A 110,218-nucleotide genomic window follows, 5' to 3' on the forward strand; every position below is an offset into this window, starting at 1 on the left:
TGGCCGAACTGCTGCGGATATTGAAAATTGAGGCCGATCTGGTTCAGCTTGACCAGCAGCGAGCTGCCGTTGCTGTAACTGGCGCCGGCCTGCTGGTTCATGCTGTTGGCCAATTGCTTGGCGATGGGGTCGCGGCTGAGCAGGCCGCCGCTGACCAGCAGCGCGTTCAGGCTGCCTTGCAGGGTGTTGAAGGCGTCGGCCAGCGATTGCGCCTGCCCGTTGAGGCCGTTCAGATCCAGCTTGACCGAGATATTGGTGCTGCCGGTGGACAGCAAGTCCATGGATACCGAGGCGCCCAGCGAGATGCCGCTATTGCCGGCGTTGGAGCCGGAGGCGCCGTTGATCAGGTAGTTGGCGTTTTGCGCGGCCTGGGTCTGGGTCAGATTCTGCCCGCTGCCCACCGCCTGGGTCTGGTCGAAAGCCAAGCGCGACAAGCCGTTCTGATCCGTGTTGTTGCCGTCGTTGTCGCTGACCAGGATTTGGAAATTGTTGCTGGCGCCGGTCTGGGCGGCGCTGATCTGCAATTGATAATTGCCGGAGGCGTTCTGCACGATATTGGCCACCATGCCGACGCCGGAGCCGTTGATGGCGGTGGCGATGCTGGACAGCGTGCCGTTGCTGATGGAGAGCGTGGCCGAGCTGCCGCTGGGCGTGAAGCTGCTGGCCGAGGTGGACGATGTGTAGGCGTAGCTGCCGGTCTTGATGGTCAGGCTGCCGCTGCCCACCGCGGTGCTGCTGGTGTCCGGCAGCGTGAAGGCGGTGACCGCGCTGTGAGCCTGGGCCAGTTGCGAGACGGATACGCTGTAATTGCCGTTTTGCGCGCCGGCGGCGGTGGAGACGCTGGCCACCGACGGATTGCTGCTGCTGCCGCTGATGGAGTTGTTGACCGCGTACGGGGAATAGATCTGTTGCAGGCTGTCTTGGAAGATGTTCAGGCTGGACAGCAATTGGCCCAGCCCGGAAATCAGCACCACATTGGGATCGGTGCCGGCGCTTGGCGAGCTGTTGCTGCTCCGGATCAGCGGCACAATGGGCGAGGAGCCCAATAAACCGCTCAAGAGTTGGTTGTTATTGCCGAAAAGCGATAACAGCGGATTGTAATTTCCAAGGATATTGTTTGCCATGGCTCACCCGCAGAATCCCTGTTGCCACATCTCAGTGTAGGCGAAAAATCAGGGACTTGCCGGCGAGCGGGCTGTCCCGGCGGACAGGCCGCCGGGGAGGGGGCTTACTTGGCCGGAGCCGCGTCCTTCACGCATTTCTTCACGAAGCTGGCCTTGGCCGCGCCGGCGAGTTTCTTGTCGGCGGCTTTGACGTCGCAGGCTTTCTGGGCGTTGGCCGCGGCGCTGTCTTTCTCGCATTTCTTCAGGAAGCTGCTTTTGGCGGCGCCGGCCAGTTTCTTCTCGGCGGCTTTGGCGTCGCAGGCGGCGTCAGCCAGCGCCAGGTTGGCGGAAGTCAGGGCCAGAACAGCGATCATCAGGTATTTGCGCATGATTCATCCTTGGTAGCACAGGTTGTCGGGCCCATGACGGGCGAGAAAAACGATACTCCAAGTTATAGCGCATGAACACTGCGTTTTGTTGACGTCATGTAACGGTTTGCATCGATAGATGTCAGCATTGTCAGTAAACGCGGCCGGATTCGCGGCCTCTTAAGAACCGCTAAGCGAACCTCGCGGGGAGGCTGAGCCAAGGCGCGCCGACGCAGGCAGCGCCCGTCGGGCGCAAGGCTGGTCCGGAATTTTGCGAGCGGGTCTTAGTCGTAGCGGCGCTGGCGCGCGTTGAGGCGGTAGACCAGGGCGAGGGTGGAGAAGGCGAACAGCACCAGCAGCAGGCCCAGACGGTGGGCGCTGGCGTAGTCTGCCTGTTCCACGTGGTTGTACAGCGCGATGGAAATGACCCGAGTTTCCCCTTCGATATTGCCGCCTATCATCAGCACCACGCCGAATTCGCCCACGGTGTGGGCGAAGCCCATGCTGGCGGCGGCCAGCACGCCGGAGCGGCAGCTGGGCAGGATGACGCGGGTCAGCCGCTGCCAGCGGTTGGCGCCCAATACCATCGCGGTTTCGATTTCCTCGCGCCGCACCGCGTTGAAGCTGACGATCAGCGGTTGCAGCACAAAGGGCAAGGAGTACAGCACCGAGGCGATGATCAGCCCTTGAAAGGTGAAGGCGAGGCCGGGCCAGCCCAACCAGGCGGTCAGCTGGCCGATGGGGCCGTGCGGGCCGAAGGCGACCAGCAGATAGAAGCCCAGCACCGTGGGCGGCAGCACCAGCGGCAGCGTCGCGCCGGCCTCTATCACCGGCTTGAGGCGCGAACGCGTGCGCGACAGCCACCAGCCCAGCGGCACGCACAGCAGGAGCAGGATCAGGGTGCTGATGGCGGCCAGCCGCAGCGTCAGCGCGATGGCCGCCCATTCGGAAGCCATCATTGCGCGAAGTCGTAGCCCGCTTTCTTGATCAGCGCGCGCGCCTTGTCGCCCTTGAGGAAGGCGAGGAAGGCCCTGGCCGCCGGCGTGTCGCGCACCAGCAGCGCGTCCTGGCGTATCGGCTGATGCAGCTTGGCCGGCACCAGCCAGTAGCGGTCGGAGATGCCTTGTTCCAGCAGCTGCGCGTAAGCGACGAAGGCGAAGTCGGCGCCGCCGACCTGGGCGAACTGCATGGTCTGGCTGATATTGTCGCCGGTGACGAACTTGGGCTTGAGCGCGTCGACGAGCTTGAGCGCGGTCAGGGTTTCCATCGCCGCGCGGCCATAGGGCGCGGCCGCCGGGTTGGCGATGGCCAGCTTGTTGAAGTTGCCGCCGCGCAGCGCGGCTTCGCCGGCGTCGTCGCGCTGTTTGCTCCACAGCGCCAGCTTGCCGATGGCGTAGGTGAAGCGGCTGTCGGGTTTGCCTATCTTGTCGCGCAGCAGCTCGGCCGGGCGTTCGTCGTCGGCGGACAGGAACACGTCGAAGGGCGCGCCCTGGCGGATCTGCGCGGTGAGCTTGCCGGAAGCGCCGCCGCTGGCCTTGATGTCATGGCCGCTGGCGGCCTTGAACTCCACCGCGATCTTGTCCAGCGTTTGCTGGAAATTGCTGGCGACCGCCACGGTGACGGTGTCGGCGGCGGCGAACAGCGGGGACAACAACAGCAAGAAACTCAGTAGTTTGCGCGGCATGGTCGGCTTTCTGACAAGAGATGAGGCGACCATTATGCCGCCAGCCTGGGCGCTAGCCTACTCCCCAAACGACGTAGCCGCAGCCAGATGCTGGGCCATCTGCCGCGCGTGGTGGCTGCTCCAAAGGTCGACGCGCTGTTGCAGCCATTCCGCATTGGACGGTTGCGCGTTGGCGAGGTCCATGTCCTTGCCCAGCAGATTGACGCCGCCGGCCAGCAGCAGCCCGGATTCGGAGTCTTCCAGCTGGCCCACAGTGGACACCTGGGCCAGATAGGGATCGATGTCGTCGGCGAAGCGCGCCAGATTGAGGGCGGTCTTCACGGGGCGCCGTTCCTTGGGGCCGGCCAGCTCTCTGAGCATGTCGCCCACCGCCACGCGCAGCCGGGCGATGCCCGGACCGGGCGCGGCGGCCACCGGCAGTCCCTCGCGGCAGAGCGCCCGGGCCAGGCTGTTGCGGTAGCAGGCGTCTAGGCGGTTGTGCTCGTCCGCCGCCGTCGCCAGCCATTGGCCGTCCGCTTGGCGGCCCAGGAAAATCAGCGGCTCGATCAGGATGCCGTGATAGCGTTTCAGATCGACGCCGGGCTGCAGGTACAGCACCTGGCCGGCATGCTCAGGGTTGGGATGGAAAGCTTCGCTGGGCAGCAGGACCAGATTCTCCGGCGGCTCCCCGGCGTGGCCGATATTGGCCAGCAAGGCGGAAGCCATCAGCGCGCAGGCGAGTTTAAAGAATGGTTTCATCGTGCGGGCTCAGTGGAGATTGCGTGGGAGATGGACTGCGGCCGCCAAGCGGCGTTCCCTCTATATTGTTGCGACTTTGTGACGGGGCGGACTGTCTTCATGCGGCTTATCGCGTCGTCGAGGCCGCGCCGCGCCGCGTCGCCGGCGCCAGTTGTTGGCGCAGCAGCGGGGACCAGTCCTGGGTCAGCAGCTGCCGCCAGCCGTCGTCTTCGTCGCCGGAGGCGGCTTCGGCTTGCGACTGCATGGTGACGCCGCCGGCGACCACGCCCCGTCCCAGCGCGTCTTCCAATTGGGACACCGAGGACACCAGTTGCAGATAGGGTTCTATATTGGAAGCCATGCAAGGCAGTTGCAGCGCCACGTGGCTGCTGTTCAGCGGCTGGCTGTCCTGGGCAATCCGAGACTGACGCGCGGCCACCGCGATGCGCAAGCGCAGCACGCCGGCGGTGGCCACGTCGGTCAGCGCGATAGGCCAGGCCTGCAGCAGCGCGGCCACCTGGCGGCGCATGATCTGGTTGGCGTTTTCCTGTTCCGCGGTTTGCAGCAGCTGCCAGCCGCCGTCCTGCTGGCGGTTCAACAGCAGCAAAGGCTCCACGATCAGCGCGTGGTAGCCGCTCAGCGCAGCGGGGGATTGCTGGTAAGTCAATTGCTGCGGATGCCCTCCTTGTCGGAAAGCGTCCATCGGCAGGCGCCATAAATCCCTGTCGGTCTGCCGGACTGCCGCCAATCTGGCCAGCGCCGTCCAGGCCACCAATGCGCATCCCAGATTGAAGAATGGCTTCATGAAAAGACTCGCATCATTTAAGCAGTCCATTTAATCAGGTATAGAACGCGAGCAAAACTATGCAAAATGGAAAGGTGGACAGTTGATTTGGCGCAAACTTTGCTTGATTGCGGGGGGCGGGCCTGACATGTCGGTCAGGCCGGCTTGTCTGGTATCATGCGCGATCGTCCCGCTGCGCTGTCTCATGCTTCCCGTCAAATGATGAAAACTCTGTTTCGCCTGTTCTTGCTGTGCCTTGCGCTGGGCTGTGCCTGGCTGGTTTGGGTGGTCCTGATTCCGGTTGGCCTGCCGGAAGCCGGTTACAAGCTGACCGTGGGGCCCAATCGCACCCTGAGCCAAGTGGCGCGGGGACTGGAGCAGGAGGGCGTGGTTCGCAGCCGTCAGGTGATGGTGGCCCTGGCCCGCCTGCAAGGCGTGGACCGCAAGATCAAGGCCGGCCTGTATCGCTTCGACGGCCAGGCATCGATGCTGGACATCCTGAACCGCCTGGCCGACGGCCATCCGGACGAGGCCAGCCTGACGGTGATCGAGGGCTGGACCTTCCGCCAATTCCGCCAGGCGATAGACCGCAACCCCGACATCAAGCATACGGCCAAGGACTGGAGCGACGAGGAGATCATGCGGCGGCTGGGCTTCGGCGACGCCAAGCCGGAAGGCCTGTTCTTCCCCAGCACCTATCTGTTTTCGCCGGACACCGAGGACGCGGAGCTCTACCGCCAGGCCTTCGGCGCGATGCAGCAGCGGCTGGAAGCGGCCTGGGCGGCGCGCAAGCCGGAGCTGCCTTACCGCACGCCTTACGATCTGCTGATCATGGCCAGCCTGATTGAGAAGGAAACCGGCGAAGACGCCGACCGTCCAATGGTGGCGGGGGTGTTCGTCAACCGCTTGAAGCAGGGCATGCGCTTGCAGACCGATCCCTCGGTGATCTACGGCATGGGCAGCCTGTACCAGGGCAAGATAGGCAAGGCTGATCTGCGCCGCGACACGCCTTACAACACTTATACCCGCGCCGGCCTGACGCCCACGCCCATCGCCTTGCCGGGCAAGGCGGCGCTGGACGCGGCGGCCAATCCGGCCGAAACCAAGGCCTTGTATTTCGTCGCTCGCGGCGACGGCACTTCGCATTTCTCCGCAACGCTGGACGAACACAATCAGGCGGTGCGCAAATATATTTTGAAGAAAGGACAGTAATGGCGCTAGAGCAGCAACGCGGCCGCTTCATCAGCCTGGAAGGCATAGACGGCGCCGGCAAAAGCACCCATCTGGCCTTCATCCGCGATTGGCTGGCGCAACACGGCGTCAACGCCGTATTCACCCGCGAACCGGGCGGCACCCCTTTGGGCGAGAAAATCCGCGAGCTGCTGCTGGCGGTGGACACCGAGGCCTCGCTGGACGCGGAAACCCTGCTGGTGTTCGCTTCGCGCCAGCAATTGCTGCACAGCGTGATCGAGCCCGCGCTCGCCGCCGGCCAGTGGCTGGTGTCCGACCGCTTCACCGATTCCACCTTCGCCTTCCAGGGCGGCGGCCGCGGCGTGCCGTTCGAGCGCATCGCCGAACTGGAACAATGGGTGCAGCACGGTTTGCAGCCGGACCTGACCCTGCTGTTCGACCTGCCGCTGGAAGTGGCGGCCGAGCGCATGTCCAAGACCCGGCAGCTGGACCGCTTCGAGCAGGAGAAGGCCGATTTCCACGTGCGCGTGCGCGAAGCCTATTTGCGCCGCGCCGCCGGCCAGCCGCGTTTCGCGGTGCTGGACGCCAGCCGCTCCATCGCCGAGATCCAGGTCGACATCGCGGCCTGCCTGCAAAAACTGCTGGAGGCCGCGTGATGCTGCTGCCCTGGCAAGAAGGCGATTGGACGCGGCTGAACGCCGAGCGCGAACGCCTGCCCAATGCCTGGCTGTTCACCGGCGCCGCCGGCATCGGCAAGCTGGAGTTCGCCGAACACCTGGCCCAGTCGCTGCTGTGCGAACGCCCGCAGGCCGGCCACCAGCCTTGCGGCGAATGCGAGGCCTGCCGCTGGTATCGGCACGGCACCCACCCGGACTTCCGCCGCTTGTCGCCGCTGGGCGACGAGGACGAGGAAGGCAAGGAGGGCGCCGAGGGCAAGAAAGTCAGCCGCAAGCTGCCGGTGATCAAGATCGAGGCGGTGCGCGAGGTGATCGATTTCGCCCACCTGAGCGCGCATCGCGCCGGCCGGCGCGTTGTGCTGGTGGAACCGGCGGAAAGCCTGAATCCGGCCGCCGCCAACGCCTTGCTCAAAATCCTGGAAGAGCCGCCGGCCGAGGTGCTGTTCCTGCTGGTGGCGCATGCGCCGCAGCGCTTGCTGCCCACCATACGCAGCCGTTGCCGCCAGTTTCCGCTGACGCGGCCGCACCAGGCCCAGGCGCTGGCCTGGCTGCGCGAGCAGGGCGTGGCGGACGCGGAACTGGAACTGGCCCATAACGGCGGCGCGCCGCTGTTCGACCACGATCCGGCTTTGGCCAAGCTGCGCGGCCAGTTCGTCCAGGGCCTGGGCCAGCCCAGCTTCGCCAATGTGCTGCAGCTGGCGGAGGCGGTGGACAAGCAGAAACTGCCGCTCTTGCTGCCCATAGGCTGGCTGATGAAGTGGCTGCATGATCTGGCGAGTTTGAGACTGGCCGGTTTGGTCCGCTATTATCCAGATCAGGAGCGCGCCTTGCAGCAACTGGCGGCGCGCGCCGACATCGCGCAATTGATGGCGTGTCAGCAGACGCTCAACCAACTGGCGCCGTTCGGCCAGCATACCTTGAACACGCGCTTGCAATTGGAAGCGGTGCTGATGGACTATCTGAAGATATTCGCCAGCGGCAAGGCCGCCTGACACAGAGGGTTAGCCAAGTATGGACAATTCCGCCACTCGCCCGGACCTGAATCCCAACCGTCCCGGGGTGCTGTCCCTGCACATCAAGGAGCGCAGCGCGCTGTTCGCCGCCTACATGCCCTTTGTGCGCCACGGCGGCATCTTCATTCCCACCAATAAGGAAATGAAGCTGGGCGAGGAGGTGTTCCTGCTGCTGACCCTGATGGACGACCCGCAGCGCATCGCGGTGCAAGCCAAGGTGGTGTGGCTGACGCCGGCCGGCGCCAACAACAGCCGGGTGCAGGGCGTCGGCGTCGAGTTCGTCGCCGGCGACGCCGGCAAGCAGGCCAAGGACAAGATCGAGGCCCTGCTCAGCGGTGTGCTCAACTCCAGCCGGCCCACTCATACCATGTGATTGTTTTAGCGGCGCGCGTCCGCGCGCCGCAGCCAGATTGACGCAAATATGTTTATCGACTCCCACTGCCATATCAATTTTCCCGACCTCGCCGCGCGCATGCCGGAAGTGCTGGCCAATATGCAGGCCAACCAGGTCAGCCACGCGCTGGTGATCGGCGTCAGCCGTCCCAAATATCCGCAAGTGCTGGAACTCGCGGAGAGCCACGGCAATCTATACGCCACCGTGGGCGTGCATCCGGACGACCCCGACGCCGAAGAGTACGGCGAGGACGAACTGGTGGCGCTGGCCGCGCACCCGCGGGTGGTGGGCATAGGCGAAACCGGGCTGGACTACCACTGGTGCAAGGGCGATCTGGAATGGCAGCATCAACGCTTCCGCACCCATATCCGCGCCGCCAAGCGCGTCGGCCTGCCGCTGGTGATCCACACCCGCGAGTCCGCCGAGGACACCATCCGGCTGATGCGGGAAGAAAACGCCGAGGCGTGCGGCGGCGTGATGCATTGCTTCACCGAAACCTGGGAGGTGGCGCAAGCCGCGCTGGAGCTGGGCTTCTACATTTCCTTCTCCGGCGTGGTGACCTTCAAGAACGCGGCCCAGGTCAAGGAAGTGGCGCAGAAAGTGCCGCTGGATCGGATGCTGATCGAAACCGATTCCCCGTATCTGGCGCCGGTGCCGTATCGCGGCAAGGTCAACGAGCCGGCCTATGTCCGCCATGTGGCCGCGCACATCGCCGAGCTGCGCGGCATGGCGGTGGAAGAGGTGGCGCGCGTCACCAGCGATAACTTTTTCCGGCTGTTCTCCAAGGCCAGCCGTTGAAGCGGAGAAAGCGCATGAAGCGAATCTTGCTGTCCGGGCTGGCCTTGCTGGCTATATTGTTCTCGGCCCAGGCCTGGGCCAATTGCGTCAATCTGAACGGACGCAGTTATTGTTCCGAAGACGGCGGCATCGCCCTGGTGCAGCGCGGACAGGCGATGTGCGGCAAGGGCGAATGCGCGATCGATGAATTCGGCAACGTGCTGTGCTCGCCTTATCCGGGCGGCGGCGTGGTGCGCGCCAACGGCGTCACTTACGCCGGCCCCGGCGCCTGCCTGCTGTCGCGCGACGGCAATCCGTATTGCGCCAAGCAGCCGCGCGGCGGCTGCCAGCAAGACGCCGACGGCAATGTCCGCTGCGACGGCGGCTGGGTGCGCGAGAAGGCGGAGCGCCCCGAGCGCTGCCGCTGATGCCTTATTACTTGGGAAACGCCATTGGGTTCGCTTGAAGTCACCATCCTGGGCTGCGGCTCCAGTTCCGGCACGCCGGCCATAGGCTGCGACTGCGTCACCTGCCGTTCGCCGGATCCGCGCAATCGCCGCACCCGCGCCAGCGCCTATATCAAGGCGGCCGGCCAGGGGCTGTTGATCGACACCGGGCCGGACCTGCGGCAGCAGGCGCTGCGCGAAGGGCTGAGCCAGGTGGACGCGGTGCTGTACACCCATCCGCACGCCGACCACCTGAACGGCATCGACGACCTGCGCGCCTTCTGCTACGTGAAGAAGGGGCCGATCACGCTCTACGGCAACGCCTTCACCCTGGACAATATCAAGACCCGCTTCGACTACGCCTTGCTGCCGCCGTCCAAGATGTGGGACAAGCCGGTGCTGCTGCCGCAGCAGGTGGACGGGCCGGTGGACTGCGGCGGCGTCACGCTGACGCCCGTGCCCTTGCAACACGGTTCCTGGCCTTGCCTCGGCTGGCGCGTCGGCGACATGGCCTGGCTGACCGACGTGTCGGACATCCCTGACAGCAGCCTGCCCTTGTTGCAGGGGCTGAAGCTCTTGTTCCTGGACTGCCTGAACCACGACCCCTATCCGTCCCACCTCGGCGTGCGGCAATCCTTTGCCTGGGCCGAGCGCATCGGCGCCGAACGCACGGTGCTGATCCACATGACCCACAGGCTGGAATTCGGCGCGCTCAGCGCCGAATGTCCGCCCGGCGTGGAGGTCGGCTATGACGGCTTGCGTGTTGAGCTGCCGTTTAGCTGATGCCCGTCATGCAAAGAAATCGTTAATAATCAATCGCTTTTATTTCAGGGTTGCAGCGGGATCTTTTGATCCAGCACCGCCACCGCGGTCAGCGCATTGTCCGGGCTGCCGTCCAGCAGCTTGTCGGAATAGCTGAGGTAGGTCAGGGTATTGCGTTTGGCGTCGACGATGCGCACCACCCGCACATGCTTGAAGATGAAGGACGCGCCTTCCTTGAACACCTGCTCCTGCTTGGGCAGCGGCCGCGAGAACTTGATCGCGCCCACCTGGCGGCAGGCCACCGAGAAGCGGGACGGGTCCTTGGCCAGGCCCAGCGCGCCCTTGTAGCCGCCGGTCTTGGCGCGCGAGATATAGCAGGCCACGCCTTGCACCGCCGGGTCGTCGAAAGCTTCCACCACCACCTTGTCGTTGGGGCTGAGCAGCTTGAAGGTGGTGGACACCTCGCCCACTTCCTCGGCCATCGCGGGCGCGGTCAGGCAGGCGAGCAGCAACAGGGCAATCTTGTTCATTCAGGTTCTCCGGCCGCGGGAAAAACGCCGGCCGCGGAGGGCGGCCGGCGGTCAGCGGATGGAAGCGATTGTAGGGAAAGCCGGCCTCCGCCTCAATCGGCAGCCGCTTTGGCGCGGAAGGCCGCCATTTCATCGGCGATGAAGTACTCTATCATCGTGCGGTAGACCGCCGCGGTCAGCGCCGCGTCGGCGCCCAGTTCGCCGGCCAGACGCTCGACGCGGCGCATCACCTGATCGACGCGTTTGCCGCCTTCCACTTCTTCCCGGCTGTGCTTGAACGCCGCCGCCTGGCGCACGTAAAGGCCGCGCTCGGCGATCAGCGCCACCAGCGCGCGGTCGATGCGGTCGATCTGGCCGCGCACCTCTTCCAGATTTTGGCATTGGTAGACTTGTTCCATGCGGTGCTCTCCTCTTAAAGAGTGTGTTTTCAACGCGGCCTCGCCGACGCGCAGCAGATCGTAAAAAGGCTCTTAGTAGTAGTTCAAGCCCATCGCCGCCTTCACCTCGGCCAGCGTGGCGGCCGCCACTTCGCGCGCGCGCTGGGTGCCGGTCTTCAGCATCGCCATCACCGCCGCCGGATCGCGCGCGTACTGCTCGCGGCGGGCGCGGATCGGCTCCAGCAAGGTCTGCAGGCATTCTTCCAACTGCTTCTTGATCACGGTGTCGCCCAGGCCGCCGCGGCGATAATGCTCCTTCCATTCCGCCACCTGCTCCGTGTCAGAATGGAACACGTCCAGATAGGTGAACACCACATTGCCTTCCACCTGGCCCGGATCGGCCACGCGCAGGTGATTGGGGTCGGTGTACATCATCTTCACCGCCTGGCGGATCTCGTCCGGCGTGGCCGACAAAGTGATGGTGTTGCCCAGCGATTTGGACATCTTGGCCTTGCCGTCGATGCCGGGCAGACGCGAGCCTTGTTCCGGCACCACCGCCCGCGCTTCCACCAGCACCGGCCGATCCACGCTGCCGTTGAAGCGGCGCACGATCTCATTGGTCTGCTCAATCATCGGAATCTGGTCTTCGCCCACCGGCACGATGCTGGCCTTGAAGGCGGTGATGTCGGCGGCCTGGGCGGCGGGGTAGGTGAGGAAGCCGGCGGGGATGTCGCGCTCGTAGCCGCGCTGCTTGATCTCATCCTTGATGGTGGGATTGCGCTCCAGACGCGCCACGGTGACCAGATTGAGATAGTAGGAAGACAGCTCGGTCAGCTCCGGCACCAGGCTCTGGATGAAGACGGTGCTTTTTTCCGGGTCTATGCCCACCGCCAGATAATCCAGCGCCACTTGCAGCACATTGTCGCGGACCTTCAGATAGTTGCCCATATTGTCGGTCAGCGCCTGGGCGTCGGCGAGCAGCAGGAACTGGCGGCAACGGTCTTGCAGGATCACGCGGTTGCGCAGTGAGCCGACGTAGTGGCCCAGATGCAATTGTCCGGTGGTGCGGTCGCCGGTCAGGATGATGTCTTTGGCTGTGATGCTGTCCAGATTCATAACAGTGGTCTCCAGTAAGCTTGAGCTTGTTGGAAACTGCCGATCCGGGGGGAGGAGTACTGCTGGAAACCCTATGCCGCCGTATCGGCAGCTTCCGGGTTTTGGGTATGCAAACGCCGGCGCCGCCTTAGTTCAGGCGCCACCACCAAAAGAAGGTTGCGGATGCGGTTGCGTAGTTCATGGGCTTTATCAGAGCACGGCGGGCAAAGCAGCGTCAAGTGCCGCGTTCACGCCACCACGTGCAACAGGCTGCCGGCCGGCGGCATCGGGTCTTCGGAATAAGGGGAAGCGTCCTTGCGTCCGACCGCGCTCTGGGCCTGGCGCAGCAGCCGCTCGAAAGACTCGCCGCGGGGCGGGGCGTCCCCGTTGAGCGCGGGAGATTGCGGATGAGGGGCTAGGAACTCCGCCATCTCCTTGCGCGGGTCGCTGGCGGCGGCGCGGCTGTCGGTCTTGGCGGCGACGGCGCCCACTTCCTTCAACGGCGAGACGGCGGATCTGGGCGGGGCGGCGATGGCGACGATATGCATCGGAATAGTCCGGCAGTGGATTCAAGATGCATGTTGGAGAGCGCCTGCTTGCTATATGTTCCGGCCTGAATTGTAAAAAAGTGATAATAAACAAAGTGCTATATGGATATTGGCTGTGGGGTAGGCAGCGCGACGGCATGAAAAAAGCCGGACGATGCCGGCTGTTTTCGGGGCTTGAAGGCTGGACTTAGCGTCGGTTCAAAGTCCCGCGAGCAAGAGCGAGACAAGGCGAAAACCGCTGAGGAAGCGGAATGGATAGGTGCTACGTGAGCATTTCGAAGCGGCGCCCACCGCACCGCGTCTCACGAAGCGCGGCAGGCAGTGAACAGGTGCTTAGAAGCGTCGGCCCAGCGCCGCCTTATGCATGATGGTGGAGGCGATTTCCTCGATGGACTTGTGGGTGGTGCTGATGAAGGGCACGCCGTGGTGGCGGAACATGGATTCGGCCTCGTTCACCTCGCGGCGGCAATTGTCCATGCTGGCGTATTTGGAGTCCGGCCGGCGCTCGGAGCGGATGTGATGCAAGCGCGCCGGATCGATGGTCAGGCCGAAGATCTTGTCTTTGAACGGCAGCAGCAGCTTGGGCAAGGTCGGGCTGCCCAGGTCTTCCGGCGTCAGCGGGTAGTTGGCGGCGCGGATGCCGTATTGCAGCGCCAGATACAGGCAGGTCGGTGTCTTGCCGGAACGGGACACGCCCACCAGGATCACGTCCGCCTCGTGCAGATCCTTCAATTTGACGCCGTCGTCGTGGTTCAGCGAGAAGTTGACCGCTTCGATGCGGTGATCGTACTTCTCCTCGTTGACCATGCCGTGGGCCTTGCCCACGCTCAGCGAGGCGCGCTGACCGATTTCCTGCTCCAACTGGCCGATGAAGGTATCGAAGAAATCTATCATCACCGCGTTCTCAACCTGCAGCGCGCTGCGCACGTCCGGGTTGATGATGCTGGTGAACACCAGCGGTTTCAGGTGATCGGTTTCCGACACCTGGCGGATGACCTCGGCCAGCGCCTGCGCCTTTTCCACGGTGTCGACGAAGGGAATGGTCTCGCGCTTGAATTCCACGGTGTCGAACTGGGTCAGCAGCGTGTGCCCCAGCGATTCGGCGGTGATGCCGGTGCGATCGGAAACGAAGAAGGCGGAGCGGAGATGGTGGGGCATGCAAACACCTGTATTGCGAGTGAACGAGGCCGGAACCGCGCCTGCCGCGCATTGCTGGGGCGCCCGGGGTTCAAGGGATTCTATACTCTGAAAGGCCGCGAAGAAACCCGCGGCGAGAGCCGGCCAATCATGTAGTGCGTAAATTACACGGTTTTGACAATCATTTTCATCAGGAATGTCCGTCAACTTATTGATTCTGTTGCAATGCTTGTCCTCGTTCGGCCGAAAACCCGTGTTGCGCTGCAAAAGACGCTACGCATCTGGCACGTAATTCGGCTAGAATGCGGCCCTATCGTCCCAATCCAACACAGGAAGTGAAGTGATGGCTGAGAACTACGTCATCTGGTTCGAGAAACTGCGCATGACCGATGTGGAGCAGGTAGGCGGCAAGAACGCCTCCCTTGGTGAAATGATCAGCCAACTGGCTGGCTCCGGGGTTCGCGTCCCGGGGGGCTTTGCCACCACGGCGCAGGCTTACCGGGATTTTCTGCAGCACAACGGCCTGGCCGAAAAGATCAGCGCCGCGCTGGCCAAGCTGGACATCGACGATGTCAGCGAACTGGCCCGAATCGGCAAGGAAATCCGGCAATGGATCATCGATACCCCGTTCCCCGCCAAGCTTGACGCCGATATCAAAGAGGCCTGGGATCAGATGGTGGCCGATGCCGGCGGCGCCGACATCTCCGTTGCAGTCCGTTCCTCCGCCACCGCAGAAGACCTCCCCGACGCCTCGTTCGCAGGCCAGCAAGAAACCTTCCTGAATATCCGCGGCCTTGACAATGTCAAGGATGCGATGAAACACGTTTTCGCCTCCCTCTATAACGACCGCGCCATTTCCTACCGCGTGCACAAAGGCTTTGAGCACGACGTAGTGGCTTTGTCCGCCGGCGTGCAGCGCATGGTGCGTTCCGACTGCGGCGCGGCCGGCGTGATGTTCACCATCGACACCGAATCCGGCTTTGACGACGTGGTGTTCATCACCGCGTCCTACGGCCTGGGCGAAACCGTGGTGCAGGGCGCGGTAAACCCCGACGAATTCTACGTGCACAAGCCGACGCTGAAAGCCGGCCGTCCGGCGGTGCTGCGCAAGACCATGGGCTCCAAGCTGATCAAGATGGAGTTCACCGACGCCTCGCAAGCCGGCCGCTCGGTCAAGACCGTGGACGTGTCCCCGGCGGAGCGCCAGCAATTCTCCATCAGCGACGCCGAAGTGGCTGAACTGGCCGAATACGCGCTGATCATCGAGAAGCACTACGGTCGCCCGATGGACATCGAATGGGGCCGCGACGGCCACGACGGCAAGCTCTACATCCTGCAGGCGCGTCCGGAAACGGTGAAGTCGCAGGAAGACCGTAAGGACACCCTGCGCCGCTACCGCCTGAACAGCAAATCGCAAGTGCTGTGCGAAGGCCGCGCCATTGGTCAGAAGATCGGCCAGGGCGTGGTGCGCACCATCAAGGACGCGTCCGAGATGGACCGCGTCAAGCCGGGCGACGTGCTGGTGACCGACATGACCGACCCGGATTGGGAACCGGTGATGAAACGCGCCGCCGCCATCGTCACCAACCGCGGCGGCCGTACCTGCCACGCGGCCATCATCGCACGCGAGCTGGGCATCCCGGCCGTGGTGGGCTGCGGCGACGCCACCCAGGTGCTGTCCGAAGGCATGCAGGTGACCGTGTCCTGCGCCGAAGGCGACACCGGCAATATCTACGACGGCCTGCTGGACGTGGAAGTGATCGACCTGGAACTGGACAAAATGCCCAAGGCCCCGGTCAAGATCATGATGAACGTGGGCAATCCGGAACTGGCTTTCGACTTCGCGCAGCTGCCGAACGAAGGCGTGGGCCTGGCGCGCATGGAGTTCGTGATCAACCGTCAGATCGGCATCCACCCGAAAGCGCTGTTGGAGTTCGACAAGCTGCCGGCGGATCTGAAAGCCACCATCAGCGACCGCATCGCCGGTTACGCCAGCCCGGTGGACTTCTACGTGGACAAGATCGCAGAAGGCGTGTCCACCCTGGCCGCGGCTTTCTATCCGAAAAAGGTCATCGTGCGCATGTCCGACTTCAAGTCGAACGAGTACGCCAACCTGATCGGCGGCCAGCTGTACGAGCCGCACGAAGAAAACCCGATGATCGGTTTCCGCGGCGCCGCCCGCTATGTGGCCGAATCCTTCCGCGATTGCTTTGAACTGGAATGCCGCGCCATCAAGAAAGTGCGCGACGTGATGGGTCTGACCAATGTGGAAGTGATGATTCCCTTTGTGCGCACCCTGTCCGAAGCCGAGCAAGTGGTGGAGATCCTGGCCGCCAACGGCCTCAAGCGCGGCGAAAACGGCCTGCGCCTGATCATGATGTGCGAACTGCCGACCAACGCCGTGTTGGCCGACAAGTTCCTGCAGCATTTCGACGGCTTCTCCATCGGCTCCAACGACATGACCCAGCTGACGCTGGGCGTGGACCGCGACTCCGGCGGCCCGATCGCCTCCACCTTCGACGAGCGCAACGAAGCGGTCAAGGTCATGCTGCACATGGCGATCCAGGCCTGCCGCAAGCAGGGCAAGTACATCGGCATCTGCGGCCAAGGCCCGTCGGACCATCCGGACTTCGCCAAGTGGCTGGTGGAAGAGGGCATCGAAACCGTGTCCCTGAACCCGGACACCGTGGTGGAAACCTGGCTGTACCTGGCGCGTGAACTGAACAGCTAATCCCTGTTTCACCGCTTTCAAACCGCCCGCTTGCCGGGCGGTTTTGTTTTGTCCGGCGCTTCTTGCAAGCGGCGGGCGCGGACGCGGGGCTATGCTTGAGCGCATCGATTCATGAACGCCAATAGGAAGCCCGTCATGCAGTTATTTCGTAGCACTCCCGTCAAAGCCTCGTTGGACATCGTCATCCCGCGTTATCTGGACGCCAGGCCGGCCAAGGAGGCCTTTGCGCTGGCTCAGGTGCTGACCGCCTGCTCCAATCGCGCGTTGGAACAAGGCGTGTATCCGGATCTGGGCGCTTTGCGCGCCGATTGCCAGCGCTGGGGCGCCATTGTCGCGGGCAGCCGGCAATTCAATAATCGCCAAGGCGCGGAGCTGGATGGGAAGCTGGATCGCCTGGGCGCGGCGCTCAAGCAATCCTTGCAAGGGATTGAACAACGGATTCAGGCTGAAGGCCGGCACTACGGCGATAGGCTGCAATTGGCCAAGCAAGGCTACGCGGTGGATCTGGAGCCTTCCCGGCGCGTATTGGGCGACAAGCTGGCTTTAAGTTTCGGTTAAGGCTGCCGTGTTGTAATCCAGACATCGACAACACACTAGGAGTCCAAACATGAAAACCATCACCGTTCTGCTCACCGCCGCCGCGCTGTCCCTGCCTTTCGCCGCCCAGGCGGAATTCACCGGCCCCGGCGTGCCGGCCGCCGTCACCACCGTGGCCGCCGCGCAAAAAGCCGCCGACGACACCCCGGTGACGCTGGAAGGCAAGATCGTTCGTCAGATCGACCACAAGCGTTACGAATTCCGCGACGCCACCGGCACCATGACGGTGAAGATCAGCCAGAAACGCCTGCCGGCGCAAAAGATCGACCCGAACAGCAAGCTGCGCATCGTCGGCGAAGTGGACAAGGAACTGACGTCGACCAAGGTGGACGCCAAGCTGGTGGAAGTGCTGCCGTAAACCGTTGTCCCCCTGCAACGCGAACGGGCCCGGCGCTGCGCAAGCAGGCCGGGCCCGTGTCGTTATTGGGGGCTTACTGTGACGGCCCTTCGTCCTTCAACTGCTCCTCATGCTCCAGTTCCTGCTGCGCCTCCAGCGCCTGTTCCTCGGCTTCGCGCAGCAAGTGGTTGATCTTGTCGAAGTCGAACAGATCCTGGGTGTTGCGCAGCCGCTCGGCGTAATGAATGGTGTTGCTGCCGTCGGCCAGCAGCAGGGCGGGCGCGGTGTAGCCGCTGAGCGGATATTCGCGGATCAGCACCCCGTAATGCTTGTGGAAATCGCGGCCGCGCAGCGTGGACAGCAGGGTGACGTGGGGCAGGCCGTGCTCGCGCCGGGCCCGCGCCAGCGAAGACGGCGAATCCACGGTGATCACCGCCAGGCTGATTTGCGGCCAGCGCTCCAGGAAACGCCGCGTCTCCTGCAGCAGGTATTGGCCGCCATGCTCGTATTCGTCCAGCGACAGCAGGGTCAAAATCAGCTTGGGCACGCCGCCCAGGCCTTCCAGCGACACGTCCTGCTTGCCGTCGCCCACCAGCATGAAGCTGGGCAGATAGGCGCCCACTTCGGGAAAGTCCCCCTCCACCGGCAACAACTCATCGCCGTATTGCAACATGAAGTCGCTCATTCTCGTCTCCCAATGCCCATGCTTCTATCGTGGACCACGCAGCGGCAAAATCAAGCCGCCGCTGTGCTAAGAGCATAAAAAAAGCCTGCGCGAACGCAGGCTGTAAGGGCTGGGAAAACAAAAGCTTAGGACCGGGCGGCTTCCGCGGCGGCCAGTTGCGCCGGCAGCGGCGCGGCGGCCGGCTCCTCCGGCAGCACCGGCTCGCCGGCCAGCACGCGGCGCATGCGTTCTTCGTCCAGCGCCTTCTCCCAGCGCGCCACCACGATGGTGGCCACGCCGTTGCCGATCAGATTGGTGATGGCGCGGGCCTCGGACATGAAGCGGTCGATGCCGATCAGCAGCGCCAGGCCGGACACCGGCAGCTTGCCGCCCAGCGTGGCCAGCGTGGCGGCCAGGGTGATGAAGCCGCCGCCGGTCACCGCCGCCGCGCCCTTGGACGTGAGCAGCAGCACGCCCAGCAGGCCCAGCTCCTCCGCCAGCGTCAGCTCCACATTGGTGGCTTGGGCGATGAAGATGGCGGCCATGGTCAGATAGATGGAGGTGCCGTCCAGATTGAAGGAGTAGCCGGTGGGAATCACCATGCCCACCACCGGTTTGGAGCAGCCCAGGTTTTCCAGCTTCTTCATGATGCCCGGCAGCGCGGACTCGGATGAAGAGGTGCCCAATACCAGCAGCAACTCCTCCTTGATGTAAATCAGGAAGCGCCACAGGCTGAAGCCGTTGAGCTTGGCGATGGTGCCCAGCACCACGAAGACGAAGGCGAAACAGGTCAGGTAGACGCAGAGCATCAGGAAACCCAGCTGTTTCAGCGAACCCACGCCGTATTTGCCGATGGTGAAGGCCATCGCGCCGAAGGCGCCGATGGGGGCCAGCTTCATCAGCATATTGATCACGCCGAACAAAGCATGGGAGAACTCGTCCAGGATGTGGACGATGGTCTTGCCGTTGTCGCCCATCTTGGTCAGCGCCAGGCCCAGCAGCACCGAGAAGGTCAGCACTTGCAGGATTTCGCCGTTGGCGAACGCGCCCACCACCGTATCCGGAATGATGTGCATCAGGAAATCAATGCTGCTCATCTCCTTGGCGTTGGCGGCGTACTTGGCCACCGAGTGCGCGTCCAGCGTGCTGGGGTCCACATTGAGGCCGGCGCCGGGCTTGAGCACATTGACCACCACCAGGCCGATCACCAGCGCCAGCGTGGTGACGGCTTCAAAGTAGAACAGCGCTTTCACGCCCACGCGGCCCACTTCCTTCATATCGCCCATCTTGGCGATGCCCACCACCACGGTGGCGAAGATGATGGGGGCGATCATCATCTTGATCAGTTTGATGAAGGCGTCGCCCAGCGGTTTCATCTTCGCGCCCAGGTCGGGAACGAAGGCGCCGAGCATCACGCCGAGGAAAATGGCCAGCAGCACCTGGAAATAAAGGCGCTGGTAGAGGGGGGTTTTGGTCTGCATCGCGGTCCCTGTAGCGTTGTCTGACTTCGGCTCGGGGCGGGCCGAAGTTGTTATGCAATCAAAAGCGGGCTCTTAACGGCCCATGATTGCGGATGCTAGCAAGAGGAAGCGCGGGGACGAATTGCCGATATCCCTATGCGGGATAACCCCAACACGAAGTAAATCGCCGCTGTTGGCCAGCCGTCAGCTTCTATGCTTGGTAAGACGCGTCGTCAGAATTCCGCGGGAGGTATGCCGCCATGAAGCTCGCCTTTGTCCACGCCGCCCTGTTGCTGGGCGCGCTCGCCGTCTGCGGCCGGGCGGAGTCGACATCGCCCCGCATCCGTTTGCTGACCGAGGATTACCCGCCGTTCAACATCGCGCTGGAGGAGGGCAAGATCGGCGGCCTGTCCACCGACATCCTGCGCGAAATGTTCCAGCGCGCGGGCATCCCGTACAGCATGGAGTTGCTGCCCTGGCTGCGCGCCTACGCCATCGCCCAGCAGGAAGACAATAGCTGCGTTTACTCGACTTCGCGCACGCCCAGCCGGGAGAGTCAGTTCAAATGGGTGGGGCCGCTGGTCAGCAACTCCTGGAGCCTGTTCGCCGGCCCTCACAGCCCGGCGGGGGTGGCCGCGCTGGACGACGCGCGCGGCTTCACCATAGGCAGCTACAAGGGCTCGGGGATGTCGCAGTATCTGGCCGATCTGGGCTTCAAGCTGGAGCTGGCGAGAGCGGACGATTTGAACGCCAGAAAGCTGGTGGCCGGCCATATCGACTTTTGGGCCAGCGGCGAGTTCAGCGGCGCCTACATCGCCTCCGCCAACCGGCTGCCCATCCGACTGCTGTTCAGCTTCAACACGGTGCAGATGTATCTGGCCTGCAACCCGGGAATGGATGAGCGCATCGTGCTGAAGCTCAACAAGACGCTGCTCAATATGCAGCGCGACGGCGTGGTGGACGCGCTGCGCAAACATTACCGTTAGGCTGGGCCGCCTAGGAGCGCGAAGCTCAGTGGAATTGCTTGATGTAGGACGCCACGCCGCCCAGCAGCATCTCGATCGAGATCGCGGTCAGCACCAGGCCCATCAGCCGCTCCAGCGCGGTGATCGCCTGCTCGCCCAGCAGCTTTTGCAGCTTGCCGGAGAAGAGAAACACCAGCAGCGTCACCAGCATGCAGATGGTTAGCGCCCCCAGCCATTCCAGCATCCGCTCCGGTTCGCGGGTGGACATCAGCAGCACGGTGGCCATCGCCGACGGGCCGGCGATCAGCGGCACGGCGATCGGCACGATGAAGGGCTCGCCGTGCATCTTGTCGCCGCCGAACACGCTGCCCTCGCCGGGGAAGATCATCTTGATGGCGATCAGGAACAGGATCACGCCGCCGGCCACCCGCATCGAATCATCGGTCAGATGCATCAGGTCCAGGAAGTTGCGGCCAAAGAACATGAAGGCGGACAGCACCAGGAAGGCGATCAGGCATTCGCGGTAGACCACGCGGCGGCGGCGTTCCGGCTTGACCTGCTTGAGCGCGGCGATGAACAGCGGAATATTGCCCAGCGGATCGGTGATCAGGATCAGCAGGACGGTGGCGGACAGGAAAGAGGTTTGCATGGTGTGTGCTTGCAGCGTTGAGTGGTGTCAATGGCGCGCAGGCCCTGTGCGTAAGGCTCTGGATTTTTAAGCGCGCGTCCGGGCGGGATTATCTCACGGCGATGCCGAATGGGTTAGTCCGGATTGCGACGGTTTTATTCGTTTGGCTTGCCGCCTCAGTCTGCCCGCCAGGCGGGGCTGGCGGGCGTTGACGAGATCAGCTCAGTTCCTGCAAGGCTTCATAAGCTTGTTGCAAGCGCCGAGCGAAGGGCTCGAGCAGACAATACATCTGCTCGCGCGCCAGATGCTCAATCTCGGACTGGTCCAGCAGCGTCAGCAGCCCGGCCAGCGCGCTGCTGATCTGGCCCAGTTCCAGCGAGGCGGTGTGACAGATGTCGTGGACGTGTCGGCTGCATTGCGCCAGCCGTTCCAGTTCGGGTTCGCAGAGGCGCTGCGCGTGCAGCTGCTGGATCAGGCGGTCTAGTTCGACGAGGCTGGGGACGGGATTCATGGCTGAGCCTCCGGAAGCGAGGCGCGGGCCGGCGTGTCGCGGGGCGGGGGATAGCTGAACAAGGGTAGAACCAACATGGGGAACGCTCCTTTTTCGTGGTCCGCCTGCGGGCTCGCTCTCAAACGGGCTGGCAGGCGCGTGACGAGGTTGAGAGACCGGGAAAAAGGAAACCGGTAGGCCGTTAAGGCCTCCCCGCCACGGCCCGCCGGATGGCAAGGCAATAGCGTTTCGGACGCGACTGTTACACAGTGGCATCCCCCTTTTTCCTTTATATGGGCTCTCACACCCAGCGCCGTTAAGTGAAACGGCACGCGGCGATTGTTGCCGATGGGCTGGGTGGGGTCAAGCGGCAGCGTCCAGCTGTGCTGTGTTGTCGGTCTTATCCGATGATATTGATTTTGGTACTGATTTATGGTACCAATTGAGTGTGAAACGAAAACACTTGATCACCTTGCAGTTGATCTTCACGCGTCCAGTCAGCGCCAATATCCGGTGGAGCGATATTGAGGCTTTGTTTCAGGAGCCGGGTGTAGAGCCTATTCACGATCTCGCGAGCTAGAGCGAGACAAGGCGAAAGTGGCTGAGAAAGCGGAATGTACATTTGGTACATGAGCATTTCGAAGCCGGTTTCAACGCCGTATCGCCGACGCGCAGCAGTTCGTGAATAGGGTCTGAGATTGAGGAGCGTGAAGGGAGGGATATCTGCGTTGCCTTATTCGGTGTGGTGAGGGTGTTTCATCGGCCCCATCCTTCTCCGGATACGGACAAGGGAGCGGTGGCCGCAATTAGAAAATGGCTGGAAACCAACGGGGTGACACCATGAAGAATATTCTACAGATTGAAGGCTACCGAGCTGTGATCAGCTATGACCCGGAAATCGACATGTTTCGCGGCGAGTTTCTGGGCTTGAGCGGCGGAGCGGATTTTTATGCAGGCGATGTCGCAAGCCTCAAACGAGAAGCCGAAATATCGCTGCGCGTGTATCTGGACGCATGCCGCGAGAAGGGGCTGCAGCCTCTTAAAACCTATTCGGGAAAATTCAATGTGCGCATTGCGCCGCGCTTGCATGAAATGGCGGCGGCAGCGGCGTCGGCCGAGTCCAAGAGCTTGAACGAATGGGTGGAGGCGGCGATCGAGGAGCGGGCGGAGGCCATGGACCTCAAAACGGCTTAAACACCGCATGGTTCAATCTTGGGGCCTCCGCGGGAGTGCTCCATAAAAAACGGCGAGCCATGGCTCGCCGTTTTGCTGTCCGCGCGCGGTGTTACTCCGCGGCGTGATCGTCCTGCTCGATGGTTTCGGCCTGCTCACCCGGTTTTTCCTTGCGGGCGCTGCCTTCCACCATATTGATGACGAACAGCCGGCATTGCAGCGAGCCGTTGTACAGCGGGGTGCGGCGCTTGGGCGACAGATGGATCAGCTTGGCCAGGCGCAGGTCGCCGCTGAACAGGTTGGCGTGCCAGCCGGCGAAGTGGGCCTTCAGCCAGTCGCCCAGCAGCGGATACCACTCGGCCAGCTGGTCCAGTTCGTCCATGCGCACGCCGTAGGGCGGGTTGGCCACCAGGATGCCGTTTTCGCCGTTGGGGCGGGCGTCCAGCACGTCCATCGCCTTCAGTTCCACCAGGCCGGAGAGGCCGGCGCGTTCCAGGTTGTCCTTGGCGACGTTGATGATGGCCTGGTCGCGGTCGGAGCCGTTGATCGCCAGCTTGGCCAGCGGTTTTTCCGCGTGCTGGGCGTCCAGCAGCAGCGCTTCCCAGCTGGCGGAATCGAAGCCGCGCAGTTTCTGGAAGGCGAATTTGCGTTGGCGGCCCGGCGCGCGGTTCAGCGCGATGTCGGCGGCTTCCACCAGGAAGGTGCCGCTGCCGCACATCGGGTCCAGCAGCGGCTGGCTGCCGTTGTAGCCGGTCAGCATCAGGATGCCGGCGGCCAGGTTTTCACGCAGCGGCGCGTCGCCGGTTTCCTGGCGCCAGCCGCGCTTGAACAGCGGTTCGCCGCTGGTGTCCAGATAGATGGTGGCGCTGTCTTCGGTCAGGAAGACGTGGACGCGCACGTCCGGGTGGCGGGTGTCGACATTGGGCCGGCCCAGCTGAGCCTGGCGGAAGCGGTCGCAGATCGCGTCCTTCACCTTCAGCGAGATGAAGTCCAGGCTCTTGAAGTGGCAGCGGATGGCGTCGGTCTTCAGCTTGATGCTGTTGGATACGTCGAACCAGCGCGGCCAGTCCACATTCATCGCCAGGCGGTAGATGTCTTGTTCATTGCGGTAGCCGCCCTGGGCCAGTTGCAGCAGCACGCGGCTGGCGGTGCGGCTGTGCAGGTTGGCCGCCATCAGCAGATCGCGGTCGCCGGCGAAGGCCACGCCGCCGTCGGCGGTGGCGATGTCGCGCGCGCCCAGGCCGCGCAACTCGTCGGCCAGGATGGCTTCCAGGCCGCGCGGGCAGGGGGCGAACAAGGACAGCACGCTGTCGCGCACCTGGGTCAGGCTCGGGGCCTGGCGTTCGGTCGGCGCATGACGCGGCGCGTCGGCGTGGCGATGCTCGCCGCGGGTTTCCACGCGGTGCTGGTCGCCCAGCGGTTTCAGGCTGCCGGCGCCCGGCTTGCCGAACAACTGACGGGCTTCGCCTTCGCGACGCTCGTGGCGCGGGCGTTCTTCCTGTTGCCAGCTTTGGCGCGGCGCGCGTTCGGCGTCGTCGCGATAGGACGGCTTGCTGAACAGCTTGCGCGTGCCGCCTTCGCTACGCTCGGCCGGTTCGCCTTGCGGACGGTCCTGGCGCGGCGCTGCTTCGGCATCGTCGCGGCGGCTGCGGTTGTCGCGTTCGGCGGATTTGCCGAACAGTTTGCGCGGGCCGCCCTCGCCGCGTTCAGCGGGCTCGTTTTGCTGCCACGGCTTGCGCGGCGCTTGCTCGGCGTCGTCGCGGCGGAAACGGTTGTCGCGGTCGCCGTGCTCGCGTTCCTGCCACGGTTTGCGCGGCGCTTGCTCGGCGTCGTCGCGGCGGAAACGGTTGTCGCGGTCGCCGTGCTCGCGTTCCTGCCACGGTTTGCGCGGCGCTTGCTCGGCGTCGTCGCGGCGGAAACGGTTGTCGCGGTCGCCGTGCTGGCGTTCCTGCCAGGGTTTGCGCGGCGCGTGTTCGGCGTCGTCGCGCTGGAAGCGCTGGTCGCGGTCGCCGTGCTGGCGTTCTTGCCACGGTTTGCGCGGCGCCTGCTCGGCGTCGTCGCGGCGGAAGTTGTTGTCGCGATTGGCCGGCTTGCCGAACAGTTTGCGTGGCCCCTCTTCGCGCTGCTCGTTGTGCTGGCGTTCCTGCCACGGCTTGCGCGGCGCCTGTTCGGCGTCGTCGCGGCGGAAGCGCTGTTCGCGGTCGGCGGACGGGTTGAACGGCTTGCGCGGCTGATCGACATGGCGTTCGCCGTCGCGTTGCTGCCAGCGCGGCTTGCCCTGCGGCGCGCCTTGTTCGCCGTCCCGCTCCAGATGCAGCGGTTTGCGGCCGGACGGGCCGCGGTCGCGGCTATACGGTTTGCGTTCCGGCTCCACGTCCGCGGCGGCGTTCAGCGGCTTGCGGCCGGATGGGCCGCGGTCGCGGCTGTAGTCGCGCGGTTCGCGGTCTTCGCGGTGATGGAAGGGCTTCTTGGGGCCGCTGCCTTGCGGGCGTTCTTCGCCGTCGCGGGCGAAGCTGCGCGGCTGCCAGTTGTTGCCGCGCTCTTTATTGAAGCGATCCTTATTGAAGCTGTCTTGGCCTTCGTTGCGCTCAAAGCGCTGCTGGCCTTGCGGCCGGCGGTCGTTGCCATACGGCTTGTCGCGCCCGGCCTGTTGGTCGCGTCCCTGGTAGGGGCCGCGCTTGCCGCCGTCGCGCGGGCCTTGTCCCTGTCCTGGGCCGCGGTCTTGCCAATTGGGCTTGGCGTTGCCCGGACGCGGGCCGGAATAAGGCGCGCGCGGCGCGGCGTCGGCCGAAGGCGCTTTCTTCTGGATCACGGGGCTTTTGCCGGCCGGGCTGTCTCCGCCTGCCGGCGAACTGGCCTCATTGTCGCGGCTATTGAATTCGCGGCGCATATTGGCACGCTGGCGGGAACGGAAACTGGACATGGAACTTCCTTGAGTAAGCAGACTTTTAAGCAATTCTTTGATTTTAACTTATTTGTCCGGAGGCTGCTTGGTGACAGCGAGGCTTTCCGCTACCATATCCGGTTCGATTCAAGATGATAGACGATGCTGCACAGCTCCTTCGCCGCGCGCCTGACCGCCTGGCAAAAAACGCATGGACGCCATGATCTGCCGTGGCAGGTCAGCGACCCGTACCGGATCTGGCTGTCCGAGATCATGCTGCAACAGACTCAGGTCAAAAGCGTGCTGGAATATTACCCGCGCTTCCTCGCCCGCTTTCCGGACGTGACGGCGCTGGCCGCCGCGCCGCAGGAGGACGTGCTGGCCTTGTGGAGCGGCCTGGGCTATTACAGCCGGGCGCGCAATCTGCACAAGGCGGCGCAAATGGTGATGGCCGAGTTTGGCGGCCGCTTTCCGGCCGAGCGCCAGCAACTGGAGCGCCTGCCCGGCGTGGGGCGTTCCACCGCCGCGGCGATTGCTTCTTTCGCTTTCGGCCAGCGGGAAACCATTCTGGACGGCAACGTCAAGCGCGTGCTGACCCGTTGCTTCGGCATCGACGGCTTCCCCGGCGAGAAGCCGGTGGAACAGCGTTTGTGGCGATTGGCCGAAGCGTTGTTGCCGCAGGATGCGGCGCTGATGAGCGCCTACACTCAAGGTTTGATGGACCTGGGCGCCACGGTGTGCAGCCGCGGCAAACCGGCCTGTACCGTCTGTCCGATGGTGGACGGCTGCGCGGCGGCGCGCGAGGGCCGCACCGGCGAGCTGCCGACGCCGCGGCCGAAGAAGACGGTGCCCACGCGCCATACGGTGATGTTGCTGGCCACCCATGGCGACAAGGTGTGGCTGCTGCGGCGGCCGCCCAGCGGCATCTGGGGCGGTTTGCTGTCCTTGCCGGAGTTTGAGACTTCGTTGCAGATCGAGGACTGGCTGGCGCGCAACGGCCACGGCGACGTGTTGCCGGCCTGGCCGGAACTGGAGCATGTGTTTACGCATTACCGATTGATCATTACGCCGGTGCCGCTGCGCTTGGACGCGTTGCGCGCGGAGGCGGCGATGGAGGACAGCGGGCAGTGGCTGCCCTTGTCCGCCGCCCCGGACGCCGGGGTGCCGGCGCCGGTGCGCCGGCTGTTGTTGCGTTTGGCCGAGTAGCCGAGCGCTGTCGAAACACGATTTGATTGAGTTACTGGGTTGATATGGTTTCCGTAGTTCGTTCGATGGCTGACACCCTGGCAGACGCGGCTAATCCGCAACGCTGGCTGGAGGGCTTGTCTTCTTCGCTGAGCGGAGAAGAGCAGGCGATGCTCACTCGCGCCTTGGACGAGGCGCGCGCCTTGTACTGCGGCAAGACCATGGCCCAGACCGGCGAGGACTTGTTCAGCCACGCGGTGGCCGCCGCCGCCATTGTGGCGGATCTGAATCTGTTGCCGGACGCCATCGTCGCCACCTTGATGTTCGCCGCTTCGGATTACCGCGAGGACTGGCAGCCCTGGCTCTGCGAAACCTTCAATCCCACGGTGGCGGTGCTGGTGGAGGGGGTCAACGGCGTGCGCCGCATCACCGAGCTGGCGCGCATCGACAAGCTGTCCACGCCGGAAGAGCGCGCGCGCCAGGCGGAAACCATGCGCAAGATGCTGCTGGCCATGGTGGCCGACATCCGCGTGGTGCTGATCAAGCTGGCCTGGCGCACCCAGACCATGCACTACCTGGCCGAGGTGGAGGACGAGACGGTGCGCCGCCGCATCGCCACCGAGACCCTGGATCTGTTCGCGCCGCTGGCCAACCGCCTGGGGGTGTGGCAGATCAAGTGGGAGCTGGAGGACCTGGGCTTCCGCCATACCGAACCGGACAGCTACAAGCGCATCGCCAAGCTGTTGGACGAGCGCCGGCTGGAGCGCATCGACTATATCGACCGGCTGCTGGACACCCTGCGCGCGGAGCTGAAAAACGCCGGGGTCAAGGCGGAGGTGGCCGGCCGGCCCAAGCACATCTTCTCCATCTGGAAGAAGATGAAGAAGAAAAAGCTGGATTTCTCCGAGCTCTACGACATCCGCGCGGTGCGCATCCTGGTGGAGCGGCTGCCGGACTGCTATACGGCGCTGGGCATCATTCACGGCACCTGGCAGCCGATTCCCGGCGAGTTCGACGACTACATCTCCCATCCCAAGGCCAATAATTACCGCAGCCTGCACACCGCGGTGATCGGGCCGGAGGACAAGGCAGTGGAGGTGCAGATCCGCACCTTCGAGATGCACGAGCACGCCGAGTTCGGCGTGGCCGCGCATTGGCGCTACAAGGAGGGCGGCAAGGGCGACGCGGCCTATGAGGAGAAAATCTCCTGGTTGCGCCAGTTGCTGGACTGGCGCGAGGAGATGTCGGACCGCGAGGGCCTGGCCGAGGCGTTCAAGACCGAGCTGTTCGCCGACACCATCTATGTGCTGACGCCGCAGGGCCGGGTGATGGCCTTGCCGTTTGGCGCCACCCCCATCGATTTCGCCTATTCGGTGCACACCAATCTGGGCCATCGCTGCCGCGGCGCCAAGGTGGAGGGGCAGATCGTGCCCTTGTCCACGCCGCTGCAAAACGGCCAGCGGGTGGAGATCATCACCGCCAAGGAGGGCGGGCCGTCGGTGAACTGGCTGCACGACGGCTGGGTGAAGAGCCATCGCGCCATTTCCAAGATCCGCCAGCACATCCGCCTGCTCAATGCGGACACCGTGCGCGAGACCGGCAAGATGTTGTTCGAGCGCGAGCTGGCGCGCCACAGCCATATGCAGCCCAATCTGGGCGCGTTGGCGGAGAAGCTGGGCTACGACAAGCTGGAGGAAGTGTACGGCGCGCTGGGCCACGGCGAGCTGACCACGCGCGTGGTGTCCAACGCCATCGTCAGCTTCGCGCCGCCGCCGCCGGCGGACGTGGCGCCGGAAAGCCTGGTCAAGGCCAGCAAGGGCGGCCACGACGCGGGCGGCGTGTTGATCGAGGGCGTGGACAATCTGATGACGGTGCTGGCCAAGTGCTGCAAGCCGGCGCCGCCGGACGGGGTGATGGGCTTCGTCACCAAGGGGCGCGGCATTTCCATTCACCGCACGAGCTGCCTGACGCTGAAAAAACTGTCGGTGGAAGCGCCGGAGCGGCTGATCGCCGCGGAATGGGGCGACCAGCGCAGCAGCGTCTTCCCCATCGACATCGAAATCATCGCCATGGACCGGCCCGGCCTGCTGCGCGATCTGTCCGACGTGCTGTCGCGCGAGAAGCTGAACCTGATCGGCGTCAACACCCTGTCGCGAGACACTCGCGCCCGCATGCGTTTCACCGTGGAGGTGCGCCAGGTGCAGGACATCAGCCGGGTGCTGTCGCGGATGATGGAGTTGAGCGGGGTGCAGGAGGCGCGGCGTTTGTAAGAACCTGTTCAAAGTCTGCTGCGCTTCGGCGATACGGTGTTGAAAACAACTTCGAAATGCTCATGTACCGCTTGACCATTCCGCTTTCTCAGCCGCAACGCCTTAGCTCGCGAGATCGTAAACACGTTCTAAGGCGCGGCCGAGTTTGCGTTGGCACAAGTTCACTGTGGCTGTGCATTGCTTTGACTTAAAGAAATTTTCATAATGGTTTTTTTGCGCCGCCGCCCGCCGGCGGCGCTGAGGTTTTGGAACGCTTGGCGAGCGCGCCTGGCCGTTCAATTTTGAAAGGTTTGTTAGCTCATGTCCGAACTGATCGCCGCGGCCCGCCGCGCCCTGTCCCTGATGGATCTCACCACGCTGAACGACGACGACACCAACGACAAGGTCGCCGCGCTGTGCCGCAAGGCCAAGAGCGACGCCGGCACCGTGGCCGCGGTCTGCGTGTATCCGCGCTTCGTGCCCATCGCCAAGAAAACCCTGCGCGAGGCCGGCTGCCCCGAGGTCAAAGTGGCCACCGTCACCAACTTCCCGGCCGGCGATGAGGACATCGCCGTCGCGGTGGCGGAAACCCGCGCCGCGATCGCCTACGGCGCGGACGAAGTCGACGTGGTGTTCCCGTACCGCGCGCTGATGGCCGGTAACCGCGAGGTGGGCGCGCAACTGGTGGCGGCCTGCAAGGACGCCTGCGAAGGCAAGACGCTGAAAGTCATCATTGAAAGCGGCGAGCTGAAGGACGAGGCGCTGATCCGCGAGGCCAGCCTGATCTCGATCCAGGCCGGCGCCGATTTCATCAAGACCTCCACCGGCAAGGTGCCGGTGAACGCCACGCTGGAAGCGGCCGGCGTGATGCTGTCCGCCATCCGCGAAACCGGCGGCGCTTGCGGCTTCAAGGCCGCAGGCGGCGTGCGCACCGCGGCCGAGGCGGCGGAATACCTGGACTTGGCCGAGCATCTGCTGGGCGCGGGCTGGGTGAGCGCCGAGCGCTTCCGTTTCGGCGCTTCCGGCCTGCTGGGCAATTTGCAGGCGGAAATCGAAGGGGGCGAGGTTAAGCCGATCAGCGGCTATTGATCGCTCGCCGTTTCATCGCCGCTGACAAAACCCCTGATGCTGCGTTGCACCGACTTGTCGTACTCAAGTACTGCCTGCGTCGGTGCGCCTTGCCTCAGGTGCGCTAAGCGGTTTTGTTAGCGGCTCTTAATTCTTGGCCGTGGCGTGGGTCCCGGCCATTATTTATTGCTCGCGGCGGGTTTCGCCGCGGCAGGCGCAAGGCAGGGAGAATGCCATGTTTTTGCCTCAGGAAATCATTCGCAAGAAACGCGACGGCCAGGCGCTGTCGCAACAGGACATCCAGCAGTTCGTCGCCGGCATCACCGACGGCAGCGTGGCGGACAGCCAAATCTCCGCGCTGACCATGGCGGTGTACTTCAACGGCATGGCGTTGGAAGAAAACGTGCACATGGCGCTGGCGATGCGCGACTCCGGCCGCCGCATGCACTGGGGCGACCTTAATTTGCCGGGCCCAGTGGTGGACAAGCATTCCACCGGCGGCGTCGGCGACGTGGTGTCGCTGATGTTGGGGCCGATGGTGGCCGCCTGCGGCGGCTTCGTGCCGATGATCTCCGGCCGCGGCCTGGGCCATACCGGCGGCACGCTGGACAAACTGTCGGCGATCCCCGGCTACAATCCCTTCCCCAGCCCGGACGAGTTTCGCCGCGTGGTCAAGGACGTGGGCGTGGCCATCATCGGCCAGACTTCTGACCTGGCGCCGGCCGACCGCCGCGTTTACGCGGTGCGCGATGTGACCGCGACGGTGGAATCGGTGGCGATGATCACCGCGTCCATCCTGTCCAAGAAGCTGGCCGCCGGCCTGGACGCCCTGGTGATGGACGTGAAGGCCGGCACCGGCGCCTTCATGCCGACGATGGAGAAATCCGTGGAGCTGGCCGAGCGCATCGTCAAGGTGGGCAACGGCGCCGGCGTGGCCACCAGCGCGCTGATCACCGAGATGAGCCAGCCCCTGGCCTGGACCGCCGGCAACAGCATAGAAACCCGCGAGGCGGTGCGTTACCTGAAGGGCGACGAGCGCAATCCGCGCTTGCATGAAGTGACCATGGCGCTGTGCGCCGAGATGCTGGTGGTGGGCAAGCTGGCCAAGGACGAGGCCGAGGCGCGCGACAAGCTGCAGGCCGCATTGGATTCCGGCCGCGCCGCCGAGATCTTCGGCCGCATGGTGGCCGCGCTGGGCGGCCCGGCCGACTTCATGGAGAACTATGATTCCCATATGGCGGCCGCGCCCATCGTGCGCCCGGTGTTTGCGGAACGCGCCGGCTTCGTCGGCGGCATGGACACCCGCGGCATCGGCATGGCGGTGTGCGCGCTGGGCGGCGGACGCCGCCTGCCCAGCGACGAGCTGGACTTCCGCGTTGGTCTGTCCCGCTTCGTCGAGCTGGGCCAGCGCATCGACGCCGGCGCGCCCTTGGCTTATATTCATGCGGCCGACGAAAACAGCTTCGCCGACGCGGAGCGCCGCCTCAAGGCGGCGATCCAACTGGCAGACGCGGCACCTTCCGCGCTGCCGCTGGTCTATCAGAAGATTCGCCAGCAGTAATCCCGGAGCGGCAATATGAAACGAGCCATCATTCTGATTCTGGACTCGCTGGGCATCGGCGCCGCCGCCGACGCCCCGCAGTTCGGCGACGCCGGCAGCAATACGCTGGGCCACATCGCCATGGAGGCGGCCGCCGGCCGCGCCAACGTCGGCCGCCACGGCGCGCTGACCTTGCCCAATCTGTCCCGCATGGGCTTGGGCCACGCCTGCCGCTTGTCCTCCGGCTATTTCCCGGAAGGCATGGACCCGGCCGAGCCGGTGGCGGCTTACGGTTACGCGCGCGAGCTGTCCAGCGGCAAGGACACGCCGTCCGGCCATTGGGAAATCGCCGGCGTGCCGGTGCTGTTCGACTGGGGCTATTTCAGCGATCACGACAACAGCTTCCCGCAGGAGCTGCTGGACGCCATCGTCGCCAAGGCGGAGCTGCCCGGCTATCTGGGCAACTGCCACGCCTCCGGCACCGAGATTCTGGACCGTCTGGGCGAGGAGCATATGAAGAGCGGCAAGCCCATCTTCTACACCTCGGCGGATTCGGTGTTCCAGATCGCCTGTCATGAAGAGACATTCGGGCTGGAACGGCTGTATCAGCTGTGCAAGATCACCCGCGAACTGCTGGAGCCCTACAATATCGGCCGCGTCATCGCGCGGCCCTTCGTCGGCGAGGGCAAGGGCCAGTTCGTGCGCACCGGCAACCGCAAGGACCTGGCGGTGGAACCGCCGGCGGCCACGGTGCTGGAAAAGCTGGCCAAGGCCGGCGGCGACGTGGTGTCCATCGGCAAGATCGCCGACATCTACGCCCATGTCGGCATCACCCACAAGCACAAGGCCACCGGCTTCGACCAGCTGTGGGACGCCACCTTGGGCGCGATGCGCGACCATGGCGAACGCCCGGCCATCATCATGGCCAACTTCGTCGACTTCGACTCCAGCTACGGCCACCGCCGCGACACCGCCGGCTACGCCCGCGCGCTGGAGGAGTTCGACGCGCGGCTGCCGGAAGTGATGGCGGCGCTGGGCGACGACGATATCCTGATCCTGTCCGCCGACCACGGTTGCGACCCCACCTGGGAAGGCACGGACCATACCCGCGAACATATTCCGGTGCTGTGCTACGGCAAGAAGGTGCCGGCGGGCTCGCTGGGCGAGCGCGCCACCTTCGCCGACATCGGCCAGACCGTGGCGGCCCACCTGGGCCTGAGCCCTATGGATTACGGCCAGTCCTTCCTGTGAGGCGAGGCTGAATGACGCACGCCCCGGCGTCTGTGCGCCGGGGCTCTTTTGAATCTGGAGACTAAAGACGATGGCGACCCCGCATATCAACGCCCAGCCGGGCGATTTTGCCGAAACCGTATTGATGCCCGGCGATCCGCTGCGCGCCAAGATGATCGCGGAAACCTTCCTGGAAGACGCCAAGCTGGTGACCACGGTGCGCAATGTGTTCGGCTACACCGGCACTTACCAGGGCAAGCGCCTGTCGGTGATGGCCCACGGCATGGGCATTCCGTCCGCCAGCATCTACACCACCGAGCTGATCAAGGACTACGGCGTCAAGAACATCATCCGCATCGGTTCCTGCGGCGCGGTGACGCCGGACATCAAGCTGCGCGAACTGTTCGTCGCCATGGGCGCGTCCACCGACAGCAAGGTCAACCGCATGCGCTTCAACGACCACGACTACGCCGCCATTGCCGATTACGGCCTGCTGCGCGCCGTGGTGGACACCGCGGCGGAGCAGGGCAAGCCGGTGACGGTGGGCAATGTGTTCTCCGCCGACCTGTTCTACGGCGTTCAGCCCAATATGCTGGAAGTGCTGGACAAGATGCAGGTCAAGGTGATCGAGATGGAACTGGCCGGCATCTACAGCGTGGCCGCGCAATACGGCGCGCGCGCGGTGGGCATTCTGACCGTGTCTGACATCATCCCCACCGGCGAGGCCACCAGCGCCGAAGAGCGTCAAACCACTTTCCGCGACATGATGGAAGTGGCTTTGGCGGCGGCGCTCAAGCTGTAAGCCTTTGCCGATTGTCAGACAGCATGGCGGGGGCAGGGCTCCCGCCTTAGCGTTGCCAGGCGGGGAAATCAGGGTAAAAAATGAAATCGCCTTATTTTTTCCTTGCAGTGCCGCAGTGCTTTTGTCCTTGATTTAACAGAGACTCCAGCCAAATGTGGCGTAAAAAGCCACGCTTTATAGTGCAATGCACAAAAAGCCTTGCAATGAAGCAAACCTATGCAGATAATGAAACCTGCATCAGGACGTGGCATGCAAAGTGTGCGTTTTGGTGTTGTCTCCTCCATCCTCCTTCTTTAGGTGGAACTTGGCGCAACAAAGCTAGATGTTGCGCTTTTTTTTTGCCCCGCCGCCGCTAATCCCCTTATTCCGCCTGCATTTTCCCCTCTGTGCGAGCACCGCCGTCAAGTAGCCGGATTTCTGTTGTCTCACAAGGGTTTGACAGCTGGATCGGGGCTGTAATAGAATCCGTAACTTTCAAGAATTACGATGGAAGAGTTCCATGAAGACCTTTTCTGCCAAGCCGCATGAGGTTAAACGCGACTGGTTTGTGGTCGATGCCAACGACAAGGTTTTGGGCCGCCTCGCCGCTGAGATCGCCCGTCGCCTGCGTGGCAAGCACAAGCCGGAATACACCCCGCACGTAGATACCGGCGATTTCATCGTCGTGGTCAACGTCGAGAAGCTGCGCGTTACCGGTGCCAAGGCACAAGACAAGAAGTACTACCGTCACTCCGGCTACCCGGGTGGTATCTACGAGCGCAGCTTCACCGAACTGCAAGACAAGTTCCCTGAGCGCGTTCTGGAAAAAGCCGTTAAAGGCATGCTGCCGAAGGGCCCGCTGGGTTACGCCATGATCAAGAAGCTCAAGGTGTACTCCGGTTCCGAGCATCCGCACACTGCTCAACAGCCGAAAGTGCTGGAAATCTGATTTTAAGGCGTAGAAATGAACGGTAAATACTACTACGGCACCGGCCGTCGCAAGAGCTCCGTTGCTCGCGTGTTCATGCAAAAGGGCTCGGGCCAGATCATCGTTAACGGCAAGCCCGTTGATGAATATTTCGCTCGTGAAACCGGCCGCATGGTAATCCGCCAGCCGCTGGCGCTGACCGAAAACCTCGAGTCCTTCGACATCAAGGTGAACGTTGTCGGCGGCGGCGAAACCGGCCAAGCCGGCGCGATCCGTCACGGCATCACCCGCGCGCTGATCGACTTCGACACCGCGTTGAAGCCGGCTCTGTCCGCTGCTGGTTACGTGACCCGCGACGCTCGTGAAGTTGAGCGTAAAAAAGTCGGCCTGCGCAAAGCTCGCCGCGCCAAGCAGTTCTCCAAGCGTTAATTCGCCGAATTCTGTTTTCAAGAAAACCGCCTGCGTTTGCCAGGCGGTTTTTTCTTGCCTGTCGTTTCTCCGCTTTCCCTCTCCCAATATTGCAAGGCAGCATCGCAGTGCCTACACTGTCGTTTTTGCGACGCGCTTTTACATAAAGGAATGGGCATGATCAAGGTGGGAATCGTCGGGGGCACCGGCTACACGGGTGTCGAACTGCTGCGCTTGCTGGCGGGCCATCCGTCGGCGTGCGTGACCGCGGTCACCTCGCGCAAGGAGGCCGGCATGAAAGTGGCCGACCTGTTCCCCAGCTTGCGAGGCCGCATCGATCTGGCCTTCTCCACGCCCGACGAAGCGCGCTTGCGGGATTGCGATGTGGTGTTTTTCGCCACACCCAACGGCATTGCGATGAACGAGGCGCGAGAATTGCTGGCCGCCGGCGTGCGGGTGGTGGATCTGGCCGCCGATTACCGGATCCGGGACGTCGCCGAATGGGAAAAATGGTACGGCATGAGCCACGGCTCGCCGGACCTGGTGGCCGAAGCGGTGTACGGTCTGCCGGAAATCAACCGCGAGGCCATCCGCGGCGCGCGGCTGGTGGCGAATCCGGGCTGCTATCCGACCGCGGTGCAATTGGGCTTCCTGCCCTTGATCGAAGCCGGCGCGGTGGAGCTTTCCAGCCTGATCGCCGATTGCAAGTCGGGCGTGTCCGGCGCAGGGCGCAAGGCGGAGGTGGGCGCCTTGCTGGCCGAGGCGGGAGATTCCTTCAAGGCTTACGGCGTGTCCGGTCACCGGCATTTGCCTGAAATCCGCCAGGGCCTGGGCCGGGCGGCCGCGCAGCCGGTGGGCCTGACCTTCGTGCCGCACCTGACGCCGATGATACGCGGCATCCACGCCACGCTTTACGCGCGGCTGAAGGCCGACGTGGACGTGCAGGCGTTGTTCGAGCGCCGCTACGAGGGCGAGCACTTCGTCGACGTGCTGCCGGCCGGCAGCCACCCGGAGACGCGTTCTGTGCGCGGCGCCAATGTCTGCCGCATCGCCGCGCACAGGCCGCAGGGCGGGGATACCGTGGTGGTGTTGTCGGTGATAGACAATCTGGTCAAGGGCGCGGCCGGCCAGGCGGTGCAGAACATGAACCTGATGTTCGGCCAGCCGGAGCGGGCCGGACTGGACATCGTTCCCTTGCTGCCTTGAGGCGTCGGCGCATGGGCGGAAAGAACTAGTTCGCTTGAAGACTCGCCATCGGCCCCAATATCCGACTAAAATAGTGGGTGAATGCCGCTCTGCCGGCTTTAGAAGGGGTTTGAGAAACCGCAGCGCGCACGCAGCCAGGCCGCTAGCGGACCGTTGGCGGGTTTCTCAAGGCCCCGGAACTGAATTGCGAGGTTTGACATGACTACTGCTGCAACTGAAATGCCGTCCCCGATCAACTTCAGCGCAAGCGCTTGTTCCAAGGTGCAGGAGCTGATCGCCGAGGAAGGCAATCCCGATCTGAAACTGCGCGTCTTCGTGACCGGCGGCGGCTGCTCCGGCTTCCAATACGGTTTCACATTTGACGAAATTGCAAATGAAGACGATACCGCTATAGAGAGACAAGGCGTGACCTTCCTGGTGGATCCGATGAGCTACCAGTACCTGGTCGGCGCCGAAATCGATTATCAGGAAAGCCTGGAGGGCTCCCAGTTCGTGATCCGCAATCCGAACGCCACCACCACCTGCGGTTGTGGTTCGTCGTTCTCGGTGTGATCCGGACGCGGTAGAATACAGGCTCGGGCTTTTGCCCGGGCCTTTTTTATGGGGACAACAAAATGAATAAGCCGCCACCCGTCGTCTTGCCGAAGATCGAATTCACCCGTGAGTTCGCGTTTAGCGACGCCGACTTCGAGCGCATTCGCAAACTGATCTACAAGGAAGCGGGCATTTCGTTGAACCCGTCGAAGAAAGACATGGTTTACGGCCGCCTGGTGCGTCGCATCCGCGAACTGAAGCTGCCCGGCTTCGCCGCCTACGTCGATTTCCTGGAGTCGATCAGCGGCAAGCGCGAGTTCGAACAGTTCGTTAACGCGCTGACCACCAATCTGACTTTCTTCTTCCGCGAAGAGCACCATTTCCCGCTGCTGGCCGAGCATCTTAAGAAAAAAGCGACGGCCGGCGGAGAACTGGCGATCTGGTGCGCGGCCTCGTCCACCGGCGAAGAGCCGTACTCGCTGGCGATCACCGCGCTGGAGGCGGTGCCGGGCGCGCGCATCAGCGTGTTGGCCACGGACTTGGACACCAGTGTGCTGGAAACCGGCCGCAAGGGCATTTACGCCGCCGACAAGGTGGCGCGCCTGCCGCCGGGCTACGCCGCCAAGTATTTCGACAAGCAGCCGGACGGCAGCTTCCAGGCCAAGGCCCAGCTGCGCAATATGATCACCTTCCAGCGTTTGAACCTGGTGGAGAGCAACTGGTCGGTCAAGCGCCAGTTCGATGCCATCTTCTGCCGCAATGTGATGATTTATTTCGACCGCGACACCCAGTTCGGCGTGCTCAAGCGCTTTGCGCCGCTATTGAAGCCGGACGGCCTGCTCTTCGTCGGTCATTCCGAGAATTTCTATTTCGCGTCGGACTATTTCCATCTGCGCGGCAAGACGGTTTACGAGCACGCGAAGAAGCCGTAACGGCAGATCGCGGCTGGCACGGCCAATGGGCAAGCGGGTCTTGCCCATTGGCTTTTGTGGAGAGTCGATGCGAGTAGTTGTCCTGGGCGCCGGCGTCATCGGCGTATCCACCGCCTGGTTTTTGGCGGAGAAGGGCCACCAGGTGGTGGTGGTGGACCGCGCCAGCGGCGCGGCGAGAGAAACCAGTTTCGCCAACGGCGGCCAGATTTCAGTTAGCCAGTCCGAGCCTTGGGCCAATCCGCGCGCGCCGTGGCGGGTGTTGCGCTGGCTGCTGCGGGACGACGCGCCGCTGCTGTTCCGGCCGCGGCTGGACGCGCAGCAATGGCGCTGGGGCCTGGATTTCCTGCGCGAATGCCTGCCGGGACGCAGCCAGCGCAATATGCTCCAGATGGTGGCGCTGGGCTTGTACAGCCGCGACACGCTGCGCGGTTTGCGCCGGGAACTGGGCATTGATTACCAGCAATTGCAGCGGGGCATTCTGACCCTGCTGTTCTCCGATGCGGAACGGGCCCAGGCCCAGGCCGGCTGCGCGCGGCTGCAAGCGCTGGGCGTGGAGAAAAGCCTGCTGACGCCGTTGCAGGCGCTGGAGCGGGAGCCGGCCTTGGCGCGCATTCTGCCTGAACTGAGCGGGGCGTGCTGGAGCCCGGACGACGAATCCGGCAATGTCCATCTCTTCACCGTCGCCCTGGCCCAGGCTTGCGCTATGCGGGGCGTGGAGTTCCGCTTCCAGACCCGGGTCAACGCGCTGGAGCGCGCGGACGGGGAGGTGAGCGGCGTCTCCGTCACCGCGGCCGACGGCGCTTACGAGCGGCTAGAGGCGGACGCCTATGTCTTGGCGCTGGGTTCTTATTCTCCCTTGTTGGCGGCGCAGGCCGGCTTGCGCTTGCCGGTGTACCCGGCCAAGGGTTATTCCGCCACCCTGCCGATTCTGGACGCCGCCGCCGCGCCGCTGACCAGCATTACCGACGAAGCCCACAAGGTGGTGGTGTCGCGGCTGGGTGACGAGCTGCGCATTGCCGGCACCGCCGAATTGTCCGGTTATTCCACCCATCTGGAGCCGCGGCGTTGCGACTTGCTGCTGCAACGCGGCCGCGCCTTGTTCGGCGACGCCTGCGACTGGGAGCGCGCGCGTTTCTGGAGCGGCCTGCGGCCGGCCACCCCGGGCAATGTGCCGCTGATCGGCGCCAGCCGCTTGCGGCGCTTGTATCTGAACACCGGCCACGGCACCTTGGGCTGGACCGAGGGCGCCGGCTCCGGGCGGGCGCTGGCCGAGATCATCAGCGGCGAAACGCCGGCGCTGGATTTCGCGTTCTGCCGCGCCTGAGCGATAGGTTGAACTGAAGCGAGCCGATGCCCGACGCATGGTAAAATCGCGCCGATTCGGATTCCCATCGTCCGCCGCCGGCGGGCCAAGCCATTCATTTGCAAGGAAGATCGTCATGCGTATCGGAACGCCGCAAAGTCGCAGTGCCGTCAGGGTGATGTTGTTGGGCAGCGGGGAGCTGGGCAAGGAGGTGGTGATCGCCTTGCAGCGGCTGGGCGTGGAAACCATCGCCGTGGACCGCTACGCCGGCGCGCCGGCGATGCAGGTCGCCCACGCCAGCCACGTGATCGACATGTCGGACGCCGCGGCTTTGCGCCGGCTGGTGGAGCAAGTGCGCCCGCATCTGATCGTGCCGGAGATCGAGGCCATCGCCACCGACGAGCTGTTGCGCATCGAGGCGGACGGTCTGGCCGAGGTGATACCCACCGCGCGCGCCGCCCATCTGACGATGAACCGCGAAGGGATACGGCGGCTGGCGGCGGAGGAGCTGGGCCTGCCCACCTCGCCGTACGCCTTCGCCTCCAGCTTGGAAGAATTGCAAGCCGCAATCGACGACGGCATCGGCTACCCCTGCCTGGTGAAGCCGGTGATGTCGTCCAGCGGCAAGGGTCAGTCGCTGTTGCGCGGGCCGGAGGACGTGGCTCAGGCTTGGCAATACGCCGCCAGCAGCGGCCGGGTGGACAAGGGTCGGGTGATCGTCGAGGGCTTCATCGATTTCGATTACGAAATCACCCAGCTGACCGTGCGCGCGGCGGACGGCGCGGGCGGCATCGCCACGCACTTCTGCGCGCCGGTCGGCCATTTGCAGCGCAGCGGCGATTACGTGGAGAGCTGGCAGCCCCAGCCCATGAGCGAACTGGCCTTGCTGCGCGCGCGCGAAGTGGCCAAGGCGGTGACCGACGCGCTGGGCGGCCGCGGTCTGTTCGGCGTCGAGCTGTTCATCAAGGGCGAACAAGTGTGGTTCTCCGAGGTGAGCCCGCGGCCGCACGATACCGGCTTGGTGACGCTGGCCACCCAACGCTGGTCCGAGTTCGAGCTGCACGCGCGCGCCATCCTGGGCCTGCCGGTGGACGCGGAGATCTCCAGCGCCGGCGCGTCGGCGGTGATATACGGCGGCCTGGACGAGGCCGGCATCGTCTTTGACGGCGTGGACCAGGCTTTGCGGGTGCCGGGCGCGGACCTGCGCTTGTTCGGCAAGCCTGAAAGTTATTTGAAGCGCCGCATGGGCGTAGCGCTGGCCACGGCCGAGACGGTGGAACAGGCCCGCGAGCGGGCCAGGACAGCGGCCGCGCTGGTGCGGCCGACGACGGGGAATGAAGCGTGAGCGATGAAGTGCGGGAAATGACACCCTATCAATTATTGGGCGGCGAAGGCGTGGTGCGTTGGCTGACGGACCGCTTTTACGACATCATGGACAGCGACCCGTCGGTCAAGCCGCTGCGCGACATGCATCCGCAGGATCTGGCCGGTTCGCGCCAGAAGCTGTTCATGTTCCTGTCCGGCTGGCTGGGCGGCCCGTCCTTGTACATGGAGGCCTTTGGCCACCCGCGGCTGCGCATGCGCCATATGCCGTTTGCGGTGGACGAGGCGGCGCGCGATCAATGGATGTCCTGCATGCGCCGCGCGGTGGATGAACTGGTGGCCGAAGATTGGTTGAAGCAAAAACTGATCGAGGCTTTTCACAACACCGCCGACTTCATGCGCAATCAATAAAAAACTTGCGGCCGGCGCGCCATTGTCCATGATGAGAGAAGGTTCTCGCATTTCATCTGGCGGAGATGGAGCGCATGGCGTGCAAGCTGTTGCTGTTGTGGCTGGGACTGTGGGCGGGTGCGGGCGCCGCGGCGGCGTGTCTGCCGCAAGCCTGGGCCTGCGCCTCTCCGTCCGACGGGGAGATCAAATCCGCGCCCCGGGACGCCGGCAAGGACATCTTCATCGGCGGTCTGCGCTTTGAGCGGGAGGCGGTCAGCAACCGTTTGTCGCTATCTCCGGTGCTGGACCTGAACAAGCAAGCTCAGCTGTCCTTGCGTTTGACACCCAAGCAGTTTGGCTTGCGTTTGAAAGTGAACACCGACTGAGAGCCTGCTCCACCCCTCCTTTTCGCCCACAAGACCGCGAATGCGCTCCAAGTCCCGGCATCGTTTCAGGTTCCGGACAGAGGCGGAATCGAGTAGGTGCCGGTGACATGGGCCACCGCTTCTTCCAGCTCGGCCGACAGCAGCAAGACTTCCCCCACCGCCAAACGTTTGCCCAGCTTCAGGATGCGGCCTTCCGCGATCACGTCCGCCGGCGGCGGCTTGCGCAGGAAGTTGATGTTGAGGCTGGTGGTCACCGCCAGCTCCACCCGACCTATCATCCCCAGCACCACCGCGTACAGCGTGGCGTCCGCCAGCGCCATCAAGGCGGGGCCGGCGATGGTGCCGCCCGGCCGGATCAAATCCGGGTTGAAGCGCATGCGCAACACCGCGCCGCCGTCGGCGATGGATTCGGTTTGGATGCCGAACAGGCGGACCAAGGGCAGTTCCTGATCGATCAGGTTCTGGAATTCCGGGACGGATAAGCGAGACATGAGGCGCTCCGGCGCTGTGATCTAAACATCATCAAGCGCCGGGGCGCGGGCGTCAATGCCCGGCGGCTCGGCTTCAGCGCGGGCGGTGGCCGCGTTCGATCAAGACGCCGACGCGCTTGACGCCGGGCAGGATGCCCAGCTTGGTGACCGAGACGCGCGCCCAGGGCGCGCCGAAGTCTTCGCGGATCACCTTGGCGATGTATTCGGCCAGCGCTTCCAGCAGCAGGAAATGCTGTTCAGACAGCGCCTTGCGCAGCCGCTCCACCACCACGCCGTAGTGTATGGTGTCGCCGATATTGTCGCTGTGACAGGGCGCTTCGCTGGGAATGCCGATTTCCAGGTCGATTTCAATGGTTTGCGGGGCTTTCCGCTCCCATTCGTAGACACCGATAATGGTGTCGGCGCGCACTTCGCGCAGGAATATGATGTCCATCAGTCTGTCTGGGAGTTGGGGTTTGCCGCCCGATACCGTAAAATCCGAAGCCTTCTATTCTAATGGATACACCATGACCACGACAGCTTTTGCCTTTGTTGTTGCGGCCTATCTGATCGGCTCGCTCTCGTTCGCGGTGATTGTCAGCAAGGCCATGGGCATGGCCGACCCGCGCAGTTACGGTTCCGGCAACCCCGGCGCCACCAATGTGCTGCGCAGCGGCAAGAAGCTGGCGGCGGCGCTGACCCTGCTCGGCGACGGGATCAAGGGCTGGGTGGCGGTGGCGCTGACCGCCTGGTTCGGGCCGCGATACGGCCTGGGCGAGCAGGCGATCGCGCTGGCGGCGCTGGCGGTGCTGATCGGCCACATGTGGCCGGTGTTCTTCGGCTTCAAGGGCGGCAAGGGCGTGGCCACCGCGGTGGGCGTGCTGTTGGGCTTCAGCCCGTGGCTGGCGCTGGCGGCGCTGGCCACCTGGCTGTTCGTCGCCTTCGTACTGAAGATTTCCTCGCTGTCCGCCATCGTCGCCTGCGTGCTGACGCCGGTGTACGCCTACTTCATCGTCGGGCCGCAGAGCGTGTACTTCGGCAGCTGCATCATCATCGCCATCCTGGTGGTGCATCGCCACAAGTCCAATCTGATCAAGCTCTTGACCGGTCAAGAGGACAAAATAGGCGACAAGGGGACGGACAAGAGTTCTTCCTGAGCCTTGCTTAGCCCATGAAAAGGCCGTCTCTTGGACGGCCTTTTGTTTTGGCGCGGCCTGTTTCAGCCGTCGGACAGCACTCGCAGATGGGCGGCCACGCTGCGGCCGAGCGCGGACAGATCGTAGCCGCCCTCCAGCACTGAGACCACGCGGCCGTCGGCGTAGAGGTCTGCGATCTGCATCAGGTGGCGGGTCACCCACTCGTAGTCGGCCTCCACCAGCCCCAGCGAACCCATATCGTCTTCGCGATGAGCGTCGAAGCCGGCGGAAATGAAAAGAATCTGCGGCTGGAAGTCGTGCAATAGCGGCAGCCACACCGTTTCCACCGCCTCGCGGAACTCGCGGCCGCCGCTGCCGGCCTTGAGCGGCACATTGTGCATGTTCGGGCCCAGCGGCTCGTCGCCGCTATAGGGATAGAAGGGGTGCTGGAAGATGGACACCATTAAGACCCGCGGATCGTCGCGCAGGATTTCCTCGGTGCCGTTGCCGTGGTGGACGTCGAAATCTATCACCGCCACCCGTTCAAACTGATAATGGGCCAGCGCGTGGGTGACGCCGATCGCCAGATTGTTGAAGAAGCAGAAGCCCATCGCCTTGCCGCTTTCGGCGTGATGGCCGGGCGGGCGGATCGCGCAGAAGGCGTTGGGCGCCTTGTCCTCCGCCACCAGTTCCACCGCCTTGACCACGGCGCCGGCGGCGCGCCGGGCGGCTTGCAGCGTGCCGGCGGACATCGCGGTGTCCGGGTCCACGCGAAAAGTGCCTATGCTGGGAGAGCAGGATTCCAGGTATTCGAGATAGTGGGGCGGATGCACGCGGGCCAGTTGCTGTTCGGTGACCTCCGGCGCTTCGATCTCTTGCAGCCCGTCCAGAATCTGCGAGGCCATCAATTGATCGCGGATGGCGATCAGGCGCTCGGGGCATTCCGGGTGGCCGACGCCCATATTGTGTTGCAGGCATTCGGGATGGGAGATGTAGGCGGTGAGGCCTGAACGCTGCAAGCGTTTTTTCAGCCAGGTCAACACGTGCGATTCCTTGTTGCGTACAATGAACGCAGGATATCCGATATCGATAAATAGTGCGCGTTAGCAGGTGCAAATGCAATCTCTCTCCATTGCGTATCGTCAACTGAATCAGCTGATCCTGGGCAAGCCGCAGGCGATCCGCCTGGCCTTGACCTGTCTGATCGCCCGGGGTCATTTATTGATCGAGGACGTGCCCGGCGTGGGCAAGACCACGTTGGCTCACGGTCTGGCCGGGGTCTTGGGCCTGGAATATCGCCGGGTGCAGTTCACCAGCGATCTGCTGCCTTCGGACATTCTCGGCGTCAATATCTATCAGCGCGATTCCGCTTCCTTCCACTTCCATCAAGGCCCGGTGTTTTCCCAGGTGCTGCTGGCCGACGAGATCAATCGCGCCTCGCCCAAGGTCCAGTCCGCCTTGCTGGAGGCAATGGAGGAGCGCCAGGTTTCGGTCGACGGCGCCACCTATCCCTTGCCCGAGCCCTTCTTCGTCATCGCCACCCAGAACCCGGCGGAGCAGGCCGGCACTTTTCCGTTGCCGGAGTCGCAGCAGGACCGCTTCTTGATGCGCATCTCCCTGGGCTACCCGCCGCGCGAGGCCGAACTGGCCTTGCTGCAAGGCGAAGACCGCCGTCAGCTGCTGGCCAAGCTGGTGCCGGCCCTGCGTCCCGGTGACTTGATCGCGCTGCAGCGCCAGGCCGCGGAGCTGACCGTCAGTCCGGCCTTGGCCGGCTATGTGCTGGCCTTGGTCGAAGCCACGCGCCGCGACAGCCGCTTCGCCTCGGGGCTGAGCCCGCGCGCCGGTCTGGCGCTGGCGGCTGCGGCGCGCGCCTGGGCCTTGCTGGAAGGGCGCGATCACGTGTTGCCGGAGGACGTGAAAGCGGTTTTTCCCAGCGTGGCCGGCCATCGCCTGCTCGGCGGCAACGGCGGCGACGCCGCCAGCGGCCTGCTCGCTCATGTTCCCATTCCTTGATCCGCGTCGCCGTCTGCGGCAATGGATGTTGCGCCGCGCGACGCCGCAGCCGCATTGCCGGCTGGAGCAAAACCGTATCTATCTGCTGCCCACCCGTTTCGGCATGACGCTGGGCCTGGTGGCGCTGGCGGTATGGATAGGCGCTTTGAACTACGACGTCAGCCTTGCTTACGCGCTGTCGTTCTGGGTGGCCGGTTTATTGCTGGTGGCCGTGCTCTTGGCTTACCGGCAGCTGGCCGGCCTGCAGCTGCGCGCGCTGGACGCGGAGCCGGTCTTCGCCGGCGACGCCGCGCGTTTCCGCGTCTTGCTGAAGCATGAGGACGAGGGCGAGCGTCAACTGAGCCTGGCGCTGGAGGATGGGATGGAAACCCGGATTGACCGTCTGCCCGGCGGAGCGGAGTTCGAGGTGGAGCTGAGCGTTTGCGGCAGCCGGCGCGGCTATATGGCCCTGCCGGCTTGCCAGGTCTGGAGCGAGGCGCCGTTCGGCCTGGTGCGCGCCAGCGCCTGGGTCAGGCTGAGGGCCCAGGTGCTGTTGTTTCCCGCGCCCTTGCAGGACGGCCAGCGCGGCCGCAGCCAGGGCGGCGGGGATCAGCCCTGCGAGCTGCCGGGCGAGGAGGAGGACTTCTCCCATCTGGACGCGTATCGAGTCGGGGATTCGCCGCGCCGCATCGCCTGGAAAGTGCTGGCGCGCCGCGGCGCGCTGGTCAGCAAGCAGTTCGCCGGGGAAGGGCGGGCCGGCTTGCTGGCCTTGGACTGGCAGGATTACGGTCGAGGCGGCGATGTGGAGCTCAAGCTGTCGCGCCTGGCCTGGCGCGTGGAGCAGTGCGAGCGCCAGCGCCAGCCCTATGTGTTGAAGCTGCCGGCGCGCAGCGTGGGGCCGCAGCCGCAACAGCGTTTATTGGCGCTGACGGCTCTGGCCCTGTATCTGGAGCGCGGCGATGAGCATTCCTGATCGCGCCAGAGTGTGGCCGGCGCTGGCCGCGGTGGCCTTGAGCGCCGCGCCGCTATGGCTGTATCTGCCGTTCTGGCTGGTCGCCTTGGCTTTCGCCTTATTGCTGGGCAAGGCGGCCTTGGTCTGGCGGCGCAGAGCGCCGCCGGCGTTCTGGTGGTTGTTGCCCCCCTTGCTGCTGGCCGCCTGGCTGTCCTGGCGCACGCTGGGCACTCTGGTGGGGCGCGAGGGCGGCGTCGGCATTTTGCTGTTGCTGCTGGGGTTCAAGGCGCAGGAGTGCGCTCAGTTGCGGGATTGGCGAGTGTTGATCGCCCTGGGGGTGTTTCTGGCCGCCATGCCCTTGCTGTTCGACCAGTCGCCGTTGGCCGCGGCCTGGCTGGCCGTGAGTTTGTTGGCGCTGACCGGCGCGATGGCGGCGCTGGAGGGCGCGCCATGGCGCGGCAGCTTGCGCTCCGCCGCGTCGGCCCTGGGCCTGGCGCTGCCCTTGATGCTGGTCTTGTTCGTGATCATGCCGCGGCTGTCCGGCCCCTTGTGGAGCATGCCCAGCGAACCGGGCAGGCAGGCGGTCAGCGGCCTGGGCGACAGCCTGGAGCCGGGCAGCGTCAGCCAGCTGATTCTGAGCCGGGAACCGGCATTTTCCGCGGTGTTCCCGCAGCGGGCGCCGCCGCGGGAGCAGATGTACTGGCGGGTCTTGTTGCTGGACCGCTTCGACGGCAGCCGTTGGAGCGGCGACGGGGAGGCGCGCGGCGCGGGAGCGGAGGGCGTCAGCGGCGGGGAGACGGTGGAGTACGCGGTTACGCTGGAGCCGGACAAGGGGCGCTTGCCGGCGCTGGATGTGCCGCTGCCGGACGAGGCGTCGCGTTTGCGGTACGGCATGGTGTTGCGCGGGGACGCCAAGGATAGGAGGACTCAGCGTTTTTACGCCGTCAGCCGCTTAGGCGCGCGTTATCAGGCGGTTTTGTCCGAGTCCGAGCGCGCGTTTTACCTGCGCTTGCCGCCCGGCAATCCACGCGCGCGCGCTTGGGCGCGAGAGCTGGCGGCGCGCGGGGAGGGCGTTTTCGCGCAGGCCGCCTTGCAAGCGTTTCGAAGCCAGGGCTTTCGCTATACGCTGAATCCGCCCTTGCTGGACCGGCAAGACGAGGTCGATCAATTCCTGTTTTCCAGCCGGCAGGGCTTTTGCGAGCATTACGCGTCGGCACTGGCGTTTCTGGCGCGCGCCGCGGGCATACCGGCGCGGATTGTCGTCGGTTATCAGGGCGGAGAATACAATCCGGTGGGGCGTTTCTGGCAGGTGAAGTCGTCCGACGCGCACGCCTGGGTGGAGGTTTGGCTTGCGGAAAGCCGGCAATGGCTGCGCGTCGATCCCACCAGCGCGGTGGCGCCGCTGCGCCTGGCGGATGGCGCGGAGCAGAGCGTGCCGGCCTTGAGGGAGCGCGGGATGGCGGGTTTGCCGCCGGCCTGGTTGCGCAATCTGCGCCAGAACTGGCAGGCCGCGGGTTTCGCCTGGCAGCAATGGGTGGTGGGCTACGACGCCGCGCGGCAGCGCAATGTGTTTCAACGCTTGGGCCTGGGCGAGAGCGTGAGCGCGAGCAGCGTGTTGCAGGCCCTGTTCGTCGGCGTCTTGCTGGCGGGTTTGCCGCTGGCCTGGTGGTGGCGAAGGGGGCGCGGACGCGAGGAGCCGATGGCGAGGGGCTGGCGGCTGTTGTTGGCGCAATTGCGCCGGCGGCGGATAGAGGCCGGTCCTTGCGACGGGCCTTTGGAGCTGCTGCGTCGCGCCAAGCCCGACCTGGCGGTCGCGGAATACGCGCAGTTGAAAACCCTGGTGAGCGAATACGTGGCCTTGCGTTATCGTTCGCGCGCCGCGGATGCCGCCCGGCAGCGGGACTGGCTGCGTCGCAGCCGCCGTTTCCGTCTGGCGCGGAAATGACGAAGCCCCCGGGGAGCCGGGGGCTGCTGGCTGCGGTCGACGCTGGCGCGCGCTACAGCAGGAAGTCCTTGGAGATGCCCTTGCGGCGCAGGATGCGGCGCAGCTGTTCCAGGCCTTCGATCTGGATCTGGCGCACGCGTTCGCGGGTCAGGCTCAGCGCGGCGGCCAATTCCTCCAGCGTGCAGATCTCGTAGCCGTTCAGACCGTAACGGCGTTCGATCACCAGTTTCTGCTTCTCGTTCAACTGGCCCAGCCATTCATGGACGAAGTGCTCCAGCTGGCTGTTGTGCAACTGGATTTCCGGCTCGTCGTGCTGCTCGTCCGGGATGGACTCGCCGATAGACAGCATCGGATCGATGTCCAGCGGCGCGTCCAGCGAGGCCATGCGCTCGTTGAGGTTCATCACCTTGCGCACATCGTCCACCGGCTTGCCCACCAGGTGGGCGATTTCGTCCAGCGTCGGCTCGCGGCCGATCTGGCTTTCCAGGTGGCGCGAAGCGCGCAGATAAACGTTGAGCTCCTTGATCACGTGCACCGGCAGGCGGATGGTGCGAGATTGGTTCATGATGGCGCGCTCTATGCTCTGGCGTATCCACCAGGTGGCATAGGTGGAGAAGCGGAAGCCGCGCTCGGGGTCGAACTTCTCCAGCGCGTGCATCAGACCGATATTGCCTTCCTCGATCAGATCCAACAGCGCCAGGCCGCGGTTGATGTAATGCTTGGCGATGTTCACCACCAGCCGCAGATTGTGTTCGATCATTTTCTGCCGCGCTTCGAACTCTCCGGCCACCACGCGGCGGGCCAGAGCCAGTTCTTCCTGCGGCGTCAACAGGGCGTTGTTGCCGATATCGTTGAGGTAGATTTGGGTGACGTCGGCAACTTCTTCGTATACCGGCTGCGCTTCGCCGACTTCCTCTGCCTCCACTTCGGCAACGGCTTCCTCATTGCTTTCCTCGTCGAGAATTTCTTGCTCTTCGAGAATGTCGAGTTCGCTACTCATGTTCTACCCCCGTCTCTTTCTGATCCTGGACGGGGGCCCCGGCCGCCCGTCAGGACTTATGGTCAAGGTACTGCATCGGATCCACCGGCTTGCCGAGGCGGCGGATTTCAAAGTGCAGTTTCACTTGGTCGGCGTCGGAATTGCCCATTTCGGCAATCTTCTGCCCTCGCTTGACAGACTGGCCCTCCTTTACGAGCAACTGGCTATTGTGGGCGTAGGCCGACAGGAAGGATTTATTGTGCTTGATGATGATCAGCTTGCCGTAGCCACGCAGGCCGGTGCCGCTGTACACCACTTTGCCGTCTCCCGCCGCCAACACCGGCTGGCCGCTGCGGCCGCTGATGTCTATGCCCTTGCTGCTATCGGAATATCCCCGGATCATCTTGCCTTCGGTCGGCCACAGCCACGGCACCGCGTCTTCGTCCGTTTTCGCCGCGGGCTTGCTGGCCTCGGGCTTGCTGGACGGCGTTGCCGCCGGCGCTTCGGTCTTGGCCGGAGCGCTTGCCGTCGCCGGCGAGCCGGCGGCGCTGATCGGGGCTTGAGCGTTCTTGTTGTTGCCCGGTCCTCCCTCGCTCTGGGCGGACAGGGTTTTTGCTGCTTCTGCGCTGTATGGCAGTTTCAGGGCTTTGGGGTAGGCCTTGACACCGCCTGCTTGGACAGTTGCGCTTTCCACCGGCGCGCTGGGCTGAACCGGCGCGGCGCCGGCCGTCGGCTGGCCGGCGTTGGCCGCCGGAGGGGCATCGCCGCCGGGCGGGGTCAAGCGCAGTACTTGTCCTACTTTGATGTTGTTGTCCGGCAGGTTGTTCCAGGCCGCGACGTCCTTGTATTTCAGGCCGTTGTTCAGAGAGATGCGGAACAGGTTTTCCCCCGGCTGAACCACATGGGTCTTTTCTTTTGTTGTTGCGCCCGCCGCCGAGGCGGAGCCTATCGGCGCGGCGGACACTCCTCCGTTATCCTGGTACGGCGTCGTCACCGCCGCACTGTTGCCGCCTGTCGCGACGGGCGCCGAAGGCGGCGCGCTGCGCGCGACGGCCGGCGTTGCGCTTTCCACGGGGGCCGGTTGCTGGGCGATGCTGCTGCATCCGCTCAGGGCGATGCCGATCGAAGCCGTGAATATATATGCATAGCTGCAATGCATTTTTAGCATACTTTTGTTTTTTATAGTCTGTTTAAGTGATTTGATAAATTGTCGGACAAAGAAACTGTTGTGTTTTTGCAGTTTTAACTGCGTCCGGCAAGCAAGGGTACGAATTTCACCGGGTCCAGCCGGCTTTTCTGCAGGCCTTGCGCGGTTTTCTCTATCAGCCACAAGTACTGTTCCTCTTCGCCTATCGGCATGATCATGCGGCCGCCGTCGTTGAGTTGTTCGACCAGGGCCTGGGGGATGTTGCGCGCGGCGGCGGTCATGATGATGCCGTCGAAGGGCGCGGCCTCGGCCAGGCCGAAATGGCCGTCGCCGTGGACTAGGCGGGCGTGCACCAGCTTGGCGGCGCGCAAATTGCGTCTGGCTTTGTCAAGAATGACGCCCAAGCGTTCAATGGAGTAGACCTCGGCGCCGGTCTTCAGCAGCACCGCGGTCTGATAGCCGCAGCCGGTGCCTATCTCCAATACTTTGCCCGGTTTCTTGCCATTCAACAGGATTTCCGTCATCCGCGCCACGGTGAAAGGCTGGGAGATGGTCTGGCCGTGACCTATGGGCAGCGACACGTCGTCGTAGGCGCGGGTGGCCAGCGCCTGGTCTACAAACAGGTGACGCGGCACGTCCGACATCGCGGTCAGCACGCGTTCGTCGGCCACGCCGTTCTGGCGCAGGCGCTCGACCATGCGGCGTCGGGTGCGGTCGGAAAGCATGCCGTAGGCCGGCTGGCCCGGCGTCAGCTGTGGTGTAGCCATGTTTTGATTCCGTCTAGTTGGCCATAGGCGGTTAAATCCAGCATCAGCGGCGTCACTGAAATATCGTTGTTGGCCAGCGCGCCGAAGTCCGTGCCCGCGCCGGCGTCCTGCACATTGCCGACCGGTCCTACCCAGTATATCGTCTCGCCGCGAGGATTCTGAGACTTGATCACCGGCTGCGCGCAGTGGCGGCGGCCCAGGCGGGTGACGGTCAATTGGCCCAGCGCTTCCGGAGCGATGTCGGGCACGTTGACGTTGAGCAGCACCGGCTCACGGAAGGGGTTGCGCTTGCAGCGTTCCACCAGTTGATCGACGACCAGGCCGGCGCTGGCGAAGTGCTGGCCGCTATAGCCGGCCAGCGACACCGCGATGGAGGGAATGCCCAGCATGAAGCCTTCGGTGGCGGCGGCCACGGTGCCGGAGTACAGGGTGTCGTCGCCCATATTGGGGCCGTGGTTGATGCCGCTGAACACCATGTCCGGCTTGAAGTCCAGCATGCCGGTCACCGCGAGGTGCACGCAGTCGGTGGGGGTGCCGTTGACGTAGTGAAAGCCGTTGGCGGCCTTGCGCACGGTCAAGGGGCGATCCAGGGTCAGGGAGTTGCTGGCGCCGCTGCGGTCCCGCTCCGGCGCGACAACGACGACTTCGCCGTGGCGGGACAGGGTTTGCGCCAGCATGGCCAGTCCCGGAGCGAAATAACCGTCGTCGTTGCTGATGAGAAACTTCATGCTGTCTTTCTATTGTTCTTGCCGGCAAAGGTGGCCCGGCTGATTGTATCGCTCCAACGATGACGCGGAAAAGTCCGGCGTGGAAGACGGACAAACAAAACCCGCCGGTGGGCGGGTTGGGGAAAGCGGCTCAGGCGTAGTAACGCTGGCTGAATTCCAGCATGCGCTCGATCGGCAGCCGCGCCGCGTCCATCTGTTCCCGGCTGAGGTAGTCGATGCGCAAGCCCACGCCCTGCTGGGCGCGCTTGACCGCTTCTATGGTGTTCATCTTCATGTACGGACAGGAGTTGCATTGGCAGCCGGCGTAGATCGGCGCCTGACGCAGGTCCAGATCCGGACGGGCCAGTCCCATGTTGTAGAGGATGCCGTCTTCGGTGGCGACGAAGATCACCGCGTCCGGGCTGCCGGAGAATTGCTTGACCCAGTTGAGCATGCCGGAGGTGGAGCCGACGTAATCGGCCTTCTTCAGCACCGGCAGCGGGCTTTCCGGATGGGCGATCAGGTATTTCTCCGCGCCGGCGACCGCGAAGGCCTCGTCCAGCGCCGCTTCGTTGAATTTGTCGTGCACCTCGCACACCGCCGACCACAGCGGCATGTCGTAGCCGTACTGATAGTTGAGGTAGCCGCCCATATTGCGGTCCGGCGAGAAGATCACTTTTTTGCCTTCGGCGTACAGGTGGGCAATGATGTCGTCCACATTGCGGCTGGTGACGATCCAGTCGGACAGCGCTTTGTGCTCGGCGCTGGAGTTGATATAGGAAACGTGCACGTGGTCCGGGTGCTGCTTGCGCCATTTGGCCAGTGCGGCGACGTCGGTCTGTGTCACCAGCGAACAGGTGGAACCGGCGTCGGGCAGAATCACTTCCGCCTGGGGATTGAGGATTTTCGCGGTTTCCGCCATGAAGCGCACGCCGGCAAAAACGATGATGTCGGCATTGGCTTCCTTGGCGTACAAAGAAAGTTCCAGGCTGTCGCCAACCTTGTCGGCCATTTTCTGGATTTCAGGCTGGGTATAGTAATGGGCAAGCGTGACGACGCGTTTCGTCATGATGGATCGACTCCCGCCGCCATCCGGCCTTGTTGGAGCAAGGGGCGCGTGGCGACTTTGTGCGGTGCAGTAAAGAGCTATTGCTAAACAGCAAAGATTAACAATATTGTAGTGTCCGCGCCAGTCCATTCTTGTTAGGCCCTTGCGGCGAAGCGGGGCGCGATGGATTCGGCTTGCCGGAGGTCAAGATGACGTCAAGGTTCAGTCTGCATGATGATGGCTCGGCGGGCGGTGAGCATGACGACGAGCACGATTACAATCACCCGCATCGCCATCCCCACGGTGGGGTGACGGGCGCGGCGGCGCGCGCCGCCAGCATGCGCGCCTTGCGCTGGGTGGCGCTGCTGACGATAGGCTTCGCCTGCGTGGAAGCTGTGGGCGGCTGGGCGACGGGATCGCTGGCCTTGTTGTCGGACGCCGGCCATATGCTGACCGATTCCATTTCGCTGTTGCTGGCCTTGTGGGTGGCGCATATCGGCCGCCGCCCGGCGGACGAGTCGCATTCTTTCGGCCATGGCCGCGCGGAGGTGATAGGCGCGTTTCTGAACAGCCTGTTCATGTTCGGCGTCATCGTTTTCATTGCGGTGGAGGCGGTGCGGCGCTTGCTGGAGCCGCACGCGGTCAACGGCCTGGGGGTGATGGGCATCGCCGTGGCCGGCCTGCTGGTCAATGTGCTGGCCGTGTGGATTCTGAGCCGCGGCGCGCACAGCCTTAACAGCAAGGCGGCGCTGCTGCACGTGATGGGGGATTTGCTGGGCTCGCTGGCGGCGATCGCTTCCGGGGCCATCGTGTACTGGACCGGCTGGACGCCGGCGGACCCGATCTTGTCCATGCTGGTGGCCTGTCTGATTCTGTCGTCTACCTGGCGGCTGCTGCGCAAGTCGCTGGCGGTGTTGATGGAGGAGGTGCCGGCGGAACTGGATTTCAACCGCATCGGCCGCGCCCTGGGCGGCATCGCCGGGGTGAGATCGGTGCACGATCTGCACGTCTGGACCATGGCCGCGGACCGCGTGGCCTTGTCCGCGCATTTGCAGGTGGCCGCGCCGCAGGATTGGCCGCGCATTCTGGCGGCTTGCCAGCGCATGCTGTCGCGCGAGTACGGCATCGATCATGTGACTTTGCAGCCGGAGTGGCCGTTGCCGCCGCCGGCGGGGAAAACCGTGCCGGTTACCATTATTTCCGAGGATAAGCATCAATGAGGCCGCATTACCTGACACCGTTGTTTTCGCCGCGCAGCGTCGCCGTGATCGGCGCCAGCGACACGCCGGGCTCGATCGGGCAGGCGGTGTTCGCCAATCTGCTGGCGGGCAACTTCCAGGGCAAGCTGTTTCCGGTCAACCTCAACCACAAGGTGGTGGCCGGGGTGCCCGCGGTGGCTTCGGTGCGTCAGATCAGCGAGCCCGTGGATCTGGCGGTGGTGGTGACCGCCACCCGCACCCTGCCTGCGATCATGAAAGACTGCGGCAAGAAGGGCATCAAGGCGGTGCTGCTGGCCAAAGAGTTCGCCGACAGCGAGCAGCTGGAGCGGGAGATCATCAACGAGACGCTGTCCATCAGCCGCCATTTCGGCATCCGCATCCTGGGGCCGAACGTGCTGGGCCTGATGCGGCCGGTGGCCGGCTTCAACGCCAGCAACTACACCAGCAAGGTGAGGCCGGGCAATCTGGCGCTGGTGTCGCAGTCGTCGGCGCTGTGCACGGCGATGCTGGATTGGGCGGACAGCAAGGGCATCGGTTTTTCCAGCGTGATTTCCGTGGGCAACGCGCTGGACGTCGGCTTCGGCGAAATTCTGGATTACCTGGTGGCGGACAACTTCACCCAGGGCATTCTGTTGCATGTCCACCACATTCACGACGCGCGCCGCTTCATGTCGGCGCTGCGCGCCGCGGCGCGCACCAAGCCGGTGGTGGTGATCAAGTCCGGCCGCTATGAAGACGCGGTGACCGGGGTTACGCATTCCAGCAATCTGGTGGAGAGCGGCGATGTGTTCGACGCCGCGCTGGCGCGCGCCGGCGTGCTGCGGGTCGACACCATCGCCCAGCTGTTCACGGCGGCCAAGGTGCTGGCGGCCAACTACCGGGTGGGCGGCAAGCGGCTGGCCATCGTCACCAACGGCATCGGCCCCGGCGTGCTGGCCGCCGACAGCGCCTATTCCAACCGGGTGGAGCTGGCCAAGCTGTCCGATTCCACCGTGGAACTGCTCAACGGGGTCTTGCCGCGCAATTGGTCGCACGGCAACCCGCTGGACATCATAGGCGACGCCAGTCCCTCGCGTTTTCGCACGGCGGTGAAGGCCTGTCTGGACGACCCCAATGTGGATGGCGTGATGGTGGTGTTCACCCCGCAGGCCGGCACCGACCATCTGACCACGGCGCAGTTGATGATCGGCTTGCAGCGCGAATCCGCCAAGCCGCTGTTCCTGTCCTGGCTGGGCGACGCCAAGGTGTCGGAAAGCCGCGAACTGTTTTCCAAAGCCAAGTGCGCTCACTTCCGCGCGCCGGAGTACGGCATCGAGGTGTTCCGCAATCTGGCGGCTTATCAGCGCAACCAGCAGTTGCTGTTGCAGACGCCGGGGCCGCTGGAGGGCAAGCGCGCCGACCCGGACGTGGCCAAGGCGCGCAAGGTGATCGCCTCGGCGCTGAAGGACGGCCGCGACATTCTGTCCGAGCGCGAATCCAAGGAAGTGCTGGCCGCCTTCCAGATTCCGGTCAATCCCACCCGGCTGGCGCGCACCGCCAACGAGGCGGTCAAGCAGGCCGACAAGATCGGCTACCCGGTGGTGCTGAAGATCGATTCGCCGGACATCATTTATAAGTCGGACGTTGGCGGCGTGGAGCTGAACATCAGCAATGAGGCGACGCTGCGCGAAGCGTTCGACGCCATCATCGGCCGCACGCGCCAGGCGCGGCCGGAGGCGCGCATCGACGGGGTGTCGGTGCAGCCCATGCGCAAGCGCCGCTTCGCCCGCGAAGTGATGGTGGGCGTCACCCACGACGAAGCCTTCGGGCCGGTGATCACTTTCGGCGCCGGGGGCATCGCGGTGGAGGTGATGCACGACCGCGCGCTATCCCTGCCGCCGCTCAACGGCTATCTGGTGGCCAGCATGATCCGCCATACCCGCATCGGCCAATTGCTGGGCGCGTTCAAGAACCTGCCGGCGGTGGATCAGGACGAGCTGGAGGATGTGCTGCTGCATGTGTCGGAAATGGTGTGCGAGCTGCCCGAGCTGCGCGAGATGGACATCAATCCGTTGGTGGCCGACGAGCAGGGCGTGATCGCGCTGGACGCCCGCATCATCGTCAGGCCGCGGCGGCCGGACTTGAAGCGCTACGCCCATATGGCCATCATGCCTTATCCCAGCCATATGGTGGTGTGCGCCAAATTGAAGGACGGCACCAATGTGATGGTGCGGCCGGTGCGTCCGGAAGATGCGGATATGCAACAGGAGTTCGTACGCAATCTGTCCGAGGAGAGCCGCTACAACCGCTACCTGTCCAGCATCAAGCAATTGTCGCAAAGCATGTTGGTGCGTTTCACCCAGCTGGATTACGACCGCGAGATGGCGCTGGCGATGACGCGAGAACAAAAAGACGGCGAGGAAATGCTGGCGGTGGCGCGTTTCATCACCGATCCGGACAATGAGGGCTGCGAGTTTGCGCTGGAGGTGGCCGACCGCTGGCAAGGCAAGGGCATAGGCTATCTTCTGATGAGCGCCTTGTTCGACGCGGCGCGAGAGCAGGGCCTGAAAGTGATGCGCGGCGAGGTGTTGGCCGGCAATAAGGGCATGTTGAAACTGATGCACAAGCTGGGCTTTTCCGTGGAGCCGCACCCGGAAGACCGGGCCCTGACCATGGTGTCCAAGAGCTTGTAACGGCGGGCTTGACAGGCGTCTTGCATTAAGCGCTTGCAAGATAAGGGAAAACTGACCTAAAATCGTGGGCTTTTCTCATACCGTTTTTATTCAAGGACAATCGACAATGGTAGTGATTCGTCTGGCACGTGGCGGCGCCAAGAACCGTCCGTTCTACAACATCGTGGTGACCGATTCCCGTAACCGTCGTGACGGTCGCTTCATCGAGCGCGTTGGCTTCTACAACCCGGTTGCCAACGAGAAGCAAGAGCGCGTCCGTTTCACCATGGACCGCCTGAACCACTGGGTTGGCGTTGGCGCTCAAGTTTCCGACGCCGTTGCCAAGCTGCTGAAAGAGCAGAAGGCCGCTGCCTAAGCGTTCGTTGACACATCAACTGACGGACTAGGCGCATGCGCAACGAAGATCTCGTAGTGATGGGGTTTGTGCGTGGCGCCTTTGGTGTCAAGGGCTGGGTGAAAGTCCAGGCCGACACCGAATACGCTGACGGTCTGTTCGACTACCCGGTCTGGTGGCTGGGCAAGGAGAACGACTGGAAGCCGTACACATTTGAAAACGGCGCTCTCCAGCCCAAGGCGCTTGCCGCCAAGCTGGAAGGCGTGGAAGACCGCGACGCGGCCGAAGCCCTGCGCGGCATGCAAATCGCCGTGCCGCGCGAAGAGTTGCCGGCCGCCGAAGAAGGCGAATACTACTGGGCCGATCTGATCGGTCTGGAAGTCGTCAATCAGCAAGGCGAAGTGCTGGGCAAAGTCAGCGAATTGATGGAAACCGGCGCGCACGATGTGTTGGTGGTGCAAGGCGCGGACGGCCAGCGCATGATTCCCTTCGTGGATCAGTATGTGCTGGAAGTTCAGCTTGCCGCAGGCAAGATCCAGGTGGACTGGGGTCTGGACTACTGATGCAGATCGACGCGGTAACGCTGTTTCCGGAGATGTTCGATTCCATCGCCCGCTTTGGCGTTAGCCAGCGGGCGCTTGATTTGGGCATTTGGGGTTTTCAGGCTTGGAATCCTCGCGATTTCACGCATGACAACTACCGCCGGGTAGACGACCGGCCTTATGGCGGCGGCCCCGGCATGGTGATGCAGATCGAGCCCCTGGCGCAGTCCATCGCGGCGGCCAGGGCGAGGCAGGCGCAAGCCGGAGCCGAGCGCAGCCATGTGATTTATCTTTCGCCGCAAGGCCGTCCGCTGACGCATGCGAAGGCGGCGGAGCTGTCGCAAAGAGCGGGCCTGATCCTGCTGTGCGGCCGCTACGAGGGCGTGGACGAGAGGTTGATCCAGCGCGAGGTCGACGAGGAGATTTCCATCGGCGACTACGTGCTGTCCGGCGGCGAGCTGCCGGCCATGGTGCTGATGGACGCGGTGGTGCGTTTGCTGCCCGGCGTCCTGAACGACGCGCAGTCGGCTTACGAAGATTCATTTGTGGACGGGCTTCTTGATTGTCCGCACTATACCCGACCCGAAGACTATCAGGGCATGCGGGTGCCGGACGTGCTGTTGTCCGGTAATCATGCGCTGATCGCTAAATGGCGGCTGAAACAGGCTCTGGGCAGGACGATGCAACGTCGCCCGGATTTGCTGCAAGGCCGTATTTTGACAAAACAGGAATCTCGGCTGCTGGCGGAGTACCAGCAGGAACAAGATCTCCAGAAAAACCAGGAGTGAATCATGGATCTGATCCAGAAACTCGAGCAAGAAGAAATCGCCCGCCTGGGCAAAACCCTGCCGGAATTCGCCCCGGGCGACACCATCGTCGTTCAGGTGAAGGTTAAGGAAGGCAACCGCGAACGTCTGCAGGCTTACGAAGGCGTGGTTATCGCCAAGAAAAACGCTGGCCTGAACAGCGCTTTCACCGTGCGCAAGATGTCCGCCGGCGAAGGCGTAGAGCGTACTTTCCAAACCTACTCCCCGCTGGTGGCTTCCGTTGAAGTGAAGCGCCGTGGTGACGTGCGTCGCGCCAAGCTGTACTACCTGCGCGGCCGTACCGGCAAATCCGCACGCATCAAGGAAAAACTGCCGGCTCGCAAGCAAGGCTAAGCCTTGTCGAGTCAGGCTTAGGCTTGATGACAGTTCAAAGCGCAAGGCGATGCCTTGCGCTTTTTTATTATCCGGAGGCGGACACATGGAATACAGCGCGGTGATCGACGCGCCGTTCGGGCAGCTGGGCATGGTATGTCTCGACGGCGCGCTGGTGAATCTGGAATTCCTGGCCGAACGGCAAGCCCTCAGGCCGCCGGAGCCGCGCAGTCTGGAGCAGGAGGTGGCGGAACAGCTGCGCGCTTATTTCGTCGATCCGCGCTTTGGCTTCAGCCTGCCTTATCGTTTGCGGGGCAGCGAGCACCAGCAGCGCGTCTGGCGCGAGATAGAACGGATTCCCTGCGGGCAGATGGCGCGCTATCAGGATATCGCCACGGCGCTGGGCTCGTCGGCGCGGGCGGTGGGCAATGCCTGCGGGCGCAATCCGGTGCCCATCATCGTGCCTTGCCACCGTGTGGTGGCCCGCAACAGCCTGGGCGGCTTCAATCGCTCCTTGGGCCGGGAAACCGTGGACATCAAGCAGTGGCTGCTGGCGCATGAGTTCGGTTGTTGAGCGGAGGGACGCGCGCAAGGCGCCGCTTTGCGTCTGTTGAGGCGCGAGTCGAGGTCATTGCGCGAGGCCCGGGCTCGCCTTTAAGGGGAGCAGGGGAATGTTTTGCCCGCGAGGCGGACAAAGACTGAGGATTATTCAGTATGGATGTTTCGCGCGGGCGGCGGCCTGACGCGCATATCGGCGGACGACGACAATAATGGATGCGAGCAGCGAAGCAGTAAAGGCGGCCGAGGAGGCCATCGACGCGTTTCTGGACCAGCTATGGTTGAGCGACGGCCTGTCCAAGAACACCCTGGCCGCGTATCGGCGCGATCTGGGCAAGCTGGCAGCGAGACTGGGAGACGAGGGCGTTAGCCTGACGGAGGCCGCTTCTGGGCACCTGGAGCAGGCGCTTTTGCTGGGCGTGGACCGAGAGAAGCCGGCGACCCGGGCGCGGATGGTGTCGGCGATGAAGCGCTTTTATCAATATCTGGCGCAGGCGGGTTTGCGCGACGACGACCCATGCGCGCGCTTGCGCGCGCCCAAACAGGGGCCGCGCTTGCCCAAATCCCTGTCCGAGCGGCATGTGGAAGCTTTGCTGGAAGCGCCGGACGTGGGCACGCCGCTGGGCCTGCGCGACCGCGCGATGCTGGAGCTGCTTTACGCCAGCGGCTTGCGCGTGTCGGAGCTGGTGGGCTTGACTCTGCAACAAGTGAATTTGCTGGACGGCCTGGTCAAGACCATGGGCAAGGGCAATAAGGAGAGACTGGTGCCCTTGGGCGAGCTGGCCCAGGAGTGGCTGCAGCGTTATCTGGCCGAGGCGAGGCCGGTTTTGCTGGCGGGCGCGGTCTGCGACACGGTGTTCGTGACCCAGCGCAAGGCGGGCATGACGCGACAGATGGCCTGGCATCTGATCTCGCAGTACGCCAAGCGCCAGGGCTTGCCGGCGGTGAGCCCGCACGTGTTGCGTCATGCCTTCGCCACTCATCTGGTCAACCACGGCGCGGATTTGCGCGTGGTGCAGCTGCTGCTGGGGCATTCTGACATTTCCACCACGCAGATCTATACCCATGTGGCGCGCGAGCGCTTGAAACAGCTGCACGCCAAACATCATCCTCGCGGTTGAGATGAAAAGAAAAACGCCCGCGTCAGCGGGCGTTGCGTATTGCCGTATCAAGATCAGGCCGGTTCGGGCGCTAAGGCCTGGTGGTCGAACTGCAGCTCCACCTTGTCGTCCACCACGGTGACGGTGACTTCGCCGCCGGTGACCAGACGGCCGAACAGCAACTCGTCGGCCAGCGCCTTGCGCAGCGTGTCCTGGATTAGACGCGCCATCGGGCGGGCGCCCATCAGCGGGTCGAAGCCGTTCTTCGCCAGGTAGCGCCGCAGCTCGTCGGTGAAGTGGATGTCCACCCGCTTCTCCGCCAACTGCTGCTCCAGCTGCATCAGGAACTTGTCCACCACTTGCAGGATGATCTGCTCGTCCAGCATCTTGAACGGGATGATGGCGTCCAGGCGGTTGCGGAATTCCGGACTGAACTGTTTCTTGATGTCGCCCATCTCGTCGCCGGCCGCCTTGGTCTGGGTGAAGCCCAGCGTCGGCTTGGACAGGGACTCCGCGCCCGCGTTGGTGGTCATGATGATCACCACGTTGCGGAAGTCCGCCTTGCGGCCGTTGTTGTCGGTCAGGGTGCCGTGGTCCATCACCTGCAACAGCACGTTGTAGATGTCCGGATGCGCTTTTTCGATCTCATCTAGCAAGACCACCGCGTACGGATGCTTGTTGACCGCCTCGGTCAGCTGGCCGCCCTGTTCGAAGCCGACATAGCCCGGAGGCGCGCCGATCAGCCGAGACACCGCATGGCGCTCCATGTACTCGGACATGTCGAAGCGGATCAGCTCCACGCCCAGGATATAGGCCAGCTGCCGCGCCACTTCGGTCTTGCCGACACCGGTGGGACCGGAGAACAGGAAGGAACCGATCGGCTTTTGCGGATTGCCCAGGCCGGAACGCGTCATCTTGATGGCGCTGGCCAGCCCTTCGATGGCTTTTTCCTGACCGAAGACCACGTTTTTCAGATCGCGCTCCAGGTTCTTCAGCACGTTCTTGTCGTCGGACGACACGGTCTTGGGCGGAATGCGCGCGATCTTGGCGACGATGTCCTCGATCTCGGTCTTGTTGATGACCTTCTTCTGCTTGGACTTGGGCAGAATCTTCTGCGCGGCGCCGGCCTCGTCGATCACGTCGATGGCCTTGTCCGGCAGATGGCGGTCGTTGATGAAGCGCGCCGACAGCTCCGCCGCGGTGGACAGCGCGGACTGGGTGTACTTGACGCCGTGGTGGGCCTCGAAGCGGGATTTCAGCCCCTTGAGGATTTCCACGGTCTGCTCCACCGTCGGCTCGTTGACGTCGATCTTCTGGAAACGACGCGACAGCGCGTTGTCCTTCTCGAAGATGCTGCGGTATTCGTTGTAGGTGGTCGCCCCGATACAGCGCAGGCTGCCGTTGGACAAGGCCGGCTTCAGCAGGTTGGACGCGTCCAGCGTGCCGCCCGAGGCCGCCCCGGCGCCGATCAGCGTGTGAATCTCGTCGATGAACAGAATGGCGTTGCTGTCCTCGGTCAATTGCTTGATCACCGCCTTCAGCCGCTGTTCGAAATCGCCGCGGTATTTGGTGCCGGCCAGCAGCGCCCCCATGTCCAGCGCGTAGACGGTGGACTTGCCCAGAATCTCCGGCACTTCGCCGTTGACGATGCGGCGCGCCAGGCCTTCGGCGATGGCTGTCTTGCCCACGCCGGCCTCGCCCACCAGCAAGGGGTTGTTCTTGCGGCGACGGCACAGAATCTGCACGGTGCGCTCCAGCTCGGACTCGCGGCCGATCAGCGGATCTATCCTGCCGTCGCGCGCCTGCTGGTTGAGGTTCAGCGTGTAGTTTTCCAGCGCGCCGCCCGGACCGGTGGCCTGCTCCTCGCTCTCCGCTTCGCCGCTGCTGTCGCGCGGCTCCTGCGGCTGCTGCTGCGAGCGCTGCTTGGTGATTCCGTGAGAAATGAAATTCACCACGTCCAGCCGCGAAATGCCTTGCTGGTGCAGATAGTACACCGCGTGGGAGTCCTTCTCGCCGAAGATGGCCACCAGGATGTTAGCCCCGGTCACCTCTTTTTTGCCGGAAGACTGCACGTGCAGGATCGCGCGCTGTATCACGCGCTGGAAGCCGAGAGTGGGTTGAGTTTCCACCTCCGCCTCCCCGGGCACGGTGGGGGTGTGCTCATCGATGAAATCGCCCAGCTGTTTTTTCAGCTGGTCGATGTTGGCTCCACATGCGCGCAGTACTTCGGCGGCCGACGGGTTGTCGGTCATCGCGAGTAACAGATGCTCCACGCTGATGAACTCGTGGCGCTTGCGCCTTGCGTCCATGAACGCCATGTGCAGGCTTACTTCAAGCTCCTGGGCAATCATCAGTTTTCCTCCATAACGCACTGGAGCGGATGCTGGTGCGCTTTCGCATATTGCAACACCTGCTCGACCTTTGTTGCAGCCACGTCTTTGGTATAAACGCCACACACGCCGTGACCTTGCGTGTGGACTTGCAGCATGATGTGAGTGGCCTTTTCGCGGTTCATGTAGAAGAACTGCTGGAGGACCTGGATCACAAAATCCATCGGGGTAAAATCATCGTTCAATAACAAGACCTTATACATCGGGGGTGGGTTTTCCCTAACCCGGGACGCCTCTTGTATGGCATCGTCCTTGAACTGCGTAGACATGTCGGCTTTCGTGGAATCTGCGTCTTACTTCAATTTGGGTTCCCCGAGAGTTTTTTTCAAGGGGACTGGCACTTTTCCTCTACGACTTGACGATGAGCGGCGGGTTGCGTAGAAATGCAGCTGGTGCTTGGCTTAACTGTTTGGCATTTTTTTGCGCTAGGCAAGCCAGACAACTCTTATTAAGCTCTAAGTTGGTCGGCTTCACCAGCCTTTTTTTGCAAGGAAGTAAGAATGGCATTAGGTACCGTTAAGTGGTTCAATGACGCTAAAGGCTTTGGCTTCATTACTCCGGATGAAGGCGGCGAGGATTTGTTCGCTCACTTCTCGGCCATCAACATGCAAGGCTTCAAAACCCTGAAAGAAGGGCAACGTGTAAGCTTTGAAGTGGTGTCCGGTCCGAAGGGCAAGCAAGCGTCCAATATTCAGAACGCGTAACACCGGTTTTACTGTCTGTTTGTCGCAAGGCAAACAGCCCAGCTGATTGATGAAAAGCCCGCCATCCGGCGGGCTTTTGTTGTTGTCAGGCCGCTTGTTTGAGCGTCCGCGGCGCGGCGGGGCCAAACTGGCGCGCCAGCGCGATGAAGGTGAGCGCGCCCGCGGCGGCCAGCAGCAGCCAGGGCAGGCCGGCTTGATGCCGGCTTTGGGCAAAGTCGTAGAGCCAGCCGCCGGCGAGAAAGCCGCCGCCGCCGCCCAGGGCCAGGCCCAGCCGGCTGGCGCCCATATAGCTGGCTCTGGCTTCCGGACGGGCCAGGCTGGCCACCAGGGTTTCCCGCGCCGGTTCGGTGATGAGGGTGCCGAGAAAGAAGGCGGCCAGGATGAGGAAGGCGGTCAGCGGCTGCCGCGCCACGGCCATGCAGGCCAGGCTGAGGCTCATCAACGCGATGCCGGCCAGTACCCGGGTTTCCAGGCGGAAATGGCGTTCGCCCAGCCGCGCCAAAGGATAGAGCAGGCTCAGCGACAAGGCGGTTTCCAGGCCGTACATCCAGCCCACGGCCTGGGCGGTGCCGGTCAATTGCTTGATGGCGATGGGCAGCAACAGCATGATCTGCACGCTGAGCAGGTAATAACCGCTGAGCGTGAGCACCAGCTTCAGGAAACGATGATCGTTCAGCACGATGCGGATGGAGGCCAGCGCGGGCGCCCGCCGGGCGGCGACGCGGTAGTTCGGCAGCAGGCAGGCGTTTGCCGCCGCCGCCGCCAAAAACGCGACGGCGCCGCCCAGGCATACCCAGTGGAAGTCGAATTGCAGCAGCCAGGAGCCGAACAAGGCGCCGCCCACCGCGCCGGCGCTGTCCTGCATCATCAGCAGCGAATAGAAGCGGTTGCGTTCGCGCGGCCGCGTCAATTTGGCCACCAGCGCGGAGCGCGGCGGATCGAACAGCGTGCCGCCCAGGCCGGAGAGCAGGCAGGACAGCCAGAGCTGCCACGGCGCGTTCGCCAGCGCCATGGCGGCAAAGCCGGCGGCTCGCAGCAGCATGCCGGCCACGATCAGCGGTTTGGCGCCGAAACGGTCGGCCAGGGAGCCGCCGAACAAGCCCAGTCCTTGCTGGGTGAACTGGCGCAAACCCAGCCCAAAGCCCACCGCGGCCGCGGTCCAGCCCAGTTGATCGACGAAATGCAGGCTGATCAGCGGAAAGACCATGAAGAAACCAAATACCACGATCAGGTTGTCCAGCAGGATGAAGCCTTTGCCCAAGGTCCGGGCCCGCTTTAGCAGCACCATGAAATCTCCTTATTTTCATGTCATTCTATGAAGGCTCCTGATATTCTGAAACTGACTAATCCGTAATAGTTAATATTGGATTTTCTTATGTCTATCGCGCTCTCCGATTTGCGCCTATTGCTGGATATCGCCGAGCTGGGCAGTTTCAGCCAGGCCGCCGCCAAGCGCGGCTGGTCGCAGCCCCAGGTCAGTCAGCGAGTGCAATTGCTGGAGCAGGAGCTGGGGACTTGCCTGTTTCATCGCCACCGTCGTGGCGCGGAACCCACAGCGGCCTGCCTGGCCTTTTTGCCATCGGCGCAGCAGGCGGTGTCGGCCTTGGAGCAGGGGAGGGAAATCCTGCAGGGCACGCCGGCCTTGCCCTGCCTGCGGCTGTCTTGTCTGCCGTCGCTGACTTCGGCGGTTTTCGGTCCTTTATTGCTGGACTTGGCCGAGGCGCCGCTGGAAATCCGCTGCGACACCGATCACTCGCCGCTGATCATGCAGAACCTGTTGTCCGGCCTGGTGCAGGTCGGCTTTGTGTTGCGGTGTCCTGCGATGGCGGGCATTCAGATGGAAACGCTGTGGCGCTCTCCCATCGTGGCGGTGGCGGCGGCCGGGCATCCCTTGGCGGAGCGGGAGCAGCCGCTGAGTTTGGAGGAGGTGGCATCCTACCGGATCGCGCCCCAGTACTGGGGCGTGGAGTGCGATGAGTTGATACGCCGGCTGCGGCTGGCGCGCACCGTGGCCCAGCCCATCCATGCGATCCAGCCGGCGTCGGCGGCCAGGGAGTTGGCCTTGCGTCACGGCTTTTTGTGTTTCATGCCGGAGCTGTCGATTCAGTCCGATCTGGCCGACGGGGTTTTGCGACGGCTGAGCATTGCCGACCTGCCGGCCTGGCAGTGGGAGGTCACCATGGCCTGGCGCGCCGGCAAGCGCAGGGATGCGGGGAAGGAGCTGGTGCTGGACGCCGCCCGGGCTTTGGCCGGGCGGTGGGCCTCAATGGCGTCCGGCTAGCGATTCGGCGGCGCTTTGCGCCAGTTGGCTGTATTGCTGGCCGAACTCGGCCACCATCTGGCGCAATCTGGCGGTGTCGCGGGCGATGATGGTCTTGAGCAGGTTTTCCAGGAAGAGCTGGGTCTGGTCCATCTGGCTCTTGCCGGCGCGCAGAATGGCGAACAGGCAGCGCTGAGTCAGCGGCAGCAAGTCCTTCAGCGTGTGTTCCAGATAGCGGTTGCCGGCGTAGCGGTACAGGGTGTCGAGAAAATCGACGCCGTGGTCGTAAAAGCCGTGCAAATCGTCTTTGCGGTTGCATTCGGCCAACTGGGTGGTGACTTCGAAGAAGTGGGCCAGGTCGTCGTTTTGCCAGGAGGTGGCGAGGTTACAGACCGCTTGATCCAGCAGCAGGAACCACAGTTCGAAGAAATGGCGCACATCCTGACCGGTGATGCTGGACACCACCGCGCCGCGACGCGGGAAAATCTCCACCAGATGGCGGCGTTGCAAAATCAATAAAGCTTCGCGTACGGACCCGCGGCTGACTTCCAGTTCCGACGCAATGCGCAATTCCTGGATGCGCTCTCCGGCTTGCATCGTGCCTTGTATGATTTGTTTGCCCAGGTATTGGGCAATTTGTTCGGTCAGTGAGTCGTTCGCTTTGAACGTCATCTTGCTCTCCGGAATAGAATATTATTATTTTCCTATGTTTGATATGCGCCGGCAATCAAACTGCAACGTTTGTCTGGCAGTAGTTTGTCCGACAGATTGTTGTTATCAAAACATTATCAGCGGTTTTGGCGTCGACTGTTGTCAACTTGCCGCACTAGACAAGCGTTGCGAAGGTTTTACTTGCGCATTCATCATATCAATCATACGATTAAAACGCTTGTTTGAAATGGCTGACACGAGAGGGGCTATCAAAATAGGCGAGAGGCGACGGAGAGGCATTTCCGCCGTCTTGCGGACCCGGCCGGCGGCCGGCCCGAGCGGGAACAGCAGCCTCGCAGGCGACGAGCGGCGCAAGCCGAACGCCGCCGCAAGCGGGCCGTCCCGCGAGGGCGTCGAAGCCGGCGCGGCGTTTGCGAACTTTAGCGGGTTGTGTCCGGTGTGGAACCGGGAGTGTGATTCAGGCCTTCGCCCATGGCGAAGGCCTTTTTTCTTGCCGCTTATTCGGGACGACGGCAGGCCATCAGATAATTGACGGCGGTGTCGTCGCCCAGCGCGTAGATGCGCGTAAGCGGGTTGTAACTCATGCCGCGGACGACATCCAGCTCCAGACCGGCGTTGCGGGCCATGCGCGACAATTCCGAAGGCTTGAGGAAGCGCGCGTATTCATGGGTGCCGCGTGGCAGCATGTTCAGCACGTATTCGGCGCCGATCACCGCCAGCAGATAGGATTTGGCGTTGCGGTTGAGCGTGGAGAAAAACACCCAGCCGCCGGGTTTGACCAGGCTGGCGCAGCTGCGCACCACGCTTTGCGGGTCCGGTACGTGTTCCAGCATTTCCATGCAGGTGACCACGTCGAAGCTGGCCGGCGCTTCCTCCGCCAGTTCTTCCACCGCCACGCAGCGGTAATCCACCGCCACGCCGGACTCCAGGCTGTGCAGCTGAGCCACTTTCAGCGATTTCTTTGCCAGGTCGATGCCGGTGACGCCGGCGCCGCGTGCGGCCATGCTTTCCGCCAGGATGCCGCCGCCGCAGCCCACGTCCAGCACTTGCTTGCCGGCGATGGCCGCGCGCGCGTCGATGAAGTCCAGGCGCAGCGGATTGATTTCATGCAGCGGCTTGAACTCGCCGCTCATATCCCACCACTTGTGCGCCAGCTGGCTGAATTTGTCGATTTCGGTTTCGTCTACATTAATCATGATTATTTCGCCAGAATGCGATGACGCCAATCTTCCGCGCGAGCCTTGAGCGCGGCTTCGTCCAGAGTTTTGAGTTGGCGTTGTTCCAATAGGGCCTGACCTTTGACCCAGACATGGCTGACTTGTTCGCGGCCGGCCGCGTAGACCACGTGGGAGATCGGGTCGAAGGCCGGCGCGGTTTCGATGGCGGACAGGTCGATGGCGATCAGGTCGGCCTGCTTGCCGGTCTTGATCGAGCCGACTTTGTCGGCGATGCCCAGCGCGCGCGCGCCGTTGAGCGTAGCCATGCGGATGGCGGCGGCGGCGGGCACCGAGGTGGGGTCCAGCGTGCCCACTTTGGCCAGCAGCGCCGCCAGCCGGGTTTCCGCCAGCATGTCCAGTTTGTTGTTGGAGGCGGCGCCGTCGGTGCCTATGCCCACCGCGATGCCGGCCTGCAGCATCTTGGGAATGGGGGCGATGCCGGAAGCCAGCTTCATATTGGACGAGGGATTGTGCGCCACCGACACGCCGTGCTTGGCCGCCAGTTCGATTTCCTCGTCGTTCAGATGCACCATGTGGGCGGCGATCAGGCGCGGCGACAGCAGGCCCAGCTGTTGCAGGCGGGCCAGCGGGCGCTGGTGCCGCTCCTTGACGCTGTTGCTGACCTCGTCCGCGGTTTCGTGGATATGGCAGTGGATCAGCATGTCTTCCTGTTCCGCCAGCGTCACAACCTTGGCGAAGGTGTCGTCCGACACCGTGTAGGGCGCGTGCGGGGCCAGGGTGAAGGTGATCAGTTCTTCGCCCAGGAATTGGCGGCGCTCGGCCAGGGACTTGCTGATGTAGTCGTCGGCGTTGCTGGCGTAATTGGTGGGGAACTCCAGGATGGAACAGCCGACAAAAGTGCGCATGCCGGAGGCCAGGCCGGCGCGGGCCATCGCGCCGTGATAGAAATACATGTCGTTGATGGTGGTGGTGCCGCCGCGGATCATTTCCCCCATCGCCAGCAGCGCGCCGTCGAACACGAAATCGTCGCGCACGTGTTTGCCTTCGGCCGGCCAGATATGATTGGTCAGCCAGTCCATCAGCGCCTTGTCGTCGGCGAGGCCGCGCAAGAGCGTCATCGCGGAGTGGCCGTGCAGATTGATCAGGCCCGGCATCAGCACGTGGTTGGGCAATTCCACGCGTTGATCCGCCTCCAGCGCGCCGGCTTGGTCGGCTGGAATAATCGCGGCAATCCTGCCATCCTTCAGAGCAATGGCGTGGTTTTCCAGGATTTCGCCGTCTTCCTCGACGGTAATGATCCAGCGGGCGGTGATAATTTTGTCATAACGGGACTGGGACATGGGGCAATCCTGGCGCGATTTTGAAGTGACGTGGATTGTAGGCCGAGGCTAAATGCAAGGCAATGACGGAGCGCGGGAAGCGGCGGCGAAGCAGGCCGGCGCAAGGCTTGCCGGATCCGGGCTTGACAAGGCGATGACTAGTGAATATTCCAGCATTTTGCCGCGATTATCCGGTGTATACTTTTGAAAATATGAACAACTGACGCATGGGCTCAATTGCCTGCGGCTAATGGCGAGCGATAATAAACGCAAACATGGCACACCACGCTGACGATAAATCCACAGCCAGTACCGGCCTTTCCCTCAGGGCTGTCTTTCTCATCGCCGTGGTGCTGGGCTTGCTGATTCCCGCGTCCATCATCAGTTATCTGAGTTTCAATATTCAACGGGACGCGTTGACCGCCCAGTTGGAAACCGATCAAAAACGCCTGCTGGACATCGTCGCTCTGGGCATGCAGGAGCCCTTGTGGAATCTGAGCCGCCAGGCCGGCAACCCGTTGATCGCTTCGGTGATGGAAGACGCGAGGGTGGTTTCCATCCGCGTCACCGACACCCAGTCCAATCAAATCTTTCTGTCTTCGGTGCGCGCGGAGCGCCGCATCGGCAGCGTCTCCTTTGTGGAAAAACCGGTGATCTACCGCGGCGAGGAAATCGGCCAGGTGACGCTGGAATTCGACAATGAACACCTCGCCATCGCGCTCAACAACCAGATCAAGAATATTCTGATGATTCTGGCGGCACAGCTGGTGTTGTCCATTCTGCTGATCATGAGCATTCTGCACTCGCGCTTCCTCAGCCCGATGAAGGCCCTGACCGAACAGGCGCGCTTGCTGGCCGAACTCAAGCTGGACCGGCCGTTCGAATGGCAGCGCCGCGACGAGATCGGCCATCTGGGCAAACACTTGGAATGGACCCGCGCGGAACTCAAGCGCTTGCTGGACGAGTTGCGCGCCAAGACGCTGGCGCTGGAAGCGGACATTTCCCGCCGCCGCGAGGTGGAGGACGCGCTGCGCCGCTCCGAGAACAAATACCGCGAACTGTTCTGGTCCAACCTCGACGGCATTGTGATCAGCTCGCTGGATGGCCAGGTGATAGACGCCAACCCCGCCTTCCTCAACCTGATGTGCTACAGCCTGGATCAGCTCAAGCTACAGAATTTCTGGACACTGGTGGGGCCGGAGAGCGAGGCGCTGGAGCGCTTCAATCTGGACAACAAGGTATTGCGCTTCGGCTACTGCGACGAGTTCGAGGCCACCTATATCAACCGTTTCGGCAATCCGGTGCCGGTCAGCGTCAAGACCGTGGCGATGCGCGATGCCTTCGGACGCATCAACGCGGTATGGCGCATGGTGCGCGACATCTCCGAGAAACGCGCGGCGGAGGAGAGGGTGCAACTGGCCGCCAAGGTGTTCGAGAACACCGTGGAAGGCATCATGATCACCGACGCGGACAAACGCATCCGCAGCGTCAACCGCGCTTTCACCGAGATCACCGGCTACACCCAGCACGAGGTGCTGGGCCAGAAGACCAGCGTGTTGTCCTCCGGCCGCCACGACCAGCCCTTCTACGAACAGATGTGGCAGTCCATCGCCGACCACGGCTCCTGGCAGGGCGAGTTGTGGAACCGCCGCAAGAACGGCGAGGTGTTCCCGGAATGGCTGGCGATCAACGCGGTGCGCAACAGCCTGGGCGAAATCACCCATTACGTGGCCATCTTCAGCGATCTGACCGAACGCAAGGCGGCCGACGAGCGCATCCAGTTCCTCGCCCATTTCGACGTGCTGACCAGCTTGCCCAACCGCGTGCACATGCAGGACCGGGTGGAGCTGGCTATCCACAACGCCGGCCGCGACAACGAGCGGCTGGCCTTGTTGCTGCTGGACCTGGACCGCTTCAAGACCGTCAACGAATCGCTGGGCCACACCGCCGGCGACACCCTGCTGCAGGTGGCGGCGGACCGGATCAAGGGCGTGCTGGGGCCGGGAGAGATGCTGGCGCGCCAGGGCGGCGACGAATTCATCGTGCTGCTGCCGGTGATTTCCGATCCGGGCGAGGCGGCGATGGCGGCGGAGCGCATCCGCGACGCCTTCACCGCGTCGATAGAGTTGCACAATCATGTGATCACCATTACGCCGTCCATCGGCATCAGCGTCTACCCGGACGACGGCCGCGACTACGAGACTCTGGTGCGCAACGCCGACGCGGCGATGTACCACGCCAAGTCCTCGGGCCGCAACAGCTACAAGTTCTACACCGCCGACCTCAACGCCCGCGCCCGCGAAATCCTGGCGATTGAAAGCCAGCTGCGTTTCGCGCTGGAGCGCGAGGAGTTCGTGCTGCATTATCAGCCGCAAGTGGAAATGGCCAGCGGCCGCATCATAGGCGCCGAGGCGCTGATCCGCTGGAACCATCCGTCGCTGGGCGTGCTGGGGCCGGTGCGTTTCATCGAGGTGGCGGAGGAGCGCGGCTTCATCGTGCAGATCGGCAACTGGGTGATAGGCGAGGCCACGCGCCAGCTGGCCGCCTGGCGCAGCCAGGGCCTGCCGGAACTGACTCTGGCCATCAATCTGTCCGCCTTGCAGTTCCGCCAGTCCGATCTGGCGGATCAGATCACCTCGGCGCTGGCCACCAACGGCCTGCCCGGTCACGCGCTGGACATCGAGGTGACCGAGAGCGTGGTGATGGAAGACGCGATGGCCACCATACAGGCCATCGACAATATGAAGAATATGGGGCTGAAGCTGTCCATCGACGACTTCGGCACCGGCTATTCCAGCCTGTCCTATCTGAAGCGCTTCAAGGCGGACAAGCTGAAGATCGACCGTTCCTTCGTGCGCGACATCCCGCACGACGCCGACGACACCGCCATTGCCCGCGCCATCATCAATATGGCCAAGAACCTGAATATGAAGGTGGTGGCGGAAGGGGTGGAAACGATAGAGCAATGGCACTTCCTGCAACGCGAAGGCTGCGAATACGTGCAAGGCTACTTGATCGCCCGGCCGCTGCCGGCGGACGAGTTCGTCAAACTGCTGGCCCAGGATTGCCTGTTGCCGCAGGAGTGAGCTGACCCAAGGGCAGGGACGGGAGCGCGCGGATGACTTTCAAGATTGGCGACGAGGCGGTGGATGTCGGCAAGGAAGTGCTGTCGCGCAGCCTGGATTTCGTGCCCATTCCCATCCTGATCTCGGAATCCGACGCCAAGCTGGACCAGCCCGGCCGGCGCGTGCATCGCTATCTGAACCGCGCTTTCCTGCAGCAAATAGGCTACACGCTGGAGCAGATGCCGGACATGGAGGCCTGGTTTCGTCTGGCTTATCCCGATCCGGCCTACCGCTTGGAGGTGGAGCAAAGCTGGTTGCAGGCGGTGAAGGACAGCCTGGCGCTGGGCCGCAACCTGGCGGAGATGACAGTGAGGGTGTGCTGCGCCGACGGCCGCCTGCGCTGGTTCATCGTCACCGCGCAACTGCATGCCGATCTGCTGCCCAACTGGCACATCGTCACCTTCCGCGACGTGGACGACCTCAAGTGCGCGATGGACGAGAACGTCAGGTTGTCGCGCACGGATTTTCTCACCGGTTTGATCAACCGCCGCGAGGCGGTGCGTCAGATGGAGGCCGCCTGGCTGCAATGGCTGCAGACGCGCCGGCCGTTCGCGGTCTTGTTGTGCGATATCGACCATTTCAAGCTGGTGAACGACCATTTCGGCCATGACGGCGGCGACTATGTGCTGGTGGAAGCGGCGCGCTTACTGAGCGAGACGTTTCCGGACTTGCTCTGTTCGCGCTGGGGCGGGGAAGAGTTTCTGCTGCTGGCTCCGGACGCCGATCAGGCCAAGGCCGCCGCCTTGGCGGAACAGGCCCGGCAGCGGCTCGCCGCCGCCAATCTGCAATGGCAGCAGCATCCGGTGCCATTGACCCTGAGCATAGGCCATGTCTGCGCGCAGCCGGGCCTGGAAGTGGAGGTCTTGCTGCAGCGCGCGGACGCCGCCTTGTATCAGGCCAAGGCGGCGGGGCGCAATTGCTGTCGGGCGGGGTGAGGCCGGCGGGCCGTCAACGGGCGGTCATCGCCTGTCTCAGGTAGTCGATGAACGCCCGCAGTTTCGCCGGCTGATGCAGGTGGTGCGGGTAATACAGGTAGAAGGCCTCCGCTGGCGGCATCCATTCTTCCAATACGGCGATCAGGCCACCGTCCGCCAGGTGGGGTTCGGCCATCGCCTGCGGCAGATAGGCGAGGCCGAGTCCGCCCAGCGCGACGTGCAGCGCCGCCGCGGTGTCGTTGGCGGTTAGCGGCCCTTGCACCGCGACTTCAAACGGCCGGCCGGCGTCGACGAATTGCCAGCGGTAGACCTGGCCGCTGCTGGCGAAGCGATAGCGCAGGCAATCATGTTGTCGCAACATGGCCGGATGCGCGGGTACGCCGCGCGTTCGCAAATAAGCCGGGCTGGCCGCCACGCAAAAGCGGAGCGGGGCGCTGACCGCCACCGCCTGCATATCCTGTTGCAGGCTCTCGCCGAAGCGCAGGCCGGCGTCCAGACCGCGCTCCACGATATCCACCAATTGATTGTTGACGTCCAGTTCCAGCTTTAGCTGCGGATGCGCGCGCATGAAGCCGGCCAGCAAGGGATACAGCAGCAGGGCGGCGGCGGTATGCGGCAAGGTCAGCTTCAGGGTGCCGCTGAGCTGCCCTTGCCATTGGCGAGTGTCTTCCAGCGCGCCGTCCAGTTGTTCCAGCAGCGGCCTTATCCGCGCCAGCAGCGCCTGGCCGGCTTCGGTCAGCCCAACCTTGCGGGTGGTGCGGTTCAGCAGGCGCACGCCCAGTTGCGCCTCCAATTGGCGCAGCGTCTGGCTCAGCGCCGAGGGGGTGACCTCTTGCTGGGCGGCGGCGCGGGTGAAGCTGCCGTGCTGGGCGATGAGGCGGAAGGCGTGCAAGGCGTACAGAGAGTTTTGCGGCATTGTGAAGATTTTCTACGTAATGCATGCAGATTAAGCCGGTTTTTCCGATGAAGGCAAGCGCATATGCTTCAGGCATCTTAACCGACCACGAAGGATGGCAGGCATGAAACAACGTATCCTGGGCCGTAACGGCCCCTCCGTTTCCGCTTTGGGTTTGGGCTGCATGGGCATGAGCGCTTTCTACGGCGCGCATGACGACGCGGAATCGCTGCGCACGCTGAATCACGCGCTGGATCGCGGCGTCAATCTGCTGGACACCGCGGATATGTACGGACCTTACCGCAACGAGGAATTGCTGGCGCAGCTGCTGAAGTCGCGCCGTAGCGAGGTGGTGCTGGCCACCAAGTTCGGCATCGTGATGGACCCGGCCAATCCGGCCGCGCGCGGCGTCAACGGACGGCCGGAATACGTGCGCAGCAGTTGCGAAGGCAGTCTCAAGCGGCTGGGCGTCGACGTCATCGATCTTTACTATCTGCACCGCGTGGACCCGCAAGTGCCTATCGAAGAAACGGTGGGCGCGATGGCGGAGCTGGTGCGCGCCGGCAAGGTCCGTTACCTGGGCCTGTCCGAGGCCGCGCCCGACACCTTGCGCCGCGCGCACGCCGTCCATCCCATCCACGCGCTGCAAAGCGAATACTCGCTGTGGACGCGGGACCCGGAGCAGCAAACGCTGGCCTTGTGCCGGGAGCTGGGCGTCGGTTTCGTCGCCTACAGCCCGCTGGGGCGCGGTTTTTTGACCGGGGCGATCCGAAGCCCGGACGACTTCGACGCCGACGACTACCGGCGCGGCAATCCGCGCTTCCTCGGCGAGAATTTCCGCCGCAATCTGGCGCTGGTGGACCGGGTGAAGGCCTTGGCCGAAGCCAAGGGCTGCACGCCGGCGCAATTAGCGCTGGCCTGGGTGCTGGCGCACGGCGATCACATCGTCGCCATTCCCGGCGCGCGCCGCATCCGCAATCTGGACGACAATCTGGGCGCGCTGACGCTGGCACTGAGTCCGGCGGAGCGGGCGGAAATCGACGCGGTCTTTCCGCCGGAGGTCGTCAGCGGCCTGCGCTACGCGTCCGAGGTGATGGCGACGGTTCAGCGCTGAGCGCGGTTCTAGCGGTCTCGCCGCCAGTCGCGGCGGTCGCGCTCATGGCCGCGGCCATGGTCGTGATCGTCGTCGCCATGCCAGCCGTGGCGTTCGTGTTCGCGCCTGTACTCATGGCCGCGTTGAACCTGCTGATAACGCGGCACATAGACTTGGCGGTACCACTCGTCGCGAACGAAGTAGACCGGGCGGCCGCAGGCGCCGTAGCGGCCGCAGTAGCGACGCCAATCCTTCATGTGGCCGGGCGGCACCCGCAGATACATCGGCGCCACCGCCACCGGGGCGGGCTGGATGACCACCGGTTGCGGATAGATCAGCTGCGGCGGCGGGAAACCGCCCAGGCTGAGTTGTCCGTAGAAACCGGGCTGGCCGATGGTGATGGAGACGCCGGCCTGGGCCGGCATGGCGCAGAGCCATGCCGAGGCGCTCAGCGCGGCGAATGCGAATAGACGTTTCATGGCGAATGTCCTTTTAGTCGTACAAGCGAGTGTTGTACTGCCAATATCGTCCGGCACTATTGCGCATGCGCGAAGCTGAAGGACGGAATGATGTCTATTGTTGGCGGAAAGGAGGTTTAGCAAACAAAAGCAAAACTTCCCGGCCGCGATGGACGGCCTGGCAAGGCGCCCTGCGTTGCCGCGAGTCTTGTCTTCTATAGGAAACGCTTTCATGCAAAAACTTCTGCAAGTCCACTTTGATTTTTCCGGTCCTTTCGGCGACGAGATGGCAAGCCGCTTGCAAGAGCTGGCGGCATCCATCAATCAGGAGCCCGGCTTCATCTGGAAAATATGGACGGAGAGCCCGGACCGGCAAGAGGCCGGCGGCATTTATCTGTTTGCCAGCGAAGAAACGGCGCAAGCTTATCTGCGCATGCACAGCGCAAGACTGAAAGCCTTGGGGGTGGCCGAGGTCAGCGGCAGGATTTTCGACGTGAACCTGGCGCTCAGCGAGCTCAATCATGCGGGCTTTGCGCGCGGGCCGGAGCCGCTTGGGGCCGAGTAGCCGGCAGCCCTGGTCAGCGGGGCCTTGTGCCGAGGTTCTTGTCTGCGTTTGAAAAGCAGGGTATGGCAGAGGGGGAAAAGAAAAAGCCGCTCGCCGGAAGGCGGGCGGCTTGGTCGAGCCGTAGGCTTGAAGCGCTTATTCCGGACGCATCTGCGGGAACAGAATGACGTCGCGGATGGACGGCGCGTCGGTCAGCAGCATCACCAGGCGGTCGATGCCGATGCCGCAGCCGCCGGTCGGCGGCAGGCCGTATTCCATCGCGCGGATGTAGTCGGCGTCGTAGTGCATCGCCTCGTCGTCGCCGGCGTCCTTCTGCGCCACCTGGGACAGGAAGCGCGCAGCCTGGTCTTCCGGATCGTTCAACTCGGAGTAGCCGTTGGCGTGCTCTCGGCCGACGATGAACAGCTCGAAGCGTTCGGTCAGGCCCGGCTTGCTGTCGGAACCGCGCGCCAGCGGGGACACTTCCACCGGGTAGTCGATGATGAAGGTCGGGTTCCACAGCAGGCTTTCGGCGCATTCTTCAAACAGCGCCAGTTGCAGGCTGCCCAGGCCCGGCGCCGGCGGCAGCTTGCCGCCCAGGCGCTTGATCTCGCTGGCCACCCAGGCCGCGTCGTCCAGTTGGGCATCTGTGTATTGCGGGTTGTAGTGCTTGATCGCGCCGACGATGGTGAAGCGGTCGAACGGTTTGCCCAGATCCACTTCCTTGCCCTGGTAGCTGACGGTGGTGGAGCCGCAGGATACCAGCGCGCATTCGCGGATGATGGCTTCGGTCATTTCCATCATGCGCTGGTAGTCGCTGTAAGCCTCGTAGAACTCGATCATGGTGAACTCGGGGTTGTGGCGCGTGCTCATCCCCTCGTTGCGGAAGTTGCGGTTGATCTCGAACACGCGCTCCAGACCGCCCACCACCAGGCGCTTCAGATACAGCTCAGGCGCGATGCGCAGGTACAAGGGCATGTCCAGCGCATTGTGGTGGGTGACGAAAGGCTTGGCCGCGGCGCCGCCCGGAATCGGGTGCATCATCGGGGTTTCCACTTCCAGATAGCCTTCGCCCACCATCACGTCGCGCACCTTCTGGATGATCTTGGAGCGCTTGATGAAGGTCTGGCGGCTGTCCTCGTTCATGATCAGGTCGGCGTAGCGCTGACGGTACTTGGTTTCCTGATCGGTGATGCCGTGGAATTTCTCCGGCAGAGGACGGATGTTCTTGGACAGCAGGCGCACTTCGCTGGCCTGCACCGTCAGTTCGCCGGTCTTGGTCTTGAACAGCACGCCCTTGACGGCGACGATGTCGCCCAGGTCCCAGTGCTTGAACTCGGCGTGCAGCTCTTCGCCCACGCCGTCATTGGAGATATAGGCCTGGATGCGGCCGCTGCCGTCTTGCAGCGTGGCGAAGCTGGCCTTGCCCATCACACGTTTCAACATCATGCGGCCGGCGACGGCAACCTCGATCTTTTCGGCTTCCAGCGCTTCCTTTTCCTTGCCGGCGTGAGCGTCCTGCAGGACTTGCGCGAAGTGGCTGCGCTTGAAGTCGTTGGGGAAGGCGATGCGCTGTTCGCGGATGCTCTTCAGCTTTTGGCGGCGCTCCGCCATGATCTGGTTTTCGTCCTGGCTGGGCGATGCTTGCTCGTGTTCAGACATGTTCACTCCGTAATTCAATGCAATGGCTGTTGGCCGCCGCAGGGGCGGCGGCCGGGTTAAGCGGGTTTAGGTTCAGACGCCCTGTTTCAGGCTGGCCTCGATGAAGCCGTCCAGGTCGCCGTCCATCACGCCCTTGATATTGCCCACTTCGTAGCTGGTGCGCAGATCCTTGATGCGGGACTGGTCGAAGACGTAGGAGCGGATCTGGTGGCCCCAGCCCACATCGGTCTTGGTGTCTTCCAGCGCCTGCTTGGCCTCGTTGCGCTTTTTCAGTTCCAGTTCGTACAGCTTGGCGCGCAGCATCTGCATCGCTTCGTCGCGGTTGCGGTGCTGGGAGCGGTCGTTCTGGCACTGCACCACGATCCCGGTGGGATTGTGGGTGATGCGCACGGCGGAGTCGGTCTTGTTGATGTGCTGACCGCCGGCGCCGGAGGCGCGGTAGGTGTCGACGCGCAGATCGGCCGGATTGATGTCGATCACGAAGCTGTCGTCCACTTCCGGATAGACGAAGACCGAGGAGAAGGAGGTGTGGCGGCGCGCGTTGGAGTCGAACGGCGACACGCGCACCAGGCGGTGCACGCCCACTTCAGAGCGCAGCAGGCCGTAGGCGTATTCGCCGCTGATCTTCAGCGTGGCGCTGGTGATGCCGGCCACTTCGCCTTCGGATTCTTCCAGCACTTCCACGCTGAAGCCCTTGCGTTCGGCGTAGCGGATATACATGCGCAGCAGCATGCCGGCCCAGTCCTGGGCCTCGGTGCCGCCGGCGCCGGCCTGGATGTCCAGGAAGCAGTTGTTCGGGTCCATCGGATCGTGGAACATCCGGCGGAATTCCAGCTGCGCGAGCTTGGCTTCGGCGGTGTCCAGATCGGCCTGCACGGCCAGGATGGTGTCGTCGTCGTTTTCGGCGCGGCCCATCTCGAACAATTCGGCGCTGTCGCCGACCATGGCGCTGATCTCGTCGATCACCAGCACCACGTCTTCCAGCTGTTTGCGCTCGCGGCCCAGTTCCTGGGCGCGCTTGGGATCATTCCAGATGTCCGGGTCTTCGGTCAGGCGGGAAACTTCTTCCAGACGGTCTTTTTTACCGTCGTAGTCAAAGATACCCCCGGATGTCGGCGCCACGGGTGGCCAGGTCGTCTATCTTGGCCGCGATTTGGTTCAGTACTTCGACTTCAATCATGCTCAACTCCAAATGGCAGTCTGTTAAATATAGGCAGTCGGGAAATCGGGTCTTGATCAAAGACAAAAAAGCGCACCGTAAGGTGCGCTTTTGCTGAAAAGACTTGGGATGGATCAGCCAAACAGGTGAGCGATGGCGGCGCGCTCTTCTTCCAGTTCGGCCAGGGTGAAGTTCATCCGCTCGCGGCTGAACTCGTCGATTTCCAGACCTTGCACAATCTTGTATTCGCCATTTTCGCATACAACCGGGAAGCCGTACATCACGCCTTCCGGGATGCCGTAGGAGCCGTCGGACGGAATGCCCATGGTCACCCATTTGCCTTGGCTGCCCAGCACCCAGTCGTGGACGTGGTCGATGGCGGCGTTGGCGGCGGAGGCGGCGGAAGACAGGCCGCGCGCTTCGATGATGGCGGCGCCGCGCTTGCCCACGGTGGGCAGGAATACGTCGCGGTTCCAGGCTTCGTCGTTGATCATGGCCTTGACCGGCTGGCCATCAATGCTGGCGAAGCGATAGTCGGCGTACATGGTCGGCGAGTGGTTGCCCCATACCGCCAGCTTCTCGATGGCGGCCACCGGCTTGCCGGTCTTGGCGGCGATCTGGGACAGCGCGCGGTTGTGGTCAAGACGCAACATGGCGGTGAAGTTTTTCGGATTCAGGTCCGGAGCGGACTTCATCGCGATCCAGGCGTTGGTGTTGGCCGGGTTGCCCACTACCAGCACTTTCACGTCGCGGGCGGCGTGGTCGTTCAGCGCCTTGCCTTGAACGGTGAAGATGGCGCCGTTGGCTTCCAGCAGATCCTTGCGCTCCATGCCCTTGCTGCGCGGGCGGGCGCCCACCAGCAACGCGACCTTGACGTCCTTGAAGGCCACGTTCGGGTCGTCGGTGGCAACCATGCCGGCCAACAGCGGGAAGGCGCAGTCTTCCAGTTCCATCATCACGCCCTTGAGGGCGGTTTGGGCTTGCGGCAGGTCCAGCAGTTGCAGGATGACCGGTTGATCCTTGCCGAGCATTTCGCCGCTGGCAATGCGGAACAGCAGACTATAGCCGATTTGGCCGGCTGCGCCGGTGACGGCGACGCGAACGGGAGCTTTCATTGGCGGACTCTCCTTTGATGTATCCGATAATGACGATATGCAGATGTTGCTCTGCAGCATTGAATGCTTTTGTGCGGCTGAGTGTAACACGGAGTATAGCCAAAGTGGGGGTGTAATCCTCATCAGAAAAGCTGATGGGTCCAGTAAAGTCTTGTATCTTATATAAGACTTGTATTTACGCTTGATTTGTTTGGTGATACAACAGAGAACATGACAGATCGACCGCTGCGTAGACAGCCGCTGTACAGCCAGATCAAGCAGCAATTGCTGCGCCGGATCGGCGATGGCGAATGGCAGGAGAACGATGCCTTGCCCAGCGAATGGGACTTGGCGGACGAGCTGGGCGCAAGCCAGGGCACGGTGCGCAAGGCCTTGGGCGAACTGGTGGCCGACGGCCTGCTGTATCGCGCGCAGGGCAGGGGCACTTTCGTGGCGCCGGCGCCCAGCGAGTGGGGCGAAGGCCTGCTGCTGACGCCGGGCCTGTTCAACGAGCAGCCGGACGATCTGGCGCGGGAGTTCCTCGGCATTTCGCGGGGCAACGCCAGCGACGACATGGCCGCGGCATTGCAATTGCGGCGCGCTGCGCCTTTATTGAGAGTTCGGCAGCTGTGGCGTTGGCACGGCATCCCGGTCGCGGTGGACGAGGCCTTCTTGCCGGCCGACGAGTTCGAGGGGCTGGACGCGCGATGGCTGCGCGGCTCGTCCGGGGTGTACCAGGCGCTGCAGCAGCGTTTCGGCATCCGTTTGAAAGTACTGTGCGAGCAGTTTCGCGCGTTGATGTTGCCGCGCGAGGAAAGCGCGCTGCTCGGCGTCACCGGCATGGTGGCCGAGGCGCCGGCCTTGAGTCTGATCCGGATTTCCGGCTCGATGGAGGGCGTGCCGCTGGAGTGGCGGCAGCGTTACTGTCTGACGCACAACTGGGCTTACACCGCCCGCCGGGCTTGACGCGGCGGGCTTTTGACGTGACGTGGACGGCTGGGCCGGCGGCGAAAAACAGGCCGCGGCCAGCCAGTTTTGCTAGAATCCCCGGGTCATATTGCACCGCGATATTCCTGGTGCGGCATGAGCGGTAATGACGGGCATCCAGCCATAACAACAACGGAGCCCTTCAGGCGGGCGGTCTCGTAGCGGACCGTCTGTTGTGTAACCTCTTGGTTCTAAAAACATCCAAGGAAGCCATATGCAGAAGCAACGACCAAAGCACCTGGATCTGGCCAAGATCAGATTGCCGATTCCCGGCATCGTCTCGATCTTGCACCGGATCAGCGGTGTTGCGCTGTTCTTTTCTCTCCCACTGTTGATTTACCTGTTGCACGGTTCGCTGAGTTCGGCCGAATCGTTCGAAACCTACCGCGCCGTGGTGGGCAACCCGCTGATGAAGCTGGTGTTGCTCGGCCTGTTGTGGGCGTATATGCACCACTTCTGTGCCGGTATCCGTTTCCTCTTCCTCGATATTCATAAAGGTCTCGAACTGCAGACCGCCCGCGCCACCGCCAAGACCGTCGTGGCCGTCAGCCTGGCGCTGACCGTGGTTCTGGGAGTTGCTCTATGGTAAATCGCAATGTCGTCGGCGCCGGCTATGGCCTGCGCGATTGGATCATGCAGCGCGTCACCGCGGTGATCATGTTGATCTACACCGTGGCTTTGGCTTTGTTCCTGTTGACCATGCCGTCCGGCTACGAAGGCTGGAAGGCGTTCTTCGGCCAGTTCTGGGTGCAGTTGCTGACCCAGGTGAGCCTGATCGCTCTGTTCCTCCACGTATGGGTGGGTATCCGCGATCTGTGGATGGACTATGTGAAGCCGGTGGGCGTACGCCTGGCGCTGCACGTGTTCACCATCGTCTGGCTGGTTTCCTGTTTTATCTATTCCGTTAAAGTGGTCTGGGGGCTGTAATGGGTATTCCTGTTCGTCATTTCGACGCCGTTATCGTTGGGGCAGGCGGAGCAGGCATGCGCGCGGCCTTGCAATTGTCCGAGGCCGGCCTGAAGACAGCGGTGCTGTCCAAGGTATTCCCGACCCGCTCCCACACCGTTGCCGCCCAGGGCGGCGTGTCCGCTTCTCTCGGCAACTCCGAGGAAGATCATTGGCACTGGCATATGTACGACACCGTCAAGGGGTCGGACTGGCTGGGCGATCAGGACGCCATCGAGTTCATGTGCCGCGAAGCGCCCAAGGTGGTGGTGGAGCTGGAGCACTTCGGCATGCCGTTCGACCGCAACGCCGACGGTTCCATCTACCAGCGCCCGTTCGGCGGCCATATGTCGAATTTCGGCGAAAAGCCGGTGCGCCGCGCCTGCGCCGCAGCCGACCGCACCGGCCACGCCATGCTGCACGCGCTATACCAGCGCAATGTGCGCGCCAATACCCATTTCTTCGTTGAATGGATGGCGCTGGACCTGATCCGCGACGCCGACGGCAATGTCCAGGGCGTGATCGCCATGGAAATGGAAACCTCGGAAATCGTCGTGTTCCAGGCCAAGGCCACCTTGTTCGCCACCGGCGGCGCCGGCCGCATCTTCTCCTCGTCCACCAACGCCTTCATCAATACCGGCGACGGCCTGGGCATGGCTTCCCGCGCGGGCATCCCGCTGGAAGACATGGAGTTCTGGCAGTTCCACCCGACCGGCGTGGCCGGCGCCGGCGTGTTGATCACCGAGGGCGTGCGCGGCGAAGGCGGCATTCTGCGCAATGCGCAGGGCGAACGCTTCATGGAGCGCTACGCGCCCAACGCCAAGGACCTGGCGTCCCGCGACGTGGTGTCGCGCGCGATGGTGACCGAGATCAACGAAGGCCGCGGCTGCGGTCCGAACAAGGATCATGTGCTGCTGGACATCACTCACCTGGATCCGGAAGTGATCATGTCCAAGCTGCCGGGCATCCGCGAGATTTCGATCAAGTTCGCCGGCGTGGACCCGATCAAGGCCCCGATTCCGGTGGTGCCGACTTGCCATTACCAGATGGGCGGCATTCCCACCAACTACCACGGCGAAGTGGTGGTGCAGGGCGAAAAAGTGCAGGGCTTCTACGCGGCCGGCGAATGCGCCTGCGCGTCGGTGCACGGCGCCAACCGCCTGGGCACCAACTCGCTGTTGGACTTGCTGGTGTTCGGCAAGAGCTCGGCCAACTCGATGATCGAGTTCATCAAGCAGCATCCGGAAGACCTGCCGGAACTGGCGCTGGCCGATGTCGAGCGCTCCGTCGCCCGCGTCGAGCGCCTGAATCAGCAGACCGGCGGCGTGCAAGTCAACGACGCGCGCGAAGCCATGCAGCGCACCATGCAGGCGCACTGCGGCGTGTTCCGCTTCAAGGACATGCTGGCCGAAGGCGTGGAGAAGATTCTGGAAGTGGAGAAGATGGTGCAGCGCACCGAGATCTCCGACAAGTCCAATGTCTTCAACACCGCCCGCATCGAGGCGCTGGAGCTGGAGAACCTGATCGAAGTGGCCAAGGCCACCATGATCTCGGCCAACGCCCGCACCGAGAGCCGCGGCGCCCATGTGCGCGACGACGCCAAGGACACCGAGGAAACCCCGAACGGCCGCGACGACAAGAACTGGCTGAAGCACACGCTGTGGTATCGCGAAGCCAACCGTCTGGACTACAAGCCGGTCAATCTGAAGCCGCTGTCGGTCGATACGATCGCGCTGAAGACCCGCTCCTACTAAGGGTTCCATCAAGATGACTACCGAAACCGTCAAATTCCGCATCTACCGCTACAATCCGGAAACCGATGCCAAGCCGTATATGCAGGACATCAGCGTGGAGATGGACTCCACCGAGCACAAGCTCTTGGACGCGCTGGTCAAGCTGAAGGTGAAGGACGACACGCTGAGCTTCCGCCGCTCCTGTCGCGAAGGCGTGTGCGGTTCCGACGCGATGAACATCAACGGTAAGAACGGCCTGGCCTGCCTGACCGACTTCCGCGACCTGAAACAGCCGATCGAGCTGCGTCCGCTGCCGGGTCTGCCGGTGATCCGCGATCTGATCGTGGACATGACCCAGTTCTTCAAGCAGTACCACTCGATCAAGCCTTATGTGATCAACGACACGCCGCCGCCGGAACGCGAGCGCAAGCAGTCGCCGGAAGACCGCAAGGAACTGGACGGCCTGTACGAGTGCATTCTGTGCGCGTGCTGCTCGACGTCCTGCCCGTCCTTCTGGTGGAACCCGGACAAGTTCGTCGGTCCGGCCGGCCTGTTGGCCGCCTATCGCTTTATCGCGGACACCCGCGACGAAGCGACCAAGGAGCGCCTGGACAACCTGGAAGACCCGTACCGCCTGTTCCGTTGCCACACCATCATGAACTGCGTGGACGTGTGTCCTAAGGGCCTGAATCCGACCAAGGCGATTGGCAAGATCAAGGACCTGATGGTCAAGCGTGCAGTATGACCGCCTACGATCCGATTGAACTCAAGCGGATCCGTTGGCGGTCCCGGCGGGGGCTGCTGGAGCTGGATCTGGTGCTGGAGAAATTCTTCGCCGGCCCCTTCGACCAGCTCGCCCCCGCCGAGATTGAGGCTTATCGGCGGTTGCTGGATTTGCCCGATACCGATTTTCTGGACGTCGTCAGCGGCAAGGCCGATCTGGACGACCCGGAAGAGATGGGCATCGTGGCGATTCTCCGTTCGCTCTGACGTCTGTGCATCACCCCAATTACAACGACCATAAACCGACTGGGAGTATTGCTGTGGAAACTGATCGCAAAGTAACGCTCACATACAACGAGGGTAAGGAAACTCTGGATTTGCCGGTCCAGAGCGGCACTTTGGGGCCGGATGTCGTCGACATCCGCACCTTCTCCAAAACCGGCATGTTCACGTTCGACCCGGGCTTCCTGGCCACCGCCAGCTGCGAGTCCGGCATCACCTTCATCGACGGCGATCTGGGCCAGCTCTACTATCGCGGCTACCCGATCGAGCAACTCGCCGAGAAGAGCGATTACCTGGAAGTCTGCTACCTGCTGCTGAACGGCGAGTTGCCGACCGCGGCGCAGCGCAAGGACTTCGAGCGCGGCATCATGCGCCACAATATGCTGCACGATCAGCTGATGAGCCTGTTCAAGGGCTTCCGTCGCGACGCGCACCCGATGGCGGTGATGGTGGGCGTGGTGGGCGCGCTGTCCGCCTTCTACCATGACTCGCTGGACATCTCCAATCCTGAGCATCGCCGCATTTCCGCGCATCGCCTGGTGGCCAAGCTGCCGACCATCGCCGCGCAAGCTTACCGCTACAACAAGGGCCTGCCGTTCTCCTACCCGAAAAACGGCCTGACCTACGCGGAAAACTTCCTGCACATGATGTTCTCCACCCCGTGCGAAGAGTACAAGGTGAACCCGGTGCTGGCGCGCGCGCTGGACCGCATCTTCACCCTGCACGCGGACCATGAGCAGAACGCCTCCACCTCCACCGTGCGTCTGGCCGGCTCCTCCGGCGCCAACCCCTTCGCGTGTATCGCCGCCGGCATCGCCTGCCTGTGGGGCCCGTCCCATGGCGGCGCCAACGAAGCCGTGCTGAAGATGCTGGATGAAATCGGCAGCGTGGAAAACGTGGCCGACTTCATGCAAGGCGTGAAGGACAAGCGCTACAAGCTGATGGGCTTCGGCCACCGCGTGTACAAGAACATGGACCCGCGCGCTTCCATCATGAAGCAGACCTGCGACGAAGTGTTGAACGAACTGGGCCTGCACAACGATCCCAAGTTCAAGCTGGCGATGGAACTGGAAAAGATCGCGCTGTCCGATCCGTACTTCATCGAGCGCAAGCTGTACCCGAACGTGGACTTCTACTCCGGCATCGTCTTGTCGGCCATCGGCATCCCGGTGTCGATGTTCACCCCGATCTTCGCGCTGGCCCGCACCGTGGGCTGGATCGCCCACTGGAGCGAAATGATCTCCGACCCGGCGATGAAGATCGGCCGTCCGCGTCAGTTGTACACCGGCGCCCCCCGCCGCGATTTCATTCCGGTGGAGAAGCGCAAGTAAGCAGGAACGAGGGTTGGCTGGAGCAGGGCTTCAGCCAGCCTTTTTTTCCGGCCCGACGGCGGGCCGGGGCAGGGTCAGAATGTTATGGGAAGCACAACAAAAAGTTTTTCCGATAGCGTTTTCCCCCATGCAGCAACAGGGAGTTCGCGCCAGGGCGTAGCTGGCCGGATTCCGAACAGAAACGACAAAGGGTAGCCCCATGATGCAATCCATGTACAGCCATTCTTACCTGTTCGGTGGGAATGCACCGTTCATCGAGGAGCTGTACGAACAGTACCTCGCTGACGCCAACTCCGTTCCGAACGAGTGGCGCGACTATTTCGACAAGCTGGCGCAAGCGCCGGGCGCTGCCGAACGCGATGTGCCGCACATGCCGATCCAGGAATCCTTCATTCAGCTGGCCAAGAAGCCGGCCGCCGGCCAGCGCGCCAGCAGCGGGGCGGAATGGGACACCATGCAAAAGCAGGTGGGGGTGCTGAAACTGATTTCCGCCTACCGCGTGCTGGGCAGCCGCCAGGCCAATCTGGACCCGCTCAAGCGCATGGACCAGGAGCTGGTGCGCGAACTGGACCCGGCTACCCACGGTTTGACCGGCGCCGACATGGCGGTGCAATTCAACGCCGGCTCGCTGGTGGGCCCGCAGAGGATGCCGCTGTCCGACATCCTGGCGCGCCTGAAGCAGACCTACTGCGGCAATATCGGCGTCGAGTACATGCACATCACCAAGTCGGATGAAAAGCATTGGGTGCAAAAGCGCTTCGAGGGCGATCTGTCCACGCCGCATTACGACGCGGCCAAGAAGCAGCGCATCCTGAAGCAGATCACCGCGTCCGAGACGCTGGAACGCTATCTGCACACCAAATACGTCGGCCAGAAGCGCTTCTCGCTGGAAGGCGGCGAGTCCGCCATCGCCGCGCTGGATCACTTGATCCAGAACGCCACCGGCCAGGGCGTGCAGGAACTGATCATCGGCATGGCCCACCGCGGCCGTCTGAACGTGCTGGTCAACACCCTGGGCAAGCTGCCGCGCGACCTGTTCGCCGAATTCGAAGGCAAGGCCGCCCAGCAAATGGCCTCCGGCGACGTGAAGTACCACATGGGCTTCTCCTCCGACATCCCGACCGCCGACGGCCCGATGCATGTGTCGCTGGCCTTCAACCCCTCGCACCTGGAAATCGTCAACCCGGTGGTGGAGGGCTCGGTGCGCGCGCGGCAGGAACGCCGCAAGGACGCGGAACGCAAGACCGCGGTGCCGGTATTGATCCACGGCGACTCCGCCTTTGGCGGCCTGGGCGTCAACCAGGGCACCTTCAACCTATCGCAGACCCGCGGCTACGGCACCGGCGGCACGATACACATCGTGATCAACAACCAGGTGGGCTTCACCACCTCGGACACCCGCGACATCCGCTCCACCATGTATTGCACCGACGTGGCCAAAATGATCGAAGCGCCGATCTTCCACGTCAACGGCGATGATCCGGAAGCCGTCTGCTATGTGATGCAGGCCGCGCTGGACTACCGGATGACCTTCAAGAAGGACGTGGTCATCGATCTGGTGTGCTATCGCAAATTGGGCCACAACGAGGGCGACGACCCGTTCCTGACCCAGCCGATGATGTACAAGAAGATCGCCAAGCACCAAGGCGTGCGCGCGATGTACGCCGAACGTCTGGTGCAGGAAGGCGTGCTGAAGGCGGAAGAGGCCGACGCTCAGATCCAGGCCTACCGCGACGCGCTGGACAAGGGCGAGCACGTAGAGCAGACCGCGCTGACCAATTACAAGCGCGAACACGCGCTGGACTTCAGCCAGTACCTGGGCACCCACTGGGCGCATCCGACCGACACCTCCTTGCCGCAGGCCGACATCCAGCGCCTGACCGAGAAGTTCACCTCGCTGCCGGACGGCTTCAAGCTGCATCCGACGGTGCAGAAGGTGCTGGCCGCGCGCAAGGCGATGGCTGCCGGCGAGCAGAACGCGGACTGGGGCATGGCCGAGACCCTGGCCTACGCCAGCCTGGTAACCAACGGCTTCGGCGTGCGCCTGTCCGGCGAAGACTCCGGCCGCGGCACCTTCTCCCATCGTCATTCGGTCTTGCACGACCAAAACCGCGAGAGCTGGGACCAGGGCAGCTATGTGCCGCTGCGCAATATGTCGGACAACCAGGCCGATTTCCTGGTGATCGACTCCATCCTGAACGAAGAAGCGGTGCTGGCCTATGAATACGGCTATGCCTGTTCCGCTCCGGATCAGCTGGTGATCTGGGAAGCCCAGTTCGGCGACTTCGCCAACGGCGCCCAGGTGGCCATCGACCAGTTCATTTCCTCCGGCGAGACCAAGTGGGGCCGTCTGTGCGGCCTGACCACCATCCTGCCGCACGGCTACGATGGCCAGGGCCCGGAACACTCGTCCGCGCGCCTGGAGCGTTGGCTGCAACTGTGCGCCGAGCACAATATGCAGGTGGTGATGCCGTCCGAAGCCTCGCAGATGTTCCACATGCTGCGTCGCCAGGTGCTGCGCCCGTATCGCAAGCCGCTGGTCATCTTCCTGTCCAAGCGCCTGCTGCGCTTCAAGGATTCGATGAGCCCGATCGAAGCGTTCACCAGCGGCGGTTTCCGCCCGGTGATCGGCGACGCGGTGGTGCAGGACGCCAAGAAGGTCAAGCGCGTGCTGCTGTGCGCCGGCCAGGTGTATTACGACCTCGCCGCCGCCCGCAAGGAGCGCGGCCTGGACGACGATATCGCCATCGTCCGCATCGAGCAGCTGTATCCGTTCCCGACCGAGCAGGTGGCCGCCGAACTGGCGCGCTTCCCGCAGGCGCGCGAAGTGATGTGGGTGCAGGAAGAGCCGCGCAACCAGGGCGCCTGGTATCAGATCCGCCACCGCCTGGAAGGCCTGCTGGGCGCCAAGCAGTCGCTGTCCTTCGCCGGCCGTCCGTCATCCGCTTCCCCGGCCGTAGGCTATATGAGCAAACACGTCGCCCAACTCAAGGCTTTCGTTGAAGAAGCCATGTCGGTCGCCAAATAACCACTGAATGAGTTCGAGGCAGCCGGAGGGCTGCCTCTACATGGAGAAGAACATGCTGATTGAAGTCACCGTCCCGCAACTGCCCGAGTCCGTATCCGAAGCCACGCTGATGAGCTGGCACAAGAAGGTTGGCCAAGCCGTCAGCCGCGACGAGAACCTGATCGACCTGGAAACCGACAAGGTGGTGCTGGAACTGCCGGCGCCCCAGGCAGGCGTGATCGTTGAAATCATCGTGGAAGACGGCGCCACCGTGGTGTCCGGCCAGCTGATCGCCAAGATCGACACCGCCGCCAAGGCCGGCGACGTGGCTCCGGCCGCAGCCGCCGCGCCGGCTCCGGCAGCCGCCCCGGCGCCCGCCGCCGCTCCGGCAGGCGGAGCCGCCATGCCGTCCGCCGCCAAGCTGGCCGCCGAAACCGGCGTGGACCTGTCCAAGGTGGCCGGTTCCGGCCGCGACGGCCGCGTGCTGAAGGAAGACGTGCAGGCCGCCAAGCAAGCCGCTCCTGCCCAGGCCGGCCCGGTGCTGGCTCCGGCCGCCGCCGGCGCCGCGCTGTCCGCCACCCCGGCCGCGGTCAATGTCGCCGCCATTCTGTCCGACCGTCCGGAACAGAGCGTGCCGATGTCCCGTCTGCGTCAGCGCGTGGCCGAGCGTCTGATCCTGTCGCAGCAGACCAACGCCATCCTCACCACCTTCAATGAAGTGAACATGAAGCCGGTGATGGACCTGCGCGCCAAGTACAAGGACCGCTTCGAGAAGGAACACGGCATCAAGCTGGGTTTCATGGGCTTCTTCGTCAAGGCCGTGGTCGCCGCGCTGAAGAAATACCCCATCGTCAACGCCTCGGTGGATGGCAACAACATCATCTATCACGGCTACTTCGACATCGGCGTGGCCGTGGGCAGCCCGCGCGGCCTGGTGGTGCCGGTGATCCGCAACGCCGACCAACTGAGCCTGGCCGACATCGAGAAGCAGATCTCCGAATTCGGCAAGCGCGCCCAGGAAGGCAAGCTGACCGTGGAAGAACTGACCGGCGGCACCTACACCATCTCCAACGGCGGCACCTTCGGCTCGATGATGTCCACCCCCATCATCAACCCGCCGCAGTCCGCCATCCTGGGCATGCACGCTACCAAGGAGCGCGCCGTGGTTGAGAACGGTCAAGTGGTGGTGCGCCCGATGATGTATCTTGCCCAGTCCTACGACCACCGCATCATCGACGGCCGCGAAGCCGTGCTGAGCCTGGTGGCGATCAAGGACGCGATTGAAGATCCGGCCCGCCTGATCCTCGACTTGTAATCACCCGCGGCCGGGAGCGCGCTCCCGGCCTGTCTTGCGATGAATGGAGCTTGAATGCAGTTGCCCGACTGGTTTTACGGAATCGCCGCCATCCTGGCCGGCGTGGCCATAGGCTGGCTGACCTGGAAAAAACGCCGCAACGGCGTGCGCGAAGACCTGTACAGCCTGATCGGCAAAAGCATTCTCTGTCTGTTCATGATCGCATTCGGCATTCTGCTGCTGAAGGTCGGCAAGTAGACCCGGCAGCCGGCGGGCCGCGCGCCCGCCACCGACAAAGGAAAACAAGATGAGCCAATCGTTTGATGTAGTGGTGATCGGCGGCGGCCCCGGCGGCTATGTGGCCGCCATCCGCGCCGCCCAGCTGGGCTTCAACACCGCCTGCGTGGACGCGTTCAAGAACCCGGAAGGCAAGGCGTCGCTGGGCGGCACCTGCCTGAACGTCGGTTGCATCCCGTCCAAGGCGCTGTTGCAGTCGTCTGAAAACTTCCACGCGGTACAGCACGATTTCGCCAAGCACGGCATCAGCGTCTCCGGCGCCAAGATGGACGTGGCGCAGATGATTTCGCGCAAGACCGACATCATCAGCAAGAACGCCGCCGGCATCAGCTTCCTGTTCAAGAAGAACAAGGTCGCCAACATCCACGGTCTGGCCGCCTTCAAGGGCCGCCAGGGCGAGAAATGGGTGATCGAGGTCAGCGACGGCGGCAAGGTGGTGGACACCCTGGAAGCCGGCCACGTGATCGTGGCCACCGGTTCCAGCCCACGTGCGCTGCCGGGCCTGGCCACCGACAACAAGCTGGTGCTGGACAACGAAGGCGCGTTGGCGCTGACGGACGTGCCGAAGCGCCTGGGCGTGATCGGCGCCGGCGTGATCGGCCTGGAAATGGGCTCGGTCTGGAAGCGTCTGGGCGCGGAAGTCACCATCCTGGAAGCGATGCCGACCTTCCTCGCCGCGGCCGACCAGCAGATCGCCAAGGAAGCCTTCAAGACCCTGACCAAGGACACCGGCCTCGACATCAAGCTGGGCGTCAAGATCGGCGAAGTGAAGGCCGGCAAGAAGAGCGTCACCGTCAATTACGAACTGAACGGCGAAGCGGTCAAGGCCGAGTTCGACAAGCTGATCGTGTCCATCGGCCGCGTGCCCAACACCCTGGGCCTGGGCGCCGATGCGGTGGGTCTGCAGCTGGACGAGCGCGGCTTTGTGGCGGTGGACGACCATTGCCACACCAATCTGCCCAATGTCTGGGCGATCGGCGACGTGGTGCGCGGCCCGATGCTGGCGCACAAGGCGTCGGAAGAGGGCGTGGCCGTGGCCGAGCGCATCGCCGGCCAGAAGCCGCACGTGGACTTCGGCGTGATTCCGTGGGTGATCTACACTTCTCCGGAGATCGCCTGGGTCGGCAAGACCGAGGAACAGCTCAAAGCCGAGGGCGTCGAGTACAAAAAAGGCAGTTCGGGCTTCGGCGCCAACGGCCGCGCGCTGGGTCTGGGCCAGGCGCAAGGCACGGTCAAGATCCTGGCCTGCGCCAAGACCGACCGCATCCTGGGCCTGCACATGATAGGCCCGATGGTGTCCGAGCTGGTCAGCGAAGGCGTGGTGTCGATGGAGTTCAAGGCCGCCAGCGAAGACCTGGCGCGCATTGTCCACGCCCACCCGTCCTTGTCGGAAGTGATACACGAAGCCGCTCTGGCCGCCGACAAGCGCGCTTTGCACGGCTAAGCGTTGGCCGGGTCGTGTACAATCGCGCACGGCCCGGCAAAACGGTCCCCTCGGGGGCCGGTTGACGGAGTATGCGGCGGCGGCGCTTAGCCTGGGGGGTAAGCGCCGCGCGCCAGATACATTCAAGGTTTACAAGCGACTCAAAGAAATAGGGGCGTCGGTTTCAGCCCGCCATCCATTTCTCCGAAAGGAAACCATAGATGAACCTGCACGAATACCAAGCGAAAGAGCTGCTGGCCAAATACGGCCTGCCGGTGCAACAGGGCATTCTGGCCGCCACGCCGGAAGAAGCCGCTGCCGCTTATGACAAACTGGGCGGCAAATTCGCCGTCGTCAAGGCCCAGGTGCATGCCGGCGGCCGCGGCAAGGCCGGTGGCGTGAAAGTGGTGAAAAGCCGCGAAGAAGCCGCCGAAGTGGCCAAGGGCCTGATCGGCAAGAATCTGGTGACCTACCAGACCGACGCCGCCGGCCAGCCGGTGAACAGCGTGCTGGTGTGCGAAGACATGTACCCGGTGCAGCGCGAACTCTATCTGGGCGCCGTGGTTGACCGCGGCAGCCAGCGCGTGGTGTTCATGGTGTCCACCGAAGGCGGCGTGGAAATCGAGAAAGTCGCCGAGGAAACCCCGGAAAAGATCATCAAGATCGAGGTTGATCCGCTGGTGGGCATGCAGCCGTTCCAGGCCCGCGACGCCGCTTTCGCGCTGGAACTGAAGGGCGAGCAGGTTGCCGCCTTCACCAAGCTGATGCTGGGTTCTTACAAGGCCTTCGTTGAAAACGACTTCGCCCTGTTCGAAGTGAACCCGCTGGCGCTGCGCGAAAACGGCCAGCTGGCCTGCGTGGACGGCAAGATCAACCTGGACTCCAACGCCCTGTACCGTCACCCGGAACTGCTGGCGCAACGCGACAAGAGCCAGGAAAACGAACGCGAAGTGAAGGCTTCCGAGTTCGATCTGAACTATGTGGCGCTGGAAGGCAATATCGGCTGCATGGTGAACGGCGCCGGCCTGGCGATGGCCACCATGGACATCATCAAGCTGAAGGGCGGCCAGCCGGCCAACTTCCTGGACGTGGGCGGCGGCGCCACCAAGGAGCGCGTGATCGAAGCGTTCAAGCTGATCCTGGCCGACACTTCGGTACAGGGCGTGCTGATCAACATCTTCGGCGGCATCGTGCGTTGCGACATGATCGCCGAAGCCATCATCGCCGCGGTGAAGGAAGTGAACGTGACCGTGCCGGTCGTAGTGCGTCTGGAAGGCAACAACGCCGAACTGGGCGCCAAGATCCTGGACGATTCCGGTCTGAAACTGACTTCCGCCCAGGGTCTGAACGACGCTGCCGAGAAGATCGTCGCCGCCGTCAAGGCCGCTGCCTGAGACCCGCACTGAGCTGAGGAATACAAAATGAGCGTATTGGTAAACAAAGACACCAAAGTGCTGGTGCAAGGCTTCACCGGCAAGAACGGCACTTTCCACGCCGAGCAGGCGCTGAAAGTGGGCACCAAGGTCGTAGGCGGCGTAACCCCGGGCAAGGGCGGTTCCGAGCATCTGGGCCTGCCGGTGTTCAACACCATGAAGGACGCCGTGCGTCAGACCCAGGCCGACGCCTCGGTGATCTACGTGCCCGCAGCCTTCGCCAAGGACTCCATCCTGGAAGCCATCGACAGCGGCGTGAAGCTGATTGTCTGCATCACCGAAGGCGTGCCCACCCTGGACATGCTCTACGTGAAGAAGGCCGTGGACGAAGCCGGCATCCGCCTGATCGGCCCGAACTGCCCCGGCATCATCACCCCGGGCGAGTGCAAGATCGGCATCATGCCGTGGCACATTCACAACCCGGGCCGCATCGGCATCGTGTCCCGTTCCGGCACCCTGACCTATGAAGCCGTGGCGCAAACCACCGCTCTGGGCCTGGGCCAGTCCACTTGCATCGGTATCGGCGGCGACCCGATCCCGGGCACCAGCCACATCGACGCGCTGAAGCTGTTCCAGGATGATCCGGACACCGACGCCATCGTGATGATCGGCGAAATCGGCGGTTCCGCCGAGGAAGAGGCGGCCGAGTTCGCCAAGTCCTACGTGACCAAGCCGGTGGTCGGCTACATCGCCGGCGTGACCGCTCCCAAGGGCAAGCGCATGGGCCACGCGGGCGCCATCATCTCCGGCGGCAAGGGCACGGCGGAAGAGAAGTTCAAGGCCTTCGAGAAGGCCGGCATCGCCTACACCCGCAGCCCGGCGGAAATCGGCAAGACCATGTTTGAACTGCTGAAAAGCAAGGGCATGATCTAAGCGCTTACAAGCAAGCCGCAAACAAAACACCCCTGGCCAGCCAGGGGTGTTTTTTTATGCGTCGCCGTTCAGGCGTAGCGCGCGCAGACGCGGTCGAACGGCGGCCGGTAGCGCGGATCGACGTAAGGCGTCAGCAGATAGAGCAGGCTGCGACAGCCGTCTTTCACCATGCGCTCCAGCTCGCTGGGCGTGGCGGAGTGCTTGAGCGTGGTCACCCAGCCGGTCTGCACCATCTGAAAGTGCTGGACCAGGTGCGCCAACTGCTTGTCGTCGCCCAGTAGCACGCCCTCTTCGCGCAGCCGTGAGAACAGCTGGGCCAGCTTGCCGGCCAATTGGCCGCGCGACAGCTGCTGGTGGTTTTCCGCCAGTTCCGGGTGCAGGTAGTACAGGCTGGGCATGCTCTTGGGCAGGAAGCGGAAGCTCCAGATGTGCCGCAGCGTTTTTTCCATCGCCCCCACCATCGCCTCTATCGAGTTGCTGTGCCGGAGCGCGGCGGACAGCTGCTCGGCCATGCCCTTGACGTAGCGCTGGTAGAGCTCACTGATGATCTCTTCCTTGTTGCGGAAGTGATAGTAGAGCTTGCCGGTGCTGATATTCATCCGCTCGGCGATATGGTTGGTGGTGATGACGCGCTCGCCCTCCTGATTGAACAGCTGCAAGCTGGCGTCAACGATGTTCTGAAAGGTTTGCGACCGTTCGCCGCTTTTACTCATCTTGGCCCCTTTCTGTCTAATAACCGGGCGCCGCCCATTGCCGTGGCCGCGCCCAGGCGCAAGTATCGCTCAAATTGGGGTGAAATTGTCGTGGTTAGGGCAAATTGTCGACATTTTGTGACGCAAGCGTCGGCAAGATAAGCTTCGCAGGCGTTACGAGTATTTGAAATGCATGATTGAGCTGGTAATTTGATTTAAAACATGCGCAAATATTTAAAGACATTGTTATTTTTAACAATGCATGACATCTCGTATGACGGATAATAACGCTTTTATCAGCAACGGCTTATCATGCGCTCCATCCGTCACAAGCTCACGCTGCTGACAGCGGTGTCCATTCTGGTCGCCACGCTCAGCATCACCATCACAGCCTGCCTGAATATCCGCTCCCACGCTTATCAAGAAGCGGAGCGCGAGATCAACCAGGTCGCCCAGCTACAGGGCGGCTTCGTGTCCGAATGGCTGTCGGTCCGCAAGAATCTGATCAGCGCCAGCCTCAGCCACGCCGACGACGCTCAGGTCAGCTACTATCTGCAGCAGCTGGCCAAGGGCGGCGGCTTCAATGTGATCTACGCCGGCAACGGCGTCACCGGCGACATGAAGTACTCGGTGCCGGGGCGTCCCAAGCCCAGCGCCGACTACCAGCCGGCCCAGCGTCCCTGGTTCCAGCAGTCCAAGGCCCAGGACGGCCTGATCGTCACCGATCCCTACAAGGACTCCGAGCCGGAAACCAAGGACAAGCTGGTGATCACCATCGCCGACAAGGTCAAGGGCCAGGAGATCGTGGTGGGCGGCGACATCCTGATCGACAAGCTGGTCAAGTCGGTGCTGGACATCAAGCTGGCCGGCAAGGGCCATGCCTTCCTGCTGACCAAGCAGGGCAAGATCATCGCCTATCCCAAGCCGGGCAATGAGCTCAAGCCCATCGGCAGCGTGATTCCTGCCTTGGACGAAGCCGCCTTCGCCAGCCTGTTGCAAAGCGACCAGGCCAAGAGCGTGGACATTGACGGCGGCGCCTATATGGTGGCCTTGCGTCCGATCGCGGGTTCCGACTGGGTGATGGGCGTGGCCGCGGACGAAGACGTGATCTCCTCCCAGGTCAACGGCATCATCTGGCTGATCGCCGGCGCCGTCGCCATCGTGCTGGCGGTGATGCTGACCTTCAGCTCCGCCTATCTGGGCCGCCTGCTCAAGGGCCTGTTCCAGGTGCGCGACGCGATGCGCGAAATCTCCCAGGGCGAAGGCGATCTGACCCGTCGCATCGAAGTGGCCGGCGAAGACGAGGTGGCGCAGACCGCGCAGGCCTTCAACCAGTTCGTGCAGCGGTTGAACGGCATGTTCCGCGAACTGCGCGACGAAGCCGGGCAACTGACCCAGGGCGTGATCGAAGTCAGCGGCGCGGTGAAGCGTCTGGCCGACGATTCCCACGTGTTGGCGGACATCTCCAGCTCCAACGCCGCGGCGATCGAAGAAGTGACGGTGAGCATCTCCCACATCGCCGACGCCACCCGCGAGACCGACAGCCTGGCGCGCAATACCGGCGAGCATTCGCGCGAGAGCGCCAACGATATGCAGCGCATCAGCAGCGAGATGTCGCGCACCAGCGAATCGGTGGGCGAACTGTCCGGCCTGCTGGCGTCCTTGGAGCAGCGTTCGCAGGAAATCTCCAAGATCACCAATGTGATCCGCGACATCGCCGACCAGACCAATCTGCTGGCCTTGAACGCGGCGATCGAAGCCGCGCGCGCCGGCGAGCAGGGCCGCGGCTTCGCCGTGGTGGCCGACGAAGTGCGCAAGCTGGCCGAGCGCACCGGCCAGGCCACGGTGGAAATCAGCCAGATGGTGGAAAACATTCTGGGCGAAACCGGCAAGGCGGTGCAGAACATGAACAGCACCGTCGGCGCGGTGGACAACAGCGTGGACCTGACCGCCCAGGCGCGCGCGCGCCTGACCGCGATCAGCGAGGCGATGCAGCAGGTGGTGGACAAGATCGGCGACGTGGCCCTGTCCACCAGCGAGCAGCACAACGCCACCACGGCGATGGCGCAGAGCACCGAGTCGATCAACAACCAGATCATCGATTCCGACTCCGCGCTGCAATCGGCGATGCAGACCCTGGGCTCCTTGAACGACCTGGCCCGCGGCATGCAGAGCACCTTCAACCGCTTCCGGCTCTAAACCGACTCAGCGATTGTCCGCGTAAGGAAACTCTCGCGCTTTCGCATGGTCAGTCATACAACGCCGGCTCCGTTCAGGGGCCGGCGTTTTGTTATGCTATGGATAGTGAAACGGGGATTGAAGGATTTCGGATGAAAAGACTGATGATGATGTCGGCGCTGCTGCTGACCGCCTGCGGCACCTTTCCGACCCAGGAAGGCTATGCGCAGAAGGCGTATTACTGGCAGGGGCGCGATGTGAATCAATTGCTGGCGGAGTGGGGCGCGCCGCAGAAAACCCTGAAGATGCCGAACGGCAACATGCTCTACACCTACAGCAAGGAATTCACCCAGCGCGAGCCGCTGCGCGAGAACCGCGTGTACGAGCCGGGCGCCAAGGTGACTTACAACGAGAACGGCCAGACCAAGACCATAGAAACGCCGGGACGCTGGGTCAACACCGGCATGATAGGCGGCGGTTCCACCCATTACAGCTGCACCACCAATTTCGTGGTCAATCCCAAGAGCCAGCTGGTGGAGACCGTCAGCTTCGACGGCAACAACTGCGTGGCGGTGCCGCGGCAGTGAGTTCCGGCCCCGCCGGACGGCGGGGCTGCGGACATGTAGAGCATGTTCACGATCTCGCCGGCTCGCGCCGCGGATCGTAACCGGTTCTTATTGGCCGGGCAGCTTCCATTCCCCCTTGCTGCGGAACGGCACCCGGCCCATGCCGTTGAGGTCCTCCAGCGTGCCGTTCAGCTGGTATTCCAGTTTGCCGCCGTTACCGGCCTCCATCGCCTTGCCGATCTGTTTCAGCCAGCCGGCCAGCGAGGTGTGCAATTGCAGGGTGACCATGCCTTCGCCCAGCGCCGGCACCGCGATGGCTTGATTGCTGAGCCCGGTGGCCAGCTTTTCTCCCGCCACGTTCAGCTCCAGCGTCATGCCCTTGGCGTTCAAGGCCAGATTATTGGGATTGCTGACCCGCAGGCTGACTTCGAAGCTTTGCTCGAACAGCGTGGTCTTGCCGGGTTTGACGTCGGCGATGCTGATCTGCGGTTTCTGATAGTTCAGCGCTGCGCAGCCGCTTAGCAGCAGGGCGAACAGGGCGATGCTCAGATATCGTTTCATATTCGGTTTTCCTAGGGTTGACTGGCTTTATTCCAAACCGCCCAGCACATCGCGCGTCACCGCCAGCCAGGCGCGCGCGGCGTGCGACAAGTATCCGTTCTTTTGCCAGATCAGCGCCAGATGCCAGACCAGCTTGGGTTCGGCCAGCGGAATCACGTCGTAGGCGGAGCGGTCCAGCCGCTCCACGATGGAGCGCGGAAGCAGGGTGACGCCCATATGGGCGGAGACCAGTTCCACGATGAAGTCCCAGTGCGCGCTGCGTCCCACCACGTGAAGCGGGCGGCCCAGCTCGCGGAAGGCGTCGCTGACCCGGCGCGCCAGCGTGAAATCCTGCGGGTAGAGCACGAAGGGCTGGCCGGCGATCTGTTCCAGCCTCACCACGCTCTGGCCCCGCCACTCTGAGCCGGCCGGCGCCACCAGGCACAGCGGGTCGCGCACCACGGCGAACTGATCGAAAGCCTGATTGTCCACCGGCAGCACCGCCACGCCGATTTCCAGTTCGCCGCTGCGCACGCTGCTCTCGATGGCCAGCGCGCCGTCCTCCACCATCTTCAGTTCGATCTGCGGATAGCGTTGACGGAAGCTGCTGACCACCGGCGCGAAGAAGGCCACGCCCACCATCGGCGGCAGGCCGACCACCAGTTCGCCGCGCTTGAGCGCAGACAAGTCGGACAGCTCGGTTTTCAACTGGTTCATCGCCGACAGCACGTCCAGGCCGCGCTCGTAAGTGGCCCGGCCGGCGTCGGTGAGGCGGAAGCTGCGGCCTTCGCGCAGGATCAGCGGGCAGCCCAGCTCCTCCTCCAGCTGGCGCACCATCTTGCTGATGGTGGGCTGGGTCACATAGAGGGCTTCGGCCGCCTTGGTGAAGCTTTGGCGTTTGACCACCTCGATGAAATAGCGCAGCGCGCGGATGTCCATGTGTGCTTGTCCGGATCATGTATTCCAGATTGGAATGCGTGAAATAATTTTAATTCATTTTTTGAATGCATGCCGGCGCTCTATACTCGAAACACTCCCTGTGTTGTGTAGTGGCTCAATCATGGCAAACCCGAACCTTCCCGCATTCAAGCAAGTGGCGCTGACCGTTGGTCAGGTGGCCTTGCTGAGCGTGGTGTGGATAGCGGCCAGCCAGTTGAGCAGCCATTTCCTGCCTGTGGTGCCTGCCGGCGTGCTGGGGATGTTCCTGGTGCTGGCGGCGCTCTGGCTGGGCTGGTTGCCGCTGGATTGGTGCCGCAGCGGCGCCCGCTGGTTGCTGGCCGAAATGTTGTTGTTCTTCATCCCCGCCGTGGTGGCGGTGATCCAGTACCCGGACGTGATCATGGCCGCCGGGCTGCGGATCGTGGCGGTAATCGTGTTGTCCACCTTGCTGGTGATGGCGGCGACCTCCTGGGTGGTGGACAAATGTTACCGCTTGGAAGTGGCCCTGCGCTGGCATGGCCGCCAGAAACAGGTGAAGACGCATGGAGCATGAAATCGCACTGGCCAGTCTGCTGATTACCGTTGTCTTGTACGGACTGGTCAAAAAGTTTTATCTGAAAAAGCGTAATTGGTGGAGCGCCCCGATTCTGGCGGTGCCGCTGTTGGTGATTGCGCTGGTGGTCCTGGCCAAGGTGCCGTACCGGGTGTATTTCGAAGACACCCGCTGGCTGACCTGGATGCTGGGCCCGGCCACGGTGGCTTTCGCGGTGCCGATCTACGAGCACCGGGCGATGATACGCCGTCACTGGCTGTCGCTGAGCTGCGGCGTGCTGGTGGGCATGCCGGTGGCGGTGTTCAGCTCGATCTGGCTGGCGCGCCTGCTGGGTTTGTCCGAGCTCTTGCAGCGCAGCCTGGCGCCGCGTTCGATCAGCACCCCGTTCGCCCTGGCCACGGCCTCGGGCATCGGCGCCTCGCCGGATCTGACTGCGGTGTTCGTGGTGATGACCGGGGTGTGCGGCATGTTGCTGGGCGAAGTGATGCTGGCCTGGATGCCGCTGCGCTCCAGCCTGGCGCGCGGGGCTCTGTTCGGCGCCGCCGCCCACGCGGCCGGCACCGCCAAGGCCAGCGAGCTGGGCGCCGAAGAAGGCGTGGTGGCCAGCCTGACCATGATGCTGGGCGGTTTGGCGACGGTGTTCGCCGCGCCGCTGATAGGTTTGTTGTTGTAGTTTGTGTGTGTACTTGTTGTGACCCGCATTCCCGTGGGGTGGCGTGCGGTGGTTTCTCCTCATCTCCCCAAACGAGCGTTGTTAGGGCCGACCCAGTGGGTCGGCCCCTTTTTTTGCCTATTCCCCTGCGCATGGACGATAAAAAACCCGGCCGGAGCCGGGTTGGGCATCAAGATCGTTCAGCCCATTTGCTGCGGGGTGATCATGATCTCCACGCGGCGGTTGCGCGCCTTGCCGCTGTCGCTGGCGTTGCTGGCCACCGGCTGGGCCGCGCCGTAACCCATGGTGCGCACCCGTACCGAGTTGACGCCCTGGCCTTGCAGGTATTCGGTCACCGATTGGGCGCGTTTTTCCGACAAGGTCTGATTGTAGGCGGCGGCGCCGCTGCTGTCGGTGTGGCCGGCCACGGTGATCGAGGTGTCCGGGAACTGCACCAGCACGCCGGCGATGTCGCCCAGCGGTTTTTGCGCCCTGGCGTTCAGCTGATAGCCATTGGTGGGGAAGGTGATGTTGTCGGGCAGGGACAGCTTGAGCTGGTCGCCGATGCGCTCGACGGCGATCTGGCTGTTCTTCAGCTTCTCGCGCAATTGTTTTTCCTGGTAATCCATATAGCCGCCGATGCCGGCGCCGATCGCGCCGCAGGCCAGCGCCGAATTGCGGGCGCCTTTGCCGCCATGGGTCAGCGCGCCCACCAGGCCGCAGGCCGCCGCGCCGCCCAGGCCGTAGAGAGCGGTCTTGCTGATCTCGGTCTGGCCGGTTTGCGGGTTGGTGGTGCAGGCGGACAGAGCCAGCGCGATCAGGGTCGCGGCGGCGGTGGCGGGCTTGAACAAACGGGTCATTGCTTCTCCACTGAAGGGTGATGGGGGTGCGGGTCCTGGCCGAAGGGCGTGTGGCAGACGCAGGGCTCGCCTTCAGACGCTTCCACCAGGGTTTGCAGAATGCCGCATTCGGCCACGGTGTGATGGTCGTGGCAGCGGTCGCGCAGCGCCAGCAGCTGTTGCTCCAGCAGGCGCAGGCTTTCCACTTGCTGATGGACCTTGCTCACCTGGCGGTCTATCAATTGATTGATGTCGTCGCAGGCCAGCGAGGAGTCGGCCTTGAACGCGGCCAGCTGGCGGATGTCGGCCAGCGACATGCCCAGCGAGCGGCAGTGCAGGATGAAATTCAGTTCGCCCAATTGCTCGGCGTTGTAGCGTCGGTAGCCGGAGGCGCTGCGCAGCGGCGCGGACAGCAGGCCTTCGCGCTCGTAATAACGGATGGTTTCCACTTCGCAGCCGGTCTGGCGCGCCAGTTCTCCAATCAGCATCTCAGTTCTCCCGCAAGACGCCCCGTTGGGCGATGGCGACGATGTGCCGCCGGGTGAGGATATTTTAGCAAAAAAGCTTGACCTTGTAGCGACTATAGGGTTTGCAATGAAGCTATATCAATCCGATCAAGGGAGGCCACCATGTTCCATCCAGCGCAAAGAAGGCGAAACAAGCTTGCTCCGCATGCCGGCCATGCTTCTTGCCGCGGCGGAGAGGGCAAGCCCGATCCGCGCCCGGCGGACGATTGCTGCGGCCATAAACTGGAGGCGGCGATGCCGGCCCAACGGTCCGCCGCCGCGCATGACCACGATCACGGTCACGACGCTGCGGGCAAGGCCTGCTCGGGCCACGACCACGGCGTGGAAGCGCCGCGCGCGGTGTCCTTGGGCGAGGGCGGCCGGCAGCAGGCGCGCTTGCACATCCAGGCGATGGACTGCCCGACCGAGGCCAAGCTGATTGAAAAAGCCCTGGGCGGTATGACGGGGGTGGCCGCGCTGGAGTTCAACTTCATCGAACGCGTGCTGCTGGTGCGTCACGATCTGCCCAATCTGGACGGAGTCAAACAGGCCATCGCCAAGGTGGGCATGAAGGCGGTGGAGCTGACGGACGCCTCGGCGCCGGTGGAGCAGCCCAAATCCTCGCGCCGCGGCAATTGGCTGCTGGCCTTGTCCGGTTTGGCGGCGGCGGGTTCGGAAGGCGTGGCCTGGCTCAGCGGCGCGGATCAGGGCTGGGGCAGCGCGGCGCTGGCCCTGGCCTCCATCCTGCTGGGCGGCATTCCCACCTTGAAAAAGGGCTGGATCGCCTTGTCCACGCGCACGCTCAACATTCATTTCCTGATGTCGGTGGCGGTGATAGGCGCGATGCTGATCGGTCAGTGGCCGGAGGCGGCGATGGTGCTGTTCCTGTTCGCCATCGCCGAGCGCCTGGAGGCGATGTCGCTGGCGCGCGCCGGCGAGGCGGTGAAGGCCTTGATGTCGCTGGCGCCGGAAACCGCCTGGTTGCAAAGCGGCGGGGAATGGGTGGAGCGTCCGGCCGCCGAAGTGGCGCCGGGCAGCCGAGTGCGGGTGCGTCCGGGCGAGCGTGTGCCGCTGGACGGCCGCATCGACCAGGGCCATAGCGCCTTCAACGAGGCGCCGATCACCGGCGAGAGCCTGCCGGTGGACAAATCGCCGGGCGACGCGGTGTTCGCCGGCAGCATCAACGGCAGCGGCGTGGTGGAAGTGCTGACCACGGCGGCGGCCAACGGCAGCGTGCTGGCGCGCATCATCGACACCGTGCGCAACGCCCAGGCCAGCAAGGCGCCGACGCAGCGCTTCATCGACCGCTTCGCCGAGATCTACACCCCGGTGGTGCTGGTCGCCGCGCTGCTATTCGCCGTGGCCACGCCCTTGCTGGGCTGGCTGAGCTGGGGCGAGGCGGTTTACAACGCGCTGGTGATGCTGGTGATCGCCTGCCCGTGCGCGCTGGTGATCGCCACGCCGGTGACCGTGGTCAGCGCGCTGGCCTCCGCCGCCAAGCACGGTTTGCTGATCAAGGGCGGCGCGCCGCTGGAAACGGCGGCCAGGATAGACGCGGTGTGTTTCGACAAGACCGGCACTTTGACCGAGGGCGAACCGCAGGTGACCGAGGTGGTGGCGCTGGCCGACGCGGATCAGGATCAGCTGCTGCGCTGGGCTGCCGCCTTGGACGCGCATTCCACCCACCCGCTGGCCAAGGCGGTGCTGGCGGCGGCTAGCGCCCGCGGCCTGTCCTGGCCGGAGGCGGAGCAAGTCAGCGAACAGGCCGGGCGCGGCGTCAGCGGCCTGGCGGACGGCAGGAAGCTGGCCTTGGGCAGCAGCCGGCTGGCGCGGGAGCAGGGCGCTTTGAACGAGGCCTTGCAAGCCGAGCTGTCGCGGTTGGAGCTGGCCGGTCAGGGCGCGCTGGTGTTGCTGGAGGGCGAGCGCGCGCTGGGCGTGATCGCGGTGGCCGACCGGATTCGTCCGGAAGCGCCGGCGGCCTTGAGGCAATTGGCCAAGCTGGGCGTGGCGACCGTGATGTTGAGCGGCGACAACCAGCAGGTGGCGCAGGCGGTGGCGGCGCAGACCGGCATCGTCGAGGCGCACGGCGGCTTGCTGCCGGAAGACAAGCTGGAACGCATTGTCCGCTTGCAGGCCTCCGACAAGACGGTGGCGATGGTGGGCGACGGCGTCAACGACGCGCCGGCGCTGGCCCGCGCCGATCTGGGCATCGCCATGGGCGCGGCAGGCTCCGACAGCGCGCTGGAAACCGCCGGCGTGGCGCTGATGGACGACAAGCTGGCCAAGCTGGCCGATATGCTCAGCCACGCGCGGCGCACCTCGCGGGTGTTGAAGGTGAATATCGCGGTGGCCCTGCTCACCAAGCTGGTGTTCTTCGTGTTGGCGATGCTGGGCATGGCCAGCTTGTGGATGGCGGTGTTCGCTGACGTGGGCACCAGTCTGGTGGTGATCGCCAACGGCCTGAGGCTGGCGCGCGGCGTGCGCAAGGCGGAGTGATAGAAACGACGCCTGGTTCTCAGGGCCTGTTCAACGCCGTATCGCCGAAGCGCAGCGGATTTTGAACAGGTTCTCAGGCGTAGGTATCGATGTTGGACCCCAGCCCCGGGCCTTGCCGCTCGGGGCTGTTGACGTGTTGGCGCGCCTGCAGCGGACTCATCCCTTGCTTGCCGGCCTGTTGCTGCATCAGCTCGATGCGGGCCTGCTGTTCCATCTGCGCGGCCGCCGCGGCCACCGCGCGATCCTGGCCGGAGGGGTCGGCCGGCGCCAGCGCGGCCCTTTGCACGGTTTGGGCGTTGGAGATGGTTTCCTGCGGCGTGCTGCCCCGAGCCAGGCGGATGCCCACCTCGCCGCCTATCGCGTATTGCTTGCCGTCCGGGCCTTGCTGATAAGTGTAGGTGGCGCCGCCGCCGGCCAGCGCGCCGCCGCTGGTCAGATGGGCTTGCTCATGCTGGCGCACTTCGCTGTCTCTCGCCTTGAGCGCTTCCACTTGTTTTTGCTGCGGCTCGTCCAGGGGCTTGCCGTCGGCGCCTAGCGTGGCATTGGGCCGGGCTGGCTCTTTTTGATCGGCGGCGCTAGGATCAGCCGCGCTGTTTCCGGGCGCAGAGGCAAGCGCCGCCGGCGCCGCGGCGCTGGCCAGGTTTTGCTGGCAGGCCGGGCACTGGCAGTTGGCGCCATGGCTGGCTTGCAAGGCGTAGCCGCCATAGCCGCCGTAGCTGGATATCCCGGAAATGCTCATGAATTCATCGTCTTAGCTTGATATTTCCAGTTTAGCCGCTATGCGGGGTTTTTGTCCAAAAGCTGTTGCGGCGGCGACAGGGGCGGAAATTCCGCTAAAAACTGTTTAAAACAAGCTTAAGGGCGCAGAATACGCGGTTTCGAATCTTTGCGGGACTACGCCGGCCGGCGTCGGGCGAGGTCCGCTTTTGGGAGTATGGCATGGGGCAACAGGTGGATCAGGCGAGCCAGCGCGAACTGGTGATGTCGGTGTTGATGACGCCGGACATGGCCAATTTTTCCGGCAATGTCCACGGCGGGGTGCTGTTGAAGCTGCTGGACCAGGTGGCTTACGCCTGCGCCAGCCGTTACGCCGGCTGTTACGTAGTGACCTTGTCGGTGGATCAGGTGCTGTTCAAGCAGGCCATCCACGTGGGCGAACTGGTGACTTTTCTCGCCTGCGTCAATCATGTGGGCCGCACCTCGATGGAGGTGGGCATCAAGGTGGTGGCCGAGGATATTCAGAAGCGCACGGTGCGCCACACCAATAGCTGCTATTTCACCATGGTGGCGTTCGAAAACGGCAAGGCGGTGCCGGTGCCGCCGCTGACGCTGGAAACGACGGAGCAGCAACACCGTTTCCGCGACGCGGAAATCCGCAAGAAGATGAGGATGGAAACCGAACAGCGCATGCGCCAGGCCTCCAAGCAGGACGGCGCCGATGCCTGAGGCGGCGTTCACTCTATTGCATAGCGATCCCCGCTTTTATCTGGTGGACAAGGCGCCCGGCGTCAGCTTCCACCGCGAGGGCGAGGAGGCCGGCCTGATGGAGGCCTTGCGCGCCGGCTTGAGCGACGAGGCGCTGTGGCCGGTGCACCGGCTGGACCGCATCACCTCCGGCCTGATCCTGGTGGCGCGCTCGGCCGAGACGGCGGCGCGGCTGGGCGAAGCCTTCGCCGGGCGAGAGATAGAGAAATATTATCTGGCCTTGTCGGACCGCAAGCCGGGCAAGAAACAGGGCAAGGTGGCCGGCGATATGGCCAAGGGCCGAGGCGGCGCCTGGCGCTTGCTGAACAGCCAGCAGAACCCGGCGGTGACGCAGTTCTTCAGCTATTCGCTGCAGCCGGGTCTGCGCTTGTTCCTGCTGCGGCCGCGCAGCGGCAAGACCCATCAGCTGAGGGTGGCCTTGAAGTCGCAGTCCGCGCCGATACTGGGGGATCTGCTATACGGCGGAACGCCGGCGGATCGCGGCTATCTGCACGCCTATGCGCTGCGCTTCGAACTGGAGGGCGAAAGTTTCCGCTTTGTCTGCCCGCCGAGCCGAGGCGAGGCCTTCTTGTCCGAGACCTGCCTCGCGGCGTTGCGGGACTTGGGCCAACCCTGGGATTTGGGCTGGCCGGCGGCGTGAGCGGCTAGGCTTGGCGGGGGTCCGGCTTTCAGGCCGCCATCGGCGCGGGAGCGGGCGCGGCCAGGTCGAAGCGAGCCAATTCCACGCCGTATTGTCCGCAGAGTTCGAGGAAGGCCTGGCTGGAGAGGAAGCGGAATTCCTTGTCCCGCGTCGCGGCGATCGGGTCTTCCTTGTCTTGAGCCAGGTGGCCGGGGTGGCACATGATCAGCCCGCGGTCCGGCGTGCGGGCCAGCCATTGCTGCATCAGGCCGGCGAAGTCGGCTTGCGGCGTCAGCGAGTACATGCCGCCGAACCAGGGTGTGGTGTTGAAGCCCAGTTCGCGAGCGCCGTCGTCGAAACCGGTGCTGACGCTGCGCAGCACCAGCGCCTTGAGCCGGTTGTCGCCGGGGTGGCCCAGGCGGTCCGGGGAGCGCAAATAGGGCAGCGTCTGGCCCTGCCAGCGCTGGGCAACGGCTTCGAACAAGGCGTCGCGGACCACCGGCAGCGCATGCACATGCTGGTGGCCGTCGATGAAGTCCGGCAGCCGGCCGAAATGCTGGCAGAACAGATCGATTTGCATGATGGCGGCATCACGCAGCGTCGGGCGCGACAGCTGGCGCAATTGACTCTTCATCAGCCAATGCGATAAGGGACGCGCCTGCTCGCCAAAGGGGTGAGTCAAATTGAAATGCAGGCCGATGTCGGCTTTACCGTCGAAGGTTTTTAGCTCGGCAGCGCGGCTGGCCCAGCTGGGCGCCTGGCTCATCACGCTGGTGGCGGACAGGCGGCCGGCGGCCAGCAGTTCCAGAATGCCGGCGCTGATGGCGTCGGACTGGGCGAAGTCGTCGGCGCAGAGTGTCAGTCGTTTTGTCATGGGAGTGTGACCGCGACAAGCGGGTAAAGTTTTATATCCCTTTGTGCTGAAAATTAAGGGCTTCTGTGTAGTTTCTGTGTCGACGGCGGCTCACGGAAGGCCCATAGCTTGCTGAGCGCGAAGGTCAGCGCCGCGACGACGACGAGCACCAGCAACAGGGCGGCGCGATAATTCAGCGGGGTGAAGCGCAGCAAGAGCGCGTACATCGCTTCGTTGACGAGAAAGCTCAGGCAGGCGACGCCGAAGAAGCGCGGCAAGGCCTGGCGGTGGGGGATGTGGGCGGCTTGGAAGGTTTGCAGCCGGTGGCCCCAGTAGCTGACCTGGAAAGCGATCAGAAAGCCCAGCACATTGGCTTGCAGCGGCGCCATGCCCAGCGGCACCAGGAGCCAGGCCACCACGCCGAAATGCACCAGCATGGCGGACACGCCGACCACGCCGAACCAGAACAGCTCGCGGCTCATTCCCCTGCGTCTCCGGCGTCCGGCCGCCCGCGGCCGCTGATGCGGCTGACCAGATAGGTGGGGCGCTGTTTGACCTCGTCGAAAATACGGCCCACGTATTCGCCCAGTATGCCGATGGACAGCAGCTGCACGCCGCCGAGGAAGCTGATCGCCACCGCCAGCGTGGGCCAGCCGCTGACCGGGTTGCCGAACAGCAGGGTGTGGGTCAGCTCCCAGGCGGCGTAGCCGATGGAGCACAGCGAAATCAGGCAGCCGACCACGGTCCAGATGCGCAGCGGCATATTGGAGAACGCGGTGAGGCCGGTGATGCCCAGGTCCAGCAGCCGGCGGTAGTTGAAGCTGCTCTGGCCGGCGCGGCGCTCGCGGGTCTGGGTCGGCATCGGGCGCTGGGTGAAGCCCACCCAGTGGTACAAGCCCTTCATGAAGCGGTTGCGCTCCGGCATCTGGCGCAGCGCTTCCACCACGCAGCGGTCCAGCACGCGGAAGTCCTGGGTGTCGGCCGGCATCTTGTGGCGGCTGCCGCTATTGGCCAGTTGGTAGAAGGCTCGGGTGAACAGGCGTTTGGCCAGCGGCTCGTCCTCGCGGCTGCTGCGCACGCTGTAGACCATGTCGTAGCCTTGGCGCCATTCCTGCAGGAACACCGGCACCATTTCCGGCGGATGCTGGAAATCGCTGTCTATCAGCACGGCCACGTCGCCCTGGACGTGGTCGACGCCGGCGGTGAGCGCGATCTCCTTGCCGAAGTTGCGGGATAGCTGGATCAGCGTCACCGGCAGACCGGCGGCGTGGGTCAGCACCTGTTCCACGGTGTCGTCGCGGCTGCCGTCGTCCACCACCACCAGCTCGTGGCGGTAGCCGGCGTCGGCGAGCAACTGATGCAGGGTTTGCAGCATCGGCACGATGTTGGCGGATTCGTTGTAGGCCGGCACCACGCAGCTGACCAGCGGATCGGCCGGGCGCTCCTTGGCGCGTTGAGCCAATAGATAGGGCGGCACAAAAGCCTCAGTCATGCTGAGCGTCCTCGTGGTGGGCTTGCCGCGCGCGCGGGGCGTCGCCGAGCAGCAGCATGGTGTCGTTCATGACCTGGAAGCGGCCCAGCGGCGCGAAGCGGGCGCGGATGTCGGCCGGCAGCCGCGCCAGCTCGTTTTCGTCGGCCACGATGAAGCTGCCGGGTTTGCCCGCCAGCCAGGCGCGCAGTTGCTGCGGGTCCTGCGTGGTGCGCGCGCGGCCGTGGGAGTAGAACTCGGCGGAGAATTCGCGGCGGCCGGCCCAATAGACCAAGGCGCTGTCCGCGCTCGGGTTTTGCGCGCGCCAAGCGGCGATCACCTGTTTCTGGGTGCGCAGGTAGCGATTGCCGTCGTAGTGGTTGAAGGCCAGCAGCGCCAGCAGCAGCACGCCGCCGATCGCGGCGATCCAGGGCAGCGCGCTGCGCTTCGCGTCGTCGGCGCGCGCGCGACGCCACAGTTCGGCGAACAGCAGCGCGCAGCCCGGCAGCATGGGCAGGGAGTAGGGGAAGATGATGTTGCCGGACATCGTGAAGAACAGCAGCGTCATCAGCGTCCACAGCGAGAGATAAAGCAGCCAGCCGTCGTCGTCGCGGCAGAGTCGCGGCAGCTTGGCGCCGTGGCGGAGCAGCCAGGCCAGCATGGCGACGGACCAGGGAAAGATGGCGCCCAGCGCGTACAGCCAGATCATGCCGCGCGGCGTGGCGTGGGCGAAGCCGTATTTGTCGCCTTTCCAGCCGGAATCCAGGAAGCGGCTGACATGTTCGCCCATGATGAAGTAATCGAGGAAGCCCGGGGTGCGTTGTTCGGCCAGCGCGTACCAGGGCGCGGCGACGGCGAACATCAGCAAGACGCCGCCGATCCACGGCAGCTTGCGCCACAGCGCCAGCCATTGATTGCGCAGCAAGACCCAGAAGAAGATGGGCATGCCCACCAGCACCACGGCCAGCGGGCCCTTGGCCAACAGGCCGAGTCCCAGGCCGACAAAGAAGACATAGCCCCAGCGGCGGCTGTCGCGCGCCAGAGCGTGCCAGAAGGCGACCTGGCTCAGGGTCACGCAGAAGAGCAGCGCCGGATCGGTCATCACCGTGCCGGCGGCGCCGAGGAAGAGCAGGCCGCTGGCCAGGATCAGCGCGGCAGCCATGGCGGCGTCTCCGCCGCTGCGGCTGCGCATCAGGTGGGCGCTGAGGCCCAGGGTGGCGACGGCCAGGAGCAGCGAGGGCAGGCGCGCGGCGATTTCATTGACGCCGAACAGGCCCATGCCGGCGGCGGACAGCCAGCTGGACAGCGGCGGTTTGGCCCAGAACGGAATGCCGTAATCGTGCCACAGGGTCACCCAGTTGCCGGTTTCCAGCATCTTGCGGGCGATTTCGCCGTAGCGCGCCTCGGTGGTGTCGGTGAGCGGAATCGCCCACATGCCGGCGAGGCGGAGCAGCAATAGCAGCAGCAGGACGGCGACGGCGCCTTGCTGCCAGGAGAGACTTGATCTTTTCATTCGGGGTGGAGGGCCGTCGGCGCGCGCGGGCGCGGCGGCGAATAAGGGCCGGAATCTGGAAGCCCCGTATGATAAAGCCTTTTCTCCGGTCTGTGTTGGCCGGGGACGGCGCAAAAAAAGCCGGCGTCCGCCGGCTGCTTGCGGGGCCGGGCTGGGCGCCCGGCCGGCGACGCTTGGCCTTATTGCAGGCCGTGCATCATTTTCTTCAGTTTGTAGGACAGCGCGAACAGCACCAGCGAGCTGACGCCGGCCATGGCCACGAACAACATGAAGAAGTCGTGCAGATTGCTGATGGCGTAGCCGAGGAAGTGCGGCACCGGCTTGCTCGGGTCCGGGTACAGTTCAGACAGGGTGCCGGCGAACTTGTTGGCGGCGGCGTTGGACAGGAACCAGATGCCCATCATCAGACCGGTGAAGCGGGCCGGGGACAGTTTCACCACCAGGGACAGGCCAATCGGGGACAGGCACAGTTCGCCGAAGGTGTGCAGCACGTACAGGCTGACCAGCCACAGCATGCTGACCTTGACGCCCGGTTCCAGGCCTTCCACGCCGAAGGCGATCACCAGATAGCCCAGCGCCAGGAAGAACAGACCCAGCGCCATTTTCACCGGGGAGTTAGGTTCGCGGTTGTTGTGGCCCAGCTTGGTCCAGATGAGGGCGAAGATGGGCGCGAAGATTACCACCGAAATCGGGTTGATGGACTGGAAGTAGGAGGCCGGCACGGTGAAGCCGAGCAGGTTGCGGTTGGTCTGCTCTTCGGCGAAGAAGGTCAGCGAGGCGCCGGCTTGCTCAAAGGCGGA

At 63.7% G+C, this 110,218-nt stretch carries 111 protein-coding genes (2 of these 111 cut by a window edge); 65 read left to right on the plus strand and 46 right to left on the minus strand.

Going from position 1 to position 110,218, the window contains the following annotated elements; translation table 11 throughout:
* From fliD to AB1Z25_RS02785, 6 genes are all read right to left on the minus strand, one after another.
* Positions 1-1,058, minus strand: partial view of a flagellar filament capping protein FliD gene (gene fliD, locus AB1Z25_RS02760; RefSeq protein ID WP_158274223.1) — the 5' portion only. Its footprint begins 424 nt before the window's first position; the window shows 1,058 of its 1,482 coding nt (coding positions 1-1,058); the start codon lies at positions 1,056-1,058; the stop codon falls past the left edge of the window.
* 170 nt (positions 1,059-1,228) lie between these two features.
* Complete coding sequence (locus tag AB1Z25_RS02765; RefSeq protein ID WP_107798111.1) at positions 1,229-1,492, minus strand: hypothetical protein; 264 nt, start codon at positions 1,490-1,492, stop codon at positions 1,229-1,231.
* Positions 1,493-1,755: 263 nt separating this feature from the next.
* Entirely contained in the window at positions 1,756-2,430 is a 675-nt protein-coding gene (gene modB, locus AB1Z25_RS02770; RefSeq protein WP_107798112.1) for a molybdate ABC transporter permease subunit, read from the minus strand.
* Entirely contained in the window at positions 2,427-3,155 is a 729-nt protein-coding gene (gene modA, locus AB1Z25_RS02775) for a molybdate ABC transporter substrate-binding protein (protein ID WP_107798113.1), read from the minus strand. Before modA ends, modB begins: the two co-directional genes overlap by 4 nt.
* Positions 3,156-3,212: 57 nt before the next feature.
* Complete coding sequence (locus tag AB1Z25_RS02780) at positions 3,213-3,893, minus strand: DUF3313 family protein (RefSeq protein WP_107798114.1); 681 nt, start codon at positions 3,891-3,893, stop codon at positions 3,213-3,215.
* A gap of 106 nt (positions 3,894-3,999) precedes the next feature.
* Positions 4,000-4,677: a DUF3313 family protein gene (locus tag AB1Z25_RS02785; RefSeq protein ID WP_227106874.1), complete on the minus strand. Its 678-nt coding sequence runs from the start codon at positions 4,675-4,677 to the stop codon at positions 4,000-4,002.
* Positions 4,678-4,875: 198 nt separating this feature from the next.
* Here AB1Z25_RS02785 and mltG point away from each other — a divergent pair, with 198 nt between their 5' ends.
* Genes mltG through AB1Z25_RS02820 form a run of 7 tightly spaced genes read left to right on the plus strand, consistent with a single transcriptional unit; the run spans position 4,876 to position 9,937 of the window.
* The gene (mltG, locus tag AB1Z25_RS02790) at positions 4,876-5,868 is read left to right on the plus strand and encodes an endolytic transglycosylase MltG (RefSeq protein WP_486636529.1); all 993 of its coding nucleotides are present in this window, start codon (positions 4,876-4,878) and stop codon (positions 5,866-5,868) included.
* Positions 5,868-6,503 (plus strand): dTMP kinase, encoded by a 636-nt coding sequence (tmk, locus tag AB1Z25_RS02795; RefSeq protein WP_227106876.1) that lies wholly within the window; start codon positions 5,868-5,870, stop codon positions 6,501-6,503. Before mltG ends, tmk begins: the two co-directional genes overlap by 1 nt.
* Positions 6,503-7,516: a DNA polymerase III subunit delta' gene (locus tag AB1Z25_RS02800; protein WP_486636530.1), complete on the plus strand. Its 1,014-nt coding sequence runs from the start codon at positions 6,503-6,505 to the stop codon at positions 7,514-7,516. The genes tmk and AB1Z25_RS02800 overlap by 1 nt, the downstream gene beginning before the upstream one ends.
* 19 nt (positions 7,517-7,535) lie before the next feature.
* Complete coding sequence (locus tag AB1Z25_RS02805) at positions 7,536-7,910, plus strand: PilZ domain-containing protein (RefSeq protein ID WP_048416050.1); 375 nt, start codon at positions 7,536-7,538, stop codon at positions 7,908-7,910.
* Between the two features lie 48 nt (positions 7,911-7,958).
* A complete protein-coding gene (locus AB1Z25_RS02810; protein WP_486636531.1) occupies positions 7,959-8,729 on the plus strand; it encodes a TatD family hydrolase in 771 nt (256 codons plus the stop codon).
* Between the two features lie 14 nt (positions 8,730-8,743).
* Positions 8,744-9,136: a hypothetical protein gene (locus AB1Z25_RS02815; RefSeq protein WP_107798119.1), complete on the plus strand. Its 393-nt coding sequence runs from the start codon at positions 8,744-8,746 to the stop codon at positions 9,134-9,136.
* Positions 9,137-9,160: 24 nt separating this feature from the next.
* Positions 9,161-9,937, plus strand: coding sequence for an MBL fold metallo-hydrolase (locus AB1Z25_RS02820; protein WP_486636532.1), 777 nt, complete (start codon positions 9,161-9,163; stop codon positions 9,935-9,937).
* 44 nt (positions 9,938-9,981) lie between these two features.
* Here AB1Z25_RS02820 and AB1Z25_RS02825 read toward each other — a convergent pair whose 3' ends face one another.
* From AB1Z25_RS02825 to ppsR, 5 genes are all read right to left on the minus strand, one after another.
* Complete coding sequence (locus tag AB1Z25_RS02825) at positions 9,982-10,446, minus strand: CreA family protein (protein ID WP_107798121.1); 465 nt, start codon at positions 10,444-10,446, stop codon at positions 9,982-9,984.
* A 92-nt stretch (positions 10,447-10,538) separates the two neighbouring features.
* The gene (locus AB1Z25_RS02830; protein ID WP_107798122.1) at positions 10,539-10,844 is read right to left on the minus strand and encodes a chorismate mutase; all 306 of its coding nucleotides are present in this window, start codon (positions 10,842-10,844) and stop codon (positions 10,539-10,541) included.
* 72 nt (positions 10,845-10,916) lie between these two features.
* Positions 10,917-11,939 (minus strand): tryptophan--tRNA ligase, encoded by a 1,023-nt coding sequence (gene trpS / locus AB1Z25_RS02835; protein WP_486636533.1) that lies wholly within the window; start codon positions 11,937-11,939, stop codon positions 10,917-10,919.
* 227 nt (positions 11,940-12,166) lie between these two features.
* Positions 12,167-12,466 (minus strand): hypothetical protein, encoded by a 300-nt coding sequence (locus AB1Z25_RS02840; RefSeq protein WP_486636534.1) that lies wholly within the window; start codon positions 12,464-12,466, stop codon positions 12,167-12,169.
* Positions 12,467-12,799: 333 nt separating this feature from the next.
* Positions 12,800-13,624, minus strand: a complete 825-nt coding sequence (ppsR, locus tag AB1Z25_RS02845) for a posphoenolpyruvate synthetase regulatory kinase/phosphorylase PpsR (protein ID WP_048415701.1) — start codon at positions 13,622-13,624, stop codon at positions 12,800-12,802.
* 322 nt (positions 13,625-13,946) lie between these two features.
* Here ppsR and ppsA point away from each other — a divergent pair, with 322 nt between their 5' ends.
* From ppsA to AB1Z25_RS02860, 3 genes are all read left to right on the plus strand, one after another.
* The gene (ppsA, locus tag AB1Z25_RS02850) at positions 13,947-16,334 is read left to right on the plus strand and encodes a phosphoenolpyruvate synthase (RefSeq protein ID WP_107798125.1); all 2,388 of its coding nucleotides are present in this window, start codon (positions 13,947-13,949) and stop codon (positions 16,332-16,334) included.
* A 135-nt stretch (positions 16,335-16,469) separates the two neighbouring features.
* Positions 16,470-16,892, plus strand: a complete 423-nt coding sequence (locus AB1Z25_RS02855; protein ID WP_486636535.1) for a hypothetical protein — start codon at positions 16,470-16,472, stop codon at positions 16,890-16,892.
* A gap of 49 nt (positions 16,893-16,941) precedes the next feature.
* On the plus strand, positions 16,942-17,289 hold the full coding sequence (locus AB1Z25_RS02860; protein WP_486636536.1) for a NirD/YgiW/YdeI family stress tolerance protein: 348 nt from the start codon (positions 16,942-16,944) through the stop codon (positions 17,287-17,289).
* A 73-nt stretch (positions 17,290-17,362) separates the two neighbouring features.
* On the opposite strand, the gene AB1Z25_RS02865 is transcribed toward AB1Z25_RS02860, so the two are convergent.
* A complete protein-coding gene (locus AB1Z25_RS02865) occupies positions 17,363-17,953 on the minus strand; it encodes a thiol peroxidase (RefSeq protein WP_199225794.1) in 591 nt (196 codons plus the stop codon).
* A gap of 125 nt (positions 17,954-18,078) precedes the next feature.
* Complete coding sequence (locus AB1Z25_RS02870) at positions 18,079-19,413, minus strand: dicarboxylate/amino acid:cation symporter (RefSeq protein WP_107798128.1); 1,335 nt, start codon at positions 19,411-19,413, stop codon at positions 18,079-18,081.
* Positions 19,414-19,652: 239 nt separating this feature from the next.
* Between AB1Z25_RS02870 and AB1Z25_RS02875 the strand changes: the two genes are divergently transcribed.
* Positions 19,653-20,378, plus strand: a complete 726-nt coding sequence (locus tag AB1Z25_RS02875) for a substrate-binding periplasmic protein (RefSeq protein ID WP_107798129.1) — start codon at positions 19,653-19,655, stop codon at positions 20,376-20,378.
* A gap of 25 nt (positions 20,379-20,403) precedes the next feature.
* On the opposite strand, the gene AB1Z25_RS02880 is transcribed toward AB1Z25_RS02875, so the two are convergent.
* Together AB1Z25_RS02880 and AB1Z25_RS02885 are read right to left on the minus strand one after the other, a co-directional pair.
* Positions 20,404-21,006, minus strand: coding sequence for a MarC family protein (locus AB1Z25_RS02880; protein ID WP_019100349.1), 603 nt, complete (start codon positions 21,004-21,006; stop codon positions 20,404-20,406).
* A 196-nt stretch (positions 21,007-21,202) separates the two neighbouring features.
* Positions 21,203-21,496, minus strand: coding sequence for a hypothetical protein (locus AB1Z25_RS02885; RefSeq protein WP_486636537.1), 294 nt, complete (start codon positions 21,494-21,496; stop codon positions 21,203-21,205).
* Between the two features lie 819 nt (positions 21,497-22,315).
* Here AB1Z25_RS02885 and AB1Z25_RS02890 point away from each other — a divergent pair.
* Complete coding sequence (locus AB1Z25_RS02890; protein WP_081544270.1) at positions 22,316-22,669, plus strand: type II toxin-antitoxin system HicB family antitoxin; 354 nt, start codon at positions 22,316-22,318, stop codon at positions 22,667-22,669.
* Positions 22,670-22,760: 91 nt separating this feature from the next.
* Here AB1Z25_RS02890 and AB1Z25_RS02895 read toward each other — a convergent pair whose 3' ends face one another.
* A complete protein-coding gene (locus tag AB1Z25_RS02895) occupies positions 22,761-25,571 on the minus strand; it encodes a THUMP domain-containing class I SAM-dependent RNA methyltransferase (RefSeq protein WP_486636538.1) in 2,811 nt (936 codons plus the stop codon).
* A gap of 126 nt (positions 25,572-25,697) precedes the next feature.
* On the opposite strand from AB1Z25_RS02895, the gene mutY reads away from it, so the two are divergent.
* The 15 genes from mutY (at position 25,698) to AB1Z25_RS02970 (ending at position 40,995) form a co-directional block, all read left to right on the plus strand.
* The gene (mutY, locus tag AB1Z25_RS02900; protein WP_227108541.1) at positions 25,698-26,738 is read left to right on the plus strand and encodes an A/G-specific adenine glycosylase; all 1,041 of its coding nucleotides are present in this window, start codon (positions 25,698-25,700) and stop codon (positions 26,736-26,738) included.
* Between the two features lie 44 nt (positions 26,739-26,782).
* Positions 26,783-28,987, plus strand: coding sequence for a RelA/SpoT family protein (locus tag AB1Z25_RS02905; protein WP_107798131.1), 2,205 nt, complete (start codon positions 26,783-26,785; stop codon positions 28,985-28,987).
* 300 nt (positions 28,988-29,287) lie between these two features.
* Entirely contained in the window at positions 29,288-30,055 is a 768-nt protein-coding gene (gene deoC / locus AB1Z25_RS02910) for a deoxyribose-phosphate aldolase (protein WP_107798132.1), read from the plus strand.
* 214 nt (positions 30,056-30,269) lie between these two features.
* On the plus strand, positions 30,270-31,595 hold the full coding sequence (gene deoA / locus AB1Z25_RS02915) for a thymidine phosphorylase (protein WP_486636539.1): 1,326 nt from the start codon (positions 30,270-30,272) through the stop codon (positions 31,593-31,595).
* 15 nt (positions 31,596-31,610) lie between these two features.
* Complete coding sequence (locus AB1Z25_RS02920; RefSeq protein ID WP_235084379.1) at positions 31,611-32,825, plus strand: phosphopentomutase; 1,215 nt, start codon at positions 31,611-31,613, stop codon at positions 32,823-32,825.
* Between the two features lie 70 nt (positions 32,826-32,895).
* The gene (gene deoD, locus AB1Z25_RS02925) at positions 32,896-33,606 is read left to right on the plus strand and encodes a purine-nucleoside phosphorylase (RefSeq protein ID WP_235084378.1); all 711 of its coding nucleotides are present in this window, start codon (positions 32,896-32,898) and stop codon (positions 33,604-33,606) included.
* Between the two features lie 499 nt (positions 33,607-34,105).
* Positions 34,106-34,534 carry a 50S ribosomal protein L13 gene (gene rplM, locus AB1Z25_RS02930; RefSeq protein ID WP_019102901.1) on the plus strand — a complete coding sequence of 143 codons (429 nt, stop codon included), beginning with the start codon at positions 34,106-34,108 and terminating at the stop codon, positions 34,532-34,534.
* Between the two features lie 15 nt (positions 34,535-34,549).
* Positions 34,550-34,942 carry a 30S ribosomal protein S9 gene (rpsI, locus tag AB1Z25_RS02935; RefSeq protein ID WP_019102900.1) on the plus strand — a complete coding sequence of 131 codons (393 nt, stop codon included), beginning with the start codon at positions 34,550-34,552 and terminating at the stop codon, positions 34,940-34,942.
* Between the two features lie 156 nt (positions 34,943-35,098).
* Positions 35,099-36,127, plus strand: coding sequence for an N-acetyl-gamma-glutamyl-phosphate reductase (argC, locus tag AB1Z25_RS02940; RefSeq protein WP_486636540.1), 1,029 nt, complete (start codon positions 35,099-35,101; stop codon positions 36,125-36,127).
* 219 nt (positions 36,128-36,346) lie between these two features.
* The gene (gene erpA, locus AB1Z25_RS02945; RefSeq protein WP_197083112.1) at positions 36,347-36,679 is read left to right on the plus strand and encodes an iron-sulfur cluster insertion protein ErpA; all 333 of its coding nucleotides are present in this window, start codon (positions 36,347-36,349) and stop codon (positions 36,677-36,679) included.
* Positions 36,680-36,741: 62 nt separating this feature from the next.
* Positions 36,742-37,593 carry a CheR family methyltransferase gene (locus AB1Z25_RS02950; protein ID WP_107798136.1) on the plus strand — a complete coding sequence of 284 codons (852 nt, stop codon included), beginning with the start codon at positions 36,742-36,744 and terminating at the stop codon, positions 37,591-37,593.
* A 67-nt stretch (positions 37,594-37,660) separates the two neighbouring features.
* Positions 37,661-38,917 (plus strand): D-amino acid dehydrogenase, encoded by a 1,257-nt coding sequence (locus tag AB1Z25_RS02955; RefSeq protein WP_486636541.1) that lies wholly within the window; start codon positions 37,661-37,663, stop codon positions 38,915-38,917.
* A gap of 115 nt (positions 38,918-39,032) precedes the next feature.
* Complete coding sequence (purT, locus tag AB1Z25_RS02960; RefSeq protein WP_253313797.1) at positions 39,033-40,241, plus strand: formate-dependent phosphoribosylglycinamide formyltransferase; 1,209 nt, start codon at positions 39,033-39,035, stop codon at positions 40,239-40,241.
* Positions 40,238-40,630 carry a group II truncated hemoglobin gene (locus AB1Z25_RS02965; RefSeq protein WP_227106904.1) on the plus strand — a complete coding sequence of 131 codons (393 nt, stop codon included), beginning with the start codon at positions 40,238-40,240 and terminating at the stop codon, positions 40,628-40,630. Before purT ends, AB1Z25_RS02965 begins: the two co-directional genes overlap by 4 nt.
* 74 nt (positions 40,631-40,704) lie before the next feature.
* Positions 40,705-40,995, plus strand: a complete 291-nt coding sequence (locus tag AB1Z25_RS02970; protein WP_146176564.1) for a hypothetical protein — start codon at positions 40,705-40,707, stop codon at positions 40,993-40,995.
* A 65-nt stretch (positions 40,996-41,060) separates the two neighbouring features.
* Here AB1Z25_RS02970 and AB1Z25_RS02975 read toward each other — a convergent pair whose 3' ends face one another.
* Both AB1Z25_RS02975 and AB1Z25_RS02980 read right to left on the minus strand, forming a co-directional pair.
* Complete coding sequence (locus AB1Z25_RS02975; RefSeq protein WP_107798140.1) at positions 41,061-41,486, minus strand: PaaI family thioesterase; 426 nt, start codon at positions 41,484-41,486, stop codon at positions 41,061-41,063.
* Between the two features lie 73 nt (positions 41,487-41,559).
* Complete coding sequence (locus AB1Z25_RS02980) at positions 41,560-41,919, minus strand: dihydroneopterin aldolase (protein WP_048415680.1); 360 nt, start codon at positions 41,917-41,919, stop codon at positions 41,560-41,562.
* 73 nt (positions 41,920-41,992) lie between these two features.
* On the opposite strand from AB1Z25_RS02980, the gene plsY reads away from it, so the two are divergent.
* Complete coding sequence (gene plsY, locus AB1Z25_RS02985; RefSeq protein ID WP_107798141.1) at positions 41,993-42,622, plus strand: glycerol-3-phosphate 1-O-acyltransferase PlsY; 630 nt, start codon at positions 41,993-41,995, stop codon at positions 42,620-42,622.
* Between the two features lie 62 nt (positions 42,623-42,684).
* Here plsY and AB1Z25_RS02990 read toward each other — a convergent pair whose 3' ends face one another.
* The gene (locus AB1Z25_RS02990) at positions 42,685-43,644 is read right to left on the minus strand and encodes a histone deacetylase family protein (protein WP_107798142.1); all 960 of its coding nucleotides are present in this window, start codon (positions 43,642-43,644) and stop codon (positions 42,685-42,687) included.
* Positions 43,645-43,717: 73 nt separating this feature from the next.
* Between AB1Z25_RS02990 and AB1Z25_RS02995 the strand changes: the two genes are divergently transcribed.
* Genes AB1Z25_RS02995 through AB1Z25_RS03005 form a run of 3 tightly spaced genes read left to right on the plus strand, consistent with a single transcriptional unit; the run spans position 43,718 to position 47,490 of the window.
* Positions 43,718-44,614 (plus strand): AAA family ATPase, encoded by an 897-nt coding sequence (locus tag AB1Z25_RS02995; protein WP_081544285.1) that lies wholly within the window; start codon positions 43,718-43,720, stop codon positions 44,612-44,614.
* Positions 44,598-45,566: a DUF58 domain-containing protein gene (locus tag AB1Z25_RS03000; RefSeq protein ID WP_486636542.1), complete on the plus strand. Its 969-nt coding sequence runs from the start codon at positions 44,598-44,600 to the stop codon at positions 45,564-45,566. The genes AB1Z25_RS02995 and AB1Z25_RS03000 overlap by 17 nt, the downstream gene beginning before the upstream one ends.
* Positions 45,553-47,490 carry a transglutaminase TgpA family protein gene (locus AB1Z25_RS03005; protein WP_486636543.1) on the plus strand — a complete coding sequence of 646 codons (1,938 nt, stop codon included), beginning with the start codon at positions 45,553-45,555 and terminating at the stop codon, positions 47,488-47,490. The genes AB1Z25_RS03000 and AB1Z25_RS03005 overlap by 14 nt, the downstream gene beginning before the upstream one ends.
* A gap of 52 nt (positions 47,491-47,542) precedes the next feature.
* Here AB1Z25_RS03005 and rpoS read toward each other — a convergent pair whose 3' ends face one another.
* From rpoS to nadA, 5 genes are all read right to left on the minus strand, one after another.
* Positions 47,543-48,490, minus strand: coding sequence for an RNA polymerase sigma factor RpoS (rpoS, locus tag AB1Z25_RS03010; RefSeq protein WP_019102885.1), 948 nt, complete (start codon positions 48,488-48,490; stop codon positions 47,543-47,545).
* 49 nt (positions 48,491-48,539) lie between these two features.
* Complete coding sequence (locus AB1Z25_RS03015) at positions 48,540-49,799, minus strand: peptidoglycan DD-metalloendopeptidase family protein (RefSeq protein ID WP_235084366.1); 1,260 nt, start codon at positions 49,797-49,799, stop codon at positions 48,540-48,542.
* On the minus strand, positions 49,712-50,383 hold the full coding sequence (locus AB1Z25_RS03020) for a protein-L-isoaspartate(D-aspartate) O-methyltransferase (protein ID WP_019102883.1): 672 nt from the start codon (positions 50,381-50,383) through the stop codon (positions 49,712-49,714). Before AB1Z25_RS03020 ends, AB1Z25_RS03015 begins: the two co-directional genes overlap by 88 nt.
* Positions 50,365-51,111, minus strand: coding sequence for a 5'/3'-nucleotidase SurE (surE, locus tag AB1Z25_RS03025; RefSeq protein WP_048415674.1), 747 nt, complete (start codon positions 51,109-51,111; stop codon positions 50,365-50,367). The genes AB1Z25_RS03020 and surE overlap by 19 nt, the downstream gene beginning before the upstream one ends.
* Positions 51,112-51,241: 130 nt before the next feature.
* Positions 51,242-52,159, minus strand: coding sequence for a quinolinate synthase NadA (gene nadA / locus AB1Z25_RS03030; RefSeq protein ID WP_107798147.1), 918 nt, complete (start codon positions 52,157-52,159; stop codon positions 51,242-51,244).
* A gap of 188 nt (positions 52,160-52,347) precedes the next feature.
* Between nadA and AB1Z25_RS03035 the strand changes: the two genes are divergently transcribed.
* From AB1Z25_RS03035 to xerD, 8 genes are all read left to right on the plus strand, one after another.
* On the plus strand, positions 52,348-53,358 hold the full coding sequence (locus AB1Z25_RS03035) for a cation diffusion facilitator family transporter (protein ID WP_227106919.1): 1,011 nt from the start codon (positions 52,348-52,350) through the stop codon (positions 53,356-53,358).
* On the plus strand, positions 53,355-56,030 hold the full coding sequence (locus tag AB1Z25_RS03040; protein ID WP_107798148.1) for a bifunctional acetate--CoA ligase family protein/GNAT family N-acetyltransferase: 2,676 nt from the start codon (positions 53,355-53,357) through the stop codon (positions 56,028-56,030). The genes AB1Z25_RS03035 and AB1Z25_RS03040 overlap by 4 nt, the downstream gene beginning before the upstream one ends.
* Before the next feature lie 106 nt (positions 56,031-56,136).
* Entirely contained in the window at positions 56,137-56,385 is a 249-nt protein-coding gene (gene rpsP / locus AB1Z25_RS03045) for a 30S ribosomal protein S16 (RefSeq protein WP_019102878.1), read from the plus strand.
* Positions 56,386-56,420: 35 nt separating this feature from the next.
* Positions 56,421-56,927: a ribosome maturation factor RimM gene (rimM, locus tag AB1Z25_RS03050; RefSeq protein ID WP_253313803.1), complete on the plus strand. Its 507-nt coding sequence runs from the start codon at positions 56,421-56,423 to the stop codon at positions 56,925-56,927.
* Complete coding sequence (gene trmD, locus AB1Z25_RS03055; protein ID WP_048415670.1) at positions 56,927-57,694, plus strand: tRNA (guanosine(37)-N1)-methyltransferase TrmD; 768 nt, start codon at positions 56,927-56,929, stop codon at positions 57,692-57,694. The genes rimM and trmD overlap by 1 nt, the downstream gene beginning before the upstream one ends.
* 3 nt (positions 57,695-57,697) lie before the next feature.
* Positions 57,698-58,066 (plus strand): 50S ribosomal protein L19, encoded by a 369-nt coding sequence (gene rplS / locus AB1Z25_RS03060; protein ID WP_019102875.1) that lies wholly within the window; start codon positions 57,698-57,700, stop codon positions 58,064-58,066.
* Between the two features lie 85 nt (positions 58,067-58,151).
* Positions 58,152-58,619, plus strand: a complete 468-nt coding sequence (locus AB1Z25_RS03065) for a methylated-DNA--[protein]-cysteine S-methyltransferase (protein WP_107798150.1) — start codon at positions 58,152-58,154, stop codon at positions 58,617-58,619.
* Between the two features lie 196 nt (positions 58,620-58,815).
* A complete protein-coding gene (gene xerD / locus AB1Z25_RS03070; RefSeq protein WP_486636544.1) occupies positions 58,816-59,724 on the plus strand; it encodes a site-specific tyrosine recombinase XerD in 909 nt (302 codons plus the stop codon).
* A gap of 53 nt (positions 59,725-59,777) precedes the next feature.
* Here the strand turns inward: xerD and clpA are convergent, their stop codons facing one another.
* A complete protein-coding gene (clpA, locus tag AB1Z25_RS03075) occupies positions 59,778-62,054 on the minus strand; it encodes an ATP-dependent Clp protease ATP-binding subunit ClpA (RefSeq protein ID WP_227106924.1) in 2,277 nt (758 codons plus the stop codon).
* Positions 62,054-62,362 carry an ATP-dependent Clp protease adapter ClpS gene (clpS, locus tag AB1Z25_RS03080; protein ID WP_019101854.1) on the minus strand — a complete coding sequence of 103 codons (309 nt, stop codon included), beginning with the start codon at positions 62,360-62,362 and terminating at the stop codon, positions 62,054-62,056. Before clpS ends, clpA begins: the two co-directional genes overlap by 1 nt.
* A gap of 231 nt (positions 62,363-62,593) precedes the next feature.
* On the opposite strand from clpS, the gene AB1Z25_RS03085 reads away from it, so the two are divergent.
* Positions 62,594-62,797 carry a cold-shock protein gene (locus tag AB1Z25_RS03085; protein WP_019101271.1) on the plus strand — a complete coding sequence of 68 codons (204 nt, stop codon included), beginning with the start codon at positions 62,594-62,596 and terminating at the stop codon, positions 62,795-62,797.
* 85 nt (positions 62,798-62,882) lie between these two features.
* Here AB1Z25_RS03085 and mdtH read toward each other — a convergent pair whose 3' ends face one another.
* Positions 62,883-64,085: a multidrug efflux MFS transporter MdtH gene (mdtH, locus tag AB1Z25_RS03090; protein WP_486636545.1), complete on the minus strand. Its 1,203-nt coding sequence runs from the start codon at positions 64,083-64,085 to the stop codon at positions 62,883-62,885.
* 87 nt (positions 64,086-64,172) lie between these two features.
* Here mdtH and AB1Z25_RS03095 point away from each other — a divergent pair, with 87 nt between their 5' ends.
* Positions 64,173-65,078, plus strand: a complete 906-nt coding sequence (locus AB1Z25_RS03095) for a LysR family transcriptional regulator (RefSeq protein WP_107798154.1) — start codon at positions 64,173-64,175, stop codon at positions 65,076-65,078.
* On the opposite strand, the gene AB1Z25_RS03100 is transcribed toward AB1Z25_RS03095, so the two are convergent.
* The 3 genes from AB1Z25_RS03100 to AB1Z25_RS03110 all read right to left on the minus strand — a co-directional run bounded on the left by AB1Z25_RS03100 (position 65,061) and on the right by AB1Z25_RS03110 (position 68,247).
* Positions 65,061-65,729: a GntR family transcriptional regulator gene (locus AB1Z25_RS03100; protein WP_107798155.1), complete on the minus strand. Its 669-nt coding sequence runs from the start codon at positions 65,727-65,729 to the stop codon at positions 65,061-65,063. The genes AB1Z25_RS03095 and AB1Z25_RS03100 overlap by 18 nt on opposite strands.
* Before the next feature lie 497 nt (positions 65,730-66,226).
* Positions 66,227-66,925: a bifunctional 2-polyprenyl-6-hydroxyphenol methylase/3-demethylubiquinol 3-O-methyltransferase UbiG gene (gene ubiG / locus AB1Z25_RS03105; protein WP_107798156.1), complete on the minus strand. Its 699-nt coding sequence runs from the start codon at positions 66,923-66,925 to the stop codon at positions 66,227-66,229.
* A gap of 2 nt (positions 66,926-66,927) precedes the next feature.
* Positions 66,928-68,247, minus strand: a complete 1,320-nt coding sequence (locus AB1Z25_RS03110; protein ID WP_107798157.1) for a TRZ/ATZ family hydrolase — start codon at positions 68,245-68,247, stop codon at positions 66,928-66,930.
* 254 nt (positions 68,248-68,501) lie between these two features.
* On the opposite strand from AB1Z25_RS03110, the gene AB1Z25_RS03115 reads away from it, so the two are divergent.
* A complete protein-coding gene (locus AB1Z25_RS03115) occupies positions 68,502-71,312 on the plus strand; it encodes a bifunctional diguanylate cyclase/phosphodiesterase (RefSeq protein ID WP_107798158.1) in 2,811 nt (936 codons plus the stop codon).
* 32 nt (positions 71,313-71,344) lie between these two features.
* Positions 71,345-72,286: a GGDEF domain-containing protein gene (locus AB1Z25_RS03120; protein ID WP_107798159.1), complete on the plus strand. Its 942-nt coding sequence runs from the start codon at positions 71,345-71,347 to the stop codon at positions 72,284-72,286.
* A gap of 13 nt (positions 72,287-72,299) precedes the next feature.
* Here the strand turns inward: AB1Z25_RS03120 and AB1Z25_RS03125 are convergent, their stop codons facing one another.
* Positions 72,300-73,202, minus strand: coding sequence for a LysR family transcriptional regulator (locus AB1Z25_RS03125; RefSeq protein ID WP_486636546.1), 903 nt, complete (start codon positions 73,200-73,202; stop codon positions 72,300-72,302).
* A gap of 103 nt (positions 73,203-73,305) precedes the next feature.
* On the opposite strand from AB1Z25_RS03125, the gene AB1Z25_RS03130 reads away from it, so the two are divergent.
* The gene (locus tag AB1Z25_RS03130; protein ID WP_486636547.1) at positions 73,306-74,295 is read left to right on the plus strand and encodes an aldo/keto reductase; all 990 of its coding nucleotides are present in this window, start codon (positions 73,306-73,308) and stop codon (positions 74,293-74,295) included.
* A gap of 8 nt (positions 74,296-74,303) precedes the next feature.
* On the opposite strand, the gene AB1Z25_RS03135 is transcribed toward AB1Z25_RS03130, so the two are convergent.
* A complete protein-coding gene (locus tag AB1Z25_RS03135) occupies positions 74,304-74,753 on the minus strand; it encodes a hypothetical protein (protein WP_253313806.1) in 450 nt (149 codons plus the stop codon).
* Between the two features lie 211 nt (positions 74,754-74,964).
* Here AB1Z25_RS03135 and AB1Z25_RS03140 point away from each other — a divergent pair, with 211 nt between their 5' ends.
* Positions 74,965-75,297: a monooxygenase gene (locus tag AB1Z25_RS03140; RefSeq protein ID WP_486636548.1), complete on the plus strand. Its 333-nt coding sequence runs from the start codon at positions 74,965-74,967 to the stop codon at positions 75,295-75,297.
* Positions 75,298-75,432: 135 nt separating this feature from the next.
* Here the strand turns inward: AB1Z25_RS03140 and lysS are convergent, their stop codons facing one another.
* The 3 genes from lysS to AB1Z25_RS03155 form a co-directional block, all read right to left on the minus strand.
* Entirely contained in the window at positions 75,433-76,938 is a 1,506-nt protein-coding gene (lysS, locus tag AB1Z25_RS03145) for a lysine--tRNA ligase (RefSeq protein WP_227106974.1), read from the minus strand.
* 72 nt (positions 76,939-77,010) lie between these two features.
* Positions 77,011-78,115 (minus strand): peptide chain release factor 2 gene (prfB, locus tag AB1Z25_RS03150; protein ID WP_146176780.1). Its coding sequence is split into 2 segments (ribosomal slippage): positions 77,011-78,033 and positions 78,035-78,115, totalling 1,104 coding nucleotides; the frame shifts between segments, so codons are not numbered across the junction.
* Positions 78,116-78,231: 116 nt separating this feature from the next.
* On the minus strand, positions 78,232-79,212 hold the full coding sequence (locus tag AB1Z25_RS03155) for a malate dehydrogenase (protein ID WP_048411376.1): 981 nt from the start codon (positions 79,210-79,212) through the stop codon (positions 78,232-78,234).
* Between the two features lie 210 nt (positions 79,213-79,422).
* Between AB1Z25_RS03155 and AB1Z25_RS03160 the strand changes: the two genes are divergently transcribed.
* The 13 genes from AB1Z25_RS03160 (at position 79,423) to sucD (ending at position 93,519) form a co-directional block, all read left to right on the plus strand.
* Positions 79,423-80,157: a GntR family transcriptional regulator gene (locus AB1Z25_RS03160; protein ID WP_048415654.1), complete on the plus strand. Its 735-nt coding sequence runs from the start codon at positions 79,423-79,425 to the stop codon at positions 80,155-80,157.
* Between the two features lie 235 nt (positions 80,158-80,392).
* Positions 80,393-80,767 (plus strand): succinate dehydrogenase, cytochrome b556 subunit, encoded by a 375-nt coding sequence (gene sdhC / locus AB1Z25_RS03165; RefSeq protein WP_019103264.1) that lies wholly within the window; start codon positions 80,393-80,395, stop codon positions 80,765-80,767.
* Positions 80,761-81,105 (plus strand): succinate dehydrogenase, hydrophobic membrane anchor protein, encoded by a 345-nt coding sequence (gene sdhD / locus AB1Z25_RS03170; RefSeq protein ID WP_043592734.1) that lies wholly within the window; start codon positions 80,761-80,763, stop codon positions 81,103-81,105. Before sdhC ends, sdhD begins: the two co-directional genes overlap by 7 nt.
* Positions 81,105-82,877, plus strand: coding sequence for a succinate dehydrogenase flavoprotein subunit (gene sdhA / locus AB1Z25_RS03175; RefSeq protein WP_107798167.1), 1,773 nt, complete (start codon positions 81,105-81,107; stop codon positions 82,875-82,877). Before sdhD ends, sdhA begins: the two co-directional genes overlap by 1 nt.
* Positions 82,878-82,890: 13 nt before the next feature.
* Positions 82,891-83,601 carry a succinate dehydrogenase iron-sulfur subunit gene (locus AB1Z25_RS03180; RefSeq protein ID WP_107798168.1) on the plus strand — a complete coding sequence of 237 codons (711 nt, stop codon included), beginning with the start codon at positions 82,891-82,893 and terminating at the stop codon, positions 83,599-83,601.
* Positions 83,598-83,846, plus strand: coding sequence for an FAD assembly factor SdhE (locus tag AB1Z25_RS03185; protein WP_107798169.1), 249 nt, complete (start codon positions 83,598-83,600; stop codon positions 83,844-83,846). Before AB1Z25_RS03180 ends, AB1Z25_RS03185 begins: the two co-directional genes overlap by 4 nt.
* A gap of 53 nt (positions 83,847-83,899) precedes the next feature.
* A complete protein-coding gene (gltA, locus tag AB1Z25_RS03190; RefSeq protein WP_107798170.1) occupies positions 83,900-85,192 on the plus strand; it encodes a citrate synthase in 1,293 nt (430 codons plus the stop codon).
* Between the two features lie 199 nt (positions 85,193-85,391).
* Positions 85,392-88,220, plus strand: a complete 2,829-nt coding sequence (locus AB1Z25_RS03195) for a 2-oxoglutarate dehydrogenase E1 component (protein WP_486636549.1) — start codon at positions 85,392-85,394, stop codon at positions 88,218-88,220.
* Between the two features lie 52 nt (positions 88,221-88,272).
* Positions 88,273-89,514, plus strand: coding sequence for a 2-oxoglutarate dehydrogenase complex dihydrolipoyllysine-residue succinyltransferase (gene odhB / locus AB1Z25_RS03200; RefSeq protein WP_081544315.1), 1,242 nt, complete (start codon positions 88,273-88,275; stop codon positions 89,512-89,514).
* Positions 89,515-89,568: 54 nt separating this feature from the next.
* Complete coding sequence (locus tag AB1Z25_RS03205; RefSeq protein ID WP_048411385.1) at positions 89,569-89,751, plus strand: hypothetical protein; 183 nt, start codon at positions 89,569-89,571, stop codon at positions 89,749-89,751.
* 49 nt (positions 89,752-89,800) lie between these two features.
* Positions 89,801-91,234: a dihydrolipoyl dehydrogenase gene (lpdA, locus tag AB1Z25_RS03210; protein ID WP_486636550.1), complete on the plus strand. Its 1,434-nt coding sequence runs from the start codon at positions 89,801-89,803 to the stop codon at positions 91,232-91,234.
* 200 nt (positions 91,235-91,434) lie between these two features.
* Positions 91,435-92,607 carry an ADP-forming succinate--CoA ligase subunit beta gene (gene sucC, locus AB1Z25_RS03215; protein WP_048411387.1) on the plus strand — a complete coding sequence of 391 codons (1,173 nt, stop codon included), beginning with the start codon at positions 91,435-91,437 and terminating at the stop codon, positions 92,605-92,607.
* Between the two features lie 27 nt (positions 92,608-92,634).
* Positions 92,635-93,519: a succinate--CoA ligase subunit alpha gene (gene sucD / locus AB1Z25_RS03220; protein ID WP_043592732.1), complete on the plus strand. Its 885-nt coding sequence runs from the start codon at positions 92,635-92,637 to the stop codon at positions 93,517-93,519.
* 68 nt (positions 93,520-93,587) lie between these two features.
* On the opposite strand, the gene AB1Z25_RS03225 is transcribed toward sucD, so the two are convergent.
* Positions 93,588-94,232 (minus strand): TetR/AcrR family transcriptional regulator, encoded by a 645-nt coding sequence (locus tag AB1Z25_RS03225; protein ID WP_081544319.1) that lies wholly within the window; start codon positions 94,230-94,232, stop codon positions 93,588-93,590.
* 291 nt (positions 94,233-94,523) lie between these two features.
* Between AB1Z25_RS03225 and AB1Z25_RS03230 the strand changes: the two genes are divergently transcribed.
* A complete protein-coding gene (locus tag AB1Z25_RS03230; protein WP_107798173.1) occupies positions 94,524-96,410 on the plus strand; it encodes a methyl-accepting chemotaxis protein in 1,887 nt (628 codons plus the stop codon).
* Between the two features lie 131 nt (positions 96,411-96,541).
* Complete coding sequence (locus AB1Z25_RS03235; RefSeq protein WP_227106984.1) at positions 96,542-96,976, plus strand: hypothetical protein; 435 nt, start codon at positions 96,542-96,544, stop codon at positions 96,974-96,976.
* A gap of 87 nt (positions 96,977-97,063) precedes the next feature.
* On the opposite strand, the gene AB1Z25_RS03240 is transcribed toward AB1Z25_RS03235, so the two are convergent.
* Positions 97,064-97,516: an LEA/WHy family protein gene (locus AB1Z25_RS03240; RefSeq protein WP_107798175.1), complete on the minus strand. Its 453-nt coding sequence runs from the start codon at positions 97,514-97,516 to the stop codon at positions 97,064-97,066.
* Positions 97,517-97,543: 27 nt separating this feature from the next.
* Positions 97,544-98,434 (minus strand): LysR substrate-binding domain-containing protein, encoded by an 891-nt coding sequence (locus AB1Z25_RS03245; protein WP_486636551.1) that lies wholly within the window; start codon positions 98,432-98,434, stop codon positions 97,544-97,546.
* Between the two features lie 121 nt (positions 98,435-98,555).
* Between AB1Z25_RS03245 and AB1Z25_RS03250 the strand changes: the two genes are divergently transcribed.
* Together AB1Z25_RS03250 and AB1Z25_RS03255 are read left to right on the plus strand one after the other, a co-directional pair.
* Entirely contained in the window at positions 98,556-98,987 is a 432-nt protein-coding gene (locus tag AB1Z25_RS03250; RefSeq protein WP_107798177.1) for a CidA/LrgA family protein, read from the plus strand.
* Positions 98,977-99,660, plus strand: a complete 684-nt coding sequence (locus AB1Z25_RS03255) for an LrgB family protein (protein WP_048415644.1) — start codon at positions 98,977-98,979, stop codon at positions 99,658-99,660. The genes AB1Z25_RS03250 and AB1Z25_RS03255 overlap by 11 nt, the downstream gene beginning before the upstream one ends.
* Positions 99,661-99,839: 179 nt before the next feature.
* Here AB1Z25_RS03255 and AB1Z25_RS03260 read toward each other — a convergent pair whose 3' ends face one another.
* Complete coding sequence (locus AB1Z25_RS03260) at positions 99,840-100,499, minus strand: YiaD family glycine zipper/OmpA-like lipoprotein (protein ID WP_107798178.1); 660 nt, start codon at positions 100,497-100,499, stop codon at positions 99,840-99,842.
* Positions 100,496-100,966: a Cd(II)/Pb(II)-responsive transcriptional regulator gene (locus tag AB1Z25_RS03265; protein ID WP_107798179.1), complete on the minus strand. Its 471-nt coding sequence runs from the start codon at positions 100,964-100,966 to the stop codon at positions 100,496-100,498. The genes AB1Z25_RS03260 and AB1Z25_RS03265 overlap by 4 nt, the downstream gene beginning before the upstream one ends.
* 273 nt (positions 100,967-101,239) lie before the next feature.
* Between AB1Z25_RS03265 and AB1Z25_RS03270 the strand changes: the two genes are divergently transcribed.
* The gene (locus tag AB1Z25_RS03270) at positions 101,240-103,480 is read left to right on the plus strand and encodes a heavy metal translocating P-type ATPase (protein ID WP_486636552.1); all 2,241 of its coding nucleotides are present in this window, start codon (positions 101,240-101,242) and stop codon (positions 103,478-103,480) included.
* 73 nt (positions 103,481-103,553) lie between these two features.
* Here AB1Z25_RS03270 and AB1Z25_RS03275 read toward each other — a convergent pair whose 3' ends face one another.
* Positions 103,554-104,219 (minus strand): putative metalloprotease CJM1_0395 family protein, encoded by a 666-nt coding sequence (locus tag AB1Z25_RS03275; protein WP_486636553.1) that lies wholly within the window; start codon positions 104,217-104,219, stop codon positions 103,554-103,556.
* A 200-nt stretch (positions 104,220-104,419) separates the two neighbouring features.
* Between AB1Z25_RS03275 and AB1Z25_RS03280 the strand changes: the two genes are divergently transcribed.
* Both AB1Z25_RS03280 and AB1Z25_RS03285 read left to right on the plus strand, forming a co-directional pair.
* The gene (locus AB1Z25_RS03280; protein ID WP_199225795.1) at positions 104,420-104,926 is read left to right on the plus strand and encodes an acyl-CoA thioesterase; all 507 of its coding nucleotides are present in this window, start codon (positions 104,420-104,422) and stop codon (positions 104,924-104,926) included.
* Positions 104,919-105,605, plus strand: a complete 687-nt coding sequence (locus AB1Z25_RS03285; RefSeq protein ID WP_235084340.1) for a TIGR01621 family pseudouridine synthase — start codon at positions 104,919-104,921, stop codon at positions 105,603-105,605. The genes AB1Z25_RS03280 and AB1Z25_RS03285 overlap by 8 nt, the downstream gene beginning before the upstream one ends.
* A 28-nt stretch (positions 105,606-105,633) precedes the next feature.
* Here AB1Z25_RS03285 and AB1Z25_RS03290 read toward each other — a convergent pair whose 3' ends face one another.
* From AB1Z25_RS03290 to AB1Z25_RS03310, 5 genes are all read right to left on the minus strand, one after another.
* Positions 105,634-106,458, minus strand: coding sequence for a ChbG/HpnK family deacetylase (locus AB1Z25_RS03290; RefSeq protein WP_486636554.1), 825 nt, complete (start codon positions 106,456-106,458; stop codon positions 105,634-105,636).
* A gap of 53 nt (positions 106,459-106,511) precedes the next feature.
* Entirely contained in the window at positions 106,512-106,919 is a 408-nt protein-coding gene (locus AB1Z25_RS03295; RefSeq protein WP_107798184.1) for a GtrA family protein, read from the minus strand.
* On the minus strand, positions 106,916-107,929 hold the full coding sequence (locus tag AB1Z25_RS03300; RefSeq protein ID WP_107798185.1) for a glycosyltransferase family 2 protein: 1,014 nt from the start codon (positions 107,927-107,929) through the stop codon (positions 106,916-106,918). Before AB1Z25_RS03300 ends, AB1Z25_RS03295 begins: the two co-directional genes overlap by 4 nt.
* Positions 107,922-109,418, minus strand: a complete 1,497-nt coding sequence (locus AB1Z25_RS03305) for an ArnT family glycosyltransferase (RefSeq protein WP_486636555.1) — start codon at positions 109,416-109,418, stop codon at positions 107,922-107,924. Before AB1Z25_RS03305 ends, AB1Z25_RS03300 begins: the two co-directional genes overlap by 8 nt.
* A 179-nt stretch (positions 109,419-109,597) precedes the next feature.
* Positions 109,598-110,218 carry the final stretch of a peptide MFS transporter gene (locus tag AB1Z25_RS03310; protein WP_107798187.1) on the minus strand. The gene runs 756 nt beyond the window's last position, so the window shows 621 of its 1,377 coding nt (coding positions 757-1,377); the start codon falls outside the window, past its right edge — the gene reads right to left on this strand; its stop codon occupies positions 109,598-109,600.

The organism is Chromobacterium sp. HL1, assembly GCF_057418835.1.

Bases quoted from the DNA above. Each gene is read 5' to 3' on its own strand.
- AB1Z25_RS02765 (WP_107798111.1), bottom strand. From the start codon at position 1,492: ATGCGCAAATACCTGATGATCGCTGTTCTGGCCCTGACTTCCGCCAAC.
- modB (WP_107798112.1), bottom strand. From the start codon at position 2,430: ATGATGGCTTCCGAATGGGCGGCCATCGCGCTGACGCTGCGGCTGGCC.
- modA (WP_107798113.1), bottom strand. From the start codon at position 3,155: ATGCCGCGCAAACTACTGAGTTTCTTGCTGTTGTTGTCCCCGCTGTTC.
- AB1Z25_RS02780 (WP_107798114.1), bottom strand. From the start codon at position 3,893: ATGAAACCATTCTTTAAACTCGCCTGCGCGCTGATGGCTTCCGCCTTG.
- AB1Z25_RS02785 (WP_227106874.1), bottom strand. From the start codon at position 4,677: ATGAAGCCATTCTTCAATCTGGGATGCGCATTGGTGGCCTGGACGGCG.
- mltG (WP_486636529.1), top strand. From the start codon at position 4,876: ATGATGAAAACTCTGTTTCGCCTGTTCTTGCTGTGCCTTGCGCTGGGC.
- tmk (WP_227106876.1), top strand. From the start codon at position 5,868: ATGGCGCTAGAGCAGCAACGCGGCCGCTTCATCAGCCTGGAAGGCATA.
- AB1Z25_RS02800 (WP_486636530.1), top strand. From the start codon at position 6,503: ATGCTGCTGCCCTGGCAAGAAGGCGATTGGACGCGGCTGAACGCCGAG.
- AB1Z25_RS02805 (WP_048416050.1), top strand. From the start codon at position 7,536: ATGGACAATTCCGCCACTCGCCCGGACCTGAATCCCAACCGTCCCGGG.
- AB1Z25_RS02810 (WP_486636531.1), top strand. From the start codon at position 7,959: ATGTTTATCGACTCCCACTGCCATATCAATTTTCCCGACCTCGCCGCG.
- AB1Z25_RS02815 (WP_107798119.1), top strand. From the start codon at position 8,744: ATGAAGCGAATCTTGCTGTCCGGGCTGGCCTTGCTGGCTATATTGTTC.
- AB1Z25_RS02825 (WP_107798121.1), bottom strand. From the start codon at position 10,446: ATGAACAAGATTGCCCTGTTGCTGCTCGCCTGCCTGACCGCGCCCGCG.
- AB1Z25_RS02830 (WP_107798122.1), bottom strand. From the start codon at position 10,844: ATGGAACAAGTCTACCAATGCCAAAATCTGGAAGAGGTGCGCGGCCAG.
- trpS (WP_486636533.1), bottom strand. From the start codon at position 11,939: ATGAATCTGGACAGCATCACAGCCAAAGACATCATCCTGACCGGCGAC.
- AB1Z25_RS02840 (WP_486636534.1), bottom strand. From the start codon at position 12,466: ATGCATATCGTCGCCATCGCCGCCCCGCCCAGATCCGCCGTCTCGCCG.
- ppsR (WP_048415701.1), bottom strand. From the start codon at position 13,624: ATGCCCCACCATCTCCGCTCCGCCTTCTTCGTTTCCGATCGCACCGGC.
- ppsA (WP_107798125.1), top strand. From the start codon at position 13,947: ATGGCTGAGAACTACGTCATCTGGTTCGAGAAACTGCGCATGACCGAT.
- AB1Z25_RS02855 (WP_486636535.1), top strand. From the start codon at position 16,470: ATGCAGTTATTTCGTAGCACTCCCGTCAAAGCCTCGTTGGACATCGTC.
- AB1Z25_RS02860 (WP_486636536.1), top strand. From the start codon at position 16,942: ATGAAAACCATCACCGTTCTGCTCACCGCCGCCGCGCTGTCCCTGCCT.
- AB1Z25_RS02865 (WP_199225794.1), bottom strand. From the start codon at position 17,953: ATGAGCGACTTCATGTTGCAATACGGCGATGAGTTGTTGCCGGTGGAG.
- AB1Z25_RS02870 (WP_107798128.1), bottom strand. From the start codon at position 19,413: ATGCAGACCAAAACCCCCCTCTACCAGCGCCTTTATTTCCAGGTGCTG.
- AB1Z25_RS02875 (WP_107798129.1), top strand. From the start codon at position 19,653: ATGAAGCTCGCCTTTGTCCACGCCGCCCTGTTGCTGGGCGCGCTCGCC.
- AB1Z25_RS02880 (WP_019100349.1), bottom strand. From the start codon at position 21,006: ATGCAAACCTCTTTCCTGTCCGCCACCGTCCTGCTGATCCTGATCACC.
- AB1Z25_RS02885 (WP_486636537.1), bottom strand. From the start codon at position 21,496: ATGAATCCCGTCCCCAGCCTCGTCGAACTAGACCGCCTGATCCAGCAG.
- AB1Z25_RS02890 (WP_081544270.1), top strand. From the start codon at position 22,316: ATGAAGAATATTCTACAGATTGAAGGCTACCGAGCTGTGATCAGCTAT.
- AB1Z25_RS02895 (WP_486636538.1), bottom strand. From the start codon at position 25,571: ATGTCCAGTTTCCGTTCCCGCCAGCGTGCCAATATGCGCCGCGAATTC.
- AB1Z25_RS02905 (WP_107798131.1), top strand. From the start codon at position 26,783: ATGGTTTCCGTAGTTCGTTCGATGGCTGACACCCTGGCAGACGCGGCT.
- deoC (WP_107798132.1), top strand. From the start codon at position 29,288: ATGTCCGAACTGATCGCCGCGGCCCGCCGCGCCCTGTCCCTGATGGAT.
- deoA (WP_486636539.1), top strand. From the start codon at position 30,270: ATGTTTTTGCCTCAGGAAATCATTCGCAAGAAACGCGACGGCCAGGCG.
- AB1Z25_RS02920 (WP_235084379.1), top strand. From the start codon at position 31,611: ATGAAACGAGCCATCATTCTGATTCTGGACTCGCTGGGCATCGGCGCC.
- deoD (WP_235084378.1), top strand. From the start codon at position 32,896: ATGGCGACCCCGCATATCAACGCCCAGCCGGGCGATTTTGCCGAAACC.
- rplM (WP_019102901.1), top strand. From the start codon at position 34,106: ATGAAGACCTTTTCTGCCAAGCCGCATGAGGTTAAACGCGACTGGTTT.
- rpsI (WP_019102900.1), top strand. From the start codon at position 34,550: ATGAACGGTAAATACTACTACGGCACCGGCCGTCGCAAGAGCTCCGTT.
- argC (WP_486636540.1), top strand. From the start codon at position 35,099: ATGATCAAGGTGGGAATCGTCGGGGGCACCGGCTACACGGGTGTCGAA.
- erpA (WP_197083112.1), top strand. From the start codon at position 36,347: ATGCCGTCCCCGATCAACTTCAGCGCAAGCGCTTGTTCCAAGGTGCAG.
- AB1Z25_RS02950 (WP_107798136.1), top strand. From the start codon at position 36,742: ATGAATAAGCCGCCACCCGTCGTCTTGCCGAAGATCGAATTCACCCGT.
- AB1Z25_RS02955 (WP_486636541.1), top strand. From the start codon at position 37,661: ATGCGAGTAGTTGTCCTGGGCGCCGGCGTCATCGGCGTATCCACCGCC.
- purT (WP_253313797.1), top strand. From the start codon at position 39,033: ATGCGTATCGGAACGCCGCAAAGTCGCAGTGCCGTCAGGGTGATGTTG.
- AB1Z25_RS02970 (WP_146176564.1), top strand. From the start codon at position 40,705: ATGGCGTGCAAGCTGTTGCTGTTGTGGCTGGGACTGTGGGCGGGTGCG.
- AB1Z25_RS02975 (WP_107798140.1), bottom strand. From the start codon at position 41,486: ATGTCTCGCTTATCCGTCCCGGAATTCCAGAACCTGATCGATCAGGAA.
- AB1Z25_RS02980 (WP_048415680.1), bottom strand. From the start codon at position 41,919: ATGGACATCATATTCCTGCGCGAAGTGCGCGCCGACACCATTATCGGT.
- plsY (WP_107798141.1), top strand. From the start codon at position 41,993: ATGACCACGACAGCTTTTGCCTTTGTTGTTGCGGCCTATCTGATCGGC.
- AB1Z25_RS02995 (WP_081544285.1), top strand. From the start codon at position 43,718: ATGCAATCTCTCTCCATTGCGTATCGTCAACTGAATCAGCTGATCCTG.
- AB1Z25_RS03000 (WP_486636542.1), top strand. From the start codon at position 44,598: ATGTTCCCATTCCTTGATCCGCGTCGCCGTCTGCGGCAATGGATGTTG.
- AB1Z25_RS03005 (WP_486636543.1), top strand. From the start codon at position 45,553: ATGAGCATTCCTGATCGCGCCAGAGTGTGGCCGGCGCTGGCCGCGGTG.
- rpoS (WP_019102885.1), bottom strand. From the start codon at position 48,490: ATGAGTAGCGAACTCGACATTCTCGAAGAGCAAGAAATTCTCGACGAG.
- AB1Z25_RS03020 (WP_019102883.1), bottom strand. From the start codon at position 50,383: ATGGCTACACCACAGCTGACGCCGGGCCAGCCGGCCTACGGCATGCTT.
- surE (WP_048415674.1), bottom strand. From the start codon at position 51,111: ATGAAGTTTCTCATCAGCAACGACGACGGTTATTTCGCTCCGGGACTG.
- nadA (WP_107798147.1), bottom strand. From the start codon at position 52,159: ATGACGAAACGCGTCGTCACGCTTGCCCATTACTATACCCAGCCTGAA.
- AB1Z25_RS03035 (WP_227106919.1), top strand. From the start codon at position 52,348: ATGACGTCAAGGTTCAGTCTGCATGATGATGGCTCGGCGGGCGGTGAG.
- AB1Z25_RS03040 (WP_107798148.1), top strand. From the start codon at position 53,355: ATGAGGCCGCATTACCTGACACCGTTGTTTTCGCCGCGCAGCGTCGCC.
- rpsP (WP_019102878.1), top strand. From the start codon at position 56,137: ATGGTAGTGATTCGTCTGGCACGTGGCGGCGCCAAGAACCGTCCGTTC.
- rimM (WP_253313803.1), top strand. From the start codon at position 56,421: ATGCGCAACGAAGATCTCGTAGTGATGGGGTTTGTGCGTGGCGCCTTT.
- trmD (WP_048415670.1), top strand. From the start codon at position 56,927: ATGCAGATCGACGCGGTAACGCTGTTTCCGGAGATGTTCGATTCCATC.
- rplS (WP_019102875.1), top strand. From the start codon at position 57,698: ATGGATCTGATCCAGAAACTCGAGCAAGAAGAAATCGCCCGCCTGGGC.
- AB1Z25_RS03065 (WP_107798150.1), top strand. From the start codon at position 58,152: ATGGAATACAGCGCGGTGATCGACGCGCCGTTCGGGCAGCTGGGCATG.
- xerD (WP_486636544.1), top strand. From the start codon at position 58,816: ATGGATGCGAGCAGCGAAGCAGTAAAGGCGGCCGAGGAGGCCATCGAC.
- clpA (WP_227106924.1), bottom strand. From the start codon at position 62,054: ATGATTGCCCAGGAGCTTGAAGTAAGCCTGCACATGGCGTTCATGGAC.
- clpS (WP_019101854.1), bottom strand. From the start codon at position 62,362: ATGTCTACGCAGTTCAAGGACGATGCCATACAAGAGGCGTCCCGGGTT.
- AB1Z25_RS03085 (WP_019101271.1), top strand. From the start codon at position 62,594: ATGGCATTAGGTACCGTTAAGTGGTTCAATGACGCTAAAGGCTTTGGC.
- mdtH (WP_486636545.1), bottom strand. From the start codon at position 64,085: ATGGTGCTGCTAAAGCGGGCCCGGACCTTGGGCAAAGGCTTCATCCTG.
- AB1Z25_RS03095 (WP_107798154.1), top strand. From the start codon at position 64,173: ATGTCTATCGCGCTCTCCGATTTGCGCCTATTGCTGGATATCGCCGAG.
- AB1Z25_RS03100 (WP_107798155.1), bottom strand. From the start codon at position 65,729: ATGACGTTCAAAGCGAACGACTCACTGACCGAACAAATTGCCCAATAC.
- ubiG (WP_107798156.1), bottom strand. From the start codon at position 66,925: ATGATTAATGTAGACGAAACCGAAATCGACAAATTCAGCCAGCTGGCG.
- AB1Z25_RS03110 (WP_107798157.1), bottom strand. From the start codon at position 68,247: ATGTCCCAGTCCCGTTATGACAAAATTATCACCGCCCGCTGGATCATT.
- AB1Z25_RS03115 (WP_107798158.1), top strand. From the start codon at position 68,502: ATGGCACACCACGCTGACGATAAATCCACAGCCAGTACCGGCCTTTCC.
- AB1Z25_RS03120 (WP_107798159.1), top strand. From the start codon at position 71,345: ATGACTTTCAAGATTGGCGACGAGGCGGTGGATGTCGGCAAGGAAGTG.
- AB1Z25_RS03125 (WP_486636546.1), bottom strand. From the start codon at position 73,202: ATGCCGCAAAACTCTCTGTACGCCTTGCACGCCTTCCGCCTCATCGCC.
- AB1Z25_RS03130 (WP_486636547.1), top strand. From the start codon at position 73,306: ATGAAACAACGTATCCTGGGCCGTAACGGCCCCTCCGTTTCCGCTTTG.
- AB1Z25_RS03135 (WP_253313806.1), bottom strand. From the start codon at position 74,753: ATGAAACGTCTATTCGCATTCGCCGCGCTGAGCGCCTCGGCATGGCTC.
- AB1Z25_RS03140 (WP_486636548.1), top strand. From the start codon at position 74,965: ATGCAAAAACTTCTGCAAGTCCACTTTGATTTTTCCGGTCCTTTCGGC.
- lysS (WP_227106974.1), bottom strand. From the start codon at position 76,938: ATGTCTGAACACGAGCAAGCATCGCCCAGCCAGGACGAAAACCAGATC.
- AB1Z25_RS03155 (WP_048411376.1), bottom strand. From the start codon at position 79,212: ATGAAAGCTCCCGTTCGCGTCGCCGTCACCGGCGCAGCCGGCCAAATC.
- AB1Z25_RS03160 (WP_048415654.1), top strand. From the start codon at position 79,423: ATGACAGATCGACCGCTGCGTAGACAGCCGCTGTACAGCCAGATCAAG.
- sdhC (WP_019103264.1), top strand. From the start codon at position 80,393: ATGCAGAAGCAACGACCAAAGCACCTGGATCTGGCCAAGATCAGATTG.
- sdhD (WP_043592734.1), top strand. From the start codon at position 80,761: ATGGTAAATCGCAATGTCGTCGGCGCCGGCTATGGCCTGCGCGATTGG.
- sdhA (WP_107798167.1), top strand. From the start codon at position 81,105: ATGGGTATTCCTGTTCGTCATTTCGACGCCGTTATCGTTGGGGCAGGC.
- AB1Z25_RS03180 (WP_107798168.1), top strand. From the start codon at position 82,891: ATGACTACCGAAACCGTCAAATTCCGCATCTACCGCTACAATCCGGAA.
- AB1Z25_RS03185 (WP_107798169.1), top strand. From the start codon at position 83,598: ATGACCGCCTACGATCCGATTGAACTCAAGCGGATCCGTTGGCGGTCC.
- AB1Z25_RS03195 (WP_486636549.1), top strand. From the start codon at position 85,392: ATGATGCAATCCATGTACAGCCATTCTTACCTGTTCGGTGGGAATGCA.
- odhB (WP_081544315.1), top strand. From the start codon at position 88,273: ATGCTGATTGAAGTCACCGTCCCGCAACTGCCCGAGTCCGTATCCGAA.
- AB1Z25_RS03205 (WP_048411385.1), top strand. From the start codon at position 89,569: ATGCAGTTGCCCGACTGGTTTTACGGAATCGCCGCCATCCTGGCCGGC.
- lpdA (WP_486636550.1), top strand. From the start codon at position 89,801: ATGAGCCAATCGTTTGATGTAGTGGTGATCGGCGGCGGCCCCGGCGGC.
- sucC (WP_048411387.1), top strand. From the start codon at position 91,435: ATGAACCTGCACGAATACCAAGCGAAAGAGCTGCTGGCCAAATACGGC.
- sucD (WP_043592732.1), top strand. From the start codon at position 92,635: ATGAGCGTATTGGTAAACAAAGACACCAAAGTGCTGGTGCAAGGCTTC.
- AB1Z25_RS03225 (WP_081544319.1), bottom strand. From the start codon at position 94,232: ATGAGTAAAAGCGGCGAACGGTCGCAAACCTTTCAGAACATCGTTGAC.
- AB1Z25_RS03230 (WP_107798173.1), top strand. From the start codon at position 94,524: ATGCGCTCCATCCGTCACAAGCTCACGCTGCTGACAGCGGTGTCCATT.
- AB1Z25_RS03235 (WP_227106984.1), top strand. From the start codon at position 96,542: ATGAAAAGACTGATGATGATGTCGGCGCTGCTGCTGACCGCCTGCGGC.
- AB1Z25_RS03240 (WP_107798175.1), bottom strand. From the start codon at position 97,516: ATGAAACGATATCTGAGCATCGCCCTGTTCGCCCTGCTGCTAAGCGGC.
- AB1Z25_RS03245 (WP_486636551.1), bottom strand. From the start codon at position 98,434: ATGGACATCCGCGCGCTGCGCTATTTCATCGAGGTGGTCAAACGCCAA.
- AB1Z25_RS03250 (WP_107798177.1), top strand. From the start codon at position 98,556: ATGGCAAACCCGAACCTTCCCGCATTCAAGCAAGTGGCGCTGACCGTT.
- AB1Z25_RS03255 (WP_048415644.1), top strand. From the start codon at position 98,977: ATGGAGCATGAAATCGCACTGGCCAGTCTGCTGATTACCGTTGTCTTG.
- AB1Z25_RS03260 (WP_107798178.1), bottom strand. From the start codon at position 100,499: ATGACCCGTTTGTTCAAGCCCGCCACCGCCGCCGCGACCCTGATCGCG.
- AB1Z25_RS03265 (WP_107798179.1), bottom strand. From the start codon at position 100,966: ATGCTGATTGGAGAACTGGCGCGCCAGACCGGCTGCGAAGTGGAAACC.
- AB1Z25_RS03270 (WP_486636552.1), top strand. From the start codon at position 101,240: ATGCCGGCCCAACGGTCCGCCGCCGCGCATGACCACGATCACGGTCAC.
- AB1Z25_RS03275 (WP_486636553.1), bottom strand. From the start codon at position 104,219: ATGAGCATTTCCGGGATATCCAGCTACGGCGGCTATGGCGGCTACGCC.
- AB1Z25_RS03280 (WP_199225795.1), top strand. From the start codon at position 104,420: ATGGGGCAACAGGTGGATCAGGCGAGCCAGCGCGAACTGGTGATGTCG.
- AB1Z25_RS03285 (WP_235084340.1), top strand. From the start codon at position 104,919: ATGCCTGAGGCGGCGTTCACTCTATTGCATAGCGATCCCCGCTTTTAT.
- AB1Z25_RS03290 (WP_486636554.1), bottom strand. From the start codon at position 106,458: ATGACAAAACGACTGACACTCTGCGCCGACGACTTCGCCCAGTCCGAC.
- AB1Z25_RS03295 (WP_107798184.1), bottom strand. From the start codon at position 106,919: ATGAGCCGCGAGCTGTTCTGGTTCGGCGTGGTCGGCGTGTCCGCCATG.
- AB1Z25_RS03300 (WP_107798185.1), bottom strand. From the start codon at position 107,929: ATGACTGAGGCTTTTGTGCCGCCCTATCTATTGGCTCAACGCGCCAAG.
- AB1Z25_RS03305 (WP_486636555.1), bottom strand. From the start codon at position 109,418: ATGAAAAGATCAAGTCTCTCCTGGCAGCAAGGCGCCGTCGCCGTCCTG.